This is a genomic window from Psychroserpens sp. BH13MA-6 (assembly GCF_052983595.1).
In genome coordinates this window covers 519,042-634,384 of record NZ_JBRJGE010000001.1, presented here as the reverse complement: position 1 = coordinate 634,384, position 115,343 = coordinate 519,042, and the positions used below count along the sequence as shown (strand labels likewise).

The 115,343-nt window shown below is 36.5% G+C and carries 114 protein-coding genes and 1 tRNA gene (1 of these 115 only partly in view); 66 read left to right on the top strand and 49 right to left on the bottom strand.

Features of this window, described 5'->3' with window-relative positions:
* The 3 genes in view from ACU8DI_RS02785 to ACU8DI_RS02775 are tightly spaced (each overlapping or abutting the next) and all read right to left on the bottom strand, a layout consistent with a single transcriptional unit that may run on beyond the window.
* On the bottom strand, window positions 1–470 hold the 5' end (the start) of the coding sequence (locus tag ACU8DI_RS02785; RefSeq protein WP_447111210.1) for a succinylglutamate desuccinylase/aspartoacylase family protein. 508 nt of this gene lie to the left of the window's left edge; 470 of the gene's 978 nt are visible here — the first part of the coding sequence; its start codon is at window positions 468–470; its stop codon lies beyond the left edge, outside the window.
* Window positions 471–1,346: a 30S ribosomal protein S6--L-glutamate ligase gene (rimK, locus tag ACU8DI_RS02780; protein WP_447111209.1), complete on the bottom strand. Its 876-nt coding sequence runs from the start codon at window positions 1,344–1,346 to the stop codon at window positions 471–473.
* Window positions 1,343–1,768, bottom strand: coding sequence for an ATP-dependent zinc protease family protein (locus tag ACU8DI_RS02775; RefSeq protein WP_447111208.1), 426 nt, complete (start codon window positions 1,766–1,768; stop codon window positions 1,343–1,345). The genes rimK and ACU8DI_RS02775 overlap by 4 nt, the downstream gene beginning before the upstream one ends.
* A 119-nt stretch (window positions 1,769–1,887) precedes the next feature.
* Here ACU8DI_RS02775 and uvrC point away from each other — a divergent pair, with 119 nt between their 5' ends.
* The 11 genes from uvrC (at window position 1,888) to ACU8DI_RS02720 (ending at window position 18,239) form a co-directional block, all read left to right on the top strand.
* Complete coding sequence (gene uvrC, locus ACU8DI_RS02770) at window positions 1,888–3,681, top strand: excinuclease ABC subunit UvrC (RefSeq protein WP_447111207.1); 1,794 nt, start codon at window positions 1,888–1,890, stop codon at window positions 3,679–3,681.
* Window positions 3,678–5,915 (top strand): patatin-like phospholipase family protein, encoded by a 2,238-nt coding sequence (locus ACU8DI_RS02765; protein ID WP_447111206.1) that lies wholly within the window; start codon window positions 3,678–3,680, stop codon window positions 5,913–5,915. The genes uvrC and ACU8DI_RS02765 overlap by 4 nt, the downstream gene beginning before the upstream one ends.
* Before the next feature lie 180 nt (window positions 5,916–6,095).
* Window positions 6,096–7,256, top strand: coding sequence for a homogentisate 1,2-dioxygenase (locus ACU8DI_RS02760; RefSeq protein ID WP_447111205.1), 1,161 nt, complete (start codon window positions 6,096–6,098; stop codon window positions 7,254–7,256).
* A gap of 5 nt (window positions 7,257–7,261) precedes the next feature.
* Window positions 7,262–7,756, top strand: coding sequence for a CCC motif membrane protein (locus ACU8DI_RS02755; protein ID WP_447111204.1), 495 nt, complete (start codon window positions 7,262–7,264; stop codon window positions 7,754–7,756).
* Between the two features lie 57 nt (window positions 7,757–7,813).
* Window positions 7,814–8,974: a 4-hydroxyphenylpyruvate dioxygenase gene (gene hppD, locus ACU8DI_RS02750; protein ID WP_447111203.1), complete on the top strand. Its 1,161-nt coding sequence runs from the start codon at window positions 7,814–7,816 to the stop codon at window positions 8,972–8,974.
* Between the two features lie 183 nt (window positions 8,975–9,157).
* On the top strand, window positions 9,158–9,940 hold the full coding sequence (locus ACU8DI_RS02745) for a DUF3108 domain-containing protein (protein WP_447111202.1): 783 nt from the start codon (window positions 9,158–9,160) through the stop codon (window positions 9,938–9,940).
* A 4-nt stretch (window positions 9,941–9,944) separates the two neighbouring features.
* On the top strand, window positions 9,945–10,877 hold the full coding sequence (locus ACU8DI_RS02740) for a tryptophan 2,3-dioxygenase family protein (protein WP_447111201.1): 933 nt from the start codon (window positions 9,945–9,947) through the stop codon (window positions 10,875–10,877).
* Between the two features lie 11 nt (window positions 10,878–10,888).
* Window positions 10,889–12,175, top strand: coding sequence for a peptidoglycan DD-metalloendopeptidase family protein (locus tag ACU8DI_RS02735; protein WP_447111200.1), 1,287 nt, complete (start codon window positions 10,889–10,891; stop codon window positions 12,173–12,175).
* Window positions 12,175–13,821 carry a glucose-6-phosphate isomerase gene (gene pgi / locus ACU8DI_RS02730; RefSeq protein ID WP_447111199.1) on the top strand — a complete coding sequence of 549 codons (1,647 nt, stop codon included), beginning with the start codon at window positions 12,175–12,177 and terminating at the stop codon, window positions 13,819–13,821. The genes ACU8DI_RS02735 and pgi overlap by 1 nt, the downstream gene beginning before the upstream one ends.
* Window positions 13,822–13,983: 162 nt before the next feature.
* Window positions 13,984–16,557, top strand: a complete 2,574-nt coding sequence (locus ACU8DI_RS02725; protein WP_447111198.1) for a TonB-dependent receptor — start codon at window positions 13,984–13,986, stop codon at window positions 16,555–16,557.
* Between the two features lie 11 nt (window positions 16,558–16,568).
* The gene (locus tag ACU8DI_RS02720) at window positions 16,569–18,239 is read left to right on the top strand and encodes a choice-of-anchor J domain-containing protein (protein WP_447111197.1); all 1,671 of its coding nucleotides are present in this window, start codon (window positions 16,569–16,571) and stop codon (window positions 18,237–18,239) included.
* A 68-nt stretch (window positions 18,240–18,307) separates the two neighbouring features.
* Here ACU8DI_RS02720 and gldD read toward each other — a convergent pair whose 3' ends face one another.
* The 4 genes from gldD to mutY form a co-directional block, all read right to left on the bottom strand.
* Window positions 18,308–18,898 (bottom strand): gliding motility lipoprotein GldD, encoded by a 591-nt coding sequence (gene gldD / locus ACU8DI_RS02715; RefSeq protein WP_447111196.1) that lies wholly within the window; start codon window positions 18,896–18,898, stop codon window positions 18,308–18,310.
* Window positions 18,899–18,910: 12 nt separating this feature from the next.
* On the bottom strand, window positions 18,911–20,218 hold the full coding sequence (locus tag ACU8DI_RS02710) for a gliding motility-associated protein GldE (RefSeq protein WP_447111195.1): 1,308 nt from the start codon (window positions 20,216–20,218) through the stop codon (window positions 18,911–18,913).
* Between the two features lie 25 nt (window positions 20,219–20,243).
* On the bottom strand, window positions 20,244–20,693 hold the full coding sequence (locus ACU8DI_RS02705) for a single-stranded DNA-binding protein (protein ID WP_447111194.1): 450 nt from the start codon (window positions 20,691–20,693) through the stop codon (window positions 20,244–20,246).
* A gap of 77 nt (window positions 20,694–20,770) precedes the next feature.
* Entirely contained in the window at window positions 20,771–21,817 is a 1,047-nt protein-coding gene (gene mutY, locus ACU8DI_RS02700) for an A/G-specific adenine glycosylase (protein ID WP_447111193.1), read from the bottom strand.
* A gap of 134 nt (window positions 21,818–21,951) precedes the next feature.
* Between mutY and ACU8DI_RS02695 the strand changes: the two genes are divergently transcribed.
* Both ACU8DI_RS02695 and ACU8DI_RS02690 read left to right on the top strand, forming a co-directional pair.
* Window positions 21,952–22,242, top strand: coding sequence for an HU family DNA-binding protein (locus ACU8DI_RS02695; RefSeq protein ID WP_028870804.1), 291 nt, complete (start codon window positions 21,952–21,954; stop codon window positions 22,240–22,242).
* Window positions 22,243–22,558: 316 nt separating this feature from the next.
* Complete coding sequence (locus ACU8DI_RS02690; RefSeq protein ID WP_447111192.1) at window positions 22,559–24,103, top strand: Rne/Rng family ribonuclease; 1,545 nt, start codon at window positions 22,559–22,561, stop codon at window positions 24,101–24,103.
* A 57-nt stretch (window positions 24,104–24,160) separates the two neighbouring features.
* On the opposite strand, the gene ACU8DI_RS02685 is transcribed toward ACU8DI_RS02690, so the two are convergent.
* The 3 genes from ACU8DI_RS02685 to ACU8DI_RS02675 all read right to left on the bottom strand — a co-directional run bounded on the left by ACU8DI_RS02685 (window position 24,161) and on the right by ACU8DI_RS02675 (window position 27,077).
* Window positions 24,161–25,198 (bottom strand): aldo/keto reductase, encoded by a 1,038-nt coding sequence (locus tag ACU8DI_RS02685; RefSeq protein ID WP_447111191.1) that lies wholly within the window; start codon window positions 25,196–25,198, stop codon window positions 24,161–24,163.
* A 131-nt stretch (window positions 25,199–25,329) separates the two neighbouring features.
* Window positions 25,330–26,289 carry an OmpA family protein gene (locus ACU8DI_RS02680; RefSeq protein ID WP_447111190.1) on the bottom strand — a complete coding sequence of 320 codons (960 nt, stop codon included), beginning with the start codon at window positions 26,287–26,289 and terminating at the stop codon, window positions 25,330–25,332.
* 26 nt (window positions 26,290–26,315) lie between these two features.
* Entirely contained in the window at window positions 26,316–27,077 is a 762-nt protein-coding gene (locus tag ACU8DI_RS02675; protein WP_447111189.1) for an exodeoxyribonuclease III, read from the bottom strand.
* Window positions 27,078–27,188: 111 nt separating this feature from the next.
* Here ACU8DI_RS02675 and ACU8DI_RS02670 point away from each other — a divergent pair, with 111 nt between their 5' ends.
* Complete coding sequence (locus tag ACU8DI_RS02670; RefSeq protein ID WP_447111188.1) at window positions 27,189–30,599, top strand: hypothetical protein; 3,411 nt, start codon at window positions 27,189–27,191, stop codon at window positions 30,597–30,599.
* Here ACU8DI_RS02670 and ACU8DI_RS02665 read toward each other — a convergent pair.
* The 3 genes from ACU8DI_RS02665 to ACU8DI_RS02655 form a co-directional block, all read right to left on the bottom strand.
* The gene (locus ACU8DI_RS02665) at window positions 30,596–32,320 is read right to left on the bottom strand and encodes an FG-GAP-like repeat-containing protein (protein WP_447111187.1); all 1,725 of its coding nucleotides are present in this window, start codon (window positions 32,318–32,320) and stop codon (window positions 30,596–30,598) included. The genes ACU8DI_RS02670 and ACU8DI_RS02665 overlap by 4 nt on opposite strands.
* Before the next feature lie 236 nt (window positions 32,321–32,556).
* On the bottom strand, window positions 32,557–34,098 hold the full coding sequence (locus tag ACU8DI_RS02660) for a glycine--tRNA ligase (RefSeq protein ID WP_447111186.1): 1,542 nt from the start codon (window positions 34,096–34,098) through the stop codon (window positions 32,557–32,559).
* A 64-nt stretch (window positions 34,099–34,162) separates the two neighbouring features.
* The gene (locus tag ACU8DI_RS02655; RefSeq protein ID WP_447111185.1) at window positions 34,163–35,047 is read right to left on the bottom strand and encodes a hypothetical protein; all 885 of its coding nucleotides are present in this window, start codon (window positions 35,045–35,047) and stop codon (window positions 34,163–34,165) included.
* A gap of 90 nt (window positions 35,048–35,137) precedes the next feature.
* On the opposite strand from ACU8DI_RS02655, the gene ACU8DI_RS02650 reads away from it, so the two are divergent.
* Window positions 35,138–35,797, top strand: coding sequence for a ComF family protein (locus tag ACU8DI_RS02650; RefSeq protein ID WP_447111184.1), 660 nt, complete (start codon window positions 35,138–35,140; stop codon window positions 35,795–35,797).
* Window positions 35,798–35,870: 73 nt separating this feature from the next.
* A complete protein-coding gene (locus tag ACU8DI_RS02645; protein ID WP_447111183.1) occupies window positions 35,871–37,475 on the top strand; it encodes an Ig-like domain-containing protein in 1,605 nt (534 codons plus the stop codon).
* Here the strand turns inward: ACU8DI_RS02645 and ACU8DI_RS02640 are convergent.
* The 4 genes from ACU8DI_RS02640 to ACU8DI_RS02625 form a co-directional block, all read right to left on the bottom strand.
* On the bottom strand, window positions 37,462–38,241 hold the full coding sequence (locus tag ACU8DI_RS02640; RefSeq protein WP_447111182.1) for an amidohydrolase: 780 nt from the start codon (window positions 38,239–38,241) through the stop codon (window positions 37,462–37,464). The genes ACU8DI_RS02645 and ACU8DI_RS02640 overlap by 14 nt on opposite strands.
* A 9-nt stretch (window positions 38,242–38,250) precedes the next feature.
* Window positions 38,251–38,742: a hypothetical protein gene (locus ACU8DI_RS02635; RefSeq protein ID WP_447111181.1), complete on the bottom strand. Its 492-nt coding sequence runs from the start codon at window positions 38,740–38,742 to the stop codon at window positions 38,251–38,253.
* Window positions 38,739–39,269, bottom strand: coding sequence for a hypothetical protein (locus ACU8DI_RS02630; RefSeq protein WP_447111180.1), 531 nt, complete (start codon window positions 39,267–39,269; stop codon window positions 38,739–38,741). Before ACU8DI_RS02630 ends, ACU8DI_RS02635 begins: the two co-directional genes overlap by 4 nt.
* 78 nt (window positions 39,270–39,347) lie before the next feature.
* The gene (locus ACU8DI_RS02625; RefSeq protein WP_447111179.1) at window positions 39,348–40,490 is read right to left on the bottom strand and encodes a methionine aminotransferase; all 1,143 of its coding nucleotides are present in this window, start codon (window positions 40,488–40,490) and stop codon (window positions 39,348–39,350) included.
* A 148-nt stretch (window positions 40,491–40,638) separates the two neighbouring features.
* Between ACU8DI_RS02625 and ACU8DI_RS02620 the strand changes: the two genes are divergently transcribed.
* Window positions 40,639–41,349 carry a hypothetical protein gene (locus tag ACU8DI_RS02620; RefSeq protein ID WP_447111178.1) on the top strand — a complete coding sequence of 237 codons (711 nt, stop codon included), beginning with the start codon at window positions 40,639–40,641 and terminating at the stop codon, window positions 41,347–41,349.
* A gap of 68 nt (window positions 41,350–41,417) precedes the next feature.
* Here ACU8DI_RS02620 and ahcY read toward each other — a convergent pair whose 3' ends face one another.
* Window positions 41,418–42,731 carry an adenosylhomocysteinase gene (gene ahcY, locus ACU8DI_RS02615; protein ID WP_447111177.1) on the bottom strand — a complete coding sequence of 438 codons (1,314 nt, stop codon included), beginning with the start codon at window positions 42,729–42,731 and terminating at the stop codon, window positions 41,418–41,420.
* Between the two features lie 132 nt (window positions 42,732–42,863).
* Here ahcY and ACU8DI_RS02610 point away from each other — a divergent pair, with 132 nt between their 5' ends.
* The 8 genes from ACU8DI_RS02610 to ACU8DI_RS02575 all read left to right on the top strand — a co-directional run bounded on the left by ACU8DI_RS02610 (window position 42,864) and on the right by ACU8DI_RS02575 (window position 50,058).
* A complete protein-coding gene (locus ACU8DI_RS02610; RefSeq protein WP_447111176.1) occupies window positions 42,864–43,490 on the top strand; it encodes a 4'-phosphopantetheinyl transferase family protein in 627 nt (208 codons plus the stop codon).
* Window positions 43,490–44,221: a geranylgeranylglyceryl/heptaprenylglyceryl phosphate synthase gene (locus ACU8DI_RS02605; protein WP_447111175.1), complete on the top strand. Its 732-nt coding sequence runs from the start codon at window positions 43,490–43,492 to the stop codon at window positions 44,219–44,221. The genes ACU8DI_RS02610 and ACU8DI_RS02605 overlap by 1 nt, the downstream gene beginning before the upstream one ends.
* The gene (locus ACU8DI_RS02600; RefSeq protein ID WP_447111174.1) at window positions 44,218–44,478 is read left to right on the top strand and encodes a thiamine-binding protein; all 261 of its coding nucleotides are present in this window, start codon (window positions 44,218–44,220) and stop codon (window positions 44,476–44,478) included. The genes ACU8DI_RS02605 and ACU8DI_RS02600 overlap by 4 nt, the downstream gene beginning before the upstream one ends.
* Complete coding sequence (pnuC, locus tag ACU8DI_RS02595) at window positions 44,462–45,103, top strand: nicotinamide riboside transporter PnuC (protein ID WP_447111173.1); 642 nt, start codon at window positions 44,462–44,464, stop codon at window positions 45,101–45,103. Before ACU8DI_RS02600 ends, pnuC begins: the two co-directional genes overlap by 17 nt.
* On the top strand, window positions 45,055–45,630 hold the full coding sequence (locus ACU8DI_RS02590; RefSeq protein WP_447111172.1) for an AAA family ATPase: 576 nt from the start codon (window positions 45,055–45,057) through the stop codon (window positions 45,628–45,630). Before pnuC ends, ACU8DI_RS02590 begins: the two co-directional genes overlap by 49 nt.
* Window positions 45,627–47,183 carry a DUF4301 family protein gene (locus ACU8DI_RS02585; RefSeq protein ID WP_447111171.1) on the top strand — a complete coding sequence of 519 codons (1,557 nt, stop codon included), beginning with the start codon at window positions 45,627–45,629 and terminating at the stop codon, window positions 47,181–47,183. Before ACU8DI_RS02590 ends, ACU8DI_RS02585 begins: the two co-directional genes overlap by 4 nt.
* The gene (gene arfB / locus ACU8DI_RS02580; RefSeq protein WP_447111170.1) at window positions 47,183–47,590 is read left to right on the top strand and encodes an alternative ribosome rescue aminoacyl-tRNA hydrolase ArfB; all 408 of its coding nucleotides are present in this window, start codon (window positions 47,183–47,185) and stop codon (window positions 47,588–47,590) included. Before ACU8DI_RS02585 ends, arfB begins: the two co-directional genes overlap by 1 nt.
* 284 nt (window positions 47,591–47,874) lie before the next feature.
* The gene (locus tag ACU8DI_RS02575; protein WP_447111169.1) at window positions 47,875–50,058 is read left to right on the top strand and encodes a TonB-dependent receptor; all 2,184 of its coding nucleotides are present in this window, start codon (window positions 47,875–47,877) and stop codon (window positions 50,056–50,058) included.
* 67 nt (window positions 50,059–50,125) lie between these two features.
* Here the strand turns inward: ACU8DI_RS02575 and ACU8DI_RS02570 are convergent, their stop codons facing one another.
* Complete coding sequence (locus tag ACU8DI_RS02570; protein ID WP_447111168.1) at window positions 50,126–50,551, bottom strand: Rieske (2Fe-2S) protein; 426 nt, start codon at window positions 50,549–50,551, stop codon at window positions 50,126–50,128.
* A gap of 168 nt (window positions 50,552–50,719) precedes the next feature.
* Between ACU8DI_RS02570 and greA the strand changes: the two genes are divergently transcribed.
* Together greA and ACU8DI_RS02560 are read left to right on the top strand one after the other, a co-directional pair.
* On the top strand, window positions 50,720–51,193 hold the full coding sequence (gene greA, locus ACU8DI_RS02565) for a transcription elongation factor GreA (protein WP_447111167.1): 474 nt from the start codon (window positions 50,720–50,722) through the stop codon (window positions 51,191–51,193).
* Window positions 51,194–51,281: 88 nt separating this feature from the next.
* The gene (locus ACU8DI_RS02560) at window positions 51,282–51,671 is read left to right on the top strand and encodes an HIT family protein (protein WP_447111166.1); all 390 of its coding nucleotides are present in this window, start codon (window positions 51,282–51,284) and stop codon (window positions 51,669–51,671) included.
* Here the strand turns inward: ACU8DI_RS02560 and ACU8DI_RS02555 are convergent, their stop codons facing one another.
* Window positions 51,672–52,025, bottom strand: a complete 354-nt coding sequence (locus ACU8DI_RS02555; RefSeq protein ID WP_447111165.1) for a hypothetical protein — start codon at window positions 52,023–52,025, stop codon at window positions 51,672–51,674.
* 9 nt (window positions 52,026–52,034) lie between these two features.
* Window positions 52,035–53,219 carry a sensor histidine kinase gene (locus tag ACU8DI_RS02550; protein ID WP_447111164.1) on the bottom strand — a complete coding sequence of 395 codons (1,185 nt, stop codon included), beginning with the start codon at window positions 53,217–53,219 and terminating at the stop codon, window positions 52,035–52,037.
* A gap of 151 nt (window positions 53,220–53,370) precedes the next feature.
* Here ACU8DI_RS02550 and ACU8DI_RS02545 point away from each other — a divergent pair, with 151 nt between their 5' ends.
* The 3 genes from ACU8DI_RS02545 (at window position 53,371) to aat (ending at window position 55,565) form a co-directional block, all read left to right on the top strand.
* Window positions 53,371–54,240: a flavin reductase family protein gene (locus ACU8DI_RS02545; protein ID WP_447111163.1), complete on the top strand. Its 870-nt coding sequence runs from the start codon at window positions 53,371–53,373 to the stop codon at window positions 54,238–54,240.
* Between the two features lie 44 nt (window positions 54,241–54,284).
* Window positions 54,285–54,656 (top strand): DUF3127 domain-containing protein, encoded by a 372-nt coding sequence (locus ACU8DI_RS02540; protein ID WP_447111162.1) that lies wholly within the window; start codon window positions 54,285–54,287, stop codon window positions 54,654–54,656.
* 255 nt (window positions 54,657–54,911) lie between these two features.
* Window positions 54,912–55,565: a leucyl/phenylalanyl-tRNA--protein transferase gene (gene aat, locus ACU8DI_RS02535; protein WP_447111161.1), complete on the top strand. Its 654-nt coding sequence runs from the start codon at window positions 54,912–54,914 to the stop codon at window positions 55,563–55,565.
* Here the strand turns inward: aat and ACU8DI_RS02530 are convergent.
* Genes ACU8DI_RS02530 through ACU8DI_RS02520 form a run of 3 tightly spaced genes read right to left on the bottom strand, consistent with a single transcriptional unit; the run spans window position 55,530 to window position 57,334 of the window.
* A complete protein-coding gene (locus ACU8DI_RS02530) occupies window positions 55,530–56,216 on the bottom strand; it encodes a DUF2490 domain-containing protein (RefSeq protein ID WP_447111160.1) in 687 nt (228 codons plus the stop codon). The two genes, aat and ACU8DI_RS02530, sit on opposite strands and share 36 nt — an antisense overlap.
* On the bottom strand, window positions 56,197–56,784 hold the full coding sequence (locus ACU8DI_RS02525) for a hypothetical protein (RefSeq protein ID WP_447111159.1): 588 nt from the start codon (window positions 56,782–56,784) through the stop codon (window positions 56,197–56,199). Before ACU8DI_RS02525 ends, ACU8DI_RS02530 begins: the two co-directional genes overlap by 20 nt.
* The gene (locus ACU8DI_RS02520) at window positions 56,771–57,334 is read right to left on the bottom strand and encodes a DNA-3-methyladenine glycosylase I (RefSeq protein ID WP_447111158.1); all 564 of its coding nucleotides are present in this window, start codon (window positions 57,332–57,334) and stop codon (window positions 56,771–56,773) included. Before ACU8DI_RS02520 ends, ACU8DI_RS02525 begins: the two co-directional genes overlap by 14 nt.
* A 72-nt stretch (window positions 57,335–57,406) precedes the next feature.
* Between ACU8DI_RS02520 and ACU8DI_RS02515 the strand changes: the two genes are divergently transcribed.
* Window positions 57,407–58,027 (top strand): thioredoxin family protein, encoded by a 621-nt coding sequence (locus tag ACU8DI_RS02515; RefSeq protein ID WP_447111157.1) that lies wholly within the window; start codon window positions 57,407–57,409, stop codon window positions 58,025–58,027.
* Here ACU8DI_RS02515 and ACU8DI_RS02510 read toward each other — a convergent pair.
* The 7 genes from ACU8DI_RS02510 to ACU8DI_RS02480 all read right to left on the bottom strand — a co-directional run bounded on the left by ACU8DI_RS02510 (window position 58,024) and on the right by ACU8DI_RS02480 (window position 63,300).
* Complete coding sequence (locus tag ACU8DI_RS02510; protein WP_447111156.1) at window positions 58,024–58,782, bottom strand: energy transducer TonB family protein; 759 nt, start codon at window positions 58,780–58,782, stop codon at window positions 58,024–58,026. The genes ACU8DI_RS02515 and ACU8DI_RS02510 overlap by 4 nt on opposite strands.
* Before the next feature lie 87 nt (window positions 58,783–58,869).
* A complete protein-coding gene (gene truB, locus ACU8DI_RS02505; RefSeq protein WP_447111155.1) occupies window positions 58,870–59,565 on the bottom strand; it encodes a tRNA pseudouridine(55) synthase TruB in 696 nt (231 codons plus the stop codon).
* A gap of 5 nt (window positions 59,566–59,570) precedes the next feature.
* Window positions 59,571–60,377 (bottom strand): undecaprenyl-diphosphate phosphatase, encoded by an 807-nt coding sequence (locus tag ACU8DI_RS02500; protein WP_447111154.1) that lies wholly within the window; start codon window positions 60,375–60,377, stop codon window positions 59,571–59,573.
* Between the two features lie 63 nt (window positions 60,378–60,440).
* Entirely contained in the window at window positions 60,441–60,710 is a 270-nt protein-coding gene (locus ACU8DI_RS02495) for a DUF3098 domain-containing protein (protein WP_447111153.1), read from the bottom strand.
* A 304-nt stretch (window positions 60,711–61,014) separates the two neighbouring features.
* Complete coding sequence (locus tag ACU8DI_RS02490) at window positions 61,015–61,671, bottom strand: hypothetical protein (RefSeq protein WP_447111152.1); 657 nt, start codon at window positions 61,669–61,671, stop codon at window positions 61,015–61,017.
* A 13-nt stretch (window positions 61,672–61,684) separates the two neighbouring features.
* A complete protein-coding gene (locus ACU8DI_RS02485) occupies window positions 61,685–62,563 on the bottom strand; it encodes a cell division protein FtsX (RefSeq protein ID WP_447111151.1) in 879 nt (292 codons plus the stop codon).
* Window positions 62,564–62,607: 44 nt separating this feature from the next.
* Complete coding sequence (locus ACU8DI_RS02480; RefSeq protein WP_447111150.1) at window positions 62,608–63,300, bottom strand: hypothetical protein; 693 nt, start codon at window positions 63,298–63,300, stop codon at window positions 62,608–62,610.
* 129 nt (window positions 63,301–63,429) lie between these two features.
* Between ACU8DI_RS02480 and leuS the strand changes: the two genes are divergently transcribed.
* The 6 genes from leuS (at window position 63,430) to ACU8DI_RS02450 (ending at window position 69,771) form a co-directional block, all read left to right on the top strand.
* On the top strand, window positions 63,430–66,249 hold the full coding sequence (gene leuS, locus ACU8DI_RS02475) for a leucine--tRNA ligase (protein WP_447111149.1): 2,820 nt from the start codon (window positions 63,430–63,432) through the stop codon (window positions 66,247–66,249).
* A gap of 1 nt (window position 66,250) precedes the next feature.
* A complete protein-coding gene (locus ACU8DI_RS02470; protein WP_447111148.1) occupies window positions 66,251–66,556 on the top strand; it encodes a DUF6370 family protein in 306 nt (101 codons plus the stop codon).
* 2 nt (window positions 66,557–66,558) lie between these two features.
* Window positions 66,559–66,915, top strand: a complete 357-nt coding sequence (locus ACU8DI_RS02465; RefSeq protein WP_447111147.1) for a hypothetical protein — start codon at window positions 66,559–66,561, stop codon at window positions 66,913–66,915.
* A 154-nt stretch (window positions 66,916–67,069) separates the two neighbouring features.
* Complete coding sequence (gene ald / locus ACU8DI_RS02460; RefSeq protein ID WP_447111146.1) at window positions 67,070–68,167, top strand: alanine dehydrogenase; 1,098 nt, start codon at window positions 67,070–67,072, stop codon at window positions 68,165–68,167.
* An 85-nt stretch (window positions 68,168–68,252) separates the two neighbouring features.
* The gene (locus ACU8DI_RS02455) at window positions 68,253–68,948 is read left to right on the top strand and encodes a zinc metallopeptidase (RefSeq protein ID WP_447111563.1); all 696 of its coding nucleotides are present in this window, start codon (window positions 68,253–68,255) and stop codon (window positions 68,946–68,948) included.
* Window positions 68,949–69,045: 97 nt separating this feature from the next.
* Window positions 69,046–69,771 (top strand): Bax inhibitor-1/YccA family protein, encoded by a 726-nt coding sequence (locus tag ACU8DI_RS02450; RefSeq protein WP_447111145.1) that lies wholly within the window; start codon window positions 69,046–69,048, stop codon window positions 69,769–69,771.
* Between the two features lie 57 nt (window positions 69,772–69,828).
* On the opposite strand, the gene ACU8DI_RS02445 is transcribed toward ACU8DI_RS02450, so the two are convergent.
* The 3 genes from ACU8DI_RS02445 to ACU8DI_RS02435 form a co-directional block, all read right to left on the bottom strand.
* Window positions 69,829–70,503 carry a response regulator gene (locus tag ACU8DI_RS02445; protein WP_447111144.1) on the bottom strand — a complete coding sequence of 225 codons (675 nt, stop codon included), beginning with the start codon at window positions 70,501–70,503 and terminating at the stop codon, window positions 69,829–69,831.
* On the bottom strand, window positions 70,493–71,299 hold the full coding sequence (locus tag ACU8DI_RS02440) for a sensor histidine kinase (RefSeq protein ID WP_447111143.1): 807 nt from the start codon (window positions 71,297–71,299) through the stop codon (window positions 70,493–70,495). Before ACU8DI_RS02440 ends, ACU8DI_RS02445 begins: the two co-directional genes overlap by 11 nt.
* A gap of 624 nt (window positions 71,300–71,923) precedes the next feature.
* Window positions 71,924–72,325 (bottom strand): hypothetical protein, encoded by a 402-nt coding sequence (locus ACU8DI_RS02435; protein WP_447111142.1) that lies wholly within the window; start codon window positions 72,323–72,325, stop codon window positions 71,924–71,926.
* 179 nt (window positions 72,326–72,504) lie between these two features.
* On the opposite strand from ACU8DI_RS02435, the gene ACU8DI_RS02430 reads away from it, so the two are divergent.
* From ACU8DI_RS02430 to ACU8DI_RS02415, 4 genes are all read left to right on the top strand, one after another.
* Window positions 72,505–73,053: a phage tail protein gene (locus ACU8DI_RS02430; RefSeq protein WP_447111141.1), complete on the top strand. Its 549-nt coding sequence runs from the start codon at window positions 72,505–72,507 to the stop codon at window positions 73,051–73,053.
* A 51-nt stretch (window positions 73,054–73,104) separates the two neighbouring features.
* On the top strand, window positions 73,105–73,656 hold the full coding sequence (locus ACU8DI_RS02425; protein ID WP_447111140.1) for a phage tail protein: 552 nt from the start codon (window positions 73,105–73,107) through the stop codon (window positions 73,654–73,656).
* Window positions 73,657–73,745: 89 nt separating this feature from the next.
* A complete protein-coding gene (locus ACU8DI_RS02420) occupies window positions 73,746–74,729 on the top strand; it encodes a T9SS type A sorting domain-containing protein (RefSeq protein WP_447111139.1) in 984 nt (327 codons plus the stop codon).
* Window positions 74,730–74,875: 146 nt separating this feature from the next.
* Entirely contained in the window at window positions 74,876–75,883 is a 1,008-nt protein-coding gene (locus ACU8DI_RS02415; RefSeq protein ID WP_447111138.1) for a T9SS type A sorting domain-containing protein, read from the top strand.
* 53 nt (window positions 75,884–75,936) lie between these two features.
* On the opposite strand, the gene ACU8DI_RS02410 is transcribed toward ACU8DI_RS02415, so the two are convergent.
* Both ACU8DI_RS02410 and ACU8DI_RS02405 read right to left on the bottom strand, forming a co-directional pair.
* Complete coding sequence (locus tag ACU8DI_RS02410) at window positions 75,937–76,407, bottom strand: Lrp/AsnC ligand binding domain-containing protein (RefSeq protein WP_447111137.1); 471 nt, start codon at window positions 76,405–76,407, stop codon at window positions 75,937–75,939.
* A 3-nt stretch (window positions 76,408–76,410) separates the two neighbouring features.
* Complete coding sequence (locus tag ACU8DI_RS02405) at window positions 76,411–77,775, bottom strand: saccharopine dehydrogenase family protein (RefSeq protein ID WP_447111136.1); 1,365 nt, start codon at window positions 77,773–77,775, stop codon at window positions 76,411–76,413.
* 148 nt (window positions 77,776–77,923) lie between these two features.
* Here ACU8DI_RS02405 and ACU8DI_RS02400 point away from each other — a divergent pair, with 148 nt between their 5' ends.
* Window positions 77,924–78,319 carry a DUF423 domain-containing protein gene (locus ACU8DI_RS02400; RefSeq protein WP_447111135.1) on the top strand — a complete coding sequence of 132 codons (396 nt, stop codon included), beginning with the start codon at window positions 77,924–77,926 and terminating at the stop codon, window positions 78,317–78,319.
* Between the two features lie 61 nt (window positions 78,320–78,380).
* The gene (gene pckA, locus ACU8DI_RS02395; protein ID WP_447111134.1) at window positions 78,381–79,997 is read left to right on the top strand and encodes a phosphoenolpyruvate carboxykinase (ATP); all 1,617 of its coding nucleotides are present in this window, start codon (window positions 78,381–78,383) and stop codon (window positions 79,995–79,997) included.
* A gap of 80 nt (window positions 79,998–80,077) precedes the next feature.
* Here pckA and ACU8DI_RS02390 read toward each other — a convergent pair whose 3' ends face one another.
* On the bottom strand, window positions 80,078–80,830 hold the full coding sequence (locus tag ACU8DI_RS02390) for a uroporphyrinogen-III synthase (protein ID WP_447111133.1): 753 nt from the start codon (window positions 80,828–80,830) through the stop codon (window positions 80,078–80,080).
* Between the two features lie 15 nt (window positions 80,831–80,845).
* On the bottom strand, window positions 80,846–81,499 hold the full coding sequence (locus tag ACU8DI_RS02385; RefSeq protein ID WP_447111132.1) for a DUF4271 domain-containing protein: 654 nt from the start codon (window positions 81,497–81,499) through the stop codon (window positions 80,846–80,848).
* Window positions 81,500–81,662: 163 nt separating this feature from the next.
* Between ACU8DI_RS02385 and ACU8DI_RS02380 the strand changes: the two genes are divergently transcribed.
* Genes ACU8DI_RS02380 through ACU8DI_RS02370 form a run of 3 tightly spaced genes read left to right on the top strand, consistent with a single transcriptional unit; the run spans window position 81,663 to window position 84,179 of the window.
* Complete coding sequence (locus ACU8DI_RS02380; RefSeq protein WP_447111131.1) at window positions 81,663–82,385, top strand: polyprenol monophosphomannose synthase; 723 nt, start codon at window positions 81,663–81,665, stop codon at window positions 82,383–82,385.
* A gap of 4 nt (window positions 82,386–82,389) precedes the next feature.
* Window positions 82,390–83,736 carry a dihydroorotase gene (locus tag ACU8DI_RS02375; protein ID WP_447111130.1) on the top strand — a complete coding sequence of 449 codons (1,347 nt, stop codon included), beginning with the start codon at window positions 82,390–82,392 and terminating at the stop codon, window positions 83,734–83,736.
* Window positions 83,733–84,179: a DUF4296 domain-containing protein gene (locus tag ACU8DI_RS02370; protein ID WP_447111129.1), complete on the top strand. Its 447-nt coding sequence runs from the start codon at window positions 83,733–83,735 to the stop codon at window positions 84,177–84,179. The genes ACU8DI_RS02375 and ACU8DI_RS02370 overlap by 4 nt, the downstream gene beginning before the upstream one ends.
* Before the next feature lie 4 nt (window positions 84,180–84,183).
* Here the strand turns inward: ACU8DI_RS02370 and ACU8DI_RS02365 are convergent, their stop codons facing one another.
* Entirely contained in the window at window positions 84,184–85,203 is a 1,020-nt protein-coding gene (locus ACU8DI_RS02365; RefSeq protein ID WP_447111128.1) for an NAD-dependent epimerase/dehydratase family protein, read from the bottom strand.
* A gap of 85 nt (window positions 85,204–85,288) precedes the next feature.
* Here ACU8DI_RS02365 and tyrS point away from each other — a divergent pair, with 85 nt between their 5' ends.
* The gene (tyrS, locus tag ACU8DI_RS02360; RefSeq protein WP_447111562.1) at window positions 85,289–86,581 is read left to right on the top strand and encodes a tyrosine--tRNA ligase; all 1,293 of its coding nucleotides are present in this window, start codon (window positions 85,289–85,291) and stop codon (window positions 86,579–86,581) included.
* Between the two features lie 90 nt (window positions 86,582–86,671).
* Here the strand turns inward: tyrS and ACU8DI_RS02355 are convergent, their stop codons facing one another.
* The 3 genes from ACU8DI_RS02355 to ACU8DI_RS02345 all read right to left on the bottom strand — a co-directional run bounded on the left by ACU8DI_RS02355 (window position 86,672) and on the right by ACU8DI_RS02345 (window position 90,007).
* Entirely contained in the window at window positions 86,672–87,121 is a 450-nt protein-coding gene (locus tag ACU8DI_RS02355) for a YHS domain-containing (seleno)protein (RefSeq protein WP_447111127.1), read from the bottom strand.
* A 30-nt stretch (window positions 87,122–87,151) separates the two neighbouring features.
* Window positions 87,152–88,132, bottom strand: coding sequence for a LuxE/PaaK family acyltransferase (locus ACU8DI_RS02350; RefSeq protein WP_447111126.1), 981 nt, complete (start codon window positions 88,130–88,132; stop codon window positions 87,152–87,154).
* Window positions 88,133–88,225: 93 nt separating this feature from the next.
* On the bottom strand, window positions 88,226–90,007 hold the full coding sequence (locus ACU8DI_RS02345; protein WP_447111125.1) for a T9SS type A sorting domain-containing protein: 1,782 nt from the start codon (window positions 90,005–90,007) through the stop codon (window positions 88,226–88,228).
* A gap of 241 nt (window positions 90,008–90,248) precedes the next feature.
* Here ACU8DI_RS02345 and ACU8DI_RS02340 point away from each other — a divergent pair, with 241 nt between their 5' ends.
* Together ACU8DI_RS02340 and ACU8DI_RS02335 are read left to right on the top strand one after the other, a co-directional pair.
* A complete protein-coding gene (locus tag ACU8DI_RS02340) occupies window positions 90,249–90,932 on the top strand; it encodes a response regulator transcription factor (RefSeq protein WP_447111124.1) in 684 nt (227 codons plus the stop codon).
* The gene (locus tag ACU8DI_RS02335) at window positions 90,932–91,975 is read left to right on the top strand and encodes a sensor histidine kinase (protein ID WP_447111123.1); all 1,044 of its coding nucleotides are present in this window, start codon (window positions 90,932–90,934) and stop codon (window positions 91,973–91,975) included. The genes ACU8DI_RS02340 and ACU8DI_RS02335 overlap by 1 nt, the downstream gene beginning before the upstream one ends.
* Here ACU8DI_RS02335 and ACU8DI_RS02330 read toward each other — a convergent pair.
* A complete protein-coding gene (locus tag ACU8DI_RS02330; RefSeq protein WP_447111122.1) occupies window positions 91,949–93,025 on the bottom strand; it encodes a glycosyltransferase in 1,077 nt (358 codons plus the stop codon). The genes ACU8DI_RS02335 and ACU8DI_RS02330 overlap by 27 nt on opposite strands.
* A 102-nt stretch (window positions 93,026–93,127) precedes the next feature.
* On the opposite strand from ACU8DI_RS02330, the gene trmB reads away from it, so the two are divergent.
* The 7 genes from trmB to ACU8DI_RS02295 all read left to right on the top strand — a co-directional run bounded on the left by trmB (window position 93,128) and on the right by ACU8DI_RS02295 (window position 97,927).
* On the top strand, window positions 93,128–93,802 hold the full coding sequence (gene trmB, locus ACU8DI_RS02325; RefSeq protein ID WP_447111121.1) for a tRNA (guanosine(46)-N7)-methyltransferase TrmB: 675 nt from the start codon (window positions 93,128–93,130) through the stop codon (window positions 93,800–93,802).
* A gap of 2 nt (window positions 93,803–93,804) precedes the next feature.
* Window positions 93,805–94,434, top strand: coding sequence for a lysine transporter LysE (locus ACU8DI_RS02320; protein WP_447111120.1), 630 nt, complete (start codon window positions 93,805–93,807; stop codon window positions 94,432–94,434).
* Window position 94,435: 1 nt separating this feature from the next.
* On the top strand, window positions 94,436–94,765 hold the full coding sequence (locus ACU8DI_RS02315) for an MGMT family protein (RefSeq protein ID WP_447111119.1): 330 nt from the start codon (window positions 94,436–94,438) through the stop codon (window positions 94,763–94,765).
* A 188-nt stretch (window positions 94,766–94,953) separates the two neighbouring features.
* On the top strand, window positions 94,954–96,090 hold the full coding sequence (locus ACU8DI_RS02310; RefSeq protein ID WP_447111118.1) for an Mrp/NBP35 family ATP-binding protein: 1,137 nt from the start codon (window positions 94,954–94,956) through the stop codon (window positions 96,088–96,090).
* Window positions 96,091–96,093: 3 nt separating this feature from the next.
* Window positions 96,094–96,336, top strand: coding sequence for a NifU family protein (locus ACU8DI_RS02305; protein WP_447111117.1), 243 nt, complete (start codon window positions 96,094–96,096; stop codon window positions 96,334–96,336).
* A gap of 206 nt (window positions 96,337–96,542) precedes the next feature.
* Window positions 96,543–97,595 carry an NAD(P)/FAD-dependent oxidoreductase gene (locus tag ACU8DI_RS02300; protein WP_447111116.1) on the top strand — a complete coding sequence of 351 codons (1,053 nt, stop codon included), beginning with the start codon at window positions 96,543–96,545 and terminating at the stop codon, window positions 97,593–97,595.
* Window positions 97,595–97,927 carry a ferredoxin gene (locus ACU8DI_RS02295; protein ID WP_447111115.1) on the top strand — a complete coding sequence of 111 codons (333 nt, stop codon included), beginning with the start codon at window positions 97,595–97,597 and terminating at the stop codon, window positions 97,925–97,927. Before ACU8DI_RS02300 ends, ACU8DI_RS02295 begins: the two co-directional genes overlap by 1 nt.
* Here ACU8DI_RS02295 and ACU8DI_RS02290 read toward each other — a convergent pair.
* From ACU8DI_RS02290 to ACU8DI_RS02265, 6 genes are all read right to left on the bottom strand, one after another.
* The gene (locus ACU8DI_RS02290) at window positions 97,924–98,820 is read right to left on the bottom strand and encodes a serine/threonine protein phosphatase (protein WP_447111114.1); all 897 of its coding nucleotides are present in this window, start codon (window positions 98,818–98,820) and stop codon (window positions 97,924–97,926) included. The genes ACU8DI_RS02295 and ACU8DI_RS02290 overlap by 4 nt on opposite strands.
* Window positions 98,821–98,868: 48 nt before the next feature.
* Window positions 98,869–99,561 carry an SGNH/GDSL hydrolase family protein gene (locus tag ACU8DI_RS02285; protein ID WP_447111113.1) on the bottom strand — a complete coding sequence of 231 codons (693 nt, stop codon included), beginning with the start codon at window positions 99,559–99,561 and terminating at the stop codon, window positions 98,869–98,871.
* Window positions 99,562–99,704: 143 nt separating this feature from the next.
* Window positions 99,705–100,883: an acyl-CoA dehydrogenase family protein gene (locus tag ACU8DI_RS02280; RefSeq protein WP_447111112.1), complete on the bottom strand. Its 1,179-nt coding sequence runs from the start codon at window positions 100,881–100,883 to the stop codon at window positions 99,705–99,707.
* Between the two features lie 104 nt (window positions 100,884–100,987).
* A complete protein-coding gene (locus tag ACU8DI_RS02275; RefSeq protein WP_447111111.1) occupies window positions 100,988–101,707 on the bottom strand; it encodes a tRNA1(Val) (adenine(37)-N6)-methyltransferase in 720 nt (239 codons plus the stop codon).
* Window positions 101,700–102,230 (bottom strand): ribosome maturation factor RimM, encoded by a 531-nt coding sequence (gene rimM, locus ACU8DI_RS02270; protein WP_447111110.1) that lies wholly within the window; start codon window positions 102,228–102,230, stop codon window positions 101,700–101,702. The genes ACU8DI_RS02275 and rimM overlap by 8 nt, the downstream gene beginning before the upstream one ends.
* Window positions 102,231–102,327: 97 nt before the next feature.
* Window positions 102,328–102,849 (bottom strand): 30S ribosomal protein S16, encoded by a 522-nt coding sequence (locus ACU8DI_RS02265; protein ID WP_447111109.1) that lies wholly within the window; start codon window positions 102,847–102,849, stop codon window positions 102,328–102,330.
* A gap of 192 nt (window positions 102,850–103,041) precedes the next feature.
* Here ACU8DI_RS02265 and ACU8DI_RS02260 point away from each other — a divergent pair, with 192 nt between their 5' ends.
* The 10 genes from ACU8DI_RS02260 to ACU8DI_RS02215 all read left to right on the top strand — a co-directional run bounded on the left by ACU8DI_RS02260 (window position 103,042) and on the right by ACU8DI_RS02215 (window position 115,264).
* Window positions 103,042–104,325 (top strand): DUF6252 family protein, encoded by a 1,284-nt coding sequence (locus tag ACU8DI_RS02260; RefSeq protein WP_447111108.1) that lies wholly within the window; start codon window positions 103,042–103,044, stop codon window positions 104,323–104,325.
* Window positions 104,326–104,514: 189 nt separating this feature from the next.
* Entirely contained in the window at window positions 104,515–104,964 is a 450-nt protein-coding gene (locus tag ACU8DI_RS02255) for a ferritin-like domain-containing protein (RefSeq protein ID WP_447111107.1), read from the top strand.
* A gap of 159 nt (window positions 104,965–105,123) precedes the next feature.
* Window positions 105,124–109,509 (top strand): DNA polymerase III subunit alpha, encoded by a 4,386-nt coding sequence (gene dnaE, locus ACU8DI_RS02250; RefSeq protein WP_447111106.1) that lies wholly within the window; start codon window positions 105,124–105,126, stop codon window positions 109,507–109,509.
* 222 nt (window positions 109,510–109,731) lie between these two features.
* A complete protein-coding gene (gene trxA / locus ACU8DI_RS02245; RefSeq protein WP_447111561.1) occupies window positions 109,732–110,055 on the top strand; it encodes a thioredoxin in 324 nt (107 codons plus the stop codon).
* 84 nt (window positions 110,056–110,139) lie between these two features.
* Window positions 110,140–110,685: a ClpP family protease gene (locus ACU8DI_RS02240; RefSeq protein WP_447111105.1), complete on the top strand. Its 546-nt coding sequence runs from the start codon at window positions 110,140–110,142 to the stop codon at window positions 110,683–110,685.
* 4 nt (window positions 110,686–110,689) lie between these two features.
* Window positions 110,690–111,619, top strand: coding sequence for a DUF58 domain-containing protein (locus tag ACU8DI_RS02235; protein WP_447111104.1), 930 nt, complete (start codon window positions 110,690–110,692; stop codon window positions 111,617–111,619).
* Window positions 111,620–111,694: 75 nt separating this feature from the next.
* Window positions 111,695–111,768: transfer RNA gene (locus tag ACU8DI_RS02230), tRNA-Asp, on the top strand.
* A 513-nt stretch (window positions 111,769–112,281) separates the two neighbouring features.
* Window positions 112,282–112,452, top strand: coding sequence for a hypothetical protein (locus ACU8DI_RS02225; protein WP_447111103.1), 171 nt, complete (start codon window positions 112,282–112,284; stop codon window positions 112,450–112,452).
* 113 nt (window positions 112,453–112,565) lie between these two features.
* On the top strand, window positions 112,566–114,590 hold the full coding sequence (locus ACU8DI_RS02220) for a tetratricopeptide repeat protein (protein ID WP_447111102.1): 2,025 nt from the start codon (window positions 112,566–112,568) through the stop codon (window positions 114,588–114,590).
* Between the two features lie 5 nt (window positions 114,591–114,595).
* Window positions 114,596–115,264 carry a response regulator gene (locus ACU8DI_RS02215; RefSeq protein ID WP_447111101.1) on the top strand — a complete coding sequence of 223 codons (669 nt, stop codon included), beginning with the start codon at window positions 114,596–114,598 and terminating at the stop codon, window positions 115,262–115,264.
* Window positions 115,265–115,343 lie beyond the last annotated feature (79 nt).

Sequence of the window (115,343 nt, the reverse complement as noted above, 5' to 3'; positions counted from 1 at the left end):
ATGCGTATTTGTGCAGCATTAAAGCGATCTGCTCCTCCAGTATGAAAATCCATCACAAAATCTGCATGTGGTAAGATTTCAGTAACCAATTTAAAAGCGACACGGCTCGCTAAGGAACCACCTTTTATTCCTGGAAAAACACGATTTAAGTCCCTGCCATCTGGAAATTCACGATCCATATGAATAAAGCCAAAAACATTAATAACAGGCACACAAATAATGGTTCCTTTTTTGGGTTTATTAATGCCTTTAGAAATGATTTGTCGAACAATTTCAACGCCATTCACCTCATCTCCGTGAATACCTGCCGTCATTAAAACGGTAGGGCCTGGTTTTTTTGAACGCTCAATAATAACAGGTACGTCAATGGTATTTTGGGTATGTAATTTTGCAACATTAAAACTTACCGTTGCACTTTTGCCCAAAGCCACTGCTTCTCCTAAAATATTTAAAACGTCCTTATCGCTCATTTAAGTTCTATTTCGTTCAATAAATGTGATGATAGCTCTTGCAATATTTTTACCTGTGGCACCTTCAATACCCTCTAAGCCAGGGGTTGAATTAACTTCAAGAAGTAAAGGGCCTCGTGCGGATTGCAACATATCCACACCGCAAACAGGAAGTTTTAAAGCACGGGATGCTTTCATCGCCAATTTCAATTCGTCAGTATTTAATTTAATAATATTCGCGCTGCCTCCACGATGTAAATTCGATCGAAATTCTCCTTCCTTGCCTTGTCGTTTCATAGCACCAACGACTTGCCCATCAACCACCAAAGCTCTTATGTCGGCTCCTTTTGCTTCCTTGATAAATTCTTGTACAATAACTCTGGCTTGGAGCCCATTAAAGGCTTCTAGAACAGATTCTGCTGCGTTTTTAGTTTCGGCAAGTACAACACCTAAACCTTGTGTACCCTCAAGAAGTTTAATAATGACTGGTGTTCCGCCTACATGCTCAATCACTTCTTCAACATCGCGTGAATAATTCGTAAAAACCGTTTTTGGCATCCCAATTCCAGCTTTACTTAAGCGTTGTAAACTACGTAGTTTGTCTCTAGATCGTTGAATGGCATCAGAAGTGACAATCGTGAACACACCCATCATCTCAAACTGGCGAACAACGGCACAACCATAGAACGTAACAGAAGCACCAATTCTAGGAATAATAGCATCCACATAATCCAGATAGCGATCCTTATAGTATATAGTCGGTTTTTCCTTTTCAATGATGATATCGCATTTTAAGGGATCAATAACTTCAACCAAGTGACCTCTGTTTTGACCTTCTTCAACTAATCGTTGCGTGGAATATAAATGCGGATTTCTAGATAGGATTACTATATTCATTTCTTTTGGCTGTTAAAAGAGACGTTTTCCAAGTTGACATCCACTAAGAATTTTTTACTTATGAATTGTCGACCGATTAATACAGGAAACTTCATGTCGTCTCTAGTGCTTAAAGTTAAGTTAATCTTATAGCTTTTTCCAAAGAATATGGCTTCAGATTTAATTTTGTAGCGGTTTTCTTTAAATCCGTTACTGCTTTTTACATCCGTAAGCGTGTAGTTATCAAACACAACCTGCTCACTCTTAAAGTTTGGATGCCCTTTAGATTCAAAGGAACAAATGAGCTGATGGTCTTTTTCTACAATTTTGGAGCAATGTATGGCAGACGTGTACGCACCAGTATCGATCTTAACGTCTACTTCATTTAAATGGAGTAATGGGAAGTCAATTTTATCAACTCTCCCAATAATTTTTTTGGTCATTTATGTGTTTTAAAAAGTGGCGCAAGGTAATCAATAAGTCGATTTAAAAAACAAAATTTTTCTCGAATTTTTAGCCCAAAAAAAAGACGTTTTAAATAGTAAATACTAACTTTGAGACAATGGAAAAACCTACGCTGGACATACAAATAAAAACATTGCCCCATCAACCAGGTGTCTATCAGTATTTTGATGTAGATGACAATTTGATTTATGTAGGAAAAGCCAAAGACATCAAAAAGAGAGTCAGTTCTTACTTTACCAAAACCCATGATAACGGAAAAACACGCGTACTTGTAAAAAAAATAGCTCATATCAAGCACATTGTCGTTGCGACAGAGACCGATGCGCTTTTGCTTGAAAATAATTTGATTAAAAAGTACAGACCGCGTTACAATGTTCTTTTAAAAGACGACAAATCGTATCCTTGGATTTGTATTAAAAATGAACGTTTTCCACGAGTGTTTTCAACAAGACGTGTGTTCAAAGATGGTTCGGAATATTTTGGTCCTTACACCAGCATGAAAACCGTACATACCTTACTCGATTTAATAAAAGGATTGTACCCCTTGCGAACGTGTCGTTTTAATCTTTCCGAAGAAAAAATTGAAGCAGGAAGTTATAAAGTATGTCTTGAATACCATTTAGGAAATTGTAAAGGACCTTGTGAAGGATTACAAACTGAAGCATCATATAACAAGGATATTCGTGCCATTCGTGAAATAATTAAAGGAAATTTTAAGGACTCGCTTTCGAAGTTTAGAAATCAAATGAAAACGCTTGCGAATGATATGCAATTTGAAGAGGCTCAGCGTATCAAAGAAAAAATTGAAGTCTTAGAGAATTACCAGGCTAAATCCACTATCGTAAATCCAAAGATTAGTAATGTCGATGTGTTTACAATTATGAGCGATGAGAGTTTTGCATATATTAACTTCTTACAGTTGTCTTATGGAAGCATTATCCGATCACATACCTTAGAAATCAAGAAAAAACTAGATGAAACGGATAAGGAATTATTGGAATTATCTATTACTGAAATAAGACAGCGATTCCATTCCAAGTCTAAAGAGATTTACGTCCCATTTAAGGTAGACTTAGGTGAGGATATTAAGGTAACGGTTCCGAAAGTTGGGGATAAAAAACACATTTTGGATTTATCATTAAGGAATGCAAAATACTATCGCATGGAGCGTTTCAAACAAGTAAAGATTATAGATCCAGATCGTCATGCCAATCGCATTATGGCACAAATGAAAGCAGATTTACGATTGTCTGAAGAACCACGACATATTGAATGTTTTGATAACTCTAATATCCAAGGAACTCATCCTGTGGCTGCCTGCGTTGTCTTTAAAGATGGCAAACCAAGTAAAAAAGATTATAGACATTTCAACATTAAAACAGTTGAAGGACCAGATGATTTTGCTTCGATGGAAGAAGTGGTGTATCGTCGCTATAAACGATTGTTAGATGAAAATCAGCCATTGCCACAACTCATTATTATAGATGGAGGGAAAGGCCAGTTATCTTCAGCATTAAAGAGTCTGGATGCACTTGGACTTCGACAGTCGATTGCGATTATCGGAATTGCTAAGCGTTTGGAAGAATTATTTTACCCAGATGATCCAATTCCACTATATTTAGACAAGAAAAGTGAAACACTGAAGGTGATTCAACAATTGAGAAATGAGGCGCATCGCTTTGGGATTGAACATCACCGAAATAGACGTAGTAAAAGTGCGCTTGCCACAGAATTAGAAACCATACCTGGCATAGGGGAACAAACAGTTGTGACCCTAATGAAGAAATTTAAGTCGGTTAAAAGAATTTCAGAAGCAAAAAAAGAAGATTTGGAAGCCGTAGTTGGGGCATCAAGAGCTCAAAAAATCATAGATTATTATCATAAAAAGTGAGAATTAGTTTTGTTATCATATTATGTTTTTGTTGGTCGTTGACGCTCGGTGCGCAAAACAATCAATTACCGTCCAAACCAAAAGTTGGTTTGGTACTCAGTGGTGGTGGAGCTAAAGGCTTTGCCCATATTGGTGTACTAAAGGTTATTGATAGTTTAGGCATTAAGATAGATCACATCGCAGGAACGAGTATGGGAGCCATTGTAGGATCACTTTATGCCTCTGGATATTCAGGAAAACAATTGGATTCTATTTTTAAAAGTTTAGATTTTGATAATGTCATTAGTGATAATTTACCACGTTCTGCAAAAACGTTTTACGAACGTGATAATACCGAAAAGTATGCCGTTTCCTTACCCTTTAACAAATTCAAATTAAAGTTACCTTCAGCGTTATCTCGAGGACAAAATGTCTTTAATTTATTGACTAAATTGACACTTCATGTAAGTGATGTCGAAGATTTTGATAATTTACCCATCCCATTTTTTTGTGTAGCAACCAATGTTGAAACAGGTGAAGCTATTATTTTGGATTCTGGAAATTTGCCATTGTGCATTACAGCGAGTGGTGCTTTTCCATCCTTATTTCGGCCAGTAAATATTGATGGACGTTTGCTGATTGATGGCGGCGTCGTGAACAATTATCCCATTGATGAACTCAAAGCCAAAGGCATGGACATTATCATTGGTGTGGATGTTCAGGATGGTTTAGCATCAAGGGATGAGATGACCTCTGCGCCAGATGTCTTATTGCAAATCAACAATTTCAGAACAATTAATGATATGAAATTGAAGTCAAAGAAAACGGATATATATATCAAGCCTGATATCAAAGATTTTTCCGTCGTGTCATTCAGTGAAGGCAATAAAATTATTGAGAACGGTAAAATTGCCGCTTTAGAAAAATGGCAAGAACTATCTCAATTACCCAAAATAAGGGACGTAAAAGACCATCCTACTATAGATTTAAGAAGTCGCGATAGTATCAGGATCAATGGTGTAGCGCTAAATGGAAATAAACGATATACCAGATCGTATGTGTTAGGTAAATTAAAATTAAAAGGAGATGAAACGGTGAGTTATCAAGATTTCGATAGAGGTGTCAATAATTTAATAGCGACCAATAACTTTGATGCCTTTCATTATGATTTTAGAACCTCTAAGGACAAAGACGGTTATGATTTGGCATTGCGATTAGAAGAAAACAAGGTGACCACAATTTTGAAACTAGGGATACATTATGATGATCTTTATAAAAGTGCAGCGCTAGTGAATCTTACAAAAAAGAGATTACTCTTTAATAATGACTTAGCGTCATTAGATGTCATTTTGGGAGACAATGTGAGGTATAATTTTGAATACCTTATCGATAAGGGTTTTTATTGGAGCATAGGTTTGAGATCGCGCTACAATCAATTTGAAAAAAACGTGAACGCTGAATTATTCTTGGACGAAACTCAAATTGCTAATACAGGCATTAATAAAATTGAAGCCAAATTACGAGATCAAACGAATCAGTTTTATTTGCAAACCCTGTTTAGAAAGGATTTTGCCTTGAGTATAGGTGCTGAGCACAAGCGATTGAATATTAAATCAGAGACTATAACCATTAACAGTCAGACTGACGAATTTCTTTTTGAAAATACAGATTATTTTAGTGCTTTTGGTACCTTGAAATTAGACACCTATGATGATAAATATTACCCGTCTAAAGGGCTCTACTTTAGTGGCGATTTTCATTCATATCTTTTGGCCTCACGATTTAATAAGGAATTTGAGGAATTTTCTATTGCAAAGGCTGAAATGGGCTATGCTTTCTGCTTATCAGAGAGATTGAGTGTTAATTTACAAACGAGTGGTGGATTCAAAGTAGGTGATAATGCGACGCGGACTTTAGATTTTGCTTTAGGTGGTTATGGCAATAACTTGATTAATAATTTCATTCCATTTTTGGGCTATGATTTTATTTCACTCACTGGGAATAGTTATGTCAAAGCCTATGTTGGTCTAGACTATGAGGTTTTTAATAAAAATCACATCACGATGGAAGCCAATTGGGCGAATGTCGATGATGGGATTTTTGAAACAGGCGAATGGCTCACATTGCCAGATTACAGAGGTTATGCCTTAGGATATGGGATTGATACCTTTTTAGGGCCTGTACAGGCTAAATACAGTTATTCTCCAGAACAACGAGAAAGTGTCTGGTACTTTAATATTGGATTTTGGTTTTAAAACTGATCAATTTTAGCGATATTTGGGTCATGTTTCGTCTTCACTTCAAAGATTTACTTAGGCATCTCAATTTTCTTATCAAGAGAAATCCTGAATAAGTAAGCATTTTTTGTATCTTTAAAACACGTTTCATTTATACATTTTACGGTATAAACCATTCAACTTTTAAATTAAATAAAAATGCCTTTTTATCATAAATTAGGAAAAATTCCACCAAAACGACATACACAGTTCCGTAAGGAAGATGGTAGTCTCTATGCTGAACAATTATTTGGCACTATTGGCTTTGATGGCATGTCTACTAACAGTTATCATGAACAGCGACCAACGCAAGTTAAAGCGATAAAAAAACAGTATAGTGTTGCGCCCAAAATAGCTAAGAAAAATCATATCCAGTCTTATAGGTTTAGAGGATTTCAGGTTACACCTGAAAATGACTATCTAGAGAGTAGAAAAGCGGTCTTAACTAATAGTGATTGTACTATAATTTTGGCAGCACCTAAACAATCTACTAAAGATTACTTTTATAAGAATTCCGATGCTGATGAGCTTATCTTCATTCATAAAGGGTCGGGTAAGCTTAGAACCCATTTAGGAAATCTCGATTTTAAGTACGGAGACTATTTAGTGGTTCCAAGAGGAATTATTTATAAAATAGATTTCGATACTGAAGATAATCGCCTTTTTATAGTAGAATCACGCCGACCAATTTACACACCAAAACGTTATAGAAATTGGTTTGGCCAGCTTTTAGAACATGCCCCTTTTTGTGAACGGGATTTAAGACAACCTCAAGAATTGGAAACATACAATGAATCTGGTGAGTTTTTGATGAAGGTTAAAAAACAGGATGATCTATTCGAAATGATCTATGCCTCGCATCCATTTGATGTTGTAGGATATGACGGCTACAATTATCCGTATGCGTTTTCCATACATGATTTTGAACCTATAACAGGTAGAATCCATCAACCACCACCAGTACATCAAACTTTTGAGACGGATGCCTTTGTGGTTTGTAGTTTTGTACCAAGATTATATGATTATCACCCAGACAGCATTCCTGCACCTTATAACCACAGTAATATTGACAGTGATGAGGTCTTGTATTATGTGGATGGGGATTTTATGAGTAGGAATGATATTGATGCCGGACATATTAGCTTGCATCCAGCTGGGATTCCACACGGGCCGCATCCAGGTGCAACAGAACGTAGTATTGGTAAAGTAAAAACAGATGAATTAGCAGTCATGGTTGACACGTTCAAACCATTGCAAATTACTGAAGAAGCCTTGAAAATCGCTGATGAAGACTATTTTAAATCTTGGTTAGAACATTAAGCCACATGAATTATAACAAGTTACCAGCAGATCCATCGGCATTAATTTTAGGTATAGCAGCACTCGTCATTTCGTTTGCAGGATGTTGTTGTGGTATTTTTGCAATCATACCATTGGCCATGAGTATTATAGGTTTGGTTCTTGCAAACAAAAGTTTACGAGAATATACCTTGAACCCTGTAGCATATGACCCTCAAAGTAGGAGTAATGTCAATACCGCAAAAATCATCAATATTATTGCGCTTATCGTGAGTGGTATCGTCACATTGCTTTATACCGCATATTTTGCCATCTATGGAATAGCTATTTCAGAAGTTTTTATGGAGGCTTACGAGGCAGAAAAAAATGGCGAGGCCTATAAATATGAATGGGAAGAAGATGACTGGGATAATGATACGCTGCAAGATGAAGCATCAGATGTGTATATCATAGAATCGGATTCTATCAATCTAAATCCCTCAGAGGAGATAGAGCCTTTAGATAGTTTAAACTTAAATTAAAATAAATTTATAATGATCCTGTTAGCAATGGTTAACAGGCTTGAAAATAATAAGATTATGGCAAAAGAAATATCAAATGTCAATTACGGATTAGAAAAAATATTTGAAGACGCACAAGACTTTTTACCCTTGTTAGGAACCGATTATGTAGAATTTTATGTCGGTAATGCTAAACAAGCGGCACATTTTTACAAAACAGCATTTGGGTTTCAATCCTATGCCTATAGAGGTTTAGAGACAGGAAGCAAGGATACAGTATCCTATGTTCTAAAACAAGACAAAATCCGTTTGGTACTCACAACACCTTTAACCAGTGAGTCTCCAATAAACAATCATATCGTGAAACATGGCGATGGTGTTAAAGTTGTTGCGCTATGGGTTGATGACGCTAGAAAATCTTACGAAGAAACAACCAAACGAGGCGCGAAGTCCTACATGGAGCCAAAGGTAGAAACCGATGAGTTTGGAGAAGTTGTAAGGGCTGGAATTTATACCTATGGTGAGACAGTTCATATGTTCGTGGAACGTAAGAACTACAAGGGCACTTTTATGCCAGGGTTTAAAAAATGGGAATCAGATTACAACCCAACACCTGTTGGACTCAAATACATTGATCATATGGTTGGTAATGTTGGTTGGGGTGAAATGAATACTTGGGTAAAATGGTATGAGGATGTGATGGGATTTGTTAATTTCCTCTCCTTTGATGACAAACAAATACATACCGAGTATTCGGCTTTGATGAGTAAAGTGATGAGTAATGGAAATGGACGCATCAAATTTCCAATAAATGAACCTGCGGAAGGAAAAAAACGCTCGCAAATTGAAGAGTATTTAGACTTTTATGAAGGTCCAGGTGTACAACATATTGCCGTTGCCACAGATGACATCATAAAAACAGTTTCTGATTTACGTTCAAGAGGTGTTGAGTTTTTGTCTACACCACCTGAAGCCTATTATAAAGCGGTACCAGGTAGACTTGAAGAATTCAGTCATGAACTCAGAGAAGATATAGAAACGCTGAAAGGTTTAGGTATTATGATAGATGCCGATGAAGAGGGTTACTTGCTACAAATTTTTACAAAACCAGTAGAGGACAGACCTACACTATTTTTTGAAATCATACAAAGAATGGGAGCTCGCGGATTTGGAGCTGGAAACTTTAAAGCTTTATTTGAATCTATAGAACGAGAACAAGCCAAACGAGGCACCTTATAAAGGTATTCAAATTTAAAAGGCTTCATCTCATCAGGTGGAGCTTTTTTTTGAATTCTAACACAACTATAACACCTTTATACATAATGGTTTCAATAAAATTTATATTTTTGGAATAGTAATTGTAATTATTAGAAATGAACACTAAAATGTGATGTCTAAAATTACATTTGCAATACGAATAAAATGAAAAAGATACTACTTATAATTGGCGCGATCTGTTGTTTGCAATTTTCAAACGCCCAAGAGAAAAATGCATTTCAAGATGGTGAATGGTTTAAATTTAGAATGAGTTATAGCGGCTTTCTAAAGGCTGGTAATGCCACCTTGTCTGTCAATGAGACAAAGCTCAATGGTCGTCCTGTATACCATGTCGTTGGTAAAGGTTGGACTACTGGTGCTATCAAATGGTTTTTTAAAGTAAAAGATAGGTATGAAAGTTATTTCGATGTAGAAACTGGAATGCCTTATCGTTTCATAAGAAAAATAGATGAAGGTGGTCATACAAAAGATATTGAAATAGCCTTTGACCACACTAAGAATGAGGCATTTGTAGAAAACAAAAAGCATAAGACTCAAAAAACCATTGCTACCGAAAAGGATGTTCAAGATATGGTTTCTGCGTTTTATTATCTTCGCAACAATTATGAGACTGAAAATATTAGAGTAGGTGATGTTGTATCGCTCAATATGTTTTTTGATGAAGAGAATTACAATTTTAAATTGAAATATTTAGGTCGTGAAACCATTGATACGGAACTTGGTGGAAAAATGAAAACCTTAAAATTCAGACCTTATGTGATGGCAGGTCGCGTTTTTAAAGAGCAAGAAAGTTTAACGCTCTGGGTAAGCGCGGATGACAACAAAATCCCGCTAAAAATTAAAGCAGATTTGGCTGTAGGGTCACTGCGAGCAGATCTCGAGGCTTTTAAAGGATTGAAGCATCCTCTGCAGATGGAATTTGATTAATACTATGGACAACCAACACCTTTTTGATGACATCGTCAAACAACTTCAACAGAAGTATACAAAAATAGATCAAGATACTGATGACCATTTATACGGCTTGCTTTACAGCAAGCCTATTACATATTGGGACTATATTCAAACGGATGCGCTGTTAAGCTTACAAATTCAACGGACTACACTTCCTGATGAAATGGTCTTTATTGCATATCACCAAATCAATGAGCTCATTTTTAAGATGATTCTCTGGGAAATTCAGCAAGTCGCAGAAAAGGAGGAATTAAATGCCGTCTTTTTTGAATCTAAAATTATGCGAATTAGTAGGTACTTCGATATGCTCACGACCTCTTTTAACATCATGCGCGAAGGTATGGAAATAGAGCAGTACATGAAGTTTAGATACACGTTGACACCTGCTAGTGGATTTCAGAGTGCACAATATAGATTGATAGAATTTGCTTCGACAGAATTAATTAATCTCATAGATTATAGGTTTCGTAAAACTATAGATCGAAATACACCTTTTGAACACGCTTTCGAACATTTATATTGGCAAGCAGCGGGTAAAGATTATAAAACCGGTAAGAAATCGACCTTGTTAGTCAATTTTGAAAAGCGTTATAAGGACGATTTTATTCGCTTTATGCAAACGTATAATACAAAAAATCTGTGGTCACGTTTCAAAGAACTTCCGAAGGAAGATCAGGAAGATAAAGACTTAGTAAAAGCGATGCGCCACTTTGATTATACGGTGAATGTCACATGGGTTATGGCACATTATAACGCAGCAAGACATTACATAGAAAGTGGGACAGGAGATGGTGAGGCAACAGGTGGTAGTGATTGGAAAAAATATATGCACCCAAAATATCAAAAACGCATATTTTTTCCTGAACTTTGGACCGAACAAGAATTAGAAAATTGGGGAGAAAATATATAATTTAACATTTAATGCAACTAAAAAAATTATTAATAGCACTGTGTATTTGTATTGGTTTATTCTCATGTAAGGAAGAGGAGAAGCCAATCGTAGAAGAATTACAAACGTATGTAGAACCTGAACCACTCAAGGAATTTGGTTTTGTTCTTGATGATTATGTAGTAAAACGCGATACGATTCGAAAAGGAGACAGCTTTGGTGAAATTTTAGAACGTAATAAAATTGGATATCCGAAGATTTTTAACATTGCTGAAAAAGTAAAAGACAGCTTCGATATTAAAAGACTCCAATTAGGGAAGCCCTATACGCTTCTTTGCACTAAAGATTCGTTACAAACACCTGAATGTTTCATTTACCAACCTAATAGTATTGATTATGTGGTGATTGATTTTGCAGATTCTATCACAACTTATAAAGGAAGGAAACCTATATCTATCGTCCAAAAAGAAGCTTCTGGGATTGTGATGAACAGTTTGTCTGAAACGATGGAAGCCCAAGGTTTACCATATCAATTAATTAATGATATGAGTGATATTTATGCGTGGACTATCGATTTTTTTAGATTGCAGAAAGGCGATCGTTTTAAAATTGTTTACAATCAACGTTTTATAGAGGACTCTATTTATGCAGGAATTGAAAGTATCGATGCCGCGTATTTTGAACATAAGAATGAACCTTTTTATGCTTTTAATTTTCAAGTAGATAGTACCAAGAATATTTCAGATTATTTTGACGAAAACACCAAAAGTTTAAGACGTACCTTTTTAAAGGCACCAGTACAATTTAGTCGAATTTCCTCGCGTTACAATTTAAACCGTCGAATTGCCTATTATGGCTATAAACTGAGACCACATAAAGGCACTGATTTTGCGGCACCAATTGGGACACCCATTTTAGCAACGGCCAACGGAACGGTTACTGAATCAACTCGAAGAGGTGGTAATGGGAAATATGTTAAGATAAAACACAATGCCACCTATAGCACCCAATACTTACATATGAAAGCTCAAAATGTGCGAAAAGGGGATTTTGTCAAGCAAGGTGATGTGATTGGATGGGTTGGTATGACTGGAAATACAGGAGGACCACATGTATGTTATCGTTTTTGGAAAAACGGGAAACAAGTCGATCCTTTCAAACAAAAACTTCCAGCGGCAGAATCGATTCCAGATTCCTTAAAAGCAGACTACACAGAATTTATTAAACCGTTGAAATCTCAATTGGATAACATTCAGTTTGAAGACAATGCGATTCAATTACCTACTGAAACCGAAGTATTAACGTCCGAAATACAATAATGGCATTACCAACTATCAACCCAACCACTACTAACGCTTGGAGGAAATTACAAGCGCATTTCAAAACCATTGAACACGTGCACCTCAAAACTCTGTTTTCGCAACATGAAAATAGAGCGAATGACATGACCATTAACTGGGAGGATTTTTACTTGGATTATTCCAAGCATCGCGTTTCAGAGGAAACGATGACGCTACTCTTAGAATTGGCAGATGAGGTCGGTTTAAAATCGGCAATGAACAAGTACTTTGAAGGTGATGTCATTAACCAAACAGAAGGTCGTGAGGTATTGCATACCGCTTTGAGAAACCCAAAGGACGCGGTTGTCAATGTGCAAGGTCAAAATGTGATGGAAGACATTTACGCCGTAAAGGCAAAAATTAATGAGTTTTCTAACCAAGTAATTAATGGCGATTTGAAAGGCTATACACATCAGTCATTTACAGATGTCGTTAATATTGGTATAGGAGGTTCAGATTTGGGACCAGCTATGGTCGTTGAAGCTTTAGGATATTACAAAAACCAATTACAAACTCATTTTGTGAGTAATGTTGATGGTGATCATGTCCATGAGGTTCTTAAAACATTAAATCCTGAAACAACGCTTTTCGTCATTGTTTCTAAAACGTTTACCACACAAGAAACCTTATCAAACGCTACCACGATTAGACATTGGTTTTTAAAACATGCCCCTGAGAGTGCTGTTTCCAAGCATTTTGTAGCAGTATCTACAAATATTGAAAAAGTGAAGGCATTTGGAATAGATGAAAATAATATATTTCCAATGTGGAATTGGGTAGGAGGACGATTCTCGCTCTGGAGTGCGGTTGGACTATCCATAAGCTTGGCTGTTGGTTTTGAAAATTTTAATTTATTGCTTCAAGGAGCACATAAAATGGATGAACATTTCAAGACTGAAGATTTTGATAAGAATATCCCAGTGATAACAGCCCTTCTGAGTGTTTGGTACAACAATTTCTTTCATTCGGAGAGTGAAGCGGTCATTCCTTACTCTCAATACCTCAATCAGTTTGCCACTTACCTTCAACAAGGTATTATGGAAAGTAATGGTAAGAGTATTGACAGGAATGGCGATAAAATCAATTATCAAACAGGGACGATTATTTGGGGTGAGCCTGGAACAAATGCCCAACATGCATTTTTTCAGCTTATACATCAAGGTACTAAACTTATACCTGCTGAGTTTATTGGGTTTGCGAAGTCATTGCATGGTGATCAAGATCATCAAGATAAGTTAATGTCTAATTTTTTCGCACAGACAGAAGCTTTAATGAATGGAAAAACCAAACAAGAGGTCATCGATGAATTGAAAGCTCAAGGGTTGTCAGAAAGTGATATTGCTACCTTAACACCTTTCAAAATATTTGATGGAAATAAACCAACGACTACTCTATTAATTGATAAACTCACCCCTGAAAGTTTAGGGAAATTGATAGCGATGTACGAGCATCGTATTTTTGTACAAGGCATTGTTTGGAATATTTTTAGTTATGATCAATTTGGTGTGGAGTTAGGCAAGCAGTTGGCGAACACGATTCTTGAAGAACTTCAAAACGACAAAGTTCTTAACAATCATGATGAATCCACTTCAAACCTTATCAAATACTATCAAAGTCAGCGATAATTTTTGTTAAATACTTCTCGGCGTTGAGTGGATGTTAGAGAAAATTTTAAGAAAATTTTAAGTATTTTTAAGAGTTCAAAATTCTTAACATTTAGGTAATCTTGTATTGTTCGTTCGGACGTACTTTTGCCGAAAATTAAAACTCTAAATAATTCTTAAACAATGAAGAAATTTTCAAAATGTTTATTGGTTTTAGTAGTCCTATTGTGCACTACGATAGCCTTTTCACAAAGCACAATCACTGGTACGATTGTAGGTTCTGATATGAATGAGCCGCTACCAGGAGCTAATGTCATCGAAAAAGGGACATCAAATGGTACCACAACCAACTTTGATGGTGAATTTTCCTTGACTACACAGGCCTCTTCTGGAGAAATTATTATCTCATTTGTTGGCTATACATCAAAAACTATTAGTTTTTCTGGAAGTCAAGATTTGGGAACTATTACCCTAACTTCAAGTGAGGTAGGATTACAAGAAGTTCAAATCATTGCGTCGGTTGCTGTAGATAGGAAAACACCTGTAGCAGTATCAACGGTGCGAGCAGCAGACATTCAGTTAAAATTAGGAACTCAAGAATTTCCAGAGGTACTGAAATCGACGCCTGGTGTTTATGCAACTAAAGCTGGTGGTGGTTTTGGAGATGGACGTATTAACTTACGTGGTTTTAACTCTGAAAATGTGGCTGTTATGATTAACGGTGTTCCTGTAAACGACATGGAGAATGGTCGCGTATTTTGGAGTAACTGGGCAGGTTTAGGAGATGTTACAAGTTCTATGCAAGTACAGAGAGGTCTTGGTGCGGCGAGAGTTGCAGTGCCTTCTGTTGGAGGAACCATAAACATTTTAACGAAAACAACCGATGCCGAAGAAGGAGGGAACATATTAACAACTCTGGGTAATGATGGTTACAAGAAATTTGGTGTAACCTATTCAACTGGATTGATGGATAATGGTTTTGCAGCTACGATTTCTGCAGCGAAAACAGATGGTGATGGTTACGTAAGAGGGACGCAGTTTAATGCGGTTTCATATTTCGTGAATTTATCCAAGAAATTAAATGACCAACACAAATTATCATTTACGGCTTTTGGTGCGAAACAACGTCACGGACAAAGACAAAATAGACACTTAATTGAAACTTACAGACAAAGTGAAGACGGGATTAGATATAACTCAGATTGGGGTTATAAAAACGGACAAGTAACTTTTATAGAAGACAATTTTTACCACAAGCCACAAATTTCATTAAACCATTACTGGGATCTTAGTGAGAAGACAAATATTTCAACTGCAGCTTACGTATCCTTCGGTTCCGGAGGTGGAGGAGGAACACTAGGAAGTGATGCCGAAACTCCAGGTTTTGAAGGTGATGCTAGATTTAAGTTTACAAGTCCAGAGTATCGTATTGGAAATTTGGGGCCTTTAGATTTCGATCGTATTGTTGATGAAAACATTGCACATGGTGCTAATGGTTCTAGTGCTGCTTTAAGAGCATCACGTAATGACCATAATTGGTATGGTGTCCTGTCAACATTGAAAACTGATTTAAGCGATGACTTAGTGTTATTAGCTGGTTTAGATTTTAGAAGTTATAAAGGAATTCACTTTAGAGAAGTCACTGATTTATTAGGTGGTCAATTTATCATTAATGAAGACAACGTCAATAACCCTACAGGTGTCGCAAGAGTTGGAGATAAAGTCTCTTACTATAATGACGGACTTGTTGGTTGGTTAGGTTCTTTTGCGCAATTAGAGTATGATGTGAATGAAAAATTCAACACATTTATCTCATTAAATGCCTCGAATACCTCTTATAAAAGAGTCGATTATTTTCTTTATACGCCAGATGATCCTTTAAGAGAAACGGATCGCTATAATTTCTTCGGATTTGGAGCTAAAGGAGGTGCTAACTATAGACTTACTGATAAACATAACGTTTTTGTGAATTTAGGGTATTTTGAAAAAGCACCAGATTTTGATGCTGTTTTCCCAAATTTTAACAATGAAGAAATCAACTCTGAAGCTGAAAATCAAAAAATCACGAGTTTTGAGTTAGGTTATGGTTACAGAGGAGAGCGTTTATCAGCCAATGTGAATTTATATAGAACCGCTTGGAGAGATAGAACAGAGACACTTTCATTTCAATTGAGTGAAGACGAAACAGGTTTTGCTAACATTTTAGGCGTAAACGCAATTCATCAAGGTATAGAAGTAGATTTCGTTTATAAAGCTACCGATAATTTAGATATTACAGGTATGGTATCTTTAGGTGATTGGAGATGGGAAGAGGACGTGACAGACGTTAATATCCTTGACGAGGAACAAAATGTCGTTGATACCGTGAATTTGTTTATTGAAGACACACCAGTTGGTGATGCTGCTCAAACGACCTTAGCCTTAGGTCTTAATTATAAATTTGCTGCAGATACTCGATTAACAATAGATTACAATTATTTTGATCGTTTGTATGCAGATTTCAATCCTAGTGATCGAGGTGACGCTGATGCTCCAGATCCATGGGAAGTTCCTGCTTACGGTGTATTTGATGCTGCGATGACTCACGGCTTCTCTTTTGGTCAATTTGATGCGTCTTTAACAGCAAGGATGAATAATGTGTTTAACACAAAATATATTGCAGATGCCTTGGATGGAACAAATTCAAACGCACAAACGGCATTAGTATATTATGGTTTTGGAAGAACATTTAGTGTTGGAGCAAAACTTAAATTTTAAAAAATAGAATTATGAAAAGAATAGTTTATGTTTTAGCCATTATTGGCGCCATCTTCACAGGATGCGAACCTTTAGAAGATATTAATAACGATTTAAGTAATCAAGATAATCCTATAATTGGAAACGATGCGTTTACCATGACTTCTGATGATTATGCAGCACTTGTAGATCAAGGAGACGATGAGGAGCCTGATTACTATGAAACCTTTGAAGCCTTTAGTGATATCGAAGACGCGAAAGTGACTTTACCTTCATTTTTAGCAGATAGATACCCATTTTGGGGTGACGGATCTTCCGTGACTGTCAGTTTTAATTTAAATGATGGGAATCCTGAAGATGTACATGCCTTTGTGAATGCAGATGTTTATAATTTAATGTCTGACGATTACATTACGCCTTTGAGTAACGCATTTTTGCCTGCAGAGGATGCTGAAGGAGCTCTGGAAGATGTACTCGCAGCACAGTACCCATCACCAACTGAAGGACAAGTCGTACGATTAGGTTATGATGTATTTACTGAAGAGCCTGTTGCTGGCTTTGCTAATGTTTTTCAAGCAGTATTTCCAGAAAGTGTAGCAGATTTTGAATTAATTTCTGTTTCCGGACCTGTTGCTTTAGGTTGGACTGAAGGTTCTACCAACGTTCAAGGTTCTGGCTTTGATGGAGGGCCAACAGCTGTTGAAGAATGGTTGATTTCTCCAGAAATTGATTTAACTGATAGTGCTAATGTGTTATTTCAGATTACTCAAGAAATTGACTTCTTAGGTGATGCAAGTTTAATTGATATCGAGATCTCATCTGACTATACAACAGGTGGAGATGTTATGGCAGCTACATGGACAGCCTTTAGTTTTGATAAAACAGCTTATGGTGATATGACGCCATCGCCTGATTTTGATTTTTCTGCTTTCGAAGGACAAACCATTCATATAGGTTTAAAATATAGTTCTACAGATTCAGATTCTCCAAGATGGCGTGTAGAATCTATGGCGCTTAAAGTTCCAGGGATTTCAGGTGAAACGGAAGCTAAATCTGCTTATTATCAATATGTAGAAGGTGTTTGGGAGTCCGTAGAAGGCGTATACTACTTAACTACGGCAGACTATGACTCTATGGGTGAGGATTCTAACCAGCCAGGAGCATTTAATAACTTTAGTTCATCGGTATTACCTGAAAATTACATCCCACAGTTTTTAGCAATTAATTATCCATTTGCTCAAGAAGGTGATGAATTATTCGTACTGTACAGATACTACGGAGGAAGTTCCGTAGGAACGGTAACAAAAGGGAATCTTTACACATTTAACAACGGAAGTTGGTCTCCAGTCATATCGTCGTTGCAGTTTGGTCTTGAAAATGGTATTTGGGTACCAGATAACACGATTAGATATACAATGGTTGGTTCAGACTATACCTTAGTAGCTGCTGCTTTGATAGATACTGAAGGGTTTGAAGCTGCTGCTGGAAACCTTGATAATTTTGGTAACTTCAACAGAACTGGAAGTTCTTCTAGCTGGAGTGATGACATGATGATTACCGCTCTGGGAATCGTTTTAGATAACTTAAACCCAGCAGCTGCTGAAGGACAGAAATATATTGTTACTGCTGATGTTTACAATGGTAGTGGAACAACTGAAGATTTTAACCTTATTAAAGAAGGTGGCGAGTGGATCGCTAATTAATTAAAATCCTCATACGATAAAAAAAGCCTTGAATAATTTCAAGGCTTTTTTAGTTTGTCGTGCACCAACTATTGGTCTGTTTTCCACTCAATAGACTCCATCAAGTGTTTAATGTCATTTTTTAAATACACCGCAGCAGGATAAATCGAATCGTAATTAGGTTTGGTATAAAAGTATAAAGACCCACTTAAAAAGTGTGAGGTGCTATCGGTGACATAAAACTGAGATTGAGAGGCGGCATTACCACCAACTTCATAAAACATCCCATACACATTTTGTTTCGGATTTTCATACAAGACACTCTCAATAGCATCTGCTTTAATGGTGTGTTTTTGAGTAAGATTTTGAGCATCTCTCAATAAGGTATCTAAATTTGTAGCATTAACTTCTTTGTAAGTGAGGTAAATGGTGCCTTTCATTTCAGAATAATTGATGTTCACACCGTAAGCATTATTAATTCCATCCAATTTGATGTTGGAGATTTTATCGGCGAGTTCGTTTTTTTCAAAGGTAAAAGGGAGCTTCACATCCACGCGATTGTATTGAGGTTCCGGATACTCCAATCGAAGCATGGCTTTTGGTTTAGGTAAAGGATCATTGCCACAAGAATTAAAAGTAATGGCAATGAGTGGAATTAAGAATACTTGTTTGATGGTCATAACTGGCCTTGTTTATTTTAGAATGGTAAACTTTACCTGTTTGATTCGTTTTTTATCAATGGCTTCAATAGTAAAAACGTAATTTTTAAAATTTATTTTACTATGACGTCTTGGGAATATCCCAGAGATTTCTAATACAAAACCTGCAATCGTTTCTGCTTCTCCTTTGTAATCCTCAAAATCAGATTCGTCCTCCAGTTTTATAATTTTATAAAAATCTTTTAATGTGGTCTTTCCTTCAAAGGAGTAATTGTAGTCATCAATCTTCGTAAACACGACATCGTCGTCGTCAAATTCATCACTAATGTCGCCTACAATCTCTTCGATGACATCTTCCAAAGAGACCACACCAGAAGTACCACCATACTCGTCCACTACAATAGCTAAATGGACTTTCTTTTCTTGAAATTCGACCATGAGGTCGTCCAGCTTTTTATTTTCAGGTACAAAGAAGGGATCACGAAGTAAGGTCGTCCAATCAAATTGCTTTCTTTCAATATAAGGCAACAGGTCTTTGATATATAAAATACCCGTCACATTGTCTATACTGTCTTTGTAAACAGGAATCCGCGAGTAGCCATTTTTAATCACTTCTGGGATGATATCAATGTATTTGGTATCCTCATTTAGCGCAAAAATATCTATTCTAGGTCGCATCACTTGTTTGGTGTCTGTGTTACCAAAGGATACAATACCTTGGAGGATTTTGTGTTCTTCTACTGTGGTATCACCATCTGTGGTAAGTTCTAATGCTTGGGATAATTGATCCACACTAAGATTGGATTTTTGTTTCCCTAATTTATTATGAATACCCAATGTAATGCTGCGCATAGGTAAGCTAATAGGTGAAAAAATGACATCCAAAACTTTTAATGGAACAGCCATAAAAAGAGAGAATTTCTGTCTATTTCTACTCGCATATATCTTTGGGATGATTTCACCGAAGAGTAGAATTAAAAAAGTAATGACTACAACCTCCAATAAAAATCTTGCCCAAGCAATCTGTACATGCTCGAATAAAGTTTCGCCTAAGTAGGCAAACAAAATAACAATGCCAATATTGATAAAGTTGTTGGCAACAAGAATAGTGGCTAGTAGCTTTTTCGGTCGACGTAATAATCTTGAAATGATCTCAAATTTAGACGCATTCGTTTCCAATCCAACATCAATATCAGATTTGGTAAGCGAGAATAAGGCGACTTCAGCACCAGAAATTAACGCCGAACACATTAATAAAACAAGAAGTAAAACCAACCCGAAAGCAAAAGAAGCGTCTAGGTTGAGTGTGGTGATTATTAAACTCGTGGGCTCAGGATCCAAGGTAAATAATTTAAGTTTGGTTTAGTTAAAATGGTAAGTCATCGTTATCCTCAGTCACCGGTTGCGAATTCGATCCGTTGCCACCTTGATTCTGAGTTGGCGAATGCGATGTATTTTCTTGACTTCCCTGACTTTCACTTTTAGTGGTTAAAAAGGTAAAATCTGTACATTGGATTTCAGTAGAGTAGCGATCTGCACCTTTATCATCCTGCCATTTTCTGGTTTTTAAGCGACCCTCAATGTAAACTTTGTCACCTTTAGATAAATATTTTTCGCAAATTTCTGCCGCTTTATTTCGAACCACAATATTGTGCCATTCAGTATTGGTGACACGTTCATTAGTTTGCTTATTCGTATAGGTTTCATTCGTTGCCAAAGGGAAACGGCCAACACAATTGCCGCCATCAAAATAATGCATCTTTACTTCATCTCCCAAATGCCCAATAAGCATCACTTTATTTAATGTTCCTGACATAATCGTTTTTGTTTAAGATGACAAAATTAAGCATTTTGAAATCACTGTATTAAAAGTATGAAAAAATTATGAGTTATTTAAGGGCTTAAATCAAATGCTTCTATAAAGTTACTGATTAAAATAGGTGTTGGGTAAGTGTTTATTTCTGAAATAGGAATGCCCTGTTTTGGGAGTTTGGGCATCGTAATAATCCAAAATTTTGTAAACAAATGCTGATGCGATAATTTATGTACAATGGGTTCACTGTTATATAAACTGTATTGGAAGTCTCTGTCTTTAAAGAATGACTGAACCTGCCTATGACTTTTAAAAGTATCGATGTCGATTGGCCTTTCTGTCTCAATTAATGGAAACTGATAAAGGTTTTGCCAAATACCTTTGGAACGCCTTTTTTCAAAAAGAATTTGTCCATGATCAGAAATCACTACCAAAAAGTTAAAATGTTTCTTAGCGACTTTAGTTTTCTTGAGTTTCACAGGTAATTCTGAAATGCGCCCTTTTTGTAGAGCTTGACAACTATGCTTAAGCGGACAAACGGTACAATCAGGATTACTTGGCTTACATTGTATAGCGCCAAATTCCATAATCGCTTGATTGTAATCACCAGGATGCTGCGCATCTATTAAGGTACTTGCCAAGGCTTTAAACTCTTTGATACCTTTTGTTGAATTAATAGGTGTGTCCATACCAAAATAGCGTGATAAAACACGGTAGACATTCCCATCAACAACGGCACAAGGTTCATCAAAGCATATTGAGGCAACGGCACTTGCGGTATAATCACCAACACCTTTCAATTTTAAAAGATCGTTATACGTGTTTGGAAATATGCCATGGAGTTCGTTTACAATGTACTTAGCTGAGGCGTGTAAATTTCGAGCTCTAGAGTAATAACCTAAGCCTTGCCAAAGTTTTAAAACGGACTCTTCAGGAGCCTTAGCAAGATCAAAAACGGTCGGGAATTGGGTAACAAATGCTTCATAATAGGGTAAACCTTGCTTAACTTGGGTTTGCTGCATGATGATTTCCGATAACCAAATATGATAGGGGTTTTTAGTAGATCGCCATGGTAAGCTTCGTTTATTTGCTGAATACCAGCGTGTTAAAATTTCTGTAAAATTCATTTAAAAGTCTAAATATTTACAAAAATAAATCTTTACAAGGTTAAATTTTAATTAATTACGCTTGAAATATTGAAATTAAATTACCTATATTTGCATCCCTTATAATTAATAGATAACCCTAAAAATTAATAACAATGACAAAAGCTGATATAGTAGCGAAGATTTCTGATAAATTAGGAATTGAAAAAGGAGATGTACAAGCAACAGTTGAAACATTTATGGAAGAAGTTAAATCTTCTTTAGAAGGTGGAGATAATGTATACTTAAGAGGTTTCGGAAGTTTTATCGTTAAGACAAGAGCTGAAAAAACAGGACGTAACATTTCAAAAAATACAACGATAAAAATACCTGCACACAACATACCTGCATTTAAACCTGCTAAAGTATTTGTTGAAGGTGTTAAAACTAACGTTGAAGTCAACTAAACATATTATAAAACAAATATTAATTTAAAAAAGACTTATTTATGCCAAGTGGTAAAAAAAGAAAAAGACACAAGGTAGCGACGCATAAGCGTAAAAAACGTAGACGCGCTAATCGTCACAAAAAGAAATAAATTAAGAAAAGTAGTTTTTTAACTACTTTTCTTAATTTTAACAACAACGTTCTTTGATATAGAATTCATGAAATTATTGCGTTTACCTTCGCAATACATGAGTTTGCTGGATTATATATCCTGTGTCAAAATAAAGTAATATCCATCTATTTTGAAATGAATCAAAATGGATTAAAATGAACAACATGGAAAAAGAATTGATTATAAGATCGAGTTCTGATATTGTTGATTTTGCCTTATTAAAAGATGGAAAACTTATCGAATTACACAAGGATGAAGATGATAACAACTTTGCGGTTGGTGATATTTTTATTGCCAAAATCCGTAAAGCGGTTCCAGGTCTAAATGCTGCATTTGTTAATGTAGGTTATGAAAAAGATGCTTTTTTGCATTATCATGATTTAGGACCAAAATTACCTTCCCTTGTCAAATTCGTTAAACGTGTAAGCGCAGGTAGACATACCGATTTTTTACTGAAAAATTTTCAGTTTGAGAAAGATATTGACAAAAACGGGAGCATTGCTAACGTTTTAAAATCAAATCAATCTCTATTAGTACAAATTGTAAAAGAGCCAATATCCACCAAAGGACCTCGTATTAGTAGCGAGTTGTCCATTGCTGGTCGTTATATTGTTTTGGTACCCTTTTCGGATCGCATTTCGATTTCTCAAAAAATCGAATCGAAAGAAGAAAAAGAGCGTTTAAAACGCTTGGTAAGAAGCATAACACCTAAAGGTTTTGGCGTTATTATTCGTACAGTCGCAGAAGGCAAAAAAGTGGCCGAGCTCGACAAAGATTTACAGAATTTGCTGAATAGATGGACAGCAATGTGTAAAAAATTACATAAGGCCCATCATCCGAGTAAGGTCTTGAGTGAAATGAACAAAGCCTCTTCTATTTTAAGAGATATTTTTGACGATTCATTCTCAAGCATTACCGTAGATGACGAAGTGCTTTATGGACAAATTAAAGATTACGTGCAAGAGATTGCACCTGCTAAAGAATCAATCGTTAAGATGTATAAAAATGGCGTCCCACTTTACGAAAAGTTCGGAATCGAACGTCAAATCAAAACATCTTTTGGTCGTACAGTCTCTATGGCAAGAGGGGCTTATTTGGTTATTGAACATACCGAAGCGATGCATGTGATTGATGTGAATAGTGGAAATCGATCCAACAAAGAAAAAAATCAAGAAGACACTGCTCTAGAAGTTAATTTAATTTCTGCGTCAGAAATTGCCAGACAGTTACGACTACGTGACATGGGAGGCATCATCGTCGTAGATTTTATCGATATGGGACGAGCAGAGAATCGAAAAAAATTGTACAATCATCTTCGTAATGAAATGAATGATGATAAGGCAAAGCACAAGATTTTGCCACCTAGTAAATTTGGTTTGGTCCAAATTACCAGACAACGTGTTCGACCAGAACGCAACATTAAAACAAAAGAAGAAAATCCAAACGGCGTGGCCGGAGAAGAAATTGAAGCACCAATTAAAGTGATTCAATCAATCACCCAAGACCTCGAAAGGCTTTTCAAAAAAGACTATAAAAAGATCACGCTTAATGCGCATCCATTTATAGCAGCCTTTATCACCAAAGGGTTTCCATCAGTACGTTCTAAGTGGTTCTTAGAACACAAAAAATGGGTAAAAGTTTTACCTAGAGATGCTTACACATATCTTGAATATCATTTTTTTGATAAAAATGGTAAGGAAATCAAATAATATCTTAAAACCCCTTTTCGTCTAACGGAAAGGGGTTTTTGTTTTTACTATTAATCCTTAAGGCGCAGGATTTGGAATGCTTGCATGTACCTCATGAATAGCCTTTAAGACGTCTTCACTTAACTGTATATCAACACTGTCAATATTTTCTTCTAATTGGGCTAACGAGGTTGCACCAATAATGTTACTTGTCACAAACGGTCTGTCGGTCACGAAGGCTAATGCCATTTGCGCCAAGGTCATAGCGTTGACTTCAGCAATTTTAAGATATTTTTTTGTGGCTTCAGTGGCTTGTTCGCTGCTGTATCGTGAAAACCGTGGAAATAGCTTTAACCGCGCATTATCGGCTGCCGTTCCTTTGATGTACTTGCCAGACAATACGCCAAAGGCCATTGGTGAGTATGCCAAAAGCCCGATGTCTTCTCGGATGGCAATTTCGGCCATATCACCTTCAAACACACGATTTAGTAAAGAGTATGCATTTTGAATGGTGATCATTCGAGGCAGATCATTCGCCTTTGATTCTTCCAAATACCGCATGGTTCCCCAAGCTTTTTCATTGGAAATACCTACCTGTCTTATTTTACCTGACTTGATAAGGTCATCCAAGCTGTGTAGAATTTCCTTGAAATTATCGTTCCAAGAATCGTTGGGATTATGTTTGTAATCGCGTGTTCCGAAGGTGTTTGTATCACGCTCAGGCCAATGCAATTGATAGAGGTCGATATAATCTGTTTTCAAGCGTTTTAAACTTTGATTCACGGCATCGTTTAACGCTGACTTACTAAAACCATTGGTTCTAATATGAGCCGTGTAATCTCCTGGACCAGCAATCTTGCTCGCCAATACTACCTTATCGCGATGTCCTGTTTTTTGAAACCAATTCCCTATGATGCGTTCCGTATCTGCGTAACGTTCAGCTGTGGCAGGCACTGGATATAATTCTGCAGTATCGAAAAAGTTAACGCCTTTATCTAAGGCCATATCCATTTGGGCAAAACCTTCATCTTGGGTGTTTTGATTGCCCCAAGTCATGGTGCCTAGACAGATTTTACTGACTTTAATGTCGGTTTTTGGAAGTGTGGTATATCTCATAGTTGCTGTCGTTTTTAAAGAGGTATAAATATAAAAAGACCTTTCAGCAAACATCTCGCGGAAAGGTCTAAATCTATGTTAAGGTTTTAAAATGATACTTTGTATAAAATCGTTCAAACTAAAAAATGCTTTTAAATATCATTCAATAGTTTTGAAATTTCATCCAATTTTGGTGTAAGTATGACTTCAATACGACGGTTTTTTGCTTTTCCTTCAGCGGTAGCATTGCTCGCTATTGGTGCATATTCACCACGACCTGCAGCTGTGAGGTTTTCGGGATTGATGGCTGTATTTTCTCTTAAGATGTTCACAATGGCTGTAGCGCGTTTGGTGGATAAATCCCAATTCCCACTAAGTTGTGCATTGCCTTTGTAAGGCACGTTATCTGTGTGTCCTTCGATGAGTATCGCAATCTCTGGATTGTCAGCTAAAACAGCTCCAAGTTGTTTAACAGCTTGTTTTCCTTGGGTTCCAACAGCCCAACTACCAGATTCAAACAATAACTTATTCTCCATAGAAACATAGACTTTACCATCGCGTTGTTCGACGGTAAGACCTTTACCTTCAAAATTGGTCAATGCTGTGGAAATAGCATTCTTTAGTTTGGTCATTGCGGCATCTTTGGAGGCAATTACTTGTTCTAATTCAGCCACACGTTGCGACCGCGATTCTAATTCTTTTTTAAGCTTTTCTAGGCGTGCATTTTCTGCAAGTATGGCTTGTTCTTTTGCTTCTAACTGTGCCAGTAACTCTCTGTTCTTTTTAGAATTTGCAGCAATAGCGGCACTGCTGTTTTTCTCGAGGGCATCATAGGAAGCCTCAAGATTTTCATGTTCGTTAACTAATGCTTTGTATTCGCTTTCCCATTGGTTTTTATTAGCAATGGCATTATCATAATCATCCTTTAGACTACTGAGTTCGTTAGTTGCTTTGTTCAACGCAGATTTTAAATCGGCATTTTCATCGGCTAATTGGCGATTTTCTATTTTTAGGTCGGCATATTTGTCCTCTAAATCGGTATAGATTTTTTTAGAGACACAAGAGGTAGTTAGACAAAGTGTAAGTGCTAATAATGACAATTTTCTAATCATGTTGTGTATGTTAAGTTGTATTTAAATTAATGATCAATTTCTACTAAAATAGGGCAGTGGTCACTGTGAACCGCTTCTGTTAAAATAACGCTGCGTTTTATTTTTTCTTGTAATGGTTCGGAGACCATACCATAATCTAAGCGCCAGCCTTTATTATTAGCTCTGGCATTAGCTCGATAACTCCACCAACTATACTCTTGGCGTTCGGGATGTAAGTATCTAAAGGAATCTATAAAACCACTATCAATAAATTCTCCAAGCCATTGTCGTTCTTCAGGTAAAAATCCTGAAACACCTTTCATTTTTGGATTGTGGATATCAATTTCCTCATGACAAATATTATAGTCGCCACAGACTATCAAATTTGGGCGCTCCTCACGTAACTCATTGAGATATTGGTGGATCATATCCATATATTGAAACTTGTGGGATAATCGTGCGTCGTTAGTGCCTGAGGGTAAATACATACTCATTATGGATAGTCCATTGAAATCAGCTCTCAAATTCCGTCCTTCAAAGTCCATGGATTCGATTCCGGTGCCATATTCCACATGGTCAGGTTCCGTTTTACTCAATATAGCGACACCACTGTAGCCTTTTTTTTGAGCGCTAAACCAATAGTGGTATTTGTAACCAGCGTTCTCAATGGCTTCAATATCCACTTGCTCTTTCATGGCTTTAATTTCTTGTAAACAGACCACATCAGGATTGGCATTGCGCAACCAATCGATCAAACCTTTATTCATGGCGGCTCTGATACCATTTACGTTGTATGATATAATTTTCATTCTAGAATGTTAAGATTTCAGCTAAATTAAATAATACTGTACTTTTACGCTATTATTTTAAGGGCATTTTAACCATAAAATAATTTCTGTCTTTAGAAGTTTATATAGGGAATGAAAATTGCTTTATCACTTATTTGTTTTTTGATGTCTTTTTGTGCTTTCGCGCAGGAAGGATCGTCTAATTACAGAACTAAAAAAGTAGCCGTTTCAGATTCTATTCAAATTGATACCGTGAGTATCAATTCTAGTCGATTGGTCATCCGACGAAAAGATAAAACCCTTATAGATAGTTCGTTTTATCAAGTTGATTTTTCAAAAGCATTACTCACCTTTAAAAAGCCAATTGATACCGATTCCATCGAGATTGATTATTTGCGCTATCCCGATTTTTTAACACGGAAGTATGCGCAATTAGACGATAAGATCATTGTTAAAAATACAGACAACCTCCAGACACTATACAAGCTGAACCAATCCACTCTACAAAATAAATTGACACCATTTGATGGTTTAATGACGTCTGGAAGTATCTCAAGAGGTGTGACTGTGGGGAATAATCAAAACTCGGTTTTAAACAGTGAATTGGATTTGCAAATTTCAGGAAAGTTAAGTGATAAAGTATCTTTGAGAGCATCCATTCAAGATGCCAACATTCCTTTGCAAGAAAGTGGCTATTCTCAGCGCTTGGATGAATTTGATCAGGTCTTTATTGAACTGTTTAGTGATTCGTGGAATATTAGAGCAGGAGATATTGACTTGGTCAATACCGATAGCTATTTTGCAAGTTTTACGAAGCGTGTACAAGGTTTACAAGTGAGTGCCGAGTTTGACGGCGAAGCGTCTAAAACGACCGCTTTTGCTTCGGGAGCTTTAGTGCGTGGACAATTCACAACGAGTAAGTTTACGGCTCAGGAAGGTAACCAAGGTCCCTACAAGTTAACAGGTCCTAACAATGAATTATTTGTACTCATCGTTTCTGGCAGTGAGACCGTTTATGTGAATGGTATTCCCATAGAACGTGGCGAGAATAAGGATTATATCATCGATTATAATGCTGGTGAAATTATTTTTAATGCAACTTTTCCCATAACTTCTGAAATGCGAATTACAGTAGATTATCAATTTAGTGATCGTAATTATTCGCGTTTTACAGTATTTGGAGGCGGTGCTTATGAGACTGAAAAATTCAAAATGGGCGTCTCGGTTTATTCCGAAGCAGATGCCAAAAACCAACCGTTACAGCAAAACCTATCTTCCGATCAAGTAGCCATTCTTTCCAATGCTGGTGACGACGTCGATTTGATGGTGGCACCGTCCGATACACCACAAGCATACGATGAAAACCGAATTCTCTATCGAAAGGAACTAGTAAATGGCGAAGAGATCTTTGTCTTTTCTAATAATCCGGACGATGAACTATTTAGTGTGAGATTTACATTGGTTGGTGCGAATCAAGGGGATTATGTGTTGGTCAATAGCAATGCGGTAGAAAATATTTATGAGTATGTGGCGCCAGCTAATGGTATTCCACAAGGGAATTATGCGCCAATTGTTAGACTGATTGCTCCAGAGAAATTGCAAGTAGCCGTTGCCAATGGAACTTATAAGCCTTCAGAAAAAACCAACATATTTTTTGAACTAGCAGGAAGTAAAAATGACCTTAATTTGTTTTCGAGTTTGGATGATAGTAATAACAATGGCTTCGCAGGGAAGTTAAAGGTCAATCAAAATATTATAAAATCGGATAGTTTATGGAATATGAATGTGACCGTTGATGCCGATTTTATTCAGAAGAATTTTAAGACCATTCAGCGTTTATATCGCGCAGAATTTAACCGAGACTGGAATCTCGAAAACCCTCTTGGAAATCAAGCGTTACTGTCGGCTGGCATTGACTTAATTCATTCAAAAAAAGGTCTGGCTAATTATACATTTGAACACCTAAATTACGCTGAAAACTTTAATGGAAATCGCCATAATATTTTGGCTAATCTCAAATTGAATCGATTCGGAATTTATTCAAATTCTAGTGTCCTGAATAATAGTAGTAGCCTATCTACCTCACGATTTGTGCGCTCTTTCAATAGGGTGACGTATCACCTAAAAAGGCAATGGGTAGGCACTAAAGTGGCGTTAGAAAGTAACGAACAACGTGATAAAGTAACCGATTCTTTGACGAATTTAAGTCAGCGTTTTCATTCTTACGAAGTGTTTACAGGTTATGGTGATAGTACAGGCGTTTTTGTAGAAGTAGGTTATAAATACAGAGTTAATGATAGTTTACGATTAAACGCTATTAAGCGAGTCAATACATCAAACACCTACTACTTAAAATCAAAAATCATTCAAAATGAAATGACCAATCTGGGGATATATGCCAATTTCAGAAAATTAAAAAATGAAGATCCGGAATTAAAAGATGAAAGTTCATTGAACTCTAGAGTGAATTTTAGTCAAAAATTATGGAATAATTTGATCCTTTGGAATACCGTGTTTGAGACAAATTCAGGAACCTTACCGCAACAAGACTTTACCTACGTTGAGGTGGAACCAGGTCAAGGTGCTTATACCTGGATTGATTACAATGAGAATGGTATTCAAGAGCTGAGTGAATTTGAAGTCGCTCAATTTGCAGATCAAGGCGATTACATTCGCGTGCTTCTACCAAATCAAGTTTATGTGAAAACACATCAGAATAGATTTAGTCAAACTTTGACTATTAACCCGCAGCAGTGGTCGGTTTCAGAGAGTAAGAACAAGAAGTTTTGGTCCCATTTTTACAATCAGACGTCGTTTTTGATTGATCGCAAGAACCGAAGAGAAGGGGTAGAGTTCGATTTAAATCCGTTCTCAACAGATGAGGAGAATCAACTAGGATTGAATAAGAGCATTCGGAATGTGTTGTTTTTTAATAGAGGTAAACAACGCTACACCACATCTTACACGTTTTTAACAAATACCAATAGATCGACCTTATCTATAGGTTTTCAGGAAAACAGATTGCGAAGTCACCAACTAAATTTTAATCATAAGTTTGCAGAAAGCTGGTTGCTGAATTTGCAAAGCAGTTTTGAAGCCAATGAAAGTTTAAACGAAAATTTCATATCGCGGAACTATCAACTGGATGAGTGGCGCTTTCAGCCTAAATTGTCATACATATTCAACGAAAATGCACGCTTTGATGTCTTTTATCAGTACACATCTAAGGATAATACGACGGGTGCTATGGAGCAATTACTCCAAAATAACTACGGCTTATCATTTACCTATAACAAGGCGAATAAATTGGCATTGACTGGAGAGGTCAACTTTTTTAAGAATGAATTTGTAGGTAATGCAAATACGCCAGTTTCCTATCAAATATTGGAAGGTCTGCAACCAGGGAATAATTTTACTTGGAGCTTATTAGCACAAAAGAAATTGACCAAGTTCTTAGATTTAAACTTGAATTACTTTGGAAGAAAGACCGAAACGAGCAAAACTATTCACACAGGAACGATACAATTAAAGGCTTATTTCTAATTTTTGATGAATTTGAAAACTGCGGAACTTGACTGATGCGTAACAATGCTTATGAGATACATTCCAGATTCTAATTGAGAAACGTCTAGAGACGCTATGTTGGAACCGTTCTGTACTTCAAAGATGTGTTTTCCTTGAAGATCAGATATTGACATTGATTTAATGTCTGAATGTGATCTACTTGAAATAAATAATTGGTCGCCTACTGGATTTGGGTAGATCGACAATGATGGAGCGTTTAATTCTTGAACAGACAACAATGAGTCGCCTTCCGTGATGTTGAGTGTTTGGTTAGCATTGACGTTATAGAATATATCTTGGGCACCACTAGGCCAAAGTATTTTTACATAATCGGCTTGCGCATGAGTACCTAAACCAAAAAACTCTGACCCTGAATTTTGAGACATATAGCCTTCACCACAATGTGTAAACCGAAATTGTTTTTCGCCATTTATAGAAATTTCAATTTTAGATCCAATCGCGTCCCTATTGCTGAGTGTACCTTCTAAGTTAATTTTTAACCAGTTATTTGATGATGTGGTTTCGTTACTCCATATGCAAATATTTTGATCGCTACTATTGGTAACTACAAAATCAGGAAAACCATCATTATTGATATCTCCTATTGCATTACAATAACTATTAAATTCATCATTATAAAAACCAGCTGAAGAAGGAATGCTGAAACTACCGTTAGATTGCTCATAAAATGCGGCCGAGTTTAAAACAGGGTTTAAATAGAGAGAGCCACTAACGTACAAATCTAAATCGGTATCGTTGTCTGCATCTAAAAAAATGGCGCCCCAACCAGTACTTCCAAATTCACATCCTGTCGCTACAGCCATATCTGTGAAGGTTTCATTGCCATTGTTCAATAATAAAGCACTGTTACCTGTATTTGTTACATAGATATCAATCCAACCATCATTATTGTAATCCCCTACAGTCGTAGTCATGGCATTAAATGCTAAGTCGGTATTTGAGAAGGCACTAATATCACTAAAAGTACCATCGCCGTTATTTCTGTAAAGTTGATTGAGATTATAAGCCTTATCGGTTGAGCTATAGATGTCCAACCAACCATCATTATTAATATCTAAAAACACCGAGCAAAATGTTTGGTGTTTAAAAGGATCGATTCCGGCACTAATCGACACATTAGTAAACGTCCCGTCACCATTATTCTTAAACAGATAATTGGGTGTGGTCGTGGCGGTAGTGATATCTTTATTACTCAAATATACATCTAAGTAGCCATCATTATCATAATCACCCCAAGCTGCTCCATTTGTAAAAATATTTTGTGTGTGGAGTCCCGAACTCGCAGTAATATCATTAAAACTCAAGTTTCCTGTATTTTCGAATAATTTGTTGCCCTGGGTATTGCTGGTCACGAATAAGTCTTTATCTCCATCATTATCAATATCAACCCAATTAATTTGCTTGGTAGGACGATTTAAGGTGGGTAAGTTAAGATCTATCAAATTGAAAACACCGTTGTTATTTTTGTAAAACACGATTTCTTGTCCGTCATCTGAGGCAAATGATAAGTCGTCCCAACCATCATTGTCAAAATCATAAAATGAAACACCACTGCCTAAATAAGGTGTACCGCAAGTGTGACTTATTCCTAAAGAAGTCGCGTTATTCGAAAAGGTGATTTGTCCAATAGCGCTAAAACATATCAAGACAAATAGTCCCGTTGTATAAAAAGTTTTCAAAGCATTCTTTTTTAAAATTACGAAACTATTAAAATTATGTTAATACATCAATAGAAACGTTAAAAAAATGCATAAAAAGTCATGATACACCATATAACAAGTAATAAAAACTATTTTAATGTTAAAAAAACAGATAAAGTGCGTTTGTTGTTTATCATTTAGCATCATAGCTTAAAAAAAATGCTCAAGGAATTTTCTTTGAGCATTTGCATATGATGATTGTAAATCTGTAATAATTAGATCATTTTTTGTAGCCAATATTTGATATCAACTTCTTTTTTAATAATTGCACTCAATTCAGAGATTTTCACGCGTTGTTGGTCCATACTATCGCGATGACGAATGGTGACAGTTTGATCGTCTAAGGTGTCATGATCAACAGTGATGCAAAAAGGAGTTCCCGCGGCATCCTGCCTTCTATATCGTCTACCTACAGCATCTTTTTCATCATAATCTACATTAAAATCCCATTTCAATTCATCTACAATTTTTTTAGCAACTTCTGGTAAACCGTCTCTTTTAATGAGCGGTAATATGGCGGCTTTTGTTGGTGCCAAGACTGCAGGAAGTTTTAAAACGGTTCTTACACTGCCATCTTCTAAAGTTTCATCTACCAGCGAATTTGAAAAAACGGCTAAGAACATACGATCTAATCCTATGGATGTTTCTAACACATATGGCGTATAGCTAGCATTGTCTTCGTGGTCAAAAAATTGTAATTTTTTACCAGAGTATTCTTCATGCTGTTTAAGGTCAAAATCTGTTCTTGAATGTATGCCTTCTAATTCTTTAAACCCAAAAGGAAACTTAAATTCGATATCGGTAGCAGCGTCTGCGTAATGCGCCAGTTTTTCGTGGTCATGAAAACGATAGTTGTCATCTCCCAATCCTAAAGACTTGTGCCATTTCATACGGTTTTCTTTCCAATAGTCAAACCATTCACCTTGAGTTCCAGGCTTTATGAAAAACTGCATTTCCATTTGCTCAAATTCACGCATTCTAAAGATGAACTGTCTAGCGACGATTTCATTTCTGAAAGCTTTTCCCGTTTGGGCAATCCCAAAAGGAATTTTCATACGTCCTGTTTTTTGAACATTCAAAAAATTGACAAAAATCCCTTGTGCTGTTTCTGGACGCAAATACAAATCCATGGCATGTTCTGCGCTAGCTCCGAGTTTGGTACCAAACATCAAGTTGAATTGTTTGACATCTGTCCAATTTCTGGATCCCGTTAATGGATCGGCGATTTCCAATTCTTCAATCAAGGCTTTAACATCAGCTAAATCCTCGTTTTCAAGAGATCTACCAAGACGTTTTAGTATGGTATCAATTTTCTCTTGGTATCCTACAACGCGTCCATTCGTGCTCACGAATTCAGCTTCGTTGAAAGCGTCACCAAAGCGTTTTTCTGCTTTTTTGATTTCCTTTTCGATTTTGTTCTCAATTTTAGCACAATAATCTTCTACTAAAACATCGGCTCGATACCGTTTTTTGGAATCCTTATTATCTATTAAGGGATCATTAAAAGCATCAACGTGACCTGAGGCTTTCCAGGTAGTAGGATGCATAAAAATTGCCGAATCTATTCCGACAATATTATCATTCATCTGAACCATGGCTTTCCACCAATAATCACGAATGTTTTTTTTGAGTTCAGCACCATTTTGTGCATAGTCATAAACTGCACTTAATCCATCGTAGATTTCACTACTTTGGAAGACGTAACCATACTCTTTTGCATGAGAGATTACTTTTTTAAATTGATCTTCATTTGCCATGATGCAAAAATAAAAAACCGCTTCAATTAATAGAGCGGTTTTTAAGAAATTATATCTTGATGGGTTATTTTAATTGTACTTGTGTACTTCCTAATTTTCTATTCTTATGAAATATCGAAATATAGTAAGTTCCACTAACGAGAGGTTGTTCATCAATATCTGCATCGACATCAATACACACTTCTGAAACTTGATTATTATAGTTGATAATTTGTTTCTCACTGTAGATTAAAGACGTATTACCAAAATTGATAGCACCTTTATCGGCAACCACATTATTTTTTGGATTGACGACCTGTACGTAAATTTCTTTTTCACCTGCTTTAGTCAATGAATTTTCAGCTAGAGTGAAACAAACCTCGATACTTTCTACGTGTTTTGCTTTATTGCTAGAACGTTTCGCACCAAAAAATTTCTCATAGCCCTTTGCCTTGAATGAGTTGGCTGTAAGTTGGGCGCCTTTTTCGATACTTTTTTCTAAATTTTTATTCACTCTTTGCAAAGAGCTATTGGCTAACTTTTGTTTTTTAAGTTCATTATAGGCAAACAGTTTTTCTTTCTCTAAACCTTCATTAACTTCATCTAAGGAGTCTATGGTTTTAAATAAAGTCTTATTTTTAAGTTTGATTTGGTAGAGTTGCTGTTTGAATTTGGATAAGACTGAAAGGTCGCTGCGAAGTAACTTTAGAGAGTCTAAAGCTAATTGCGTGTTTTTTCTAGCATCTTCAAGTTGAGATGTAATCAGATTATTTGAAATTGAAACGTCATCATAGCGTGTGATCATTTGGGACAATTCACTTTCAACTAGCTTCTTTTCCTGTTCAATAAATTCTTGGTGCGCTACAATGGATTGGTAACTTGTAAAACTGTAAACTGTTAAAACTGCGACCGCGACTATTAAAGAACCAATTATTAATCTGTAGTTAAATGATTGAGGGTTAACTATCATTATTAATATCGTTATTTTATCTTGCGAAACTAGATAATATGTTATAGATACTTAATTTTAATCGTTGAAATGATAAAAAACTTGTTAAACATGTTTTTTCCCGAAGTTTGTCGGGCTTGTGGTAATCATTTGTCAGATAATGAATTACAAATTTGTACGAATTGTCGACATCAATTGCCCTTAACTAATTTTCATAGCGATAAAGAAAATGCGGTTCATAAAATACTGTATGGAAGAGTACCGTTGGAACATGCGACAGCTTTATTACACTTCTCCAAAAAAGGCATCGTTCAACAGCTGATGCACAATCTAAAATATAGAGGTCATGAGTCTATTGGGCAATTTCTAGGAGAGTGGTTAGGTAATGAACTTCAAACAGAAACTGGCTATTCTGAGGTAGATATAGTGATTCCAGTGCCATTGCATAAATCGAAATTGAGAAAACGAGGATACAATCAAGTGGACCTATTTGGTAGAGCGCTGGCTACTTCTCTGGATGCTGAATACAATCCTTCCGTGCTTATCAAATCGGTGAATTCTAAAACGCAAGTCTTTAAAAATCGTCTCAATAGAAACTTTAAAGCAACTAACGACTTTGAAATCGTAAATGGGTCAAGTTTAGAACATAAACATATTCTGTTAGTAGATGATATCATTACTACGGGAGCTACAGTGGAAAGCTGCGCGAGCCAACTCTTAATGATTGAAGGACTTAAGTTAAGCTTGGCGACTATGGCTATAACAGATTAGTCTGTCAAAACCACGTTAATTGTTTTGAGTATAGGGCAAATAAGTTGTTAATTTGTTGAAATTTGAATTTTGCATGCATAAGAATATTTTACAAGGATTGGTTGTCATGGTCTTGCTGCTATTGATTGTTAGTTGTGCCAATAGAGGTACACCTGCTGGTGGGCCAAAAGACGTAGAAGCTCCTAAAATTTTAAGAGCGACTCCTGAAAACCAAACCACCAATTTTACTGGTAATGAAATAAGGATTTATTTTGATGAATATGTCAAAATAAAAAATTTGCAAAAACAATTGATCATTTCCCCTCCAATGAGTACCGATCCAACAATAACGCCTTTGGGTACGGCTAGTAAATACATAAAAATTATTATCAATGACACTTTAGAAGCCAATACAACTTATGCTTTTAATTTCGGACAAAGTATCGTGGATAACAATGAGGAAAATCCTTATGACTATTATAAATATGTTTTTTCAACAGGCGATTATATAGATTCACTAACTGTGAAGGGACAAATTTTAGATGCTGAAAACAGAAAGCCTGATGCCTTTGTATCGGTGATGCTGTATGAGCGCGATTCTACCTATACGGACTCAACGGTTTATAAGCAGAAACCGCGATATATTACAAATACCTTGGATAGTTTAACCACATTCAGTATTGAAAATATAAAGTCCGGGACCTACAAACTTGTCGCTTTGAAAGATGAAAACGGTAATTTTACCTATCAACCTAGTACTGATAAAATAGGTTTTTATGAAGGTTTTATTGAAGTACCTACAGATTCTTTTTATACCATTAAACTATTTAAGGAAGAATTAAACTTCGACGCGAAAAGGCCTAAACAAGTGGCAGGCCAAAAAATTGCTTTTGGTTATGAAGGTGATCACAAGGGTATGACGATTGAAATGATTGGTCAAAAACCAGACGGTTTTCAAACTCGCATTACCAAAGACCCTACAACCGATACACTATACTATTGGTACCAACCGAAAATTGAGCTGGACTCAACTCAATTTATTGTTAGGAACAAAAGTTACATCGATACGTTAGACTTCCGATTTAGAGATATTGATAAAGATTCAATGGTTGTAAGTATGGCTTCCACTGCCAATTTGAATTTTGCGAATGACTTTCAGATAACTGGAACGATTCCATTTACCAAAATAGACCAGAGGCAAATAGCTATTTTAGATAAGGATTCCTTGAATGTAGCATTTGAAACTAGCTTCGATTCGTTAGCAAATAGGTATAACTTTCAATTTGAGAAACAAGAGTCTCAGCGTTATAACATCACGATGTTGCCAGGTGCTTTAGAAGATTTTTTTGGTAACGTCAACGATACCCTAAGCTTTAGCGCTAGAACAAAATCTTATGCAGATTACTCTAACATTCGAATTACCTTGAGAAATGTCAATTATCCTGCAATCGTTCAATTGACAACCGATAAAGGTCAAGTGAAATATGAACAATTTGCAGAAAAAGAACAGTTGTTTGATTTTAGGAATATTGAACCAGGCAATTATTATTTAAGGGTGATATTCGATACTAATGGCAATCAGAAATGGGATTCTGGAAATTATTTACAACAGTATCAACCAGAGCGTATAAGTTATTATCCTGATTTGATAGACGCACGGGCTAATTGGGATCCAATTATTGAGTTTATTCTAAAATAAACGTATCGCGATCATCTAAAAAACCTAGCTTTTTCCTGTATTTTGTTAGGTGTTCTTTATAAAGGGTCACCATCTCTGTGACTTCTTTGTCTTCGGGAATGATATCTATGCGCTCACCCAAAGCATCATAGGCTGCAGAGTGTCCTGAATATTCATAGTCATTGCCATCTAAACCCACACGATTTACACCCAGACAATAACTCATGTTTTCAATGGCTCTTGCTTTTAATAAGGCGGTCCAAGCAGCAACTCTTACTTTGGGCCAGTTAGCCACATAAATCAAAACATCATAATTAGAGGTGTTTCTTGACCATACCGGAAATCGAAGATCATAACAAACTAATGGATTGATTCGCCAACCATGATAGTCTATAACACACAACTGATGACCAGCTTGATACACCTTTTGTTCACCTGCTAATGTGAATGTATGTCGTTTGTCATAGTGCTCCACTTGACCATTTGGGTGCACAAATAATAAGCGATTATAGTAATTATCGGCTTCTGTAATAATAACACTTCCTAGGATAGCTGCTTTTTTTTGTTTGGCCATTTGTTGCATCCAAGATACCGTATGCCCAGACATAGTCTCAGCCATAGGTGCTGCGTTCATAGTAAAACCTGTCGTGAACATTTCAGGAAGCACAATAAGGTCTACAGGTTCGAGAATCGCTGTGATTTTGTTTGTGAAATTAATCCTGTTTTGTTCAGGGTTTTCCCAAACTAAGTGCGCTTGTAATAATGCTATGTTTAATTGCTCTTTCAAATATTTTGACTAAAGTTTCTTTTTAGCTCTCTCGGCATCCTCTTTCAAATTCTCCAATTTTTTAAGCCATTTTGCATCATCCTCAGGAGACAGTTTTCCTTTACGCTTGAGTCTGTCATATTTCTTTTGAGCCTCTTTATATTTTTTACTGGCTTTTTCAAATTTCTTTTGAGCTTTTTCTTTTCGTTTGAGTTCTTTTTCAGCCTTTTTTTGTGCTTTTTCAGCTTTTTTAATTGATTTTTCAGCCTTTCGCATCTCTTTTTCAAGATTTTCAGCTTTTTTTTCAGCTTCTTTTTGAAGTTTTATTTGTTCTGAAATTTTAGTCGCGCGTTCTAATATGGCTGATTTTTCTTTAGCGTTTAAAGTGGCGGTCACATCTTTTCCATCTAAAAAGATTTTTTCTTTTTTAACTTCATAGGTTTTACCGTCTTTTTTTACTTCCTGTGCATTCGCAGAAATACTCACAAATACAATAATGAGTATGGCAATAAATTTATTCATAGGTCTTTTAATTTATTTAAGTTTTGTTTTGCTTTTTCTACCTTTAGTTCTAGATCTTCCAATCTTTTTTGCCATTTCTCCTCGTCTCTAGGAGATAATTTTCCATCCTTTAATAATCGTTGGTATTTTTCTTGCTTATCCTGTAATTTTCTCTTGGCCTTCGTGAAATCATCTCTCGCATCCTTTAGTTTTTCACGTTGCTTTTCTAATGCTTTCTGCTTTTTCTCTAAGGCTTTTTCTTTCCGTTTTGCTTCCTCCTGAATTTTTTCTAATTCCTCTTGTTTTTTCTCTAGAGCCTCTTGGCGTTCTTCAGCAGCCTTTCGCGCTGCCATTTTTTCTTCAAGGGTTTTATTGATGATTTCCTTTTCATTCTTGGTTAGTTGGTCTGTGACGTCTTCACCATTACGCATAAATGTATCGCCTTTGACCTCATAAATTTTACCATCGTTGGTAATAACCTGTTCTGAACTACCACAAGATACTAAAATGCTTATAAAAATAAGCGTCAAGAGTTTTTCAAATTTCATAGATATGTATATGTTGGTTCCTGTTATAATAAACACAATGTTCTTAGATAAGTCACCGATTTAAAAAAGATTTAACATTTAAATGGCGTTCAGAATTTCTGCTGCTTTTTGTAAAGTTTCCTCAGTTTTAGCGAAGCAAAAACGCAAGACTTTGTCATCACGATTTTGATCGTTAAATGCAGAAAGCGGAATGGAAGCAATGCCTTCTTCAATTGTTAAGTGTTTTGCAAAGGCTATATCTGATTTTTCAGTGATTTCTGAAAAATCCAAGACCTGAAAATAGGTGCCTTTTGAAGGCGTGAATTTAAAGCGAGAATGACGAATAAGCTCCAAAAAACAATCTCTTTTCTCTTGATAAAATTCAGATAAGCCTGTGTAATGATCGGGTGTTTTTAAATACTCTGCCAAAGCAACCTGCGTAGGGTGGTGTACTGAAAACACATTAAACTGATGGACATTCCGAAATGCTTCCATTAATGGTTTCGGCGCACAGCAATACCCAATTTTCCAACCCGTATTATGAAATGTTTTCCCAAAAGAGGCTGTGATAAAACTGCGTTCTTTTAGCTTTGGGAACCGACAAACACTTTGGTGGATTTCACCATCAAAAATAATATGCTCGTACACTTCATCACTCAGTATGATAATATCTGTATTGTCGGTTAGTGCTTGTAGTTTCAGCATATCTTTTTCGCTCATAACAGTGCCACTTGGATTATGAGGTGTATTGATTATAATCAATTTGGTTTGGCTTGTGATGTTTTTCGCAACTGCTTGCCAATCTATAAGATAATCTGGCGCTTTAAGGGGAATCGAAATTGTTTTTCCACCATTGAGTTCTATGGCAGGTTGGTAACAGTCATAAGCCGGTTTAAAAATAATGACTTCATCACCAGGCTTGACAAATGTGGAAATGATTGTAAAAATAGCTTGAGTGGCTCCAGCGGTCACCGTAATTTCTGATTCAGGATGGTAACTTGTATGATAAAGGCCTTCAAATTTTTTGGAAATTGACTCGCGTAAGGCTAACACACCTGGCATTGGCGCATATTGATTTTTACCCGAATTCATAGCTCTTGTTACGGCCTCGATAAGTACTGGGTCACTTTTGAAGTTCGGAAAACCTTGTGATAAGTTAATAGCATTGTGCTTCTGAGCTAAGGCGCTCATAATTGAAAAAATAGAGGTTTCGACTGACGTTAGTTTCGGTTGTATCTGCATTATGTAAAGATACTAATATTGATTGGTCATAATAATTTGAGTTATAAAGAGTTCTTATTTTATGAAACCAGCCTGTTATAAAGTCCTGTTAATCCTATTATTAGTTAGCTTGATGCATTGTCAATCTTTCTCGGAAAAGCCAGTGGTTATGGAACTCACTGAACAGACTGTCATATCAGAAAAGCCAGAACTCATAAATACGCCTTCCATGGATTCCGTTAAACTCGGTCTTAATTTTAAACCGACGGGACGTTATCAAGACATTTTAGAAGCTATCGAAACCGATAGAAGATTTTTTAAACAATTTTACGCTACACAAAAGACTAAAGCCATTGACAGTGTTTCCAATTATCTTTATACAACCTTGTTGAATGAGCTCGTGCCACATTGGTATGGCACCGAATGGGATTTTAACGGTTATACCAATGTTCCAAATAAAGGGGAAATTGCCTGTGGTTATTTTGTATCTACAACACTCAAGCATTTAGGTTTTGACTTAAATCGCTACAAAATGGCACAACAAGCAGGTTTGCTAGAAGCTCAAGTTTTACAACCCAAATCGGAACTTAGGTCCTTTTCCAATAAATCATTTGAGGTTTTAAAACAACAACTCAATGCTGTTTATACCAATGGTATTTATTTTGTGGGACTCGATAATCATGTAGGTTATGTCCTGATAAAAAACAAGGAATTATATTTTTTACATTCCAGTTATTGTGATGATAAGGTCGTGATTGAATTGGCCGAGACATCACCCTGTTTCTCTTCAAATTATTATGTATTTGCAGAAATATCAACAAATAGAGCACTCTTGAAGAAGTGGCTATTTAAAGAGCATTTACCAGTACCGCTCCAATAAGTGATTATAAAAAAGCCCTTACTAATGGTAAGGGCTTTAATGGGATACCTTTATTTAAAAAGTATTACTTAGTATCTGTAATGTTCAGGTTTGTAAGGACCTTCAACAGTAACACCAATGTATTCCGCTTGATAGTCTTTTAACTCTGTAAGTTCGACACCAATTTTTTCTAAGTGTAACTTTGCTACTTTTTCATCGAGATGTTTTGGTAACATGTACACATCGTTTTCATACTTATCACTGTGATTCCAAAGTTCAATCTGTGCTAATGTTTGGTTTGTAAACGAGTTACTCATTACAAAACTAGGGTGACCCGTAGCACAACCAAGGTTGACTAATCGTCCTTCAGCCAATACGATGATATCCTTTCCATCGATGGTGTATTTGTCAACTTGCGGCTTAATGGTGTTTTTCGTATTTCCATAGTGCTCATTTAACCATGCCATTTGGATTTCATTGTCGAAATGTCCAATATTACAAACAATAGTCTTGTCTTTCATTCCTTTAAAGTGTTCAGCACGCACAATATCTTTGTTTCCTGTCGTGGTAATCACGATATCAGCGTTAGCCAAAACAGTTTCCAGTTTTTTCACTTCAAAACCATCCATGGCAGCTTGAAGCGCACAAATTGGATCAATCTCAGTGACCGTAACGATACTACCAGCTCCTTTAAAAGACGCTGCCGTTCCTTTTCCAACATCGCCATATCCGCAAACAACCACACGTTTTCCGGCAAGCATAACATCTGTTGCACGACGAATAGCATCTACAGCACTCTCTCTACATCCGTATTTATTATCAAATTTTGATTTCGTTACAGAATCATTGACATTGATGGCTGGCATAGGAAGCGTTCCTTTTTTTACACGCTCATAGAGTCTGTGAACACCTGTAGTGGTTTCTTCAGAAAGTCCTTTGATACCAGATGCTAATTCTGGGTATTTATCTAAAACCATATTGGTTAAATCTCCACCATCATCAAGAATCATATTTAATGGTTTACGATCTTCACCGAAGAATAAGGTTTGCTCAATACACCAATCAAATTCTTCTTCAGTCATGTCTTTCCAAGCATAAACTGCTGTTCCTGCATCAGCAATGGCCGCTGCAGCTTGATCTTGTGTAGAGAAAATGTTGCAAGAACTCCAAGTTACTTCCGCACCTAAGGCTTGTAAAGTCTCAATAAGTACCGCAGTTTGAATAGTCATATGCAAACACCCAGCAATTCGAGCACCTTTAAGGGGCTGTTCATTCTTGTATTCTTCACGAAGACTCATTAGTCCAGGCATTTCTGCTTCTGCCAATTCAATTTCCTTTCTTCCCCAAGCGGCAAGAGACATGTCTTTTACTTTGTAAGGAACGTAAGTCATAGTTTTATCCATTTGTCTTTTTTCTAAAATTTTATATCAATATTGCTTTGGTTTTAGAGCTTAAAATTGGTTAAATTCGCTCTTCTAAACACGTAATTTCGCTAAATGCTGTGCAAAGATAACTATTAAGTTTCAGATAATTAAATGCCACTTTATAAAACTATTCATCAAAATCCTCAGACCATAATCAAAATTTGGAAGATTACCGAATCTTATGATGTTTTGATGGAGCCATTAGACCTCAAACCAAATAGTCTGGAACGTGTTCTTGGGATGAAAAGTGAACTGCATCAACGAGGGTTTTTGAGTGTGCGTCATTTATTAAGAGATTTTGGTTACACAGATCAGGATTTGTACTATGATGCTAATGGGAAACCACATTTAAAGGATGGCAAGCATATTTCAATTACGCATTCGTTTACGTTTTCAGGTGTTATCATAAGTGATTCGGAAGTGGGTATTGATATTGAAATGCAAAGAGACAAGATTGCTATTATCGCCAAGAAGTTTGTGGACTATGAGTTTAACTACTTATCAAAAAACGATGAAGATTACGTTAAAAAACTTACCGTGATTTGGGGAATCAAAGAATCGCTTTACAAGTTATTCGCCACGCCTGGAATGCTATTTAGAGAGCATTTTTTAGTCATTCCTTTTATGTTGAACGATGGCGAAACCATTGCTTGGATTGATTACAAAAATAAAAAATACAGATACCAAACGTTTTTTCTAGAGTTTGAAGGGTTTACTTGTGCTTATGTAACAACTTAATGGGACTGGTCTATAACAACATATTGGCGTCAATCGCACAAAGAGAAAAAGGATTAGCTGTCTTAATTGATCCAGACAAAGCCATTTTGAAAGATCTTCCGGAATTTTTAAAAAAGTTACATCATTCTATTGCCACACATATTTTTGTAGGAGGGAGTACAGTTGATGATGCAGCCACTCAGATTTTAGTGAATGAATTAAAAAATCTTACGAAGTTGCCAGTGGTGTTGTTTCCTGGTGACATCACTCAAATTACCAATCAAGCTGATGCCTTGTTATTTTTATCATTGCTCTCTGGTGATAATCCAGAGTATCTTATTGGTCAACATGTAAAAGCAGCCTCTAAATTAAGAGTGTCGCCATTGGAAGTGATACCTACAGGATATATTTTAATTGAAAATGGCAAACCAACATCGGTACAGCGTGTGACGCAAACACATCCCATTCCAAGAGAAGATCAACAACGCATAAGAGATACAGCGAAGGCTGGTGAACTATTAGGGATGAAGCTCATTTATTTAGAAGCAGGAAGTGGTGCCTTACATCCTGTGCCACATGAAATCATTAGCTTTGTAAAAAAGGACCTGAATATTCCTTTAATTGTTGGTGGAGGTATCAGGTCGATTCAACAATTAGACGAAGCTTATGATGCTGGTGCTGATTTGGTAGTCATTGGGACTGCTTTTGAGGAGGACACCTCTTTTTTTGAACACTTAAAAACAAGCAAATGAACATATCTGTAGAATTAACTTTAACACCATTACACGATACTTATGAACCTGCCATTATTCATTTTATCAAGCAGTTAAGGGCTTCTAATTTGAAGGTTTTGGAAAACCCCTTAAGTACTCAAGTATACGGTGATTACGATGAGGTCATGCGTGTTTTAACTACGGAAGTCAAAGCAGCATTTGAACTGATTGAGAGAGGCTTATTACATATGAAAATCGTAAAATCTGATCGCTACGATTATGAACCCCATTTTTGAGTTTTTTTTAAACCCTTACAGAGAAAGGGATACGCATTTAATTGTGCTAGAAGCAATCGCTTTTGTCTTTGGGATTGCTAGTGTGGTTTATGCCAAAAAGGAAAATATATGGGTATATCCAACAGGACTCGTAGCCACAGTCATTACCGTATATATTTTTCTAGAAGATGAATTAATGGGCGATATGATGATGAATTTTTATTATTCGGTTATGAGTATTTATGGTTGGTGGAATTGGTCTCGAAAAAAGGAAGATGTTTATGTTGTGCCTATTTCTAGAACGAACACTAAAGAAAAGCTTATTGGGTTCCTTATGTTTTTGGTCACTATGATTGTTACTTATTTGGTATACACCGCCTATGGTACAGAGATTAATACCTCAAATTATATCGATATTTTCACATCTGGTATATTTTTTACGGCGATGTGGTTTATGGCCAACAAAAAACTTGAAAATTGGACCTTATGGATTTTTGCTGATATTATTACCGTACCATTGTATGCCTATCGTGGTTGGGGTATGTTATCGCTACAATATTTAATTTTTACCGTCTTGGCAATCCAAGGCTATTTCGCATGGAAGAAGCGCTTAAACAATTCAAAAACGGAAATTCAGAGATCATAAAGGTCGTGCTGTTCGGTCCTGAATCTACTGGAAAGTCATCATTAGCTAAAGCATTAGCTCATCATTTTGACACGTCTTATGTTAAGGAATTCTCTCGTATCTATGCTGAAAAAAAAGCCAATCAAAACCAAGAATTGACTAAAGTTGATGTCATGCCAATCGCCATTGGCCAAATGCAATTGGAGAACGAACAGGTCAAAAAAGTTAATGAATTATTGATTTGTGATACCGATTTGTTAGAAACACAAGTATATTCGCAATATTATTATGATGGATATTGTCCAAAGCTCGTTGAAAAATATGCAAAGACAAATTCCTATGATTTGTATTTTTTGACATACATTGATACGGTTTGGGAAGCCGATGGCATTCGTGATAGTCCGCATAATAGATTAGAGCTTTTTAAACGGTTTGAACAGGCACTAATAGCCACAGGGAAACCTTATGTGTTAGTAAAGGGGAATTTTGAGCAACGGCTAGAAACCTGTATCTTACATGTAGCAAAACTTTTAAAACAAAACCATTGAAATTTTCAAATAAAGACATAGCACAAATAGAAGCTAAGGGGCTCACGGTAAAAAAGATTGAACAACAAATCGAACTTTTTGAAAATGGCTTACCCTTTTCAAATTTGGTATCCGAAGCTACAATAGGTAATGGCATTATACGACTATCAAATGATAAAATTTCAAAATACGTTGCTAGTTTTGAATCCAAGAAAGACAATATATCTATTCTGAAATTTGTGCCAGCTTCTGGAGCGGCAACGCGTATGTTTAAATTCTTATTTAAGTTTCTTGAGGAATACGATATCAGCAAAGAGAGTATCAATTCTTATATTAATAGGAATAAAAATCAGGACTTGTCATTGTTTTTTATCGGACTTGAAAAATTTCCTTTCTACCATATTGTTCAAGAAAAATTACAAGATACCTATCCGGATTTTCAGACATTATCAATTAATGAACAGCGACTAAAGTTCGTTAAAATGATGCTGGACGAGGATAAACTCGATTATGGGAATTATCCAAAAGGCTTATTGCCATTTCATGAGTATAAAAACCAAATAATTTCAACAGCTTTTGAAGAACACCTTTTTGAATCGGCATTGTATTCTTCTGAAGGTGAACCGACCAAATTGCATTTTACGATTTCAGAAAAACACGAAGATAAGTTTGATTGCGAATTCAAGCGTATTGAAGAAAAGGTCGAAAAGAAAACGGGTTCAAAATTTGATATTTCATTCTCTTATCAAAAGCAAGCTACAGATACTATTGCCGTCACACCAAAAAACAAACCTTTTAGGAATGAGGATGGTTCCGTACTTTTTAGACCTTCTGGTCACGGTGCCCTTATTGAAAATTTGAATGACCTAAAATCAGACATCATTTTTATCAAGAATATTGATAATGTGGTTGTCTATAAGTACAAAGATGAGGTCGCCAAATACAAAAAGGTGTTGGCAGGTATTCTCTTAGATATACAGGAACAAGCGTTTAACTATTTAGAAATTCTTGAGGCTGATACCTTATCGGAAGATCAGTTGATAGAAATTGCAGAATTCTTAGCTAATAAAATGAATGTTCGAATTAGTTCAGAATTTGAAAAATATTCCTTGAAATACCAAATCGAATATTTGGTTGAAAAACTCAATCGTCCTATTCGTGTCTGTGGTATGGTTAAAAATGAAGGAGAACCTGGAGGTGGTCCGTTTTGGGTGAAGGATGAAAGTGCCAATATCTCTTTACAAATTGTTGAGTCTGCTCAGATTAATAAAAAGAATAAGAATCAGAAAGCAATTTTAAAAAATGCGACACACTTTAATCCAGTAGATATTGTTTGTGGGACTAAAAACTATCGAGGTGAAAAATTTGATCTGAGATCGTTTGTTGATTCCAAAGCCGCTTTTATCACAATGAAAACGAAAACTGGAAAAGATCTGAAGGCGCTGGAGTTACCGGGTCTTTGGAATGGAAGCATGGCCAATTGGAATACCATTTTTGTTGAGGTGCCACTTATAACTTTTAATCCAGTTAAGACGGTAAATGATTTACTTAAAGCGCCACACCAAATTAAGTAATGTTTGATGAACAAGCCATATTAAATGAATTGAGTTTCAAAGCTATTCGAAGTTCTGGTGCAGGCGGTCAGCATGTGAATAAGACGGCTTCTAAAGTAGAATTGACCTTCGATTTGGAAGCTTCCGAAGTCCTATCAGAAGCACAGAAGATGCTACTCAAATCCAACCTTCAAACGCGATTAACAAAAGCCCATGTATTGATTCTGCAATGTGGTGAAAGTCGGAGTCAGCATAAAAATAAAGCAACTGTCATTGAACGTTTTCTGAATATCATTAAGGAAAATTTAGAAGAGGAAAAAGAACGTATTCCAACGAAAGTGCCCAAGGCAGTTGTTAAGAAACGACTTAAAAGTAAACGGAAAATTTCTGAGAAAAAGGCCAACAGGAAACCACCAGAAATAGATTAATTTTCGAACTTATAAAAAAAGTAATAATCTTCTTCATCAATTAGAAAACTCCCTTATCTTTGCATCGTTCTCAAAAAAGGGGTGCCTATTTTCGGCTGAGATCATACCCATTGAACCTAGAACAGGTAATGCTGTTTAGGAATAGAACGTTCGGAAAAGTTTGAAATAATTTATGGACACTACACAAGTATTAAGGTGTTTTTCACAGGCTTTCTAATCGTTCATTTGTATCAATTTTAATAAAGAATAATGACCTCTTTTTATTCGATTATATGGTAATCGTAATGAAAAATGTATGTGCTTTTTTATGTCTTTTTACACTCTCGATGAGTGTGTTTTCACAAGAAAAACAACAAGACTCCACAAAAACGGAGAAGTTAGATGAAGTTTTGGTAAAAGCTGTGAGGGTAGAGGCGACATCACCAATCACCCATACAAACGTGACCAAAAAGCAATTAGCAAAACGTAATCTCGGACAGGATATTCCAGTGCTGTTAAATTATTTACCTTCTGTAGTAACGACTACTGATGCTGGTGCAGGTGTAGGTTATACTGGTATTCGAGTTCGAGGGATTAATGCTCAATCAACAAATGTGACAATCAATGGAATTCCCTACAACGATGCCGAATCTTTAGGGACCTTTTGGGTGAATTTAGGAGATTTTGCATCTTCGGTAGAAAGTTTACAACTGCAGCGAGGTGTTGGGACATCCACCAATGGTTCAGGAGCGTTTGGTGCTAGTATCAACGTGCTAACTGATGCTGTTTCAAAAGACGCTAGTGGTGAAATATCAAATTCTTTCGGAAGTTTTAATACGCGGAAACATACGGTGAAATTTAGTACTGGCTTATTAAACGAACACTTTGAAATAGCAGGTCGCTTATCCAATATTGCATCCGACGGTTATATCGACAGGGCAGAAACGGATTTAAAATCGTATTTTCTACAAGGCTCCTATATCGATGATAATACATTAATAAAGGCTATCACTTTTGGTGGTAAGGAGGTGACGTATCAAGCCTGGAATGGGATCGATGCTCAAACACTCATTGATGATCGAACATTTAATCCTTCAGGTATCTATACGGATGCCAATGGCAACACGCAGTTTTACGACAATGAAGTTGATAATTATAATCAAGACCACTACCAATTACATTGGAATCAGCGCTATAACAATCAATGGTCTACAAATGTAGGCTTAAACTACACTTATGGTCGTGGTTATTTCGAGCAGTATCGAGAGGATGAAGCTTTTGAAGATTATGATTTGACACCCTTGGAAATCGGAACTGAAATTATTAATACGACAGATCTCATAAGACGTCGTTGGTTGGATAACGATTACTTCGTGGTCAATACCAATGCGAATTATAAAAACGACAAGATAAATATGATTTTTGGTACATCTTACTGTTTTTATGATGGTGATCATTTTGGTGAAATTATCTGGGCGGAATTTGCGAGTGACAGTCAGATTAGAGATCGTTATTATGAAGGTAATGGCAAAAAGTCTGATTTGAGCTTTTTTACAAAGGCAACTTATAGAGTTAGTGATAAGGTTAGTTTGTACGGGGATTTACAAATGCGATTAGTTGGATACAAGACTTCGGGATTAACGTCTGATAGAATTCCTTTTAATGTAGATGAAAACTACAGTTTCTTTAATCCGAAAGCAGGAATCACCTACAAATTGAACTCACAAAATAGTTTGTATTTTTCCTATGCACGTGCTAACAGAGAACCGAATCGGGATGATTTTCAAAACAACGCCACAGTAAAACCTGAACAGCTGAACGATTTTGAATTGGGTTGGAGACACGATGCTGAAAAGTTTAGATTGTATGTGAATGGCTATTATATGCTTTACAATGAACAATTGGTTCTCACAGGTCAAATAGATAATGTTGGAAATCCTATTAGAACCAATAGTGGTGACAGTTATCGTTTAGGACTTGAGATAGATGCGGCTGTTGCTATTTCCAAAAGTTTTTCTGTGCAGCCAAACCTTACGGTAAGTTCTAATAAAAATAAGCAAACGTTTAATTCAGTTAATGGAGAATTGGTGAACTTGGGTAAAACAGATATTTCCTTTTCACCAGAATTGATTGCTGCTAATGCTTTCGTTTATCAACCAAAAGACGGATTTCAACTATCGCTTTTAAGCAAATTTGTAGGTGAGCAATTTATGGGTAATACAGAAAACCCTGATTCAAAACTGGAAAGCTATTTTGTCAATGATTTTAATGTCACGTATGAATGGAAAACCAACGCTGTTTTTGAGTCTGTTGTTTTTACCGGATTGGTGAATAATATTTTCAACAAAAAATATGTCTCTAATGGTTATTTTGGGTCCTTTGATTTTGAGGATTCAGAGAGTCCTACAGGAATTACAACCGGGTATTTTGCAGGCTATTACCCACAAGCAACAACTAACTTTTTGTTAGGTGTGACCCTAAAGTTTTAGGAAGTTAATTTTAAGGTGATATAAGGGCATTCTATTAATTCAGGATGCTTTTTTTGATGTCATCTGCTTAATTGCTAATGGTTAAATTGTTTCCAGAGACCGTCACACGGTATTCCTTGAGCCCACAAGGGAGTGGGTCGTTTAAGGCTTGTCCTGTATAAAGATTGTATTCATTCTCGTCTGCACAACCACAGGTGACATTTATACCGTCAATCTCTAAAAAAGAACAACTTGAAGGTGCGTGATTAGGGTCGCTGGCATCCCAAGCTCTAAAATTACCATTACCCACATTGGTGACGTAAACGCCTTGGTTGCCTTGGTTGGGAACATAAACCGTATTGCTCGTGAACATTAATTGATTGTATTGTGGCAAATTGAGATTTAGGGTGAAATTGACACCTACATTTAATAAGAAATTACAGTTGTTGATGTTGTCATTGCCACCGCAATTTGTTAGTAATAAGAGGTATAAGACGCAGGTAAGTCTTTTCATAGCATTGTTAAAATTTTGACGCAATTTACAATAATTTAAAGGTTGAATTAAATATTTTGTATCTTTGTATTCGAATCTCGTGATAGCGGGATTTTTTTTATGCTGAACCCTGGTATTGAACATGAAACAAATAGAATTCAGCAATTTTTATTATTAAACGAATGAATTATGAGTAAAGTATCTTATTATACTCCTGAAGGATTAAAAAAATTAAGAGACGAGTTGCGACAACTCAAAGATATTGAACGCCCAAAGGCATCGCAAGCAATTGCCGAAGCAAGAGATAAAGGTGATTTAAGTGAAAATGCTGAATACGATGCAGCGAAGGAAGCTCAAGGCTTATTAGAAATGAAAATTTCTAAATTAGAAGAAACTTTATCTGGTGCGCGTGTGATAGACGAGTCTCAAATGGATACATCCAAAGTACTCGTGTTATCTAAAGTGAAGATTAAGAACCAAACCAATGGCATGGAGGTGACCTACACATTGGTCGCTGATGGCGAAGCTGACTTGGCATCAGGAAAAATTTCTGTTAACTCGCCAATAGGAAAAGGGCTTTTGGGAAAATCGGTAGGTGAAGTAGCCGAGGTTCAAGTGCCTAATGGTGTCATGAAATTTGATATTTTAGAAATAAGTAGGTAGACTTAGATACGACTGCCGAAAAGATTAGAAAAGATTCCTATTCCATAGGAATCTTTTTATATTTACATTGGTTCTAAAACTCTTAACTATGGCATCTATTTTTACCAAAATTATCAATGGCGACATTCCGTGTTATAAGGTAGCAGAAACGGATGATTATTTAGCCTTTTTGGATATCAATCCTAATACCGAAGGCCATACATTGTGTATTCCGAAAAAAGAGGTTGATAAGCTTTTCGATTTGGATGAGGCTACTTACCATGGACTTATGGAATTCTCTCGACAGATAGCCATTGCATTAGAGAAAGCTGTGCCATGCGAACGCATTGGAATGACTGTCATTGGATTAGAAGTGCCTCATGCACATGTTCATTTAATTCCTCTAAAAGGGATGGATGATGCCAGATTTATAAATAAAGTGACACTCGATCAAGACAGATTTGAGGCTTTAGCTAAGCGCATCGCATCTTTTTTATAGTTATAGCTTTATAACACCACTAACTAAAAGTAACACGACAACTATGAAAATAGCATCGGCTATGATGATGAACCAAGCTAGTTGCTTTAATTTAAATGATTGTGGCTTGTGTTGCACTGCTCGTTGTTGATAGGCTACCACTTGCTCAATGTCATCCGTCCAACGTACAGGAAAAATGTCAGTATGACAAGTGTTGCAATGCATTTCGTTGATAACATTATTGGTAATGGCCTTATATAAGGCATTCTCCTTAAAACCTTGCTTAAAGGTCAATTGCAGCCCGTCATTGGAATAGCACTCCGGACAATTATTGTTGAGTTGTACCTCCTTTAATGTAAAATACTGTTGCTCCATGATAGGTAACTAAGATAATAATTTCAATGATATTTGCATGGTTGTTCCGATACCGATTTCAGAATGAAGTACTTTAATTTTACCATTATGATAGTCTTCAATAATACGTTTTGCTAAGGACAAGCCTAATCCCCAACCACGTTTTTTTGTGGTATAGCCTGGTTGGAATACCGCATTAAAGTTTTGTTTTGAAATGCCTTTCCCAGTATCAGACACAGTCACTTTTACATATTTATCATCATAACTTAAGACCAATTTTAAAGCGCCTTTGCCTTTCATAGCGTCAATCGCATTTTTGACTAAATTTTCGATGGTCCAACTGTACAATTGCGGATTGAGATTTACGTACAAAGCTTTATCAGGAAGAGCAATATCAAAATCAATTAATTTAGAAGATCGGCTCTTAAGGTATTCATACGAGTCTTTCGTTTCTTTAACAATATCTACCCTATCCAACGTTGGAACAGATCCAATTTTGCTAAAACGATCCGTAATGGTTTGTAATCGCGTTATGTCTTTTTCAATTTCTTTGAGATATTCTGGCTTGACATTTTCTGTTCTTAAAATTTCAGTCCAACCAACCAAAGATGACAATGGTGTACCAATTTGATGGGCTGTTTCTTTGGCCATTCCTGTCCATAACTTATTTTGATCGGCCGTTTTCGAACTTTTATAAAAGAAATAAGCAACTGCCGCAAACAGTAATATAATTAGGAGTAAGGCTAAAGGATAGTATTTTAATTTGTTTAATAATGGAGAGTTGCCGTAATATAAAACTTTGTCATACCCTTCTATTTTTATGGGTGCATTTTCTTTACTGAATTGAGTAATTAAAGCTTTTACATTTTTATAAACATAGGCGGAATCATTTTCCTCTTTACCAGTAATATTTCTATAATTGACAATGCTAGAATCAATTTCAGTTAATATCATTGGTGTACTATTGTTGTTGTCCAAAATCTCTAATGCCAAATCTAAGTCACCAACAACATCATCACTATTGTTGGTAAAAGATGCTGCAATAGCTTGTTGATAATCGCGCTGTGCAGAGGACCAGATTTCCATTTTGCTGCGCTCTTCAGCTTTGAAATTTTGGAAGAATGCGTAAGTATTCCATAAAATAAGGGAGATGATAATAAATGAAGCCACAATGATGATCCATCGCGTCATATTTCGGTTTATGGTTAAAGCCATTAACTATGATTTTGAATTTTAAATATAAAGGATTTATGTTAATAATATTGTGTTGAGATATCTTGAATTCATTTTTATAACATTGACAATATGGTTACATTTGCATTTCAATAACTTGAAGCGCTAGCATTTAAGGGGAAATCAACAACAAATGGCATCTTATAATCCAAAAGATTTAACAACAGGACGACTACACGCTTATTTATTAAGTGCTGTGGCACCGAGGCCGATTGCATTTGCTAGTACTGTAGATGTTGATGGTAACCCGAATTTGTCGCCCTATAGTTTTTTTAATGTCTTTAGTGCGAATCCGCCCATAATGATTTTTTCACCTGCAAGACGCGTTCGAGATAATACAACCAAGCATACCTTGGAAAATGTTGAAGCTACAAAGGAAGTTGTTATTAATGTCGTCAATTATGATATTGTGCAACAAATGTCGTTAAGTAGCACGGAATATGCCAAAGGGGTGAATGAATTTGAAAAGGCTGGATTGACCATGCTAGAATCTGATATCGTAAAGCCTTTTAGAGTGGCGGAGTCTCCAGTGCAATTTGAATGTAAGGTGAATGAAATTGTGCATTTAGGAACTGAAGGTGGTGCTGGGAATCTCGTGATTTGTGAGGTTATAAAGTTGCATATTTCTGATGATGTTCTAGATGATAAGGATGTGATTATTCAAGAACGATTGGATTTGGTTGCTAGAGCGGGAGGAAGTTATTACAATCGTGCAAAAAAAGGGTTTTTTGAAATTCCAAAGCCATTAACTACTTTAGGAATTGGCGTTGATGCCATGCCTTTGCAAGTAAAAAACAGTATGGTTTTAACGGGAAACGACTTAGGTATGTTGGGAAATGTACCGTCCTTACCAACGCAAAATGACATTGATAATTTTATCGATACTGTAAGTGAACGCTATCCTAATATTAAGGATATGTCACATCATGAAAAACATAAAATTGCCAGAAACTATTTAAGTTATGGTGATGTAGACAGCGCATGGAAATTGCTGCTGTCGTAAAATATAATGAGATACAAAATTTAATAAACATAAGTAATACAAAAATGGAAGTACAAGGAAAAATCAAAATGATTGGAGAAACTCAAACGTTTGGAAGTAATGGGTTTAGAAAGAGAGAATTGGTAGTAACGACAGAAGAACAATATCCACAGCATATTTTGGTTGAATTTGTTCAAGATAAGACGGATTTGCTCAATAACTATCAAGTTGGACAATCTGTAAAAGTAAATATTAACCTTAGAGGTAGAGAATGGGTAAATCCTCAAGGTGAAACGAAATATTTCAATTCTGTTCAAGGATGGCGAATTGAAGCTTTGCAAGCGGAAGGTGATAACATGCCACCTGTGGCACCAACAGAAGCTTTTGAACCTGCAACGAATTTAAATGAAGACGATCATGATGATCTACCATTTTAAGGTCGTGTAGCAAATTAACATTAGAAAGCCCTCATTAAAAAATGAGGGTTTTTTTATGTAAAAAAAGTCCCGAAAACTCGGGACTTAGTAAGTGGTTTTAGGTTTGACCTTTATAAACAAACTCAAAAAAAAGCAATGATGAACAAAAATTTAATTCACAAAGATCAAATCAAATATGGTGAATTTTCAAAAAATTTCAAAGTTAATACTTAGTTTTAACATTGCTTAATCGCTTCATTTTTAGAGAACAATCTTATGTATGTACTGAATAATGATATGGTGTTTCCTGATGTCTCTTTGGCTTCTAAAGAGGGTATTTTAGCCATAGGAGGTGATCTATCTGCTGAACGACTTATTTTAGCCTACCGAAGTGGTATTTTTCCTTGGTTTGAAAAAGAAGAGCCACTTTTATGGTGGTCGCCAGACCCGAGATTTGTCTTATTCCCAGAGGATTTAAAAGTGTCTAAAAGCATGAAACAAGTCCTTCGAAATAGTGATTTTGAAGTGACCGTAAATACAGATTTTAAGGCGGTCATCGAACACTGCGCTGCCATAAAACGCTTCGGACAACAAGGTACCTGGATTACAAATACGATGATAAATGCTTATGTTAAGTTGTTTGATTTGGGTTTTGCCAAATCTGTTGAGGTGTGGTTAGAAGATCGTTTAGTAGGAGGCTTATATGGCGTTGACGTTGGGAATGGGGTTTTTTGTGGCGAAAGTATGTTTAGTCTCGTGAGCAATGCCAGTAAAGTAGGATTTATAACATTGATACAAAACTCAAACTATAAGTTAATCGATTGTCAAGTTTTTACCAACCATCTTGCCTCATTGGGCGCTAAGCATATTTCAAGATCAACATTTCTTGGATATTTAAATGTTGAAGGTTATGGACGAATAAAAGAATAAGGTCTCTTTAACAGCTAAATTGAATTTATCCAACCGAAGTTCTAAACCAAAATCTAAATTCAATTCTTCTGATAATAAAAGACCAATATTTGGCGAAATCCTATATTCTAGTTCAGGTTTAAGAATGTTTGAGGTCGTTAATAACCCTTCATTTGTGATGACGAAATACGTTTCACCATAATCCAGTTTTAGCCCTTGAAGTGGCACATCTATCGCAAATCTGTATCTAAATCGGAAAGCTGTAAAATTATTATAAAATCGCTGTTCAGATCTAAAGCGATGACCAAAACGGAGTGTTCTATACAAAGATTTAATATTGTATTGCTGTGTCAGTCTAAATTCATTGCTGGAATTTGAATCAAAAAAACGCCTGTTTCTCAACATGATTCCTAGTGCAATACTTTGCTTTAAGTCTAATTTTAAGGTTGAAAAATGACCAACTTGTAATTGCCTTAAACGGTATTGAGCGTTGCTGTTTTCAACAACATAGGCACGAGAACTGAGCTCAAAGTTAGCGCTATAGTTTTTTGAGAATCCATGCCGGAAGGTCCAATCGTGCTCATGAAAAACTTCGGTATCCTTCTGAGCTAAACTTATAGTGGACCAAAATAGAAAACATAGGAAAACAGTTCTAATACATAATATATTCATAGCTTTCTGGCACCAAATTTCTTGTCCTTATAAAATTTCCGTGAGCGTCAAAAGTCACTTCTTGAAGCTTCCATGATTTATTTTTTTTGAGCGCAACAATCATTTCATAGTTAGGGCTTAATTTATTTATATCGTAGTAAATATCTTCAATAAATTCAGAAAGTGAGTCTTGTGGTTGAAAGACATACTGCTCTTGAATTTTCACAATATCATATTTGTCTGAATGCGTTTTAAAATACGTTTCAATATGCTGAAATATCTTAATAGGAACTTCTTTTTGCTTAATTTGAATTTCAACATCTTCAAGAATTCCAGACTGATTGAATTCTACACTATGCCAATGACCATTGTATTTAAATTTACTTTCATAACTTGTCTTGTCACCATCTGTTTCGTAATAAAAACGTTGTCGTTTGGCGTTTTTAGGGGTTTGAGAGATCACAGTTTTAGAATACTCCGGAAACGCGTTCATTTCAATCCTCGCTTCTTTTTCATTTTTAGTTTGTGAAAGACCAAACGAAAAGCAAAGTGATGCTATTAACCCGAAAAGAACCTTATACTTCCTCATATCTAAAACAATTAATTTCGTGATCGTTCACCATCCCAGTGGCTTGCATATGTGCATAAACAACCGTTGAACCCACAAATTTGAATCCGCGTTTTTTCAAATCTTTACTGATGGCATCACTCAACGGAGTATTTGCGGGCGCTTTTTTATAATCTGTTATTTGGTTTTTAATCGGTTTACCATTGACGAAACCCCAAATATACTTTGAAAAGGAACCAAATTCTTTTTGCACTTCCATAAATGCTTTGGCATTGGTAATTGTAGCCTGTATCTTGAGTTTGTTTCTAATGATACCTTCATTACTTAATAGCTCATCGATGTTCTTCTGATTGTATCGAGCAATTTTTTTATAATCGAAGTGGTCGAACGCTTTTCTGAAGTTTTCGCGCTTTCTAAGAACGGTAATCCAACTCAAACCCGCTTGAAAGGTTTCTAGTATTAAAAATTCAAATAAGGAGTCATCATCTGTAACTGGCACACCCCATTCTTCATCGTGGTAAGCTTCATATAACGGATCTCCAAGGCACCAACCGCATCTGTGTTTTTCCATAAACATTGTTTGAATATTAAATGTAGTAAGTTTTTAGTAAATATTTCGTCTTAATTTGCAAAACTAAATCTTATGACCATTTTGAAGGATCTGTCAATTACTCAAATCATAAATGAAAGCTTAGAAAAGGCAATTTCGTATCCAGAATACCGCCAATTAGTTCGCGAATTAGTGGCTCAAAACACGACGACAGGTCTCCAAAAAACGGAAGCCTATATTGGCTACACGAAACTCAACGATCGACGTATGAAGCGTTGGGATAAAACCGTAGAGATTCCAGAAAAATTCAAAGAGAGATTGTCCCATTTCAAAAGAAACATGACCTGGTTAGTAATTACGGAGAGTTGGTGTGGTGATGCGGCTCATTTGATTCCAGTGCTAAATAAAATAACAGAACTTACCGATAACATAGACTTGAAATTGGTATTTAGGGATGAGAACGAGAAGTTGATGGATCAATTTTTGACTAATGGTGCAAAAGCAATTGCCAAGGTGATTATGATTGATGATGCAACAGGAGAAGTTGTCAATACCTACGGACCACGACCAAGTAAAGCCACGCATTTAGTCGATCGCTACAAAGCCGAACATGGTAAACTAACACCAGAGTTTAAAGAAACGCTACAAGTGTGGTATAACAAAGACAAAGGTCAAAATATTATAAGCGATATGATGGACCTGCTAGAACTTTAATTTTTGCCTTGAAAGTAATAGGTGATGGAACCAATTTGACTTTGACGTTGCGCTTTCGAGAAGCGTGCGTTTTGTGCATACTCTAAAGCATGGTCAATTAGACATTGATTCTTTGAGGATGAAGACGAGTTGATATAAGTATCAGTGACCACGCCATTTTCATTAACGGTGATATTCACAACAATTTTACCATTTTCCTCACATAAATATACAGGTGGTGGTAAACTTACTTTATTCCGATTTGACAATGAAAAAGAAACACTGCTGCTAGCATTTCCCTCTATATTTTTATCATCTTTCTTGCTGGAATGCATCGCTAAAATATCGTTGGTTTTATTGAAGGTTTTACGCTCTTCTTCATTCAAAGCATAGCGTTTTGAGGAGTTTAAAGGACCATTTGAAGTGAGCAGGTCATCCGGGTTTTCAGACGATTCTTCTTCAGGTGTTTGACGGTCTTCAGAAGACTCTCTAGTATCGTTAGCATTCACCGCCTTAAAATTACGCATCATTTCCTTGAACTCTTTATCTTCATTAAAGGCCTGATTTGTTTTAGGCGATGCGTTTTCTAATTCTTCCAACGCTTTTATACGCTCCAACTCTTTTAGTTCTTCCTCTGTTTGAGGCTCAACTTCATAGTAACTTTCAGCGATAAATTCTGTTTTTTTCTTAATATGAAGACTGAATAATCCAAGAACAATGGTGCCTGCAATTAAGGAAGTAAGTAATAATGCTTTATGTTTTTCAACAAAATTCAAGTAGGTAAAATTTTAAAATAGTTGTTAGTATATATACGTCAAGATACACAAAATGGATTAAATGCACACCGAAAATGGGCTTTCCACCTAATTTTGACGACTTAAAGAAGCAATAAATTCTATCGGTGAAACAGCGTCTTTTACATCGTAATCACCAATTTTTGTACGCCTTAAGACCGACAAATGAGCACCAGATTGCAGTGCTTTTCCAAAATCATGAGCTAATGACCTTATATAAGTTCCTTTGCTACAAACAACTTTGAAATCTAGTTGATGGCCATCAATTTTTGTGATTTTAAATTCAGATATTTCAACCATTCTTGGCTTAACTTCAACGTCTTCTCCGGCTCTCGCATATTCATAAAGTCGTTTTCCATCCTTTTTTAAGGCAGAGAAAACGGGAGGCAATTGCGATAGGGTTCCTAAAAATTTCTTGGCGGTCTCATGAATTAAGGCTTCAGAAATGTGATTGGTAGGATAGGTTTGATCAATCTCACTTTCAAGATCATACGATGGTGTGGTGCTTCCCAGAACAAACGTACCAGTGTAAGTTTTATCCTGTCCTTGAAATGTATTGATTTGCTTTGTCATTTTACCTGTGCAAATTATCAAAAGCCCTGTGGCTAAAGGGTCGAGAGTGCCAGCATGTCCTACTTTTATTTTTTTAATGTTGAAGGCTTGTCTGATTTCCCAGCGCAGTTTATTAACGGCTTGAAAGGATGTCCATGTCAAAGGTTTATCAATGAGTATAACCTGTCCCGATTTAAAGTCTTCACCCGTCATTATGGTTAGTTTAATATTGAAAAGATGATAGCGATGATGCCGACCACAATACAATAGAATGCAAAATAGGATAACTTACTTTTTTTAACCAATGAAATCATCCATGTACAAGCAAAAAGCCCTGAGACAAAGGCAGCTATAAATCCAACACCTAAAACGCTAAAGTCAACACCCTCATTGGAAAGGTCTCCACTCAAAACATCTTTAGCAATTTTCCCGAAGATTAGTGGTACAACCATTAAAAACGAAAAACGTGCCGCTTTGGTTTTGTCATTCCCCAAAAGGACGGAGGTAGATATGGTAGCACCAGATCTTGAAATTCCAGGCAGCATAGCAATGGCTTGTGATACACCAATTACAAATGCATTTGAAAAACTCACTTTCTTGTTAGTATCTTTAGCTCTATCGGCCAAAAATAAAAGGGCTGCCGTTACAATGAGCATGCAACCTACAAGAAGGATATTTCCGCTAAAAAGTTGTTCGAGTTCTTCCTCAAAAAAAAGACCAACAATCACAGCTGGAATCATTGAAATTATAATTTTTGAAAGGAATTGAAGGTCCTCATTCCATTCAAATTTTAAGATACCCTTGATAATATCAAGAATGTCTTTTCTGAAAACAACAATGGTACTTAACGCCGTTGCAAAATGCAGGACAACGGTAAACAGCAGACCGTTTTGATCATCTTTTGGCACAAGCTGATCATTTTGCAAAATAACTTTGCCCAATTCAATATGTCCACTAGAAGACACTGGTAAGAACTCTGTGAGTCCTTGAATAATTCCTAAAACGATTGAATCGATGATATCCATGCGGCAAAAATATCAAAATAGAATTTGTGACCTACAAAAAGCTTGAATTTTGTTACTGCCAACTTATTTTTTTGGCTTCGTATTTTTATTAGGATTTAAAAGAATGGCATATACTTGAATGCCGAATCCTATAAGAATTAAAGTCGGTGCCAATCTGATGCGTCTCCAACTAAAGATAGATGGATCAAAGACATTAGGATCGTCACTTCCACCACCAGACATTAAAATAAAACCAAGGGCTATACATCCTAAGCCTATTAACATGAACTTGTAGTTTTTCTTTCCGAAGATAAATTCACCTTTAGCCGTTTCTTTTCGTTTTTGTTCTCCCATAATGCATTTAAAACTCTGCAATTAAAATCTCATCGTCAATCGCCAATACTGCCATAAGCGTTGAGAATCTTAAAACAGACTGTGGTAGGTGCAAAGTAACAGTTTTATTTAAAACTTTTACGTTAAGAGAATGTAAATTTAGTCTAAGGTTACATCCTCGATTCAATCAAAACGGTGCCTATCGTTTATTTTCAAGTAAAAGATAGCGAGACTATTTTTATAAATCGGTACGTATTAATATCGAAATAACCTCACCTGATAGGCAATATGACCCTTGATGTTTTAAGATGTATAGGTTCATATGTTAGAGTTTTTTCTTGGATTTACCATCCGTAAAAACCAAGGTGCCTAAAATGGATTCTAGTTCTGCCAATTGCGCCTCTGTTTTGTAAGACAAAACAACTAAAAGACAAAAATCTTTTGTGATGGTTGCCATAAATTGTTGTTGATATTCATTGTCTAAATAATTTCCAGTGGCATTTAACACGTCGAATGTATGCGGCCCTATTTGCTTCCGCTCCATGTCAAAGTCGAAATCATAATTAACTTGTGTTTGCTTCATGATTTTTTGTGCTTCAATAAGGTAATCTTTACCAGAGGTAACCATGGGCGCATTTTTGACATTTTCTGCAATAAGGCTAAAAGATGGATTGTAATCAATGAATGTACCTTCAGGATATTTATAAGCCATGAACAAACTAGCATTATTAATTTCCGATGCTTTCAATGCTTTTTTTAGATTGTCATCATTCACTAATTCACGTCCCAACTCTGAAATTTCATCCATTTGTTGCTTTGATTGCACATTCCAAGACGGATCGTATTCTAGGCGAAGATTAAAGTAATTATTCGTGTAGACACCATTATTAGCAGTGCCATAATCGAAATTCTCCGGAACCTTTGGTTCATCGTTGCAAGAAAGTGCCGTTAATGCAATAAAAAGTAAGACAAATTGTTTCAAAATATTTGGGATTTTAATAATATAACTGATCGGTTTTTAAGTTGAGAAAACGCTGTGTTGCGATGAACGTACTAATCCACGTAATGATAATGCCTAATAGAAATACACCAACAAACAGTACAGCAATCCATATTTGATTTTGCATCAGTTCTAATTCAGGGAACGTACGATTCAGATAATACAATAAAAAGCCCATACCAATAAGAGCTACAATAGCACCAATAACACCCAGCTGAATACTTTTTAAGACAAAAGGTTTTCTAATAAAGCGCTTCGTGGCACCCACCATTTGCATGGTTTTGATAATAAAGCGTTTGGAATAGACTGCGAGCCGAATAGAACTATTAATTAATAAAACAGCTATAAGCGTAAAAATAGCACTGAGCACAAGTACCCAAAAGGTGATTTTTTTAACATTATTATTCATGATCTCAACCAGATCATTGTCATAGGTGATATCTTCGATAAATTGTTTATTAGCCAATTCTGCAGTGATATTATCGAGTGTTTCGTTGGTAACATAATCTGCTTTTAAATGCACATCAATCGAGTTTTGTAAGGGATTGGCTCCTAAAAATTCCATAAAGTCTTCTCCGATATCAGATTTGACGATTTGAGCGGCTTCTTCCTTGGATACGTATTTAGCATCCTTAGTGTATTCCGCCATGGCTAAACTTTTTTGCAGTTGACTCACTTCTACCTCTTTGGCAGAATCATTCAGGTAAATGGTCACTACCACTTGCTCTCTAAAATGATCGGCTACTTTTTTCGCATTGAGTACTAAAAGGCCTAAACAGCCAAGTAATAGTAGTACCAATGCAATACTAATCACTACGGAAAAGTATGAGGATATTAATTTGCGTTTTTGGTATCTTTCAAAAGATGTACTCATAAATAAGGCATTGATGGTGTAAAAATAGCAAAAGAAAATGCAACTTAAGCAATTGCAGCAATCAATCTAATCAAAGCAATAATGGCAATAACTACTGTGATGGCAATGTACTTATTTGATGACGATTTCGACTTCGACAAACAGGCATCATAACGCTGCTGTTGTTCCTCATTAAAACGGATGGATTTCATCTTATCCAAGAGTCCGTTAAAAAAAGTAAACTCCACAGAACTCGAAGCCTTATATTGCTTTAATTCTTCACATATAGACAACGCATGATCAATGATATTATTTTTCTTTGAAATGATATTCGGATGTTCCACTTCGAATATCGCTTTATTAGGATAATTGAGTACGGAATTGGCCAAACTTCCACTCACTTGAATGATGACTTCCAAATCCTTGTTACCATCAATAGATTGCTGGAGTTCTTTTGAAAGTTGCTCAGCTGCTTCTAATCGCGGAATGAGCACAGCTACAAGTCGCTCTTTAGTCTCAGCATTACAAATCCATGGTGAATTAATAACTTTCACTACTTTGGATTCGCTTTTCTGACCCAAATGCGTGTTGTAAATACTCACAAAGGCATCGTAATATTTCGGACTTATCCAATCGATAAATGCTTCGCTAAAAGTGTCTTTAGACGGCAGTTTAGCAAAGGTGTTGATGTCATGTTCCTTAATGAGTTTGTGCAAGGATTCATGTGCTGAAAGTTGAGTTTCGAAATCTGATGTCATATGCCTAATTTGTTTCGCGGACGAAGATAATTAAAATAAGATAGTGTGCGTGATAACTTTCTTGTTCACATAAACTTTTAAATGTCTAGTATTACCGTTAAATTTGCCCTTTAAATTTGCAGAGCAATCATGAGTTACCATTTTAATGAGATTGAAGCCAAATGGCAAGACTATTGGGCAAAAGAACAGACTTTTAAGGCTGAAAATCATAGTGACAAACCAAAGTACTATGTGCTAGATATGTTCCCTTACCCAAGTGGTGCAGGCTTGCACGTTGGTCATCCATTAGGCTATATAGCGAGCGATATCTATGCACGTTATAAGCGTCATAAAGGATTTAATGTCTTGCATCCACAAGGCTATGATAGTTTTGGGTTGCCTGCAGAGCAGTATGCGATTCAAACAGGACAGCATCCCGCCATTACTACTGAAACGAATATTAAGACCTATCGTCGTCAATTGGATCAAATTGGATTTTCATTTGATTGGAGTCGTGAGGTACGAACAAGTAATCCTGAATATTACAAATGGACCCAGTGGATTTTCATTCAATTGTATGAATCCTACTTCTGCGAGGATTCACAAATGGCGCGACCTATTGATGAACTGGTGACTGTTTTTGAAGCCGAAGGAAATCATCACATTAATGCAGCATGTGATGATGGGATTGACCTATTCTCTGCAGAGGATTGGAAGGGTTTTACTTCGGAAGAACAACAAGAAATTTTACTGAAATATCGACTCACTTATTTGGCTGAAACTGAAGTGAATTGGTGTCCTGCGTTAGGAACAGTCCTGGCTAATGACGAAATTGTCAATGGCGTGTCTGAACGTGGAGGTCATCCTGTGGTTCGTAAAAAAATGACCCAATGGAGCATGCGTATTTCCGCTTATGCAGAACGTTTGCTGCAAGGGTTAGAGACAATCGACTGGACAGATTCATTAAAGGAAAGTCAGCGTAATTGGATCGGAAAATCTGTTGGTGCTAGTGTGACTTTTAATGTCAAAGATCACAACGAAACCATCGAAGTGTTTACAACACGACCAGATACGATTTTTGGAGTGTCTTTCATGACATTGGCTCCAGAACACGAGTTGGTTTCAACAATCACTACAGACGATCAAAAAGCGACTGTTGAAGCCTATATAGCAGCTACAGCAAAACGTAGTGAACGTGATCGTATGGCCGATGTTAAAACTATTTCAGGTGCGTTTACAGGTGCGTATGCTGAACATCCATTTACCAAAGAACCCATTCCTATTTGGATTGGCGACTATGTGTTGGCAGGCTATGGAACAGGAGCAGTGATGTCAGTACCATGTGGTGACCAACGTGATTATGATTTTGCCAAGCATTTCGATATTCCTATTCCGAACATTTTTGAAGGCGTAGATATTTCCGAAGAAGCCTTCTCAGATAAGGAAAAAACAATCATAGCGAATAGTGATTTCCTAAATGGCATGAGTTATAAGAAAGCCACCAAACGTGCTATTTATGAATTGGAACAAATAGGGCAAGGGGAAGGAAAAACAAATTATAGGTTACGAGATGCCGTATTTTCACGCCAGCGTTATTGGGGCGAACCCTTTCCAGTCTATTATGTGAATGGCATGCCGCAGATGATTGATAAACAGAATTTACCTGTTGTATTGCCAGAGGTTGAAAAATATTTACCTACGGAAGAAGGAGAGCCACCTCTAGGACGTGCCGATATTTGGGCTTGGGATACCCAAAAAAATGAAGTCGTAGCTAATGCGTTCATCGATGAGAAAACGGTATTTCCTTTAGAATTGAATACCATGCCAGGTTGGGCAGGAAGTTCTTGGTATTTCTTTAGATATATGGAAGAAGCTGCAAAGCGAGGTGATGTATTTGCGAGTGAAGACGCGTTAAAGTATTGGGAGAATGTCGATTTGTATATTGGTGGTAGTGAACATGCTACTGGTCATTTGCTCTACGCGCGATTTTGGACGAAGTTTTTAAAAGATCGCGGTTTTGTGACTGTTGACGAACCTTTTAAGAAGTTGATCAACCAAGGAATGATTTTGGGGACGAGTGCCATTGTTTATAGAGTGTCAGGTACAAATAAATATGTTTCCAAAGGACTGAAAAATGACTATAACACAGAAGAAATTAGAGTTGATGTCAATTTAGTAGATGCTTCTGATGAGATAAATGTAGACGCTTTAAAAGAGTGGCAACCACAATTTAAGGATGCCGATTTTATTCTGGAAGATGGAAAGTATGAAGTTGGTCGTGAGGTTGAAAAAATGTCTAAACGTTGGTACAACGTCGTGAATCCAGATCAAATTTGCGAGCAATATGGTGCCGATAGTTTACGTCTCTATGAAATGTTTCTAGGACCTTTAGAACAAGCGAAACCTTGGAATACGGCTGGTATTACGGGTGTGCATGGCTTTCTAAAAAAACTTTGGAAATTGTATGTGGATGATAGCGGTTTGAAAGTCACTGATGACGAGCCTACCAAAGACCAATTGAAAACCTTACATAAAACCATCAAAAAAGTAGAAGAGGATATCGAGAATTTCTCGTTTAATACTTCTGTCTCAACCTTTATGATTGCGGTGAATGAACTCACTGCTCAAAAGTGTACAAGTCAGGATATTCTAGAACCTTTATTGATTTTAATTTCGCCATATGCGCCTCATATTGCTGAAGAACTTTGGAACCGTTTGGGTCATTCAGAATCTATAGCTACCGCTACTTTTCCTACATTTGAAGAAAAGCATTTGGTGGAAAGCACGAAAAACTATCCCATCTCTTTTAATGGTAAAATGCGTTTTACCTTAGAGTTACCAATGGATATGTCTAAGGATGATATCGAGAAAACGGTAATGGCGCACGAGAAGACCATGGCACAATTGCAAGGTCGTGCACCTAAAAAAGTGATTGTAGTGCCTGGAAAAATTGTCAATATTGTTGGGTAATATGAAATTCAGCCTCATTGTTATTTTCGTTTTTTTAGTAACCGCTTGTCATAGCTCTAAACATGAAACACAAGCAGTAGAAGTTTCCTGTGGTCAATGTCAGTTTGGCTTAACAAGTCAGAAGGGTTGTGATCTTGCAATACGAATAGACGAGAACGCTTATTTCGTAGATGGTGCAGACATCGATGATTTTGGTGATGCCCATGACAAGGATTCTGGGTTTTGTGAAGTCATTAGAAAGGCGGAGGTTTCAGGATCCTTGGAAGGTGATCGGTTTAAAATAGAAACTATAGCACTAACAGAGTAAACATGTTACGAATCAAGAAATATGATAAATTGCTGTTGTTCTTTTTTGCAGCTGTAGTCATTGGTTCGTTTTTAACATGGGCTTTTGAAGAGCGTTTCGACCCAGAACTTTGGCGCTCAAATCCGACATTGCGCTATAAAATGGCAGACGATATTATTGAAAACAGATTACTTATTGGCAAAACGAAAGAGGAAATAAAGCGTCTTTTGGGATTTCCAAGTAAATCGGCATTTGAAGGCAAGGATAATGTTGTGTATAGGATGGGAAGAGCGCCCAGTTTTTTTGAGCCACAAACACAACTTTTAGTGATTGTCTTTGAAAACAATCATGTCAAGGAAGTCTTTCAGACAGAGGAATAGTTCACTTCAAAATAGGTCATGAAAATCAAAATTTCAGAAAATCGGCCTATGAAAAATGCGAATTCCGTAAAAATTATCAAGTAGTTTAGAAGGCGAAAGTTTTCTTTAAAATTTCATTGTATTTTTCTTAGGGTAAACCATTAATAATAGCATTATGATTATCGGTGTTCCCAAAGAAATTAAAAATAATGAGAGCCGTGTCGGTATGACACCATCTGGCGTTTTTGAACTTACCCGAAATAACCATCAAGTTTACATACAATCATCCGCAGGCGAAGGCAGCGGATTTTTTGATTCTGATTATGAAGCGGTTGGTGCGCAAATTGTCAAGAACATCGAGGATGTTTATAGCTTAAGCGATATGATTGTAAAAGTCAAGGAACCCATTGTCGAAGAATATCCGCTCATTAAAAAAAATCAAATTGTCTTTACTTATTTTCATTTTGCCTCTAGTGAAGCTCTTACCCTCGCAATGATGAAAAGTCATGCTATTTGTATTGCCTATGAAACTGTAGAAGATCCAGATGGTAGTTTGCCTTTATTGACACCAATGTCTGAAGTAGCAGGAAGGATGGCCATTCAACAAGGAGCTAAATACTTGGAAAAACCAATTAAAGGGCGTGGTGTACTTTTGGGCGGAGTACCCGGAGTGCCTCCTGGGAAAGTATTGGTTTTGGGTGCTGGTGTCGTGGGCATTCAAGCTGCAAAAATGGCGGCTGGACTTGGGGCACATGTCACGATTATGGATATAAATATGAAGCGCTTAAGACATGTTAATGATATTATGCCAAGCCATGTTATTACCGAGTTTTCTAGTGAATTTAATATCCGAAAACGCATACAGACTCATGATTTAATTATTGGAGGTGTTTTAATTAAAGGAGGAAAAGCACCAAAGCTCATTACGGCAGATATGTTAAAACTTATGCGACCAGGAACCGTAGTCGTAGATGTTGCTGTAGATCAAGGAGGTTGTTTCGAGACGACTAAAGCTACGACCCATCAAGATCCTACCTATATCATTGATGATATTGTACATTATTGCGTGGCTAATATGCCCGGAGCAGTGCCCTATACATCCACAATGGCATTGACCAATGTTACCTTGCCATATGTTTTGAAATTAGCGAACAAAGGTTGGGAGGTGGCCTGTCAGGAGGATCCAGTTTTGGACAAAGGCCTTAATATTGTTCATGGAGAGATTGTTTATAAGGGCATTGCTGAAGCTTTTGGTTGGGAATTAAGTTCTTAGCGACTGACATTTTTTCCTGCATCTAAGTTGGCTTACTTTTTGCTATCTTTAGTTGAACAATTTAATTCGAATAATTATGAATGGAATGATGGGATACTACATTTTGATTGGAGCAATAGCTCTAGTAAGCTGGTTAGTGAGTAATCAATTGAAACGAAAATTTGCGAAATATTCCAAAGTGCAATTACGCAATGGTATGAGTGGTCGTGAGATTGCTGAAAAAATGTTATCTGATAATGGGATTAGTGATGTCGAGGTTATTTCAGTGAGAGGACAGCTAACAGATCATTATAATCCAAAAAATAAAACAGTTAATTTAAGTGAAGCCGTTTACAATCAAAGAAATGCGGCGGCCGCAGCTGTGGCAGCTCATGAGTGCGGACACGCGGTACAACATGCACAGGCCTATAGTGCTTTAAAAATGCGCTCAGCCTTAGTACCAGTTGTTTCTGTGACTTCTGGAATGTCACAATGGTTAGTCATTGGTGGTCTTATTTTGGGAGCCGCTGCTAATGTTGGGTTTGGATTTTGGATTGCTGTGGCAGGATTGGTATTTATGGGTGCTGCAACCTTATTTAGTTTTATCACCTTGCCAGTGGAATATGATGCCAGTAATAGAGCTTTAGCTTGGTTAAAAAATAAGAATATGGTTACTCCAGAAGAGTATAAGGGTTCTGAGGATGCCCTAAAATGGGCAGCCCGAACTTATTTAGTTGCCGCTATTGGAGCATTAGCCTCTTTGTTATATTGGGCCTTACAAGTTTTTGGAAGTAGAGACTAAACGTATATCCATGTAAAATATCGAAACCGAATAACATTATGGTGTTAATTCGGTTTTGTTTTATTATTTTCGACTTTACTAAATTAATTTTATACTTATGGATAACTCAACGGAAAGTCCTTTTGATCAATTCGAAGGCAAAGTTTTGATAAATAGTCTCACCACGGAAGAACGCGTGGCATTTTATAAAAAAACCTATGCGCATGTCGCTGGAGGTGTGCTTGTTTTTATTGTATTTGAATGGTTGCTATTGCAAAGTGATGCCATTGTGGAATTTTCATTATCCATGTTGCAAGGTTGGCGATGGCTTATTATGCTAGGCGGATTTATGTTCGTCACCAATTATGCAGAAAGTACAGCTTTACGAACCAAAGACAAGAATAAGCAATATTTGGCTTATGGATTGTATATTTTGGCAGAAGCGTTCATTTTTGTGCCCTTACTTTGGATTGCGATTTTTTATATGGATTCAGGGACAGAGATGTTAAATCAGGCTGCCATAGTCACCTTGGCGTTGTTTACAGGTTTGTCGGCAGTTGTTTTTGTAACTAAAAAGGACTTTTCCTTTATGAAAACTGGACTCACAATAGGTTTCTTTATCGCACTCGGATTGATAGTCGCAGGATCCTTATTCGGCTTTAATCTTGGCTTATGGTTTTCGGTAGGGATGTGTTTATTAGCTGGCGGATCCATTTTGTATCAAACCTCTAACTTAGTACATAAATACTCTGAAGATGAATATATTCCGGCATCACTTGGATTATTTGCCTCTTTGATGTTACTGTTTTGGTATGTCCTTCAGATATTCATGTCGAGAGACTAGAATCTTAATGAAAAAAATATGACAAAAAAGCATTCTGAAAGGAATGCTTTTTTGGTATTAAAACTTCTCTTCGAGGTTGACTAATTTATTCTGAATGGCATAAACGACCAATCCTGCCAAATTTTTGGATTCGGTTTTGAGTAAAAGGTTATTGCGATGTCCATCGACAGTTCGCGGACTGATAAACAGTTTTTCGGCAATTTCATTCGTAGTGTATTGTTTGCAAATGAGTTCCAAGACTTCTTTTTCCCGTTTGGTGAAATAGGTGGTATCGAAAGCCGATTTCTTGGGGTCATTATTGTTTAATAAACCCTCATGGATAAACCTCATGACCTGCTCATCATAATAAAACCCCTTTTCAGATACCTCATTAATTGTAGTCAACATGAGTTTTGGGGTACTATTTTTTGCCAAATAAGCAACGGCACCAATTGAAATCATATTGATGATAAAGGGTTTACTAAAATAGCTGGTTAAGGCAATGATTTTGATGTCTGGAAACTCTTTTCGAATAAGTTTGGTGGTTTCTACGCCATTGAGTCCAGGCATTTTTAGGTCGGTAATTACAATTTCGGGAATAGTGGATGCCGTCCGTAATTGCGCCATGAGATCGTTACCATCTTCGGCATCAAATAAGATGTTTAAATGTTTCTCTTTATTCAAAATTGAGATGAGTCCTTGCCGAAATAGCAATTCGTCATCGGCAATGGCTATCGTTATTTTAGTATCCATAAGATTGACAATTGATGGTGAATTTACTTCCTGTTTTCTTAGAGCTTTCAACAAAAAGCTGTCCGTTTAATATAGCAACTCTGCTCTTAATGTTTTGTAACCCAATACCAGATTTTTTCTTGTCATCGGTCACATCAAAGCCAATACCATTATCTTTGAATTTTAGAACAAAGCCTTGTTGCTCTTTTATGAGTTCCATTTTTAGCATATCGGCTTTCCCATGTCTTAAGGCGTTATTAATAAGTTCTTGAGCAATTCTAAAAATATGTAGCTCACTGCTTTTATCCAATTGATCCAAAGTTTCGATGTGATGACTTATACGAATTGAGGTATTCGAAGTAAACTCATCAAATAATTCTTCCAAGGCCACTTTCAATCCAAATTTATCTAATATAGGCGGCATAAGTTCATGGGCAATTTTCCTAGAGCTTTCCAAGGTTCTCGTCGTAATATCCAAAATGTGTTTTAAAGCTTCTTTTTGCTCATCGCCTATAGTTTTATCATCAATCAAAACGTTTGTTGTTAAGCTAACCACATTTAGTTTGGAGCTTATGGCATCATGTAAATCTTGCGCTATTCTATGGCGTTCTTCCTCTTGCACTTTAATAGTGGTTTGCAATATTTTTTTTTGATGATCAAGTTTGATATTAACTTTTTCAACTTCTTTTTGTATAATTTTTTTTCTCGAATAGTAAAAAAACAGAATGAGTCCTAGAGTCACTAGCACTAAAAAAATAATCCCGTAGACTAAAGCTCCTATGATTTGCTCTTGACTGGCAAAATTGATGTCTTCCATTCCATTAAGATAAGTAACATGTAAATTACGTATAAAACTTTATTTATGAACCATATATCCTTGACAGCTCTGTTGTTTGTGTAAATGGATAAGTAATCTCCTAAAATAAAAATGAGCGTACTCGTAGTAATGTAAATTAAAATCCCAGCGTTGATATACATAAACCGATTGGGTTCGTTTAATGAATTGTAAAGATGAATAATTGAGTAAACGACCAATGGCAACGATGTGATAAAAATTTCGGTTAAGTTAAACCGATATAAGAGTTCAGGATTGCTTATATATTTGAAAGCTAAAATGGCCATAATGACACCAAGCACAATCATCAAATATTTTTTTTGCTTTGGCTTAAACAATGATTTGTAGAAAAATGTCAGAAATAAAAACTGACTGATAAAATAGACATGGGATAAAAACAAATTATTGATTCTTAACTTATTCAATATAAAAGCAGTTAAAGATGTAAGTAGTGAAATAACTAAATACCAAGAAAAAAACTTATAAGCCATGGTTTTTTTTAAGGTACCATAGCTTATAAGGTATAGAACTGTATTGATTATAATTAATACAATTCCAAGGTATTCGAAAAAGGTATTTGACAATGTCATCTACACCAATTAATTTTTACTTTTTGTGATAGAGTAGACTGCTGTCATCACAATCACTTGGGCATGGCGTAGTAAAGTCATAAATACCGGTACCATTAGTACCATCACCATTTGGATAAATAATGTCCTTGTACTTTGATCCATCTGTAGTTGTTGTTCCTACAATTAGTAAACACTCGCCACCAGAGTCTTGAGTTCCCAAATAAGCTCTGACCTTCGGTTCAAAACCATCAGCCTTCACCTGAAGCTTTCCATTCCCATCTGTGGTGACTTTTAATCCCATTTCATTAAAGCAAGCGATTAAGTCATCTGCTGGGATTAAAAAGGCTTTACTTAAGTTGGGATGATTGGTTTGCCAAGTTTTGGTCCAGTCTTCAGCTTCTTTAAGGGTACGTGTTAGGGGTGTTGTTGCACTCATAATTATTGATTTTAGTTGATTTATATGCCTAAAGCTAGGCAAATTGAACTTAAAAATGGTAGGTATTCTAAAAAATAGGTATTTCTACTTGGTTTTAGCTTTAGGTGCTTTTGCTTTTAAAAAAACAGTTTTGTTTTCTGAATTTTGAGAACTATTAACCAACTTAAAACCAGTAAATTATGAATGCACTTTTGGCACAAATTATTATGTTTGCCGGCAACTTTGCTCCAAGAGGATGGGCTTTTTGTAATGGACAGTTGTTGTCTATTGCTCAGTACTCATCACTTTTTGCGATAATTGGGACAACTTATGGTGGCGACGGAAGAACCACATTTGCCTTACCCGATTTGAGGGGACGATTTCCAAAACATCCTGGTGATGGTCCAGGTTTACAGCCTGTGACTTGGGGAGAAATGGGTGGAAAAGAGAACGTTGTTTTAACAACATTAAACATGCCTGCTCATAGTCACGATGGAAGTAGTCTAACACTCAAGTTATCTTGTAATGAAGATGATGGTGACAACAATGAACCCTCCGGAAGAAACTTTGGAATAGCAGGTTCAGGAACACCTTACAATTCTGCAGCTAGCGACGCAACATTTGGTGGCGCTACTGTATCAGGGAATACAGGACCTCAGGGTAATAACCAATCCTTCGACGTTCAAAACCCATTTATTGGAATCAATTACATTATCGCTCTTCAAGGTGTTTTTCCACCAAGAAATTAAAAATCAATAAAGAATAATTCAAAATTTAATCAATTAAAAAAAATAGAAATTATGGATGATGCATATATAGGAACAATCATGATGTTTGGAGGCAATTTTGCTCCAAGAAACTGGGCCTTTTGTAATGGCCAAATATTATCAATCGCAGACAATCAGGCGCTATTCTCCATCTTAGGAACCACTTATGGTGGCGACGGTAGATCAACATTCGCTCTACCGGATTTAAGAGGACGTGTTGCAAAGCACGCCGGAAATGGTCCAGGACTTCAGCCAGTTACTTTAGGTGAAAGAGCAGGACGAGAGACGGTTTCCTTAACTACAGGGAATTTACCTTCTCACACACATGACGGAAGCACCTTATCTGCGACCTTATCTTGTAATGAGGACGACGGTGATAATAATGAGCCTTCAAGACGTAATATCGGTATTGCTGAATCAGGAACACCTTATAATTCGGCGGCTAATGATGCCACATTTGGCGGTGGTACTGTTACTGGAAATACTGGACTTACTGGAGGGAATCAACCATTTGATGTACAAAACCCATTTTTGGGGACTTACTATGTTATTTGTACATATGGACTTTATCCGCCGAGAAGTTAAAACAAAGTACAATAAATCAAAACTAAATAAAGTACTCTGTTCGGAAAAACAAAGTACTTTATTTGCTTCAATACTTAAATCTCAATACTATGAAATCAAAACTACTTTTACTACTCCTATTATTACCTGTTACCATGTTGTCTCAAGTAGGCAATGGCTTTGAAAATACGCCAGGTGTCAACTTTAGTGCTGTTGGTGGCTCATGTCAATATTTTGACTTTGAAACCGCGACGGCTCATACCCTTGCCAATTACAATGCGCCATGCGGACTTATTTATGTCACTGAATCGTCAAATGGTGCTACACTCGGATATGCCATTGAACTTGATCCAACAAGTCCAAATGGGCCATCTGGGTTTAGTGATGGTGATTTTTTTGGTGTTGGAACAAGTGCTTTCTTCACCACGGAAATAGCAGTAGCACCTCCCGAAGGGAGTCAAGCTTTTTTTATGGAAGATCCAGATGGCGATATCACCATGACATTCGATCTCGTAGATTTAGCCGGAGCCAGTAACCCACAATTTAGTATGCAATATATTTTGGAGGAGACGAGTTGGGAGTTAGAAGATTTTTTTAGAGTTCAAATCGTCTTTACAGATTGTGCGAGCTCCACATTAACCTTAATCGATACTTTTGGAAGTGACATAGATGATTTGGCCATTGAGGATACATGGAATATGTTAACCGCTGATTTATCTTCGTATGTAGGATGTAAAGCACAATTGGTGATTGAGTTTTCTTCCAATTCTGCAGCTGAAGAGTTAGGATTGGATGCCATTTCATTTAGTTCAGGTGTCACACTATCGACACCAACTTCCAACTTAACAAATCTGATTGAAGTGTACGCAAACCCAACCAATGGGAGTCTTCATATTAGTAATTCTGGGATAGCATTGCATGCCCTATCAATAGTAGATATTAATGGTCGCCTAGTGTTTAATGAAGAATTAAATAATACAACACTTGATGTGCAGTATGAACTAGGTCATTTATTGTCTCCAGGAATGTATGTCTTATCTATAGCTACAGAGAGAACAGTTTTGACTAAGAAAATTATCATCGCGTCCCACTAAGGGATTTTATAGTTCTCAAATCCTATAATGGTCTCGTGGTTGGATATTAGTCGCTGAACCTATGTGCTTAAAAGTAGAAACCGTACTAAAGGTATTACTAGTACTAAATTCGGCATATACAATTAATTAATCCAATATAAGCTATTATGAAAACAAAATTACTTTTATTACCATTTTTGATGAGTTGCGCGCTAGGCATGCAACGAACTCAAGCCCAAACTACTTTAGTACCTGGCGATATTGCCATATTATGGTATCAAGCCGATACACCTGACTCGTTTGCATTTACGACATTCGTAGACTTAGAAGGTGGCACCCAAATTCTTTTTACCGATTGTGGCGCGGTTCCCGCAGGAACTTTTGATCCTGCAGGCTGTGGAGAAGGTGCTAATAGGTACACTGTTCCAGTGTCTGGTATTGAAGCAGGTGAAATCATAAGTTATAATTTTGCAGTTCCTAGTCCAGAATTTAGCAACTATTCAGGAGATAGTGTCATTACAAGCGCTACCGGAATGTCACTTTCAACAGGCGGAGATTCAATTACTGTTTTGCAAGGCACAGGTGAGTCACCATCATTAATTTTTATTTTGAGTGGATCATCCACTACCTTTTCGGGCGACGACAGCAATAGTACGACAGAAACTAATTTATTTACAGGTTTAACTGGTGTTGGCCTGCCAAGAACAGCAGTGGCCGTTGGTTCAGGGCCATTACCTTCACAAGAATTTGATAATGCTGTTTACAGTGGAAGCTATACGTTTACTACAATTCAAGATGCCAAGATTGCTCTCACAAACCCAGCGAATTATGTAGGCGCTAATGATCTACTTGATTCGCCATATAATGCACTAGTTGCAGCTATTCCAGACAAATTAAATATTTTGGCACTTTCAACAAATGAATTTAATCTTGGAACTGTTATTTCTGTGTACCCAAACCCGTCAAAAGGTCAGATTATTATCAAGAATTCTGGTGTAGCATTAGAAACGCTTACCATTAATGATGTTAATGGACGTCGTATTAGGTCTTATGATTTAAATGGTGCCTCTGGTGATCAATCCCTTGATTTAAGCAATACGTTATCTTCAGGGATGTATCTCTTGGAAATTGTATCAAAAAAGGGATCTACTATTAAGAAGCTATTAATTCAGTAATCCTCGCTTTTAAATCTTATAAAAAAGGCAATTCTATTGAATTGCCTTTTTACTTATATGTTGATTTGTCTATCGATTTGCTGATTTAAAGAAATAAATGTTTCGGTTCTAGAAACACCTGTGATTGATTGGATGTCACGATTGAGAACATGCATGAGATGCTCATTATCCTTACATAGAATTTTGATAAATATGCTCCAATTTCCTGTAGTATAATGACATTCTAAAACTTCAGGAATTTTTTGTAATTGTTTAACAGCTTCCGGGTTACTAATCGCCTTGTCGAGATAAATGCCAATAAATGCCATGGTGGTATAACCCAAAACTTTTGGGTTAATAACAAACTTAGATCCTGAGATTAATCCAGACTTTTCTAATTTTCTCAGACGTTGATGTATCGCTGCACCAGAAATACCAACCATTCTTGCGATTTCTAAGATAGGTGTTCTAGCATCAGCCATCAAAGCGCGCAATATCTTTTTATCGATACCGTCAATTTGGATATTTTGGTTGACAATTTTCATGGTTTAAACATTCAAGGGGTTATAACCTAAATAAGGGACTTCCTTTTCAGAAAACTTCATTCCGAAATCTTCTAATTCAGCCAATATAGGATTGTAAACTTCTTTGGAAATCGGAATTTGAACACCAGGTGTTGTGATGACTTCATTAAGAATGGCGAGCGTAGCAATGGCTACTGGAAGGCCTACTGTTTTTGCCATTGCGGTATATGTTTGATCCTCACCAATCGTCACCATAGTAGAATCTATTTGATGATGTTTTCCGTTGAGTTCATATCCAAATTTGTGATACATCACAATCATGTCTTTATCATCTGCCTCCAATGTCCAGCTATCCATTAGAATTTTCTGTAGAATTTGAGCCGGTGTCGCTTTTTTAAGTTCAACCATTTTTGTTTTACTGAAAACGTCTAATTCTTCCAGTTTATCCCAAACAATATCATCTTGGTCTATTTTGAGTGCATGTCGGAACTTTAATTCTACAGAATCAGTAGGACTGTAAGGTAGAAAGGCATTTACATAATCACGATAACTCATATTTTCACTATCATCTATCGTATAGCTGTCATCTGTCATTCCAAGTTGTACAAACATATTCCATGCACGGCTAAATCCCACACGACGCATCGTTCCACGATACAGTGTTTTAATGTCATTGAGGCCGTAAACATCTTGATATTTTAAGGAATCTCTATTGGCATAGGCTTCAAAACGGCCGTAACCTTCAACATCCAGAAATTCCGTTCGTCTAAACAATCGGTTGTATGGGATGTATTTATAGGTGCCTTCTTGAAGGAACTTAGCAGCACCACCTTGTCCGGCCACGACCACATTTCTCGGATTCCAAGTAAATTTGTAATTCCATAAGTTGTTATCACTTTCCGGAGCCACTAATCCACCAGTAAACGATTCAAACAAAACCATCTTTCCTCCTTTATCACGAATGTTATCAATGACTTTCATAGCGCTCATATGATCAATACCTGGATCGACACCAATTTCATTCATAAATACGAGCCCTTTCTCCGTTACGGCATGGTTCAGTTTTTGCATGTCATCACTAACATATGAAGCAGTCACCATATTTTTACCTAGAGTGACGCAATCTTTAGCGACTTCAATATGAAATCTAGCAGGTAGCATCGATACTACGATATCGGCATTTTCTATAGCAGCACGTCTAGATGATTGATCAAAAACGTCTAAGGTAATCGCATTCGCATTTTCGTGATTATTTATTAATTTCCGAGCATTTTGAATATCAATATCACCTACAATGATATGTAGATGTTCTTCATGAGATTTTTCTAGTAAATATTTTATTAAGTATGAGGTTGATTTTCCAGAACCTATAACTAAAATCTTTCGCATAATGGGTTTTCTTGAGTAAATTTGTATGTGTTAAACGCTATCACCCTTTAGTAATTACCGAAGACGTATAGCGTTTAATCTTCTAAATTAAATTGGATACGAATTTAGTAAATACTGAGGGTTCAAAAAATCTTAATGCCACTAATATATGAACAAAATAATTTTATTGACAGCGTGCTTACTGGGTGTTTTGGGAATAATTCTGGGTGCTTTTGGGGCACACGGACTTAAGTCTCTTATTTCAGTAGAATCCCAACAGACTTTTGAAACAGGTGTGCGATATCAAATGTACCATGCACTATTCTTATTGTTCATTGGAAGTTTGGATGTTATTCGTGAAAAAGCAAAACGTATAATTCTTATTTTGGTACTACTTGGAGTGTTGCTTTTTTCAGGTTCAATTTATGGTTTGTCTACCAACCAATTAACCAGCTTTGATTTTAAAACTATAGGGTTTGTGACACCAATTGGAGGCTTGTTACTGATAGTAGCTTGGGTGGTATTGTTAATAAAGATTTTGAAAAACAAGCGTGATAAATCTTAAAATAAACAGCCTACTTTTATAATAATGTTTAATTTTGCAACTTAAACAACACAAACAAATTATGGTAAACCATACAGATATTACGCAAACGATTTCGCTAGATGCCTATGGCATTAAAAATGCCAAAGTGAGATATCAATTGTCTCCTGATGAATTACAGGAGATTACAGTATCTAAGGGCCAAGGCGTTGAGACATCGAATAAAACACTAGCCGTTAACACTGGAGAATTTACGGGTCGCTCACCGAAAGATAGATTCATTGTAAAGGATGATATCACAAAAGACCGTGTTTGGTGGGGAAATATCAATATTCCTTTTGATACAGATAAATTTCAAAAGCTATATGATAAGGTCACAGCATATCTATCAGAAAAGGAAGTTTTTGTGAGAGATAGTTATGCTTGTGCAGATGACAATTATAAATTGAATATTCGTGTCATAAATGAATATCCTTGGAGTAACATGTTTGCTTACAATATGTTTTTACGTCCTAGTAAAGAAGAATTGACTAATTTCAATCCAGAATGGACGATTGTTAATGCTCCCGGATTTATGGCAGATCCAGAAGTGGATGGTACGAGACAACACAATTTTGCGATACTTGATTTTACAAGAAAAATAGCATTGATTGGTGGGACAGGTTATACTGGAGAGATTAAAAAAGGTATTTTTTCAGCACTTAACTTTATTTTGCCTGTCTTTAAGAATACATTACCTATGCACTGCAGTGCAAATGTTGGTAAAGATGGTGACACAGCAATCTTCTTTGGTTTGTCTGGAACAGGAAAGACCACCTTATCAACCGATCCTGAACGCAGTTTGATTGGTGATGATGAACACGGATGGACCAATGAGAATACAGTCTTTAATTTTGAAGGCGGTTGCTATGCCAAAGTCATTAATTTATCACAAGAGCAAGAGCCTGAGATTTTTGAGGCTATTAAGAAAGGGGCAATTCTCGAAAATGTGATTCTTGACAGTCAAGGACAAGTAGATTTTTCAGATACGTCCATAACACAGAATACTAGGGTAAGTTACCCGATACATCATATTGAAAATATTAGAGTTCCATCAATTGGTAAAAACCCTAAAAACATTTTCTTCTTAACAGCAGATGCTTTTGGAGTGTTACCTCCAATTTCTAAATTAACACCAAGTCAGGCAGCATACCATTTCATTTCTGGTTATACAGCGAAAGTGGCTGGAACTGAAGCGGGAATAGATGAGCCAGTCCCAAGTTTTTCAGCATGTTTTGGTGCGCCATTTATGCCTTTACACCCAACGGAGTATGCCGATATGTTGAGCAAAAAAATGAAAGATGCTGGTGTCAATGTATGGCTTGTTAACACGGGCTGGACAGGTGGTTCTTATGGTGTTGGGACTCGAATGAAGCTCAAATACACACGTGCCATGATTAATGCAGTGCTCAATGGTGATTTAGGGTTGTATAATTACGACGATTACCATATTCACTCTGTATTTGGTGTCGCGCAACCTAGAACTTGTCCTGGTGTACCAAGTGAGGTGCTCAGTCCGAGAACAACTTGGAATGACGATCAGGCGTATTATAAAACGGCCTTTAAATTAGCCAATGCGTTTCGTGAAAACTTTAAGAAATTTGAGGAATTTGCTAGTGAGGAAATCCGAAGAGGAGGCCCACAACGCTATGGATTCTAATAAATCATTAGATAACAAAAAAGAAAAGCGGTTTCAAGTTAATGGAACCGCTTTTTTATGCTCAAAAAGGTAACTACTTATTATTTTCCTTTATTTGTCTTTTCAATATATTTCTCTAAAGCCATAGTCATGGATGGCGTTTCAGGTGTTGGCGCTGAAATATCTACGCGTAAGCCATGAGATTCAACGGCTTTGATAGTCGTATTTCCGAAGACCGCAATACGCGTATCATTTTGTTTGAATTCCGGAAAATTATGGAATAATGATTCGATACCAGACGGACTAAAAAATACCAAAATATCATAATAGACATTTGCTAAATCTGATAAGTCACTAATAACCGTTTTGTAAAAAACAGCTTGTTTCCACTTTACGTTCAAATTATTTAAAATTTCAGGAACCTCAGGTTTCAATTTATCAGTGGTTGGCAAAAGGAAGCTCTCGTCTTTATATTTTTTAATCAATGGAGACAAATCAGCAAATGTTCGCTTTCCAACATAAATTTTACGCTTTCTGTATACCACGTATTTCTGAAGATAGTAGGCAACCGCTTCAGACTGACAAAAATATTTCATCGTGTCTGGCACTTTGAATCGCATTTCATCAGCGACTCTAAAGAAATGATCCACAGAATTTCTACTAGTAAGTATAATTGCCGTGTAAGAAGCAAGATCGACTTTTTGTTGTCTTATCTCTTTGGCTTCTACACCTTCAACATGAATAAATGGTCTGAAATCAATTTTTACTTTTTGTTTTTCTTGAAGATCAAAGTAAGGCGAATTTTCTATTTTAGGTTCTGGTTGAGATACTAAAATTGTTTTCACTTTCGTCATATTCCTTAAAGTGTTTTAAGCGTTGAAATCTTTAATTAACTTATATAAAATCAGATAGGGTCCGATTTCAAGTGCGCAAAGATACAAAATAAAATAGAATATGTTATTCAAAAGTAATTTTTGATGATTTTTAAAGGATGAAAAAAATCCTATGAGATTGATAAGAACAATCAACCCTATCACTACATAAATTATTGTGGCATTAGGCTCAATCGTGTAGATTAAAATACAATTAATTGGAAAGATGACTAAGCCTGTATAATTTTTGAAAGTGGTTTTCTGAAATAAGTAGTAATCAACTAGCTCATCAATATCAAATAAACTCGCAATCAAACGTTCTAGAAGTATTTTTATGAGAAACAGAACGCCAATTCCAAAAGCCAATTTGAAGAATTCATAGAGGTCAAATGCTGTTGGATGAATCACCGTCGCATAACTCATATATGCAAATATGGAGATAGAAATGATGAGATTGATGTACAATAAGGCATCAAACCCATCTATAAATTTTTGATCTCTCGCGTAGATTTTTAAATATTTGGAATTACCGATAACAGCTAAAAAATCTTTAAATCGGTGTGCAAATAAGTACTTGCTCAATGTTAGACAAATCAGTGCTAACACAAGAAATAGGGTAAACCAATCATTGGAAATGATGTTTCTGAGCATGTCACAAAATTAGTAAGAAAAATTGATGATTCCACGGGTTAAAATACACATCTTAAAATCAATATGACAAGATTAACAATGTTTATGATTTTATCACTTAATTTTAAATGATAAAACGCTTACTTTTGTTTTGTCAGACCAATTAAAATCAAGACTAAACTGCATGTCAGATGCCATTGTAATCATACCAACTTATAATGAAATAGAAAATATCGAATCTATCATAAGAGCGGTTTTTGCCCAAGGCATGAGGTTTGATATTTTGGTAGTTGATGATAATTCACCTGACGGCACAGGAGATAAAGTGATAGGGCTTCAAAACGAGTTTAAAGACCAACTCCATTTGTTAACTAGGGCTAATAAAACGGGATTGGGAACGGCTTATATCGCAGGATTTAAATGGGCTCTGGAGCGTTCTTATAATTTTATATTTGAAATGGATGCAGACTTTTCGCATAATCCAGCTGACCTCATATATTTATATAACGCCTGCGCTATTGAAGGTGCAGATATGTCCATTGGTTCGCGTTATATAAACAATACGGTGAATGTTGTTGATTGGGATATGAAACGATTATTGTTATCGTATTTTGCCTCCAAATATGTGAAATTCATCACACGTATGAAAATTGCCGATACAACGGCAGGTTTTGTATGTTTCAAACGAAAGGTGCTTGAGACTATCAATTTGGATGATATCAAATTTGTTGGTTATGCATTTCAAATAGAAATGAAGTTTAAGGCACATTTACACAAGTTTAAAATTGTAGAGATTCCCGTCATCTTTACAGATAGAACCAAAGGAAAATCTAAAATGAGTGGAGGGATTATTTCTGAAGCTATTTTTGGAGTTATAAAAATGAAGTTTAATAGTGTATTCAATTAATCCAATGCAGTATAATACCAAACTTATTAAGAATGCCAAAATAGTTAACGAAGGCAAAGTTTTTGAAGGGGATATTTTAATTGAAGGGGAATTAATTAAAGAAGTCTCCGATTCCATAAGTGCGAAATCTGCCGATGTTCAAATCATTGATGCCGAAGGGAATTATGTATTCCCTGGAGTTATTGATGATCAAGTTCATTTTAGAGAGCCTGGACTAACCCATAAGGCAGATATAGCCTCCGAATCGAGAGCTGCTTTGGCTGGTGGAATTACCTCATTCATAGAAATGCCTAACACTAATCCGCAAACGACCACGGTTGAGAAACTGGAGGAGAAGTTCGAAATCGCAGCCAATACCTCTTTTGCCAATTACTCATTTATGTTTGGAGGCACAAATGATAATTTGGAAGAAATTTTAAAAGTCAACCCTAAAACTGTTGCTGGATTAAAATTGTTTTTGGGATCATCTACCGGAAATATGCTTGTTGATAATCCTGAGGTATTAGAAAAAATATTCAGTAGTACGGATATGGTGATTTCTGTGCATTGCGAAGATGAAGCAACCATCAGAAAAAATATGGAAGCTCATCTCGCTGAATTCGGAGAAGATATTCCCATAGAAAAGCACCCGATTATAAGAAGTGAGGAAGCCTGTTATTTGTCTTCATCTAAGGCCATTGAATTGGCAAAGAAAACAGGAGCTAGATTGCATGTGTTCCACTTATCTACTGGAAAGGAGACACAGTTATTTACAAATAAAATCCCTTTAAAAGACAAGAAAATTACAGCAGAAGTTTGCATCCATCACCTTTGGTTTAGTGATGAAGACTATGCAAAAAAAGGGACTCATATTAAATGGAATCCAGCTGTAAAAACTGCCAAAGACCGTGATTTATTGTGGAAGGCATTATTAGATGATAGAATTGATGTGATTGCTACAGACCATGCACCACATACCTTGGAAGAGAAAAATAACAAATATACGAAAGCACCTTCAGGAGGACCACTAGTGCAACATGCTTTGGTAGCCATGTTGGAAATGTATCACAAAGGTAAAATTGGGCTTCCAAAAATAGTTGAAAAGATGGCTCACAACCCAGCAATCTTATTCCAAGTAGAGAAACGAGGCTATATCAAGGCTGGATATTTTGCGGATTTAGTGATTGTCGATTTAAATAGTCCGTGGTCGGTTAAAAAGGAAAACATTCTTTATAAATGCGGATGGTCTCCTTTTGAAGGCACGACGTTCAAATCGCGTATTACCCACACGTTTCTCAATGGGTCTTTAGTGTACAATAATTTTAAGGTTTTAGATGTTAAGGTGGCTAAACGTTTAACTTTTAATAGATGAAAAAGCTCTGTTTATTAATATTAATTGCTGCTCTATTTGGTTGTTATTCTTCAGGAAAACCAAAGAAGCCTGACAACCTTATTCCGAGGGATAAAATGGTGGATGTGCTTTACGAAGTCTTTATTATAAGTGCAGCCAAAGGAGGGAATAAGTTAAAACTCGAAAACAAGGGGATTTATCCTCAAGATTATATTTTCGAGAAATATCATATCGATAGTCTGCAATTTGCATTGAGCAACGAATATTATGGGTATGACGTGAGCGAATACGAGCTCATGATCAGTGAAATTGAAGAACGTATTAAAAGCGATAAAGAAAAGTACGAGAAAGCCATGGCAGAAGAAGCCAAGGAGATAAAGCGAAAAAAGGATTCGATGAAAATGGCTATTGATTCAACCCAAAAAATAAAGGCCGATAAGGTATCCATCAAGTCAGATCGTTAGGGTATCACCTTTGTAAATCCTTCAGGTAGAAGGCACTGACTTCCGAAATAGTTTTGGTGATTGGCTTGAAATCAAAATTGAGTTCAGAGGTTATTTTGGAGTGATCATATATAGTTCTTTCTGAAATAGAATGTGCCATTTGTTTTGATAATTGTCTCCGTTTACCAAAAAGATTATGTCTGAGCCAATCTAATCGCCATAGGATATTTAATAACCCTTTTGAAGCCGCTTTTTTTGGCGGTTTAACCTGTAAGGCTTTAGCCACTTGATACTGAAAATCTTTAAAAGTTACATTCTCAGCAATCACGATATAGCGCTCATTTTTTATCGGTTTTTCCATGAGTTCTGTCATGACCGTTACGACGTCCCATACGTCTACATAAGCAGACGATCCAGTAGGATAATAGCTGAGACCTCTATGTATTTGTTGGAATAGGCTACCACTACCACCACTTTTCCAATATCCTGGACCTAAGATAATACCTGGATTGACGATAACCGCATCCACACCTTCTTGGGTGCCTCTCCATACTTCTAATTCTGCGCCATATTTAGTGATAGCATATACGCTGTGGTCCAATTCTGGCTGCCATTCTGTATCTTCTGTAACAGGAATTTCAGGATGAGGTTCATGTCCTAATGCAGCAATAGAACTGACATAACATAATTTTTGTACTTGATTTGAGATACAAAGATTGACAATATTAGCAGTGCCTTTGATATTCACTTTGCGAAGTTCAAAATATTTGTCTGGTTCAAAACTGATAAACGCTGCACAATGATAAACATAACTCACGCCATGGAAAGCTTCTGCTAACGCAGGTATGTCATTGATATTGGCTTCCACCCATTCAATCTTATTGTATAGTGTTTCTACATCTTTGGTGTAGTATCCAAAGACATGCTTTACAGTTTCTAGCTTGTGTGCTCTTCTGTAAATTGCTCTAACCTTCTCATTGCTTTTCAACAATTGGAATAATAAATGTGAGCCTACTAAGCCTGTTCCTCCAGTGACAAGAATCATAAGGTAAAGTTACTCTTTTTTATAATTGTCTTTTGTCTTTTAAGGTATAAATCTATCTTTGCGAATGATTACTAATAAAGCTGTTATGATAAAGAATTTTGTTGAAGAATTGCAATGGAGAGGTATGATCCATGATACTATGCCAGGAGCCGAAGAGCATTTAATGGAGGCTATGCGATCTGCTTATGTAGGTTTTGATCCTACTGCCGATTCTTTACACATCGGTAATTTGGTCCCAATTATGCTGTTAGCACACTATCAGCGATGTGGTCATAAACCAGTGGCTTTAGTTGGAGGTGCCACAGGAATGATAGGTGATCCTTCGGGAAAATCTAGTGAGCGTAACTTATTGGATGAGTCGACGTTGCGACACAATCAAAATGCGATTAAAAAGCAATTATCCCATTTTTTAGATTTTGAAAGTGATGCTGAAAATGCCGCAGTTTTAGTGAATAACTATGACTGGATGAAAGATTTTTCATTTCTGGAATTTATTCGTGATGTCGGGAAACATATTACTGTCAACTATATGATGGCAAAAGATTCTGTTAAAAATAGAATTTCGTCAGAATCTACAGATGGGATGTCTTTTACAGAGTTTACCTATCAATTAGTGCAAGGGTATGATTTTCTTCATTTGTTTAGAGAAAATAACTGTACTATTCAAATGGGAGGTAGCGACCAATGGGGAAATATCACTACTGGAACGGAATTGATTAGACGTATAGCCCAAGGGAAAGGTTTCGCGATTACCTGTCCGTTAATTACGAAAAGTGATGGCTCGAAATTTGGAAAATCTGAAGGTGGTAATGTTTGGTTGGACGCTAACAGAACGTCTCCTTACAAATTTTATCAATATTGGTTGAATTCTACAGATGAAGATGCCGAGAAGTATATTAAAATTTTTACATTTTTATCCGAAACGGAGATTGCTACGATTGTCAGTAATCATCAAGAGGCACCACATCAACGTGGTCTCCAAAAGCGTTTAGCTGAAGAAATTACATGTATGGTACATTCTCGTGCCGATTTTGAAAACGCAGAAAAAGCCTCCAATATATTGTTCAGTAAAACCTTCAAGTCTGATATCAAGACCTTGGATGAAAAAACGTTTTTAGATGTTTTCGAAGGTGTTCCGCAAGCTGAAATTTCTAGAAATGATTTGCAAGAACTTGATATGATTGGTGCGTTAGCAGCTCAAACAAATTTTTTATCTTCTAATAGTGAAGCGCGTCGTGCCTTAAAGGAAAATGCTGTTGCTGTTAACAAGGAAAAAGTGAAAGAAGACTACCAATTGTCATCAGAAGATTTAATTAATGACAAGTATATTATTTTAAACAAAGGCAAGAAAAACACCTACATTATTAAAGTTATTTAAAGAAAAACGCCTGATGTAAATCAGGCGTTCAACATTAACCAATCAACTATTATTAGAAGCTAATTCTTCTTTTTCATAGAACTCTTTAAACTATTCTAGAATCATAGCTTCCCAGTTTTGGTCGGCTTTATGCTGTAAACCTTTCACATTATTTTTTTGCCATAATTTTAAGGTGTTCGATCCCCAAGCATTGTAAAAAAGATAAAGCTTACCATCCCTAATTTCAAAGGCTTTGGGATTGATATCTACTTTTTCAGATTTTAAAGCAACGGCATAAGCGCAATAACCACCATATTGAGGGAGAAATCTTTCCGGCTGACTTTTAAAACGCATAAGATGTGCTTGAGAGGAAAATTTATAGACGACCTCCTTGTAGGTTATACTGTAACGCTCATGTCCTTTTACGGCCTCATTATCGAAATAAGCTACGACGTCATAACCTTTAACACCAAAGCCTTTGTAGGTGTTGTAATTAGATGATTGTGAGTGGCCAAGAAAAAGGCTAAAGAAAATAAATATTGTAAATAGAAGTTTTTTCATAGACCTTTGGTCGACATACCTAAAGGAAGATTACAAAACCATTAAATTGCAACCGCGAATGTCACTAGCATCAAAACGGCCAATAACTTCAAAACTCCCATCGCGATATACACGTCCTAAATCTTGAGTTGCTATAAACGAGCAAGAATTGATATTCGCTAAATCGACAATATTTAAACCACCAGATTTCTCTGATTTTAAGAGCGTTAATGCGTCTTCAGGATCACGTGTTAAAACACGCATCCAATTGGGACATTGAAAACGTCCGTTGCCTTGAGAGTAAGCCTGACTTAGAAGTTCGGTCATACCATATTCACTATGGATTTCAGAGACGCCGAAACCAGTTTTTAAAATGGCATGGAGTTCTTCGCGAACCAATTCTTTTCGTCGTCCTTTCATGCCACCAGTTTCCATAATAGTGGTGTGCTTTAAATTGAATTGATGGTGTTCAATTAAATCTAATAGTGCAAAGGAAACACCTATGAGTAGCACAGATTGACCTCTGGCATCTAGGGAAATAAGTTGGTCTTTAAGCGCCTCCATATCGTTGAGATAAAAACCGCTTTCAGGTTGTTTAGATGCAGCAATCATATCATTTACCATGTAAATTAATGACGAACCTTCGCGTTCTAAATAACTAGGTAAAAGTGCAAGAACAACGTAACCTTCAATGTCACCGTAAAAGTGTCTGAAGGCTTTTCGGAAACTTGCTTCGTAAATAGATATGTCTACCACTTGATGTTTACTCGTTACAGATCCTGTGGTGCCGCTGCTCGAAAAACAAGCTTGGACGGGTGCTTTAGAACTTACTACTTGATGGCTTTTAAAAAATTGAATTGGCATAAAAGGAATTTCCTGCCATTCCTTAATATCACTCGGATGTTTGTAAAGTAAATCACAAAACGAACGATAAACAGGATTGTGTTCAAATTGAAATTTGAAAATATCCAATGCTGTCTTTTTAAATTCAGATTCAGAAGTGATTGCAAAGATATCCTGTGGTAAAGTCATGAATGCAAAAGTAATTAATACAAATGAAAATTTAAGACATAAAAAAAGCGCTGTCTAACGACAACGCTCTTTTTTGATATGGATGTCAAACGCTTACTTGATCACTAATTTTTTAGTGACAGAAGCATTATTTTGAGTGATTTTTAGAACATAAACACCGGCATTCAAAGACGCGACATTCAAACGTTCATTCGTCAATCCTTCATTGATAACTTGTTTTCCTAAAACATCATAAACAGCTACAGAAACTTGATCGTTTTGTGCACCTACAATGTTAATGTATCCAGTAGCTGAAGGGTTTGGATATACCTTAAAGCTATCTGCCGTAAATTCATTGGTTGATAATAAGTTTGGTGTGACATCATTCCATGACGTACCAATACGCAATTCATCAAAAGTGATGGCTGGTGTTTCTCCTGTTGAATCTTGTCTCAAAGAGAATAAGTTGACAGAAGGGTTTGGAGAGCCGTCAGTATCCGTCAAAACGGCTGCTGGTGCAGAACCTCCTAGATCAGCCTCTGCAGGATTGATCCAACCATTAATTGCTCCAGTATCTACGTTGTAGCTCATCACTACAAATACGTTATCTCCTACGTTATATTTTGTCGTTGTAAAATTTGAACCACTACTGCCATTCGTTAAAGCAATATCATAAGTTGTTCCAACAGGATCCGTATCAGGGTGAACCCATAATCTAGCATCAAAGTTTCCTAAAATCGCAAAGTATCCACCATCAGTTAAATCCGTGATATTTGATAAATCACTCACATTGATTATAAAAGACGCATAAACTTCACCAGAAGTTACAGGTGTGAACTCAATTTGCGAATCAATAAAACCACCTTCAAGGAAAACAGCGTTTCCTGTAGAAGTAACTAAACCAGGATATGATAAACTTCCAGAAACAACATCAATTGGGTTGTCAGAACCACTATAGTTCGTCCAATTTGTTGTATTTCCTAAATCCTCACCAATACTGTAGTCAAAACCTTCATAAAGAGGAAGGGTATTTGAAGGGATACATTCTGGTGTAAAAATAGTTGCAGACAAATCGCATAAAGCACCATCTTGAACGGTAATAATAACGTCGGTTCCTTCCGCAACACCAGTTACAGTGATTGTTCCGGTAGCATCAATAGATGGATCTCCAGCGCTTAAATCAACGACTCCAGAATCGGCAGAAACCGTGTAAATAGTCGTACCACCACCAGCAAAATCTACGGTCGCTGTGTAAGTGTCAGTACCTGCTGTAGAAGCATCACAAACAGCACCTGTCGTTGTCAAACTAAGTTCGCAAACCGCAGCATCATTTGAGTCTCTAAAGGTTGGAACTTTAGTTTCATAAGCGGTTCCGGCCATATTTAATTGTAAAGATTCAGAATCGCTAGCACCATTTAAGCTCTCATCATACTGAACTGTTTCACCAAGTCCATTAAGTAATTCCATATCATCAGCATCACCTGTTCCATAAACGATAGCGTCTACCAAATTCACAGAAGTGACTGGTGTGTTACTTGGAAAATCCGTATCATTCGCTGTATAAAGAGCGACCGCATCAGCACCGTTTTGTAAGGAATTACTAGCTCCCAAATCGATATCTGTTCCAGAGATAATTGAAGTGTTACCTAAGATAAAGAAACCATTAGCATCAAGGGTTTTTCCGTCTAAATCAAAGGCTGCATAACTTTCATCATTGGAACCATTGTAAAGTACAACAACCAAACCATCCAAAGATGCATTTGGCGTTCCTTTAAGTTCAATAAACTCAGCCATATCAGTACCAGGTGTATCTGCATCAATTTCATTGATGACCACTTGACCAAAAGACAAAGAAGTTAGCAATACAGTTAAACATAAAAAGTAAAGTTTTTTCATAATTATTTATTTAAATTGAATATTAAAAATTAAGCATACAAATATACTTAGTTTTTGTAGTTATACCGAATGTTTGCGTTACTAAATCGTTATTTAATGATTAAAGTCATGGCATTTTTAGCGTTTACGGAATGGCTTGTGTGAGCGTTTTAAGTTAACTTAATGTTATCAATTACCTGTATGAAACAACATTTTGTTATAAATCCTATCTTTACAACACAAATGTTTTTCAATTAAATCAATGAAAAAAAGAGATATTAAGATTTTACTCGTGGATGATGAACCCGATATATTAGAAATTGTAGGGTATAATTTATCTGCTCAAGGATATCAAATTATCACTGCAGAGAACGGTATTGAAGCGGTTAAAAAAGCGAAAAAGGAGAAACCACAACTTATTATTTTGGATGTGATGATGCCAGAAATGGATGGTATTGAAGCCTGTGAACAAATTAGAAAATTGCCTGATTTGAGCGATACTATCATTACATTCCTAACCGCTCGAGGGGAAGATTATTCTCAAATGGCTGGTTTTGATGCTGGTGCTGATGATTACATTACCAAGCCTATCAAGCCTAAAGTGTTGGTAAGTAAGGTCAAAGCCTTATTGCGACGATTAAAAGAAGAGGACAAAACAGATGAGGTTCTAAAGATAGGAAATCTCACCATCAACAGGGAGGAATATAAAATAACCATCAAGGGTCAAGAATTAGTGTTGCCGAGAAAAGAATTTGAATTATTATCTTTGTTAGCAACAAAGCCAAACAAAGTTTTTAAACGTGAAGAGATACTCGATAAGGTCTGGGGCAATGAAGTGGTCGTAGGTGGTCGCACTATCGATGTGCATATCAGAAAGCTCAGAGAAAAAATTGGAGATAAGAAGTTTAAAACTATTAAAGGTGTTGGTTATAAGTTCGTAGACTAATGCAAAATAAATTAAAAAAAACGTACAAGTTTGCCTTTAAAACATCCTTGTACATTACCTTGTTTTTAACGCTCATTTTGAGTGTTTTTTTGTACCTCGTACTTTCCATAAACATTTGGTATTTGTTATTATTCACCTTAACAACATACGTGGTATCATTTATCATCATCCAATTTAGGGTAGAGCGCTTCATTTACCGACGGGTAAAGAAAATCTATGATGATCTGACTTTATTAGAATCGACAACACTCCGAAAACAGCCGATCACCACGGATATGGCTACCTTAACTCAAGAAATTGATAAATACGCGAAAGACAAAAAATTAGAAATTGAAACCTTAAAAGTCAGGGAAGAGTACAGAAAGGAATTTTTGGGGAATATTTCACACGAACTCAAAACGCCATTGTTTACAGTCCAAGGATATTTGTTAACCTTATTGGATGGTGCTATTGAAGATATGAAAGTGAGAGAAAAGTATCTTAATAGAGCCAATAAGGGATTGGAACGATTAATTTATATAGTGAAAGATTTGGACATGATTACCAAATTGGAGGTCGGCGATTTAAGACTTAACATTGAAACATTCGATATTGTCGAATTGGTAGAAAGTGTGTTCGATCTCTTGGAGATGAAAGCTTCTAAAAAGAAAATATCACTCATATTCGATATTGATTACAAGGAACCCATTATGGTGTCTGCTGATAAAGAACGCATCCAACAGGTACTCACCAACCTCATTGTGAACTCTATAAAATATGGTGAAGAAAAAGGCACCACAGAAGTAAGTATAGAAAATTTGATAAAGAACAAAGTTATCGTGAGAGTGACCGATAATGGCGAGGGAATTTCAGAGAGTAATTTGACGAGACTGTTTGAGAGATTCTTCAGAGTGGATAAAAGTGGCTCAAGAAAAGAAGGCGGATCTGGTCTTGGACTCTCCATCGTTAAACACATTATTGAAGCGCATGATGAGAAAATTTATGTCGAAAGTGAATTAAATGTCGGAAGTGAATTTTCATTTACCCTTGAAAAGGCGAAATAATCTTTTATAGTTGACCTTATAGTCTAAGGTATTCAACCCTTTGTAATGATCGATATCATTTAATTTGTCCAAACTAAATTGATCTTGTGAGCAACTTGGTGCGATGCCGAGATGACTTAAGCGTTCGGCTAGATATTCTTGTTCAAATTGACCAGGCGTTGGAATAAAAAAAGCTTTTTTATTCAGTTTCGCCAAATCCATTATTGTTGTGTAACCAGATCGCGCAACAATTAGATGACTTTCATTGATGGCTTTTCCCAAATCTTCACTAGTCATAAAGTTATAGATTGTGAGATGACCTTCTTTCGCACACTGAACTTTTTCTTCTACAATTCCTCGTATAAAAAGAACCTTACCCTGAAACAATTTAAAAGATTCAAGAAGTTTTGACTCCAACAAAGATCGCTGTGGTTCAGGTCCAGACAATAAGATTAAAACATCATACTTTGAAGGAAGTTCCTCTTTCTTAAATCGACTCAACGGACCAATATATTTTACCGGTAAATCATAAAAAGCAGTATGCCCTAAAATACCACTTAAATTATCCTCTCCAAGGTGATCTGGTACCCAGCACTCTTGAAAGCGTTTGATAACTTTTTGATGTAATTTCGTGCTTAACCACGTTGTGTTGCCACTTAAGACCTGCAATTGATGCGTCATAAAGATGCAAGGAACTTTTTTGCTGTGAACACCTAAACGGTTGTCAGAAATAATGCCATCAATTTTATGAGATGTAATGATATGGGCAATGGCTTTTCGTTCTGCTTTAATAGCCTTTAACATTTTAGGAGAACTTTGGAGCAATTTTAATTTAAAATGTTGCCCCTTTTTTGGATACATGATGCGATAAGAAGGAAGTTCAATGGCCTCGAGATGAGGGAATTCTTTTTTTAATAATGAAAGTGCTTTTCCATCACTAGCAATGACAGGCTCGAAATCATGTGCTATGAGTTCTTGAATCAGCGGGATGCAACGAGTGGCATGACCTAATCCCCAGTTAAGAGGTGCTACTAAAAGCCTTTTTTTAATCAGAACATCAGTTTTGGTCATATAATTTTGTTGAGTCTTTTCAGAATTCGAATATAAAGCTTAAAATGTTTCCTTAATTTTACCGCGTCAACAGTAAAAATAAGAAATTGTTAATTTTTTCAAGTGGGAAGTAAAAATAAACTGAAACGATTTAAAGAAAACGAAACTTTTGCCAACGTTTTTCAGCCAAAACGACATGAATTGGTGGATGCCAATTATAAGCTGAAAGGGAATTGGAACTCAGAAGTGTTTAAAAATGACAAGCCTTTAATCTTAGAATTAGGTTGCGGACGAGGTGAATACACCATAGCGTTAGCACGAAAATATCCAGAAAAGAATTTTATAGGGATTGATATCAAAGGAGCACGGTTTTGGAGAGGCGCAAAAACTGCCATTGAAGAACAACTTAGTAATGCCGCGTTTTTGAGGACACAAATCGAACTGATAGATTTTGCTTTTGGGGAAAATGAAGTGGATGAAATATGGATTACCTTCCCAGATCCTCAAATTAAATATAAGCGAACAAAGCACAGAATGACCAATTCTGATTTCTTAAAACGCTATAAGACTATTTTAAAATCGGACGGTATCGTTAATTTAAAAACCGATAGCGAATTCATGCATGGCTATACTTTAGGACTGCTTCACGGCGAAGGTCATGAAGTACTTTATGCCAACCATAATGTGTATAAACAAGAAGGAAGCCCTGACGAAGTTACGAGTATCCAAACTTACTATGAGTCCCAATATCTAGAACATAATAAACCAATTACGTATATTAGGTTTAAAATTAAGTAGATTTGAACATCACAGTCATTTTTTTTCTAGGTCTGATCATAGCATTAATTGGTGTTATTCCTCCTGGTTTATTGAATATGACTGCTGCCAAGATTAGTCTAAAGGAAGGATATGCTCGCGGTATTATTTTTTCCGTTGGTGTTTGTTTTATCGTGTTTTTGCAAACCTATATCGCTGCTATGTTTGCAAGGTATTTAAGTAATCATCAAAGCGTTGTGGAGATTTTGCAACGTGTGGCATTTGTTATTTTTGTGCTCATCACTATTTATTTCTTGTTGTTAGCCAAGTCTTCCCAAAAACCAGATGTTGAACCACTTGCTAAGAGTAAGCAAAGCCGTTTTTTTCAAGGTATTTTTTTATCAGCGATTAATGTCTTTCCAATTCCATATCAAGCTTATATGACCATCACCATTGCCTCTTTTGGTTGGTTCGCGTTTGATGTGACGAGCATCGTGACTTATTGCTCTGGAGCCAGCACTGGAACTTTCGTCATGCTGTATGTCTATATTTTCTTTTTTGATAAAGTCAAGGACAAGAAATTTACCTCACAGAAAAATATGAATTACATTATCGGAACCATCACTGGCCTTGTTGCAGGTGTAACCTTTATCAATATTTTAATGGAGCTGTAATATGACCCCTGAGACACACAATTTTTTTGATAGGGTATATGATGTCGTAAGGCAGATTCCTTTCGGAAAAGTCACCAGCTATGGCGCTATTGCAAATTACTTAGGAGCCAAGAGAAGTGCTCGAATGGTAGGTTATGCGATGAATGTTTCTCATGGAAAAGATGTTCCTGCGCATCGTGTGGTAAATCGTAAAGGACTACTTACTGGAAAACATCATTTTGAAGGGACTCACCTGATGCAACAATTGTTGGAGAACGAAGGTATTAGCATAATCGATAATCAGATCCAGAACTTTGAAGCGGTATTTTGGGACCCTTCAGAGTCCTTATAAAACACCGTAAAAGTCATGTTCTATATCATTTGAAACCATGTATTCAATGCGATGAACTATACTATAATTCTAGTAAATCATGTTATCAATCATTTCAATTAAACCGTTTCAAATTCTAAACTATTCACAGTATATTTGCATTTAGAATGATTCTGAATAAAAAGAATCACTAGGATTTAAAAATTGCTATGAAATTAAATAAAAAGGACATACTTAAAGCCTTGGAAACCATTTCTGCGCCTGGTGAAGGCAAGAATATGGTGGAGAGTGGTGCCGTGACCAATGTGGTTACTTTTGCAGATGAGGTCGTTGTAGATATTACGATATCCAATCCGAGCTTACAAGCGAAAAAGAAAACAGAAGTGGAGATCATGAAAACGATTCATGACAAGGTGTATGAAAAGGCCAAGATCAAGGTCAATGTCAAGGTTAATGCTCCTGAAAAACCAACGACAAACCCTATAAAGGGAAAAGCAATTCCTGGAATAAAGAACATTATTGCAGTGGCTTCAGGTAAAGGAGGTGTAGGGAAATCTACTGTCACGGCAAATTTGGCAGTCACCTTGGCAAAAATGGGATTTAAAGTTGGGGTTCTTGATGCCGATATTTATGGACCGTCCATGCCCATCATGTTTGATGTGGAATTTGAAAGACCTTTAGCTGTCAATGTAGATGGTAAATCTAAGATGAAACCAGTTGAAAATTATGGGGTTAAAATTCTGTCTATTGGCTTTTTTACCAAACCTGATCAAGCGGTTGTTTGGCGAGGTCCAATGGCAGCCAAAGCCTTAAATCAAATGATATTTGACGCTGCTTGGGATGAACTCGATTTCATGCTAATCGATTTACCACCAGGAACAGGAGATATTCATTTAAGTATTATGCAATCCTTACCAATCACTGGAGCTGTAGTTGTAAGTACGCCTCAAAATGTCGCGCTGGCCGATGCTAAAAAAGGCGTGGCGATGTTTCAACAAGAGAGCATCAATGTGCCTGTATTGGGAATTATTGAAAACATGGCTTACTTTACGCCAGAGGAATTGCCAGACAACAAATATTATATTTTCGGTAAGGCTGGTGCTAACAACTTAGCAAGCGATTTGGATGTGCCATTTTTAGGTGAAATACCACTAGTACAAAGTATTAGAGAAGCTGGTGATGTTGGTAGGCCTGCTGCCTTACAAACGGCAACGCCTTTAGAGAAATCTTTTGAAGAACTTACACGAAATGTGGTGAAGGAAGTTGTTAAACGTAATGATAATTTACCACCTACCGAAGCAATTAAAATAACAACCATGGCTGGGTGTTCAGCAGTAAAGAAGTAATAGATGAGTACAGAAGAATTAAGACGTAATGTCGAGAAAGCATTGGATGAAATCCGCCCTTTCCTGCAAAGTGATGGTGGTGATATCTCTTTGTTGTCCATTGAGGATGATAAGTTGGTAAAGGTCCAATTAGAAGGCGCCTGTGTAGGTTGTAGTGTCAATCAAATGACGCTTAAATCTGGTGTGGAAATGACGATTAAAAAGTACGCGCCTCAAATCGAGCAAGTGATTAATATTGAAGCTTAATTGGGCGTGACCACAAGGGTCAGGCTTTCACGACTCGCTCTCTATGAGGAGCTCAAACAAGTCGCTCAATCCTTCACGCAAACTGATATTTATCATAGAAACAAACGATGTATTATGAGATCTTTGTTTCGTGAAAGGACCTGCAAAACTTTAATGACGTTTGTAGGTTTTCAAATTAAAAGAGAACCATCGAGGTGGTAATGATTATGATCAAAACAGATATACTTATTATTGGAGCAGGACCTACCGGACTGTTCACCGTTTTTGAAGCGGGATTGCTAAAATTAAAATGTCATTTAATAGATGCATTGCCACAACCTGGCGGACAATGTTCTGAAATATATCCTAAAAAACCAATTTATGATATCCCAGCTTATCCTGAAATTTTGGCAGGCGACCTTACCGATAAACTTTTGGAACAATGCAAGCAGTTTGAGCCAGGATTTACTTTAGGAGAACGTGCCGAAACGATTGATAAACAAGATGATGGTACTTTTATAGTAACTACTAATAAAGGGACAAAACACCAGGCGCCTGTGGTCGCAATTGCAGGTGGTTTAGGAAGTTTTGAACCAAGGAAACCCATGATCGACAATATTACCGATTACGAAGATAAAGGTGTGGAATACATGATTAAAGACCCAGAATTCTATCGCGATAAAACCGTAGTTATTGCTGGTGGTGGTGATTCTGCGCTTGATTGGAGTATCTATTTAAGTGATGTCGCAAAAGAAGTAACACTTATCCACAGAAGAAATGAATTTCGTGGGCATTTGGATTCTGTAGAGAAAGTACAGGATTTAAAAAATGCAGGTAAAATCAATTTGATAACACCAGCTGAGGTCATTGGTTTGGATGGTGGTGAAAAAATTACATCTGTTACCGTGAAACACGGAGCTAACACTTTTAAAAAGGCTTGTGACCATTTTGTACCCTTGTTTGGATTATCTCCAAAATTAGGTCCAATAGCTAATTGGGGCTTGGAGATAGAAAAGAACGCGATTAAGGTGAACAATGCTTTAGATTATCAAACTAATATTCCCGGCATCTTTGCCATCGGTGATGTGAATACCTATCCAGGAAAATTAAAGTTAATTCTTTGTGGGTTTCATGAAGCAACCCTCATGTGTCAAGCGGCCTATCAAATTATCAATCCAGGTAAGCGTTATGTGTTAAAATATACTACCGTAAGTGGTGTTGATGGTTTTGATGGCACGCGTAAAGAAGCACCAAAAGCGGTTGTAAAAGCGTTTGATTAATGGAACAAGACATCAAAATAAAGATTACCGATAGGGAAGGTGTCAAGCATGAGGTACTAGCACCAACAGATATGGCTATGAATCTGATGGAAGTGGTGCGTTCCTATGAACTGGCTCCAGAAGGCACTATTGGTATTTGTGGAGGTATGGCCATGTGTGCATCTTGTCAATGCTATGTAATTTCTGATCATGAGCTACCAGAGATGCAAGATGATGAGGAAGCGATGCTAAGCGAAGCTTTCTATGTCAAAGAGAATTCTCGTTTAGGATGTCAAATTCAAATAACGAGCGACATGGAAGGCTTAGAAGTGGAATTGGCTCCTGAAAGCTAGTCTGTCTTATAATCAACCAATTTTCGAGGTCCTTCTAGCAACACCCGAACAATCTTTAAGGTACCATCATCCGTGGTGGCAATCTGCCATTTAATAAGTGAAATTTCGCCGTGTTCTATTTCTATGCCAGTAATGCTTCGAGGGTGGACACAACTACCATCATTAAAAAAGGCGATATCACCAGGTTCCGGAAAGCGAGGTCTGTGGGTATGTCCAACGATCGTAATAAGATTGTTGTTATCTGAAATCCATTTTTTAGTACGACGCTCAACTTTGATAAGTTCTTTGTAGTTTTTTGCCGGACTCGTTGGATCTGCAATACCCATCACATTTAAAGGCTTCCATAAGATTCGAACCAAAAAACGACTCCATTTCCAGAACAGGTAATTCCACCAATCAGCTTGATGGCCGTGAGTCAAAAAAAGTTCTTGGTTTGTTTCGGTATGTCTGAGTATTATACCTTCATGATACCTGATGTTGCAAAACAAGTCTACGTCCTCACCAATTTTTGGGTCAAAGTACGTGGATAACTGTTTTTCTACATATTTAGGATCGCGATAAACCATATCATGATTACCCCAAATCATATGCAAGCGTTCCTGTTCATGAAATAATTTCATGAGTAAGTACACGTTTTTATGAGCGTTTAAGATAGAATCAAACGATAGGTTCTCCCAAAGTTCATCACCATCACCTAGCTCACAATAGTCGAATCCTTCCGCATAATAATATTTTAAAGCGTGGAAATAAATATTTCGGTTATTGGCAAAATCGTCAGCAAAACTATTATCACCTCGATGACAATCACTGAATAGAATGAATTTACTCGAATCGTCAAAATTGACAATTTTCGCATTCTTGTAGGCTCTATTCAATCTCGATTTTGAAGACATACGTAAACTTTTATCTAAAATAAGCAGAATTTACCAATGGCAAGTAGGTCATTGCAATTTTTGAATAGCAAAAGGTAAGAGGCGCTCTACAAATTTTGAGTACGCCAGCTCTGAGGGATGCAACCCATCTGAAGCAACCAAACTAGGTTGCTCTAATCCTAATCTCGTGATATCCGTAATATTTACGAAAGTAATTGCCTCTTGTAAAGCATAATTTTCAGCAAAAGAATTGTACATATCAATCTCTTGAGAGGTCTCTTCTGGATTACCAAAATTTTGTCCAAATACGGTGAAAGCATAATCAGGAATAGACACGATAATGATGCGGTCTTTGTTGCCATTTGCTGCTGCAATGGCGGTTTGCACAAGTTCAGGGAATTCAGATTCATAGACCGAAAAAGGCACATTTTGAAATTGATTATTGACTCCTATTAGTAAGGTAACTAAATCGTAATCTGATTCAAGAGTTTGATTATCAATAGCATTGATAAGGTCAGAGGTTGTCCAACCAGTTTGTGCAATCACATTAAGATCTATGGTATAGTCTGTGACATTCCCGAGTGCCCTCTTTAGTTGTTCCGGAAACCGACACGTATCACATACACTTTGACCAATGGTGTAGCTGTCTCCTAAACTCAAGATACTTCTCGTTAGATCAATGTCCATGGTGTCAATGTCCATGGTGTTTGTCATATCATCAGCAAGGTATTCATTGTTTGTACTGCATGACCAACAAGTCATTATGCTCAAGATTAAAATAAAAACGCTGCACTTCCTCATACCTAAATATACGCAATTTGATTTATAAAGGTTTCTTATAGATCAATCATAAAAAAGCCTTTCACGAAGGAAAGGCTTGTATAAAATTGATATCAGCTAGAAATTTATTTGAATGCATTTAAACCAGTAACATCCAATCCTGTGATTAATAAATGAATGTCATGAGTGCCTTCATAGGTAATGACACTTTCTAAGTTCATAGAGTGTCTCATAATACTATACTCACCAGTAATTCCCATACCACCTAACATCTGTCTTGCTTCTCTAGCAATATTGATGGCCATATCTACATTATTTCTTTTGGCCATTGATATTTGCGCGGAAGTTGCTTTGTTTTCATCTCGCAATACACCCAAACGCCATGTTAATAATTGCGCCTTAGTGATTTCAGTAATCATCTCTGCTAGCTTCTTTTGTTGCAATTGGAATTGCCCAATTGGCTTTCCAAATTGCATACGTTCTTTACTGTAGCGCAATGCGGTATCGTAGCAGTCCATAGCAGCACCAATGGCTCCCCAAGCGATGCCATATCGGGCAGAATCTAAACAGCCTAAAGGCGCTCCTAAGCCTGATTTATTCGGCAATAAGTTCTCTTTAGGAACTTTTACATTATCAAAAATCAATTCGCCAGTTGCGGATGCTCGCAGCGACCATTTGTTATGGGTCTCTGGTGTTGAGAATCCTTCCATGCCACGCTCTACAATTAAACCATGAATACGGCCTTCTTCATTCTTAGCCCAAACCACGGCAACTTGACAAAAAGGGGCATTGGAAATCCACATTTTAGCACCATTTAAAAGGTAATGATCTCCCATATCCTTAAAATTGGTCGTCATGCCACCAGGATTACTACCATGATCAGGTTCTGTTAATCCGAAGGAACCCATCCATTCGCCAGAAGCCAATTTAGGTAAGAATTTTTGACGTTGCTCTTCGGTACCATATTTCCAGATAGGATACATCACTAAAGACGATTGTACAGAAGCCGTACTTCTGACCCCAGAATCCCCACGCTCAATTTCCTGCATGATTAATCCGTAAGAGATTTGATCCAAACCAGCACCACCATATTCCACAGGAATATAAGGGCCAAATGCACCAATTTCAGCTAGACCTCCAATGATTTGTTTTGGAAATTCTGCTTTTTGCGCATATTCTTCAATGATAGGTGACACATCCCGTTTTACCCAATCTCTGGCAGCATCGCGCACTAATTTATGCTCATCGGAAAGTAATTCGTCAAGTTGATAGTAATCAGGTGCTTCGAATAAATCTGGTTTCATTTTGCTCTATGTTTTAATCCTTTAATACCATTTGTTTTATCAGGTATTGAGGTCTTATTTTTGTTTGATAGCAAAAGTAACGAAAACGTTTTCACTTAACAATATTAATGTGACATTTTCAAGTAAAAATCCTGAGTCAATTTGATATATTCTTCGGTGTATTTATGGCGTTCTGTCTCTATGATGAGTTCGTTAAATTCTACGTTTCTTTTGGAGAAAGAAAGCCTTATTAAGCTTCGTTTTACAGGAGTAGCCTCTCGTCCTTTTACATGAGTGATATGGGATGGGTAAAGCCCTAAAGTTTCAGCTTGCTCAAGAAATTTTTGTTCTTCTGAAAAGGGAATAATTACCGAAAATTGTCCGCTTTCAGAAAGCAAAGTAGCAGCACTTTTGAGAAGATGTTCAAAGGGCATGGCATCTTGAAACCTCGCTAAATCTCTCTGAAGGTTTTGGGTTTTGTAGTCTTCAGCATAAAAAGGCGGATTACAAATAATTAAATCGTATCGGTCTTCAATTTCTTCAGTAAATTCTTCTAATGAAGCGTGGTAACAAAATAAGCAATCACCCCAAGGAGATTGCTCAAAATTATCGACACATTGGGCGTGCGCATTGTCATCAATTTCTAGGGCGTCAATGACTTGAGCCTGACTTCGTTGCGCCATCATTAATGCGAGAATACCAGTGCCTGCACCAATATCTAATATGGAATTTGGTTGATGCTCAATGGAAGTCCAAGCTCCGAGGAGAACACCATCTGTTCCAATTTTCATGGCACAGTCATTTTGGTGAACCGAGAATTGTTTGAATTTAAACGGTTTAGTCATTTAAATAGAGGTCTATCAATCCTGTTGGCGTGTTTACGTAGATGATTTTGTTCGGTTTGTCTAATTTGGTAATAAACTCATCATTCATAGGTATTAAAATTTCAATACCGTCACGATCAATTTCGAATAATGATTGTGCGGTAGAATCGTTGACAGACTTAATGATACCTACATGACCAAAATTCGTATCCTCAACTTTAAAGCCGATGATTTCATGAAAATAAAATTTATCATCTTCAAGTTTAGGCAGAAATTCTAACGGCAGATAAAGATCGCTTTTCAAAAGTGAATCTGCATCGGCTTCAGTATCTACATCCTCAAACTTAACTCGTAATAATTCTGATTTATGTAACTGGGATGATTCAATAAAAAAGGGAACTAGGTTGTTGCGAACTTCAACAAATACCGAATTCATAGCTTCATAAAGCTCTGGTTCATCCGTATCTAACTTGATGAGTAGTTCGCCTTTAAAACTATATTTTTTAACGATTTTGCCTAAATAAAAACAGTCTTTTTTATCCATTGTTTTAAGCTAAGGTATTAGTTTTGAATTACAGTAGATATCAAATAAAAAACTCCGATACAAGCGTATCGGAGTTTAAAAGTATAAAAAATAATTTCTATTCTTCTTCGTTTGAAGCTGTTACTTCACCTTCAGTTTGCGCTTCCGCGTCTTCAGTAGCTTCTTCAACTTCAGGAGTAGCCGCAGCAATTCTAGCTTCGTTTACTGCTTTTTCAGCTGCAAGTGCTTCAGCTTTTGCTTTCGCTTGAGCTTCAGAAAGACCATCTGCTTTCGCTTGTACTTTTGCTGCCTTTTCTTCCAACCAAGCATTGAATTTAGATTCTGCTTGTTCTTCAGTTAAAGCTCCTTTCTTAACACCTCCTGCTAAGTGGTTTTTCAACATCGCACCTTTGTAAGATAAGATAGCTCTGGCCGTATCAGTAGGCTGTGCACCATTCTGTAACCATTGTACAGCACCATCAACATTTAATTCAACTGTTGCTGGGTTTGTATTTGGATTGTAAGCACCTAATTTTTCTAAGTATTTACCATCTCTTTTTGCTCGTGCATCTGCTGCTACGATCCAGTAGTAAGGTTTCCCTTTTTTACCGTGTCTTTGTAATCTAATTTTTACAGGCATATTTGTAATTAATTTGTGAGGTTCTCGACCTCTATTATTAATGAGGGTGCAAAGATAATACAATTATTTAATTTTGAACATTTTATTTGAAATTAAGTAATATTGAAATTTTATTATACTTTTGGGAGTTATTAAACGTTATGTTAAACCAAAAATACTTTAGTGACTCACTGAAGGACGAAAAATAAAGCAATGAAAAGACTAATACTTCTTTTTTTAACCGTATTGACTTTAGTAAGCTGTGGTGATGAGGTTGAGTTTAGCTCGCCTGGTTTCCAAGGAAATAGAGAGTATGGTTTATGGCGAGCAGAATTTACAAATGCCGCTATTGATGCCAATGGATTTTTGACTATCACAGCTGGTAATAATGTGGAAACAGTGACACTGAAAGTGCCTTCGGTTGCCGTGGGAACATACATCGTAGGTGACTGGGGAACTATGGAAGCTAGATATGTAGATGCCAATGGTACTGTTTATACCACAAATAATAGACCAGATGAAGACGTGTCTATTTATCCAGAATATGGTTTCGTAAAAATTGAAGAAATAAATAATAACACATTTACCGGAACTTTCGAGTTCTTAGCCTTTGATGACTCTGGTTTGAATTCTATTGGCTACAACGAAGGCGTGTTTTACCAAGTGCCTTTAATCTCTGGAAGCATACCAGCCGTAGTGATTACTTGTGATGATACCGAAGCTGTGTCCATTGAGGCTAGAGCTGCATACATTGCATCATATGACACAACGGGTTACATTAATAGAGAAGCATATGAAGCAGCGTGTAACGCTTACAGAGAAGCATTGATTGTACAACGCGATTATTGTGGTGATATTAGTGGAGAACTAACGCAACTCATAGGTGAGCTTAATGTATGTAACTTCAGATGTTCGTTTGCCACGCAAAATAGAACGCTGGCTCAGACGGAATTTGAGGATGCTACCATCAGTAATTATGTTGCAGCTTGTGACAATTATAGATTTTATCTGGAGCAGCAATTAGAGATTTGTGGTGATGAAGATGGAAGTATACAAGCTGTTTTGGATGAATTAGATTGTAACGATGATGATGCAGATGGTATCCCAAATTATTTTGAAGATTTTAATGGAAATGGGAATTTGGATGACGATGACTTAGACAATGATGGTATCGCTAATTATTTAGATAACGACGACGACGGTGATGGAATATTAACGATTGACGAAGCTCAAGATGTCGATGGAAACCCATTAGATACAGATGGTGATAATGATGTTGATTATCTAGATAATGATGACGATGGTGACGGGTTATTCACACAATTTGAACCAGGTGATACGGATGGTGATGGTACACCAAATTATCTCGATACCGATGACGATGATGACGGATTGTTGACAATCGCTGAAAATGCAGATCCAAATTTAGACGGTGATCCAGCAGATGCCTTGGATACAGATTCAGACGGCTTACCAGATTACTTGGACGATATGTAACATTTCGCAGATGATAAAATATATGAAAAGCAGCCTATGGGCTGCTTTTTTGTTAAATAGCTATAAAGCTTTGTTAAAGATGTTAATTTGTTAGATTTTTCTTACATTTTTCATTATATTGATTATGGTTGATGTGAAACAATATGCATCCTAAAAGAAGATATTGAAATTTAAAAATGTATAGAGATTATGAAGTATTCTGAAAAAATTTCAAATAAATTAAATGAATTATTAATCAAGAACTATGATGCCGAAAAAGGGTATTTAAATGCTATAGATCACGTAGAGAGTGATAAGCTAAAAATGTTTTTTAAGCGTCGTGCATCTGAGCGAAGCCAATTTGCAAAAGAATTGCGAACAGAAATTCTGCAATACGGTGAAGCTCCTGAAGATTCAGGAAGTTTTAAAGCAACCATGCATCGCAATTGGATGAGTCTAAAATCTATGTTTTCCTCAAATAATGAAGAAGCCATTATCGAAGAGACGATTAAAGGCGAGGAAGCAAGTTTAGAAGAGTACAATGAGTTACTTAAAGAAAGAGATTTGCCGCCAAGTATTGATTCTTTACTAATTAAACATAAAAATGCTATTCAATCGGCTATTAATACCGAAAAAGTACACGAAGAACTTGTGTCCTAAAAAAGCGCATATACTAAATATCAAGTCAGCTGGTAACAGCTGACTTTTTTTGTTTAAAACTGTTCATAACTTCATTTTAAAAAAGAAGAGTTTCTCCTTAATTTTATGGACTTACTTTTGAAAGTTTTCTTCAAAGGCAGACCTCTAATTAATGTCCATATGTATTTAATCTTTGATACCGAAACCACAGGATTACCGAAACGCTGGGATGCACCAATAACAGATGTTGACAATTGGCCTAGATGTATTCAAATTGCTTGGCAATTGCATGATGCTATGGGGAATTGTATCGATCATCAAGACTATCTCGTGCAACCAGAAGGGTTTAACATCCCATATGACGCTGAAAAAATCCATGGGATTTCAACGGAGCTTGCTCTCGAACAAGGTATACCGCTAATAGAGGTTCTTGAAAAATTCAATAGTGCTTTATCAAAAACCAAATTTGTTGTTGGACAAAACTTAGGATTCGATTTGAATATTATGGGTGCTGAGTTTGTTCGTGAAGACATGGCTAATAATCTTCAAGAGCTACCGGTTTTAGATACTTGTACCGAACATACGGCTGAACTCTGTCAACTTCCAGGAGGTCGTGGAGGTAAGTTCAAATTACCAACACTAACAGAACTACATCAACATTTGTTCGACCAACCATTTGCTGAAGCTCATAATGCTACCGCTGATGTTGAGGCTACGACTCGCTGTTTTTTGGAATTAATTCGCTTGCGAGAATACACCAAGGAAGAATTGGATGTACAACCTGATTATTTTGAACAATTTAATCAAGAGAATCCAAAACCTATTCAGCTCATTGGGTTGAAGCATATCAATCTGAAGAAAGCGAGTGCTAAAATTAATGAGCGACTCCAAAAACAACAGAGTGACGATATTTCCGAAGCAGAAATTCAAGAGAATATTTCTGATTTAGCTGAGGTTGATTTTGTTCATTTACATAACCACTCCCAATTTTCCGTACTGCAATCTACCCTAAGTGTTCAGGACTTAGTAAATGTAGCTGCTGAACAGCAAATGCCAGCCGTAGCGTTAACAGATCATGCCAATATGATGGGAGCATTTCACTTTGTGAAAGCCGTAGGTAATTACAATAAATCCGTTCAAGCAAAAATTGCAGAAGCGAAAGCGCAAGGCGAAGTCACCACTCTAAAAGAAATTAAACCGATTATAGGTTGTGAGTTTTTTGTGTGTGAAGATCATCAAGATAAAACCAGAAAAGACAATGGTTACCAAATTGTCTTATTAGCCAAAAACAAAAACGGCTATCACAATCTAGCAAAGTTATCCTCGCACGCTTTCGTAGATGGATTTTACTATTTGCCTAGAATTGATAAAGCTCTAATTGAACAATACCGTGAAGATCTTATTTGCCTCACAGGTAATCTCTACGGAGAGGTTCCAAGTAAAGTATTAAATGTTGGTGAAAATCAAGCAGAAGAAGCCTTGCTTTGGTGGAAATCCGTTTTTAAAGACGATTTGTACATCGAATTAATGCGTCATAATCAAGAAGACGAAAATCGAGTCAATCCTGTTTTAATTGATTTTTCTAAAAAGCATCAGGTCAAACTGGTAGCAACTAATAATACGTACTACGGGAAACAGGAAGATGCCAATGCTCACGATATTCTCTTATGTGTTAAGGATGGAGAAAAGCAAGCCACACCCATAGGTCGTGGAAGAGGCTATCGTTATGGATTGCCAAACCAAGAATATTATTTTAAATCCTCAGAGGAGATGAAAGCCCTTTTTAGGGATGTTCCTGAGGCGATTTTAAATATACAGGAAGTCGTAGACAAAGTTGAAGCCTACGAATTGGCTCGAGATGTCCTGTTACCTGCGTTTGATATTCCAGACAAATTTAAAGATGATGCTGATTTGGCTGATGGTGGCAAACGAGGTGAAAATGCCTATTTAAGACACCTCACCTATGAAGGTGCTAAAAAACGGTATGGTGAACTTACAGACGAGATAACAGAACGTCTTGATTTTGAATTAAGCGTTATTGAGAATACAGGATATCCAGGCTACTTTTTGATTGTAGAGGATTTTATCCGTGAAGCACGAAATATGGATGTGTCGGTTGGTCCAGGTCGTGGTTCTGCGGCTGGGTCTGTAGTGGCTTATTGCCTTTGGATTACCAATATAGATCCTTTGAAATACGATTTGCTTTTTGAGCGTTTCCTTAATCCGGATCGTATCAGTATGCCAGATATCGATATCGATTTTGATGATGAAGGTCGAAGTCGTGTCATGGATTATGTGATAGAAAAGTACGGTGCAAATCAGGTAGCTCAGATAATTACATACGGAACCATGGCAGCCAAGTCGTCTATTCGCGATACTGCTAGAGTTTTAGATTTGCCATTGTTTGATGCCGATCGTATCGCCAAATTGATTCCAACCATGTCCAAATTAAACAAGATTTTTGGTTTGGACGAAAAGGAATTGAGTAAGAAATTTAGAGCTGAAGATTTAGAGAAAGTCAATCAGTTACTACAAATTGCTGATGGCAAAGATTTAGAGTCTGAAACCGTCAATTTAGCCAGAACTCTCGAAGGTTCGGTAAGAAACACGGGAATTCACGCCTGTGGTGTGATCATCACACCAGACGATATTACAAAGTTTGTTCCAGTCGCTACAGCCAAGGATTCAGATTTGTATGTCACCCAATTTGATAACTCTGTCGTTGAAGATGCCGGATTATTAAAAATGGATTTTCTCGGTTTGAAAACCTTGACTTTGATAAAGGATACCGTTAAAATCGTAAAAGCGAAGCACGACGTATTATTAGATCCAGAGAGTTTCCCTTTGGATGATGAAAAGACCTATGCGCTCTTCCAAAGAGGAGAAACAGTTGGTGTATTTCAGTATGAATCTCCAGGAATGCAAAAACATTTACGAGATTTAAAACCGACAGTTTTTGAGGATTTGATTGCGATGAATGCGTTATACCGACCAGGTCCAATGGAATATATTCCAAGCTTCGTAAGACGGAAGCATGGTGAAGAAGAGATTGATTATGATCTTCCTGCCATGGAGGAGTACCTGCAAGAAACCTATGGTATTACAGTATACCAAGAGCAGGTGATGTTGCTCTCACAGAAATTGGCAGATTTTACCAAAGGTGAAGCCGATGTCCTGCGAAAAGCTATGGGTAAAAAGCAAATAGCCGTTTTGGATAAGATGAAACCTAAGTTTATTGAACAAGCGGTTGCCAATGGTCATGATGCCAAAAAACTTGAAAAAATTTGGAAGGATTGGGAAGCATTTGCGAGTTATGCTTTTAATAAATCACACTCAACTTGCTATGCGTGGATTGCATACCAAACGGCGTATTTAAAGGCGCATTATCCAGCCGAATATATGGCAGCTGTGTTGTCTAATAACATGAACGATATCAAACAAGTCACCTTCTTTATGGAGGAGTGCAAACGTATGCGCTTGGATGTATTGGGACCTGATGTGAACGAATCTTATTATAAGTTTTCTGTAAATCAAGATGGTGCTGTGCGATTCGGAATGGGAGCCATAAAAGGCGTTGGTCATGGAGCTGTCAAAACCATTGTAGAGAATCGAAAAAAGGATGGACCTTATAAATCCATCTTTGATATGGCCAAACGTATTGATTTGCGTGCTGCTAATAAAAAAGCGTTTGAGAACTTAGCCTTAGCAGGTGGTTTTGATGGTTTTGGAGACACCCATAGAGCACAATATTTTCATGATGAAGGTGATGGAATCACCTTCTTAGAAAAAGCGATTAAATATGGTGCTAAGCATCAGGAGAATGAGAATTCAGCACAAGTCAGTCTCTTTGGAGCGGCAAGTGATGTACAGATTGCTGAACCTGTGGTGCCTCCTTGTGAGGAATGGGGAACTATGGAGAAATTAGCCCAAGAAAAAGAGGTGGTAGGTGTGTATATATCGGGACATCCCTTAGACGACTTTAAGGTGGAAATGAAAACCTTTTGCAATGGCACCTTGGCCTTGTTTAATGACATGGAACAATATGTGAACCGAGAGATTACCTTTGGTGGTGTTGTGACTGATGTGCAACACCGTGTGAGCAAACAAGGAAAAGGCTGGGCGATATTTACCGTGGAAGATTATACGGACAGTTATGACTTTAGAATATTTGGTGAAGAATACTTAAAATTTAGGCATTTCTTGGTGAAGAATAGTTTTGTTTATGTTCGATCATTTATACGGGAAGGATGGGTGAATCGAGATACCGGTAAAAAGGGAGATCCGAGGTTGCAGTTTAACAATTTTCAACTGTTGCACGATGTCATGGATACTTATGCTAAGAAGTTATCGATTCAATTAAATATTCGGGATTTAAAAACGGAACGGATTTCAGAATTAAAAACCTTGTTTCACAATTACAGAGGTGAGAAAGCCTTAAATTTTGTCATTTATGACAACGCTGAAAAAATCAAACTGAACATGCCGAGTAGAAAGCAAAAAGTAGCCATATCACAGGAACTACTGAATGCATTGGATATGAAAGATGTGTTGTATAAATTAAACTAGTGGACTTTGCACAAAGGATGGAGCCACTGTTGAAGCTCCTCTTTTGAGAGAGCGACTGGCGAGAGCCTGACCCTATGGTGTTGAAACACCATGGGATGTGCCATAACGACAGCATATAAAGGCTCAATAAGCCTATAATCAAAACAAATACAGAGGATGTAAGGTTTGGCAAAATTTTTGACTAATTTTGTGTATTAAAACGAAGTTAAACATATAGATAATATAATTATGGCATTAGAAATAACAGATGCAACGTTTGAAGAAACAGTATTAAAGAGCGATAAACCAGTGATGGTGGATTTTTGGGCTGCTTGGTGTGGACCTTGTCGTATGGTTGGACCAATCATTGATGAAATAAGTACAGAATATGACGGTAAAGCCGTTGTAGGAAAAGTGGATGTAGATGCCAATCAAGAATTCGCTGCGAAGTATGGTGTGAGAAATATCCCTACAGTTTTAGTATTCCAAAATGGTGAAGTTGTAGGTCGTCAAGTAGGTGTAGCTCCTAAAAACGCGTACACAGACGCTATCGATTCTTTATTATAAGATATATTCTAAAAGAAATGATAAAAGGTTTGCCGTTATGGTAAACCTTTTTTTATTTTTAACTAAAATTTAGACAACATACCTATGAGTAAGCAAGCAAAAACGCAGGACTTAATTGATAGTAAATTACTAGAGGAACGCAAAGTGTTTCTTTGGGGACAAGTGGATGATAAATCTGCGAAACACGTTATTGACCGATTGATGTATCTCGATTCTTTGGAAACAAAAGATATTCAACTTTTTATTAATAGTCCAGGAGGTTATGTGACCTCTGGGTTTGCCATTTATGATTGTATCACATCTTTGAAAAGTGATGTCTCTACGATTTGTACAGGGTTGGCTGCTTCAATGGGCTCAATTTTATTATCTGTGGGTACCAAAGGGAAACGTTTTATCCAGCCACATGCTAGAGTGATGATTCATCAGCCTAGTGGAGGTGCTCGTGGACAAGCTAGTGATATTGAAATTACAGCACAGGAAATTTTAAAGACCAAAGAACTTAGTGCCCAAATATTAGCAGATAATTGTGGACAGGATTATGATAAGGTGATGAAGGATTTTAATCGTGATCATTGGATGGATGCAGAAGAATCTGTGTCTTATGGAATTGTTGATGCCTTGTTAAAATAGCACTATGAATTTACAGGCAGAACTCAATAAAGCAGGTGGCTTTAAAAACCTTGAATTATTAGCCAAGCAAGTGGTTGAAGGTTTTATAGCTGGCATGCATAAAAGTCCTTTTCACGGGTTTTCTGCCGAGTTTGCTGAACACAAAATTTATAATCAAGGGGAAAGTACGAGACATATCGATTGGAAGTTATATGCCAAGACCGATAAGCTATATACCAAGCGTTACGATGATGAAACGAATTTAAGATGTCATCTTATAGTTGATAACAGTAGCTCTATGCATTATCCTGAAATCAATAATTTGAGCATTGGCAATTTAAATAAAATAGGTTTTTCTGCCTTAGCATCTGCTTCACTGATGCATATCCTTAAAAAGCAACGTGATGCGGTTGGTCTTAGTATTTATAGTGATGCTTATGATTATTATGCACCTGAAAAGGGCAGTGAACGTCATCATCAGATGTTGCTGAATCAATTGAGTCAGACAGTGGTTTCAAAACCTTTGAACAAAACTACAGAGACGTATACATACCTGCATCAAATTGCTGAGAATATCCATAGGCGCTCGTTGATTTTCTTCTTTACAGACATGTTTCAAACATCTACAGATGAGGTACAATTATTTGAGGCGCTACGTCACTTAAAGTACAACAAGCATGAAGTCGTCTTATTTCATGTGATCGATAAATCCAAGGAATTAAACTTTGATTTTGACAATGCACCAAAGCGCTTTGTAGATGTAGAAACTAATGAGTTTATCAATCTTTATCCAGACACTGTAAAAGAAGGGTATGAAAGTGCTGTAGAGACCTATTTTAAGAGCATACGATTGAAGTGTGGTCAATATCAGATCAAATACGTAGAGGCAGACATTCATCAATCTTTTGATAAAATTTTGACGACCTATTTGGTAGAGCGTCAAAAGTTTATTTAATTTTTGTCAAAATTCTTTATAAAATGTTTGTGTTATAAAAAATGCAGTGTATATTTGCAACCGCAATAATGCAACGGTCTGGTAGTTCAGTTGGTTAGAATGTCGCCCTGTCACGGCGAAGGTCGCGGGTTCGAGTCCCGTCCAGACCGCAAAAAAATTGCAAAACTAAAGCTCTAAGAAATTGGAGCTTTTTTTAGCAATAACGATTAGTTGTGTTGTTCTAGGAGTCATCCTAGAGTTGTGAGAAACTCAATGTTGTTGAGTTCTTACCGATGAGAAGCTTTCCTTTTTTTGAGCAATCAAAAATCGGGATGCTTTTTTGTTTAGAGGTAATAATCAAGCAGTTATTAACAAGTAACTAACAATTTTTGGACGAAAACACGTATTTCGTCGATATAAAAATACATTTTATCGGATTTATTTTTGTTTATCTATTAAAATGTGCTATGTTTGAAGTCCTTCATAAGCCCCTAACATCACTTATCAAGGAAATTTTATTAATCCATTCATGTTTAAATGCCTTTTAGGTATTTAAGTTTCCCTCAATTTTATAGGCATTTTATGCTTTATAGTTAATAATCCATTCATCCCTCGAATTGGCATTTTTAATGCTGTTTGTTATTAACATAATTGAAACTATATAATCCCTAAAAACGAAAAACATGAAGACCCTGAAAATTACTTTTTTACTACTAGCTGTATTATTATTAACGGTATCTGGACAAAGCAGTGACTCTGTTGTGGATACTGATAAACCAGTTTACAAGGAGTACCACCAGAAAGATTTATTAGCATTAGATAAAAAGAAGTTGAAATTAGAATCTCAAGGTTAATATCCGCTTTAAAAACTTTTCATTTAAAGTCCTTGCCTATGGTAAGGACTTTTTTTTTATTCTGCTATAAATTCATTTAATTTACTCTATTTTTGAAATAAACGTATTTCATTTTGTTAAGAGTCCTTTTACTTTTAATTGTATTCATTTTCCTAAGTGCTACTTCAATTGCTGCACAAAACAAGACATTAGACTCTATTGATCTGCTAATCGAGCAATCTAAAAATGAAGAAGAACCTCTTGATGTACGCTTAAATTATGCGTTGAAATCCTCAGAACTAGCACAAAGCTACGGTGTGGATTCTATGATACTTAAAGCTCACAGAAATCTATCAATGATGTATTTTCTCTCTGAGAATTATGATGAATATGTAAGAATCAACAGATCAAACTATGAATTAGCTCAGAGGTTAAGAGATTCATCCGCTATTACGGTCGCAGGTTCCAATTTAGGCTCTTTTTATAGATATTTACAAAAGAACGATAGCTCCTATTATTTTTATTCAAAAGCACTTCAATTTTATCCCAAAAATGAAGTCTCCGAGGCCAAAGGTACGGCATTGCTTTATCTCGCAGATATTCAACAAATTGAAAAAATATATGCAGGAGCGGAGGAAACTGCAATAAAATCTATTTTGATACTGAGTAGTTTGCCGAAAACGCAAAACAGACTCGACAAACTATGGAATGCCTATAATTTAATGGGTATTATTTCGAGAGAATTAGGTAATTATGAGAAATCAATTGAGTATTACGAGAAATCTAATGAATATGCTAAGCAAATAGATGATGGATTCCTAAATGAAGTATATTCTATAAATAATACGGCGTATGTCTACCGTCAAATGGGAAATTTTGATAAAGCTATAGAACTCTATGAAAGTTTGCTGCCCTTACGACCTAAGTACGAAGAGCTTGATCCGACCTTCTATCCAGGAATCATTGATAATATTGCCGATACCCAATTGGAATCTGGGACATACGATTTTGAATTGGTGAAGAGTAAATTTAATGAATCTTACTCAAGAGCCATAGAATTGGAGGATGACGTACTGCAAATGAACATTGCTTTTGATCTCGCAAAGTTATATAAGGAAACTGGAGAAACAGATTCGATAGTTAAATATGCTAATGAAGCATTATCCATTTCTTCAACGATTTCAGATAACGAGTTGAGACAAGCCGCATTACTAATTTTAGCCGATGTAAGTGAGGGCGAAAAAGGCAAAAAATACTTGAAAGAGCATATCAGGTTGACTGATAGTTTAATGAAAGTTAACTTAAATGTTAGAAATAAGTTTGCGAGAATTGAATTTGAAACGGATAAGATAGAGGAAGAAAATAGAAGGATTTCAGAACAGCGAATGTGGCTCATGATTATTTCCGCAGGCTTGTTATTAACGTTATTTCTCCTGTATATTATTATTACTCAACGCGCCAAGAACAAGGAATTAAAATTCGAAAAGGAACAACAAAAAGCCAACGAGGAGATTTATAACTTGATGCTTTCACAACAAGATAAAGTAGACGAGGCACGTGCCAATGAAAAGAAGCGCATTTCAGAGGAATTACACGATGGTGTCTTGGGCAGACTTTTTGGTACGAGATTGAGTTTGGATAGTTTGAATTTTTCGGAAGGTAAAGATGCTATTACTAACAGAGCGTCCTATATTCAGGAGTTAAAAACCATTGAAAATGATATACGGAAAATCTCACATGATTTAAATACAGATTTTGTTTCTGGCTCCGGATTTATGGATATTGTTTCAGAACTGATTGACAAGCAGACTCAAGCGTATCAACTCAAATCATCATTCGAATATACCGATGACATTAATTGGGAAATGGTACCCAATAAGACCAAGATTAATATTTATAGAATTATACAGGAATCACTTCAGAATATCTACAAACATGCCAATGCTAACCAGGTAAAAATTAGTATTCAATTAAAAAATAATGTAATTTGCTTGTTGATTATAGATAATGGTGATGGTTTTGATGTCAACAAAAGTAAAAAAGGTATCGGAATCAAAAACATTAACTCAAGAGTAAATGAGGTTGAAGGGACAGCCGAGTTTATCTCATCAATACAACAAGGGACTGAGGTTAAAATTACGATACCTTACAAAAATTAGACATCATGCAACACATTCATATATTGATGGTGGATGACCATCCAATCATTATTGAAGGTTACCAAAACACATTAATGGCCACAAAGAAAGAGGATCAAACTTTAGTCATCGATACGGCTAATACTTGTGACGCTGCTAATCTTTTAATGCAAAAGGCCGCAAAAGAACGACCTTATGATGTGTGTTTTTTTGATATCAGTTTACCAGCATCTGAAGACGGTAAGATCACCTCAGGTGAGGACTTAGCTAAAATTTCACGGACTATCATGCCAAATGCTAAAGTCATCATTTTGACCATGTTTAATGAATCTTACAGGATTCACAGTATCGTGAAGGAGATTAATCCAGATGGTTTCTTAATAAAGAGTGATCTTACGTCTAGCGAACTGGCAGAAGCGTTCCATCACATTTTAATAGATCCACCATATTACAGTAGTACCGTGAGTAATTTTTTGAATAAATCGGTGGTTAATGAAATTTATGTCGATGAAATCAATAGAAAAATACTTCATTTATTATCTCAGGGGATCAAAACACGAAGCTTAACAGAATACATCGATTTATCTATGAGTGCTATCGAAAAGCGTAAAAAACAACTCAAAATATTGTTCTCAATTAACGATGGAAAGGATGAATCACTCATTATTGAAGCCAGAAAAAAAGGGTTTCTTTAAAAAATCAAAAAAAAATGTATTTTTTTACGGTTTCATTTCCTTCTGAAACCCTTGCTATCATTGATAACTACGGTTTTTC

Excerpts from the sequence above, each read along its gene's own strand:
- rimK (WP_447111209.1), bottom strand. The coding sequence starts at position 1,346 with ATGAATATAGTAATCCTATCTAGAAATCCGCATTTATATTCCACGCAA.
- ACU8DI_RS02775 (WP_447111208.1), bottom strand. The coding sequence starts at position 1,768 with ATGACCAAAAAAATTATTGGGAGAGTTGATAAAATTGACTTCCCATTA.
- uvrC (WP_447111207.1), top strand. The coding sequence starts at position 1,888 with ATGGAAAAACCTACGCTGGACATACAAATAAAAACATTGCCCCATCAA.
- ACU8DI_RS02760 (WP_447111205.1), top strand. The coding sequence starts at position 6,096 with ATGCCTTTTTATCATAAATTAGGAAAAATTCCACCAAAACGACATACA.
- ACU8DI_RS02755 (WP_447111204.1), top strand. The coding sequence starts at position 7,262 with ATGAATTATAACAAGTTACCAGCAGATCCATCGGCATTAATTTTAGGT.
- hppD (WP_447111203.1), top strand. The coding sequence starts at position 7,814 with ATGGCAAAAGAAATATCAAATGTCAATTACGGATTAGAAAAAATATTT.
- ACU8DI_RS02745 (WP_447111202.1), top strand. The coding sequence starts at position 9,158 with ATGAAAAAGATACTACTTATAATTGGCGCGATCTGTTGTTTGCAATTT.
- ACU8DI_RS02740 (WP_447111201.1), top strand. The coding sequence starts at position 9,945 with ATGGACAACCAACACCTTTTTGATGACATCGTCAAACAACTTCAACAG.
- ACU8DI_RS02735 (WP_447111200.1), top strand. The coding sequence starts at position 10,889 with ATGCAACTAAAAAAATTATTAATAGCACTGTGTATTTGTATTGGTTTA.
- pgi (WP_447111199.1), top strand. The coding sequence starts at position 12,175 with ATGGCATTACCAACTATCAACCCAACCACTACTAACGCTTGGAGGAAA.
- ACU8DI_RS02725 (WP_447111198.1), top strand. The coding sequence starts at position 13,984 with ATGAAGAAATTTTCAAAATGTTTATTGGTTTTAGTAGTCCTATTGTGC.
- ACU8DI_RS02720 (WP_447111197.1), top strand. The coding sequence starts at position 16,569 with ATGAAAAGAATAGTTTATGTTTTAGCCATTATTGGCGCCATCTTCACA.
- gldD (WP_447111196.1), bottom strand. The coding sequence starts at position 18,898 with ATGACCATCAAACAAGTATTCTTAATTCCACTCATTGCCATTACTTTT.
- ACU8DI_RS02705 (WP_447111194.1), bottom strand. The coding sequence starts at position 20,693 with ATGTCAGGAACATTAAATAAAGTGATGCTTATTGGGCATTTGGGAGAT.
- mutY (WP_447111193.1), bottom strand. The coding sequence starts at position 21,817 with ATGAATTTTACAGAAATTTTAACACGCTGGTATTCAGCAAATAAACGA.
- ACU8DI_RS02695 (WP_028870804.1), top strand. The coding sequence starts at position 21,952 with ATGACAAAAGCTGATATAGTAGCGAAGATTTCTGATAAATTAGGAATT.
- ACU8DI_RS02690 (WP_447111192.1), top strand. The coding sequence starts at position 22,559 with ATGGAAAAAGAATTGATTATAAGATCGAGTTCTGATATTGTTGATTTT.
- ACU8DI_RS02685 (WP_447111191.1), bottom strand. The coding sequence starts at position 25,198 with ATGAGATATACCACACTTCCAAAAACCGACATTAAAGTCAGTAAAATC.
- ACU8DI_RS02680 (WP_447111190.1), bottom strand. The coding sequence starts at position 26,289 with ATGATTAGAAAATTGTCATTATTAGCACTTACACTTTGTCTAACTACC.
- ACU8DI_RS02675 (WP_447111189.1), bottom strand. The coding sequence starts at position 27,077 with ATGAAAATTATATCATACAACGTAAATGGTATCAGAGCCGCCATGAAT.
- ACU8DI_RS02670 (WP_447111188.1), top strand. The coding sequence starts at position 27,189 with ATGAAAATTGCTTTATCACTTATTTGTTTTTTGATGTCTTTTTGTGCT.
- ACU8DI_RS02660 (WP_447111186.1), bottom strand. The coding sequence starts at position 34,098 with ATGGCAAATGAAGATCAATTTAAAAAAGTAATCTCTCATGCAAAAGAG.
- ACU8DI_RS02655 (WP_447111185.1), bottom strand. The coding sequence starts at position 35,047 with ATGATAGTTAACCCTCAATCATTTAACTACAGATTAATAATTGGTTCT.
- ACU8DI_RS02650 (WP_447111184.1), top strand. The coding sequence starts at position 35,138 with ATGTTTTTTCCCGAAGTTTGTCGGGCTTGTGGTAATCATTTGTCAGAT.
- ACU8DI_RS02645 (WP_447111183.1), top strand. The coding sequence starts at position 35,871 with ATGCATAAGAATATTTTACAAGGATTGGTTGTCATGGTCTTGCTGCTA.
- ACU8DI_RS02635 (WP_447111181.1), bottom strand. The coding sequence starts at position 38,742 with ATGAATAAATTTATTGCCATACTCATTATTGTATTTGTGAGTATTTCT.
- ACU8DI_RS02630 (WP_447111180.1), bottom strand. The coding sequence starts at position 39,269 with ATGAAATTTGAAAAACTCTTGACGCTTATTTTTATAAGCATTTTAGTA.
- ACU8DI_RS02625 (WP_447111179.1), bottom strand. The coding sequence starts at position 40,490 with ATGCAGATACAACCGAAACTAACGTCAGTCGAAACCTCTATTTTTTCA.
- ACU8DI_RS02620 (WP_447111178.1), top strand. The coding sequence starts at position 40,639 with ATGGAACTCACTGAACAGACTGTCATATCAGAAAAGCCAGAACTCATA.
- ahcY (WP_447111177.1), bottom strand. The coding sequence starts at position 42,731 with ATGGATAAAACTATGACTTACGTTCCTTACAAAGTAAAAGACATGTCT.
- ACU8DI_RS02610 (WP_447111176.1), top strand. The coding sequence starts at position 42,864 with ATGCCACTTTATAAAACTATTCATCAAAATCCTCAGACCATAATCAAA.
- ACU8DI_RS02605 (WP_447111175.1), top strand. The coding sequence starts at position 43,490 with ATGGGACTGGTCTATAACAACATATTGGCGTCAATCGCACAAAGAGAA.
- ACU8DI_RS02600 (WP_447111174.1), top strand. The coding sequence starts at position 44,218 with ATGAACATATCTGTAGAATTAACTTTAACACCATTACACGATACTTAT.
- pnuC (WP_447111173.1), top strand. The coding sequence starts at position 44,462 with ATGAACCCCATTTTTGAGTTTTTTTTAAACCCTTACAGAGAAAGGGAT.
- ACU8DI_RS02590 (WP_447111172.1), top strand. The coding sequence starts at position 45,055 with ATGGAAGAAGCGCTTAAACAATTCAAAAACGGAAATTCAGAGATCATA.
- arfB (WP_447111170.1), top strand. The coding sequence starts at position 47,183 with ATGTTTGATGAACAAGCCATATTAAATGAATTGAGTTTCAAAGCTATT.
- ACU8DI_RS02575 (WP_447111169.1), top strand. The coding sequence starts at position 47,875 with ATGAAAAATGTATGTGCTTTTTTATGTCTTTTTACACTCTCGATGAGT.
- ACU8DI_RS02570 (WP_447111168.1), bottom strand. The coding sequence starts at position 50,551 with ATGAAAAGACTTACCTGCGTCTTATACCTCTTATTACTAACAAATTGC.
- greA (WP_447111167.1), top strand. The coding sequence starts at position 50,720 with ATGAGTAAAGTATCTTATTATACTCCTGAAGGATTAAAAAAATTAAGA.
- ACU8DI_RS02560 (WP_447111166.1), top strand. The coding sequence starts at position 51,282 with ATGGCATCTATTTTTACCAAAATTATCAATGGCGACATTCCGTGTTAT.
- ACU8DI_RS02555 (WP_447111165.1), bottom strand. The coding sequence starts at position 52,025 with ATGGAGCAACAGTATTTTACATTAAAGGAGGTACAACTCAACAATAAT.
- ACU8DI_RS02550 (WP_447111164.1), bottom strand. The coding sequence starts at position 53,219 with ATGGCTTTAACCATAAACCGAAATATGACGCGATGGATCATCATTGTG.
- ACU8DI_RS02545 (WP_447111163.1), top strand. The coding sequence starts at position 53,371 with ATGGCATCTTATAATCCAAAAGATTTAACAACAGGACGACTACACGCT.
- ACU8DI_RS02540 (WP_447111162.1), top strand. The coding sequence starts at position 54,285 with ATGGAAGTACAAGGAAAAATCAAAATGATTGGAGAAACTCAAACGTTT.
- aat (WP_447111161.1), top strand. The coding sequence starts at position 54,912 with ATGTATGTACTGAATAATGATATGGTGTTTCCTGATGTCTCTTTGGCT.
- ACU8DI_RS02530 (WP_447111160.1), bottom strand. The coding sequence starts at position 56,216 with ATGAATATATTATGTATTAGAACTGTTTTCCTATGTTTTCTATTTTGG.
- ACU8DI_RS02525 (WP_447111159.1), bottom strand. The coding sequence starts at position 56,784 with ATGAGGAAGTATAAGGTTCTTTTCGGGTTAATAGCATCACTTTGCTTT.
- ACU8DI_RS02520 (WP_447111158.1), bottom strand. The coding sequence starts at position 57,334 with ATGGAAAAACACAGATGCGGTTGGTGCCTTGGAGATCCGTTATATGAA.
- ACU8DI_RS02515 (WP_447111157.1), top strand. The coding sequence starts at position 57,407 with ATGACCATTTTGAAGGATCTGTCAATTACTCAAATCATAAATGAAAGC.
- truB (WP_447111155.1), bottom strand. The coding sequence starts at position 59,565 with ATGACGGGTGAAGACTTTAAATCGGGACAGGTTATACTCATTGATAAA.
- ACU8DI_RS02500 (WP_447111154.1), bottom strand. The coding sequence starts at position 60,377 with ATGGATATCATCGATTCAATCGTTTTAGGAATTATTCAAGGACTCACA.
- ACU8DI_RS02495 (WP_447111153.1), bottom strand. The coding sequence starts at position 60,710 with ATGGGAGAACAAAAACGAAAAGAAACGGCTAAAGGTGAATTTATCTTC.
- ACU8DI_RS02485 (WP_447111151.1), bottom strand. The coding sequence starts at position 62,563 with ATGAGTACATCTTTTGAAAGATACCAAAAACGCAAATTAATATCCTCA.
- ACU8DI_RS02480 (WP_447111150.1), bottom strand. The coding sequence starts at position 63,300 with ATGACATCAGATTTCGAAACTCAACTTTCAGCACATGAATCCTTGCAC.
- leuS (WP_447111149.1), top strand. The coding sequence starts at position 63,430 with ATGAGTTACCATTTTAATGAGATTGAAGCCAAATGGCAAGACTATTGG.
- ACU8DI_RS02470 (WP_447111148.1), top strand. The coding sequence starts at position 66,251 with ATGAAATTCAGCCTCATTGTTATTTTCGTTTTTTTAGTAACCGCTTGT.
- ACU8DI_RS02465 (WP_447111147.1), top strand. The coding sequence starts at position 66,559 with ATGTTACGAATCAAGAAATATGATAAATTGCTGTTGTTCTTTTTTGCA.
- ald (WP_447111146.1), top strand. The coding sequence starts at position 67,070 with ATGATTATCGGTGTTCCCAAAGAAATTAAAAATAATGAGAGCCGTGTC.
- ACU8DI_RS02455 (WP_447111563.1), top strand. The coding sequence starts at position 68,253 with ATGATGGGATACTACATTTTGATTGGAGCAATAGCTCTAGTAAGCTGG.
- ACU8DI_RS02450 (WP_447111145.1), top strand. The coding sequence starts at position 69,046 with ATGGATAACTCAACGGAAAGTCCTTTTGATCAATTCGAAGGCAAAGTT.
- ACU8DI_RS02445 (WP_447111144.1), bottom strand. The coding sequence starts at position 70,503 with ATGGATACTAAAATAACGATAGCCATTGCCGATGACGAATTGCTATTT.
- ACU8DI_RS02440 (WP_447111143.1), bottom strand. The coding sequence starts at position 71,299 with ATGGAAGACATCAATTTTGCCAGTCAAGAGCAAATCATAGGAGCTTTA.
- ACU8DI_RS02435 (WP_447111142.1), bottom strand. The coding sequence starts at position 72,325 with ATGAGTGCAACAACACCCCTAACACGTACCCTTAAAGAAGCTGAAGAC.
- ACU8DI_RS02430 (WP_447111141.1), top strand. The coding sequence starts at position 72,505 with ATGAATGCACTTTTGGCACAAATTATTATGTTTGCCGGCAACTTTGCT.
- ACU8DI_RS02425 (WP_447111140.1), top strand. The coding sequence starts at position 73,105 with ATGGATGATGCATATATAGGAACAATCATGATGTTTGGAGGCAATTTT.
- ACU8DI_RS02420 (WP_447111139.1), top strand. The coding sequence starts at position 73,746 with ATGAAATCAAAACTACTTTTACTACTCCTATTATTACCTGTTACCATG.
- ACU8DI_RS02415 (WP_447111138.1), top strand. The coding sequence starts at position 74,876 with ATGAAAACAAAATTACTTTTATTACCATTTTTGATGAGTTGCGCGCTA.
- ACU8DI_RS02410 (WP_447111137.1), bottom strand. The coding sequence starts at position 76,407 with ATGAAAATTGTCAACCAAAATATCCAAATTGACGGTATCGATAAAAAG.
- ACU8DI_RS02405 (WP_447111136.1), bottom strand. The coding sequence starts at position 77,775 with ATGCGAAAGATTTTAGTTATAGGTTCTGGAAAATCAACCTCATACTTA.
- ACU8DI_RS02400 (WP_447111135.1), top strand. The coding sequence starts at position 77,924 with ATGAACAAAATAATTTTATTGACAGCGTGCTTACTGGGTGTTTTGGGA.
- pckA (WP_447111134.1), top strand. The coding sequence starts at position 78,381 with ATGGTAAACCATACAGATATTACGCAAACGATTTCGCTAGATGCCTAT.
- ACU8DI_RS02390 (WP_447111133.1), bottom strand. The coding sequence starts at position 80,830 with ATGACGAAAGTGAAAACAATTTTAGTATCTCAACCAGAACCTAAAATA.
- ACU8DI_RS02385 (WP_447111132.1), bottom strand. The coding sequence starts at position 81,499 with ATGCTCAGAAACATCATTTCCAATGATTGGTTTACCCTATTTCTTGTG.
- ACU8DI_RS02380 (WP_447111131.1), top strand. The coding sequence starts at position 81,663 with ATGTCAGATGCCATTGTAATCATACCAACTTATAATGAAATAGAAAAT.
- ACU8DI_RS02375 (WP_447111130.1), top strand. The coding sequence starts at position 82,390 with ATGCAGTATAATACCAAACTTATTAAGAATGCCAAAATAGTTAACGAA.
- ACU8DI_RS02370 (WP_447111129.1), top strand. The coding sequence starts at position 83,733 with ATGAAAAAGCTCTGTTTATTAATATTAATTGCTGCTCTATTTGGTTGT.
- ACU8DI_RS02365 (WP_447111128.1), bottom strand. The coding sequence starts at position 85,203 with ATGATTCTTGTCACTGGAGGAACAGGCTTAGTAGGCTCACATTTATTA.
- tyrS (WP_447111562.1), top strand. The coding sequence starts at position 85,289 with ATGATAAAGAATTTTGTTGAAGAATTGCAATGGAGAGGTATGATCCAT.
- ACU8DI_RS02355 (WP_447111127.1), bottom strand. The coding sequence starts at position 87,121 with ATGAAAAAACTTCTATTTACAATATTTATTTTCTTTAGCCTTTTTCTT.
- ACU8DI_RS02350 (WP_447111126.1), bottom strand. The coding sequence starts at position 88,132 with ATGACTTTACCACAGGATATCTTTGCAATCACTTCTGAATCTGAATTT.
- ACU8DI_RS02345 (WP_447111125.1), bottom strand. The coding sequence starts at position 90,007 with ATGAAAAAACTTTACTTTTTATGTTTAACTGTATTGCTAACTTCTTTG.
- ACU8DI_RS02340 (WP_447111124.1), top strand. The coding sequence starts at position 90,249 with ATGAAAAAAAGAGATATTAAGATTTTACTCGTGGATGATGAACCCGAT.
- ACU8DI_RS02335 (WP_447111123.1), top strand. The coding sequence starts at position 90,932 with ATGCAAAATAAATTAAAAAAAACGTACAAGTTTGCCTTTAAAACATCC.
- ACU8DI_RS02330 (WP_447111122.1), bottom strand. The coding sequence starts at position 93,025 with ATGACCAAAACTGATGTTCTGATTAAAAAAAGGCTTTTAGTAGCACCT.
- ACU8DI_RS02315 (WP_447111119.1), top strand. The coding sequence starts at position 94,436 with ATGACCCCTGAGACACACAATTTTTTTGATAGGGTATATGATGTCGTA.
- ACU8DI_RS02310 (WP_447111118.1), top strand. The coding sequence starts at position 94,954 with ATGAAATTAAATAAAAAGGACATACTTAAAGCCTTGGAAACCATTTCT.
- ACU8DI_RS02305 (WP_447111117.1), top strand. The coding sequence starts at position 96,094 with ATGAGTACAGAAGAATTAAGACGTAATGTCGAGAAAGCATTGGATGAA.
- ACU8DI_RS02300 (WP_447111116.1), top strand. The coding sequence starts at position 96,543 with ATGATCAAAACAGATATACTTATTATTGGAGCAGGACCTACCGGACTG.
- ACU8DI_RS02295 (WP_447111115.1), top strand. The coding sequence starts at position 97,595 with ATGGAACAAGACATCAAAATAAAGATTACCGATAGGGAAGGTGTCAAG.
- ACU8DI_RS02290 (WP_447111114.1), bottom strand. The coding sequence starts at position 98,820 with ATGTCTTCAAAATCGAGATTGAATAGAGCCTACAAGAATGCGAAAATT.
- ACU8DI_RS02285 (WP_447111113.1), bottom strand. The coding sequence starts at position 99,561 with ATGACTTGTTGGTCATGCAGTACAAACAATGAATACCTTGCTGATGAT.
- ACU8DI_RS02280 (WP_447111112.1), bottom strand. The coding sequence starts at position 100,883 with ATGAAACCAGATTTATTCGAAGCACCTGATTACTATCAACTTGACGAA.
- ACU8DI_RS02275 (WP_447111111.1), bottom strand. The coding sequence starts at position 101,707 with ATGACTAAACCGTTTAAATTCAAACAATTCTCGGTTCACCAAAATGAC.
- rimM (WP_447111110.1), bottom strand. The coding sequence starts at position 102,230 with ATGGATAAAAAAGACTGTTTTTATTTAGGCAAAATCGTTAAAAAATAT.
- ACU8DI_RS02265 (WP_447111109.1), bottom strand. The coding sequence starts at position 102,849 with ATGCCTGTAAAAATTAGATTACAAAGACACGGTAAAAAAGGGAAACCT.
- ACU8DI_RS02260 (WP_447111108.1), top strand. The coding sequence starts at position 103,042 with ATGAAAAGACTAATACTTCTTTTTTTAACCGTATTGACTTTAGTAAGC.
- ACU8DI_RS02255 (WP_447111107.1), top strand. The coding sequence starts at position 104,515 with ATGAAGTATTCTGAAAAAATTTCAAATAAATTAAATGAATTATTAATC.
- dnaE (WP_447111106.1), top strand. The coding sequence starts at position 105,124 with ATGTATTTAATCTTTGATACCGAAACCACAGGATTACCGAAACGCTGG.
- ACU8DI_RS02240 (WP_447111105.1), top strand. The coding sequence starts at position 110,140 with ATGAGTAAGCAAGCAAAAACGCAGGACTTAATTGATAGTAAATTACTA.
- ACU8DI_RS02235 (WP_447111104.1), top strand. The coding sequence starts at position 110,690 with ATGAATTTACAGGCAGAACTCAATAAAGCAGGTGGCTTTAAAAACCTT.
- ACU8DI_RS02225 (WP_447111103.1), top strand. The coding sequence starts at position 112,282 with ATGAAGACCCTGAAAATTACTTTTTTACTACTAGCTGTATTATTATTA.
- ACU8DI_RS02215 (WP_447111101.1), top strand. The coding sequence starts at position 114,596 with ATGCAACACATTCATATATTGATGGTGGATGACCATCCAATCATTATT.